The organism is Curtobacterium sp. PhB172 (assembly GCF_003752545.1).
Lineage (GTDB): Bacteria > Actinomycetota > Actinomycetes > Actinomycetales > Microbacteriaceae > Curtobacterium.
Window position 1 is genome coordinate 371,010 of record NZ_RKIF01000006.1, and the last position, 114,705, is coordinate 485,714.

Annotated in this window: 107 protein-coding genes and 1 tRNA gene (1 of these 108 cut by a window edge); 54 read left to right on the forward strand and 54 right to left on the reverse strand. The window is 71.3% G+C overall.

Annotation, left to right across the window (positions count from 1 at the left end; all coding sequences use genetic code 11):
- Positions 1-363 precede the first annotated feature (363 nt).
- From EDF42_RS06055 to EDF42_RS06065, 3 genes are read right to left on the reverse strand one after another with little or no spacing between them, the layout of a single operon-like run.
- The gene (locus EDF42_RS06055; protein WP_123671739.1) at positions 364-1,344 is read right to left on the reverse strand and encodes an SURF1 family protein; all 981 of its coding nucleotides are present in this window, start codon (positions 1,342-1,344) and stop codon (positions 364-366) included.
- A complete protein-coding gene (locus tag EDF42_RS06060; protein WP_395865210.1) occupies positions 1,341-1,649 on the reverse strand; it encodes a hypothetical protein in 309 nt (102 codons plus the stop codon). Before EDF42_RS06060 ends, EDF42_RS06055 begins: the two co-directional genes overlap by 4 nt.
- On the reverse strand, positions 1,649-2,071 hold the full coding sequence (locus EDF42_RS06065; RefSeq protein ID WP_123294380.1) for a DUF3099 domain-containing protein: 423 nt from the start codon (positions 2,069-2,071) through the stop codon (positions 1,649-1,651). Before EDF42_RS06065 ends, EDF42_RS06060 begins: the two co-directional genes overlap by 1 nt.
- Before the next feature lie 165 nt (positions 2,072-2,236).
- Between EDF42_RS06065 and fabG the strand changes: the two genes are divergently transcribed.
- Positions 2,237-2,950 (forward strand): 3-oxoacyl-ACP reductase FabG, encoded by a 714-nt coding sequence (fabG, locus tag EDF42_RS06070; RefSeq protein WP_027465673.1) that lies wholly within the window; start codon positions 2,237-2,239, stop codon positions 2,948-2,950.
- A gap of 126 nt (positions 2,951-3,076) precedes the next feature.
- Here the strand turns inward: fabG and serB are convergent, their stop codons facing one another.
- Together serB and glgC are read right to left on the reverse strand one after the other, a co-directional pair.
- Positions 3,077-3,715 carry a phosphoserine phosphatase SerB gene (gene serB, locus EDF42_RS06075; protein WP_123671740.1) on the reverse strand — a complete coding sequence of 213 codons (639 nt, stop codon included), beginning with the start codon at positions 3,713-3,715 and terminating at the stop codon, positions 3,077-3,079.
- Positions 3,716-3,934: 219 nt separating this feature from the next.
- Positions 3,935-5,176, reverse strand: coding sequence for a glucose-1-phosphate adenylyltransferase (gene glgC / locus EDF42_RS06080; protein WP_123294454.1), 1,242 nt, complete (start codon positions 5,174-5,176; stop codon positions 3,935-3,937).
- A gap of 47 nt (positions 5,177-5,223) precedes the next feature.
- Between glgC and glgA the strand changes: the two genes are divergently transcribed.
- The 3 genes from glgA to EDF42_RS06095 all read left to right on the forward strand — a co-directional run bounded on the left by glgA (position 5,224) and on the right by EDF42_RS06095 (position 7,572).
- Positions 5,224-6,423 (forward strand): glycogen synthase, encoded by a 1,200-nt coding sequence (glgA, locus tag EDF42_RS06085; protein WP_123671741.1) that lies wholly within the window; start codon positions 5,224-5,226, stop codon positions 6,421-6,423.
- A 9-nt stretch (positions 6,424-6,432) separates the two neighbouring features.
- Positions 6,433-7,215, forward strand: a complete 783-nt coding sequence (locus tag EDF42_RS06090) for an ABC transporter ATP-binding protein (protein WP_111083979.1) — start codon at positions 6,433-6,435, stop codon at positions 7,213-7,215.
- A 108-nt stretch (positions 7,216-7,323) separates the two neighbouring features.
- A complete protein-coding gene (locus tag EDF42_RS06095) occupies positions 7,324-7,572 on the forward strand; it encodes a type B 50S ribosomal protein L31 (protein WP_017887280.1) in 249 nt (82 codons plus the stop codon).
- A 71-nt stretch (positions 7,573-7,643) separates the two neighbouring features.
- On the opposite strand, the gene EDF42_RS06100 is transcribed toward EDF42_RS06095, so the two are convergent.
- Both EDF42_RS06100 and treS read right to left on the reverse strand, forming a co-directional pair.
- The gene (locus EDF42_RS06100; RefSeq protein ID WP_123671871.1) at positions 7,644-8,387 is read right to left on the reverse strand and encodes a 3'-5' exonuclease; all 744 of its coding nucleotides are present in this window, start codon (positions 8,385-8,387) and stop codon (positions 7,644-7,646) included.
- A gap of 58 nt (positions 8,388-8,445) precedes the next feature.
- Positions 8,446-10,155, reverse strand: coding sequence for a maltose alpha-D-glucosyltransferase (gene treS / locus EDF42_RS06105; protein ID WP_111084171.1), 1,710 nt, complete (start codon positions 10,153-10,155; stop codon positions 8,446-8,448).
- Positions 10,156-10,268: 113 nt separating this feature from the next.
- Between treS and EDF42_RS06110 the strand changes: the two genes are divergently transcribed.
- Both EDF42_RS06110 and EDF42_RS06115 read left to right on the forward strand, forming a co-directional pair.
- Positions 10,269-11,330 carry an alpha/beta fold hydrolase gene (locus EDF42_RS06110; RefSeq protein ID WP_123671742.1) on the forward strand — a complete coding sequence of 354 codons (1,062 nt, stop codon included), beginning with the start codon at positions 10,269-10,271 and terminating at the stop codon, positions 11,328-11,330.
- Positions 11,331-11,335: 5 nt separating this feature from the next.
- On the forward strand, positions 11,336-12,409 hold the full coding sequence (locus EDF42_RS06115; protein WP_123671872.1) for a glycosyltransferase family 1 protein: 1,074 nt from the start codon (positions 11,336-11,338) through the stop codon (positions 12,407-12,409).
- Positions 12,410-12,531: 122 nt separating this feature from the next.
- Here EDF42_RS06115 and EDF42_RS06120 read toward each other — a convergent pair whose 3' ends face one another.
- The 3 genes from EDF42_RS06120 to EDF42_RS06130 form a co-directional block, all read right to left on the reverse strand.
- Positions 12,532-13,272 (reverse strand): hypothetical protein, encoded by a 741-nt coding sequence (locus EDF42_RS06120; RefSeq protein WP_123671743.1) that lies wholly within the window; start codon positions 13,270-13,272, stop codon positions 12,532-12,534.
- Between the two features lie 70 nt (positions 13,273-13,342).
- Positions 13,343-13,981 carry a histidine phosphatase family protein gene (locus EDF42_RS06125; RefSeq protein WP_123339668.1) on the reverse strand — a complete coding sequence of 213 codons (639 nt, stop codon included), beginning with the start codon at positions 13,979-13,981 and terminating at the stop codon, positions 13,343-13,345.
- Entirely contained in the window at positions 13,978-14,934 is a 957-nt protein-coding gene (locus EDF42_RS06130) for a Sir2 family NAD-dependent protein deacetylase (RefSeq protein ID WP_260235208.1), read from the reverse strand. Before EDF42_RS06130 ends, EDF42_RS06125 begins: the two co-directional genes overlap by 4 nt.
- A gap of 268 nt (positions 14,935-15,202) precedes the next feature.
- Here EDF42_RS06130 and EDF42_RS06135 point away from each other — a divergent pair, with 268 nt between their 5' ends.
- Positions 15,203-16,021 carry an RNA methyltransferase gene (locus EDF42_RS06135; RefSeq protein ID WP_123671745.1) on the forward strand — a complete coding sequence of 273 codons (819 nt, stop codon included), beginning with the start codon at positions 15,203-15,205 and terminating at the stop codon, positions 16,019-16,021.
- A 35-nt stretch (positions 16,022-16,056) separates the two neighbouring features.
- On the opposite strand, the gene EDF42_RS06140 is transcribed toward EDF42_RS06135, so the two are convergent.
- Entirely contained in the window at positions 16,057-17,631 is a 1,575-nt protein-coding gene (locus tag EDF42_RS06140) for an AtzH-like domain-containing protein (RefSeq protein WP_123671746.1), read from the reverse strand.
- Positions 17,628-18,722 carry an acetamidase/formamidase family protein gene (locus tag EDF42_RS06145; RefSeq protein ID WP_123671747.1) on the reverse strand — a complete coding sequence of 365 codons (1,095 nt, stop codon included), beginning with the start codon at positions 18,720-18,722 and terminating at the stop codon, positions 17,628-17,630. The genes EDF42_RS06140 and EDF42_RS06145 overlap by 4 nt, the downstream gene beginning before the upstream one ends.
- A 76-nt stretch (positions 18,723-18,798) precedes the next feature.
- Here EDF42_RS06145 and EDF42_RS06150 point away from each other — a divergent pair, with 76 nt between their 5' ends.
- Both EDF42_RS06150 and EDF42_RS06155 read left to right on the forward strand, forming a co-directional pair.
- A complete protein-coding gene (locus tag EDF42_RS06150; protein WP_148067629.1) occupies positions 18,799-20,028 on the forward strand; it encodes a D-alanyl-D-alanine carboxypeptidase family protein in 1,230 nt (409 codons plus the stop codon).
- A gap of 50 nt (positions 20,029-20,078) precedes the next feature.
- A complete protein-coding gene (locus tag EDF42_RS06155) occupies positions 20,079-21,461 on the forward strand; it encodes a serine hydrolase (protein WP_123671749.1) in 1,383 nt (460 codons plus the stop codon).
- A gap of 133 nt (positions 21,462-21,594) precedes the next feature.
- On the opposite strand, the gene EDF42_RS06160 is transcribed toward EDF42_RS06155, so the two are convergent.
- A complete protein-coding gene (locus EDF42_RS06160; protein WP_111084173.1) occupies positions 21,595-22,389 on the reverse strand; it encodes an SGNH/GDSL hydrolase family protein in 795 nt (264 codons plus the stop codon).
- A gap of 23 nt (positions 22,390-22,412) precedes the next feature.
- On the opposite strand from EDF42_RS06160, the gene EDF42_RS06165 reads away from it, so the two are divergent.
- The 6 genes from EDF42_RS06165 to EDF42_RS06190 all read left to right on the forward strand — a co-directional run bounded on the left by EDF42_RS06165 (position 22,413) and on the right by EDF42_RS06190 (position 31,187).
- Positions 22,413-23,606, forward strand: coding sequence for an acyl-CoA dehydrogenase family protein (locus EDF42_RS06165; protein ID WP_123671750.1), 1,194 nt, complete (start codon positions 22,413-22,415; stop codon positions 23,604-23,606).
- Positions 23,607-23,996: 390 nt separating this feature from the next.
- Positions 23,997-26,324 carry an FUSC family protein gene (locus EDF42_RS06170; RefSeq protein WP_123671751.1) on the forward strand — a complete coding sequence of 776 codons (2,328 nt, stop codon included), beginning with the start codon at positions 23,997-23,999 and terminating at the stop codon, positions 26,322-26,324.
- A 37-nt stretch (positions 26,325-26,361) separates the two neighbouring features.
- Complete coding sequence (gene dinB / locus EDF42_RS06175) at positions 26,362-27,606, forward strand: DNA polymerase IV (protein WP_123671752.1); 1,245 nt, start codon at positions 26,362-26,364, stop codon at positions 27,604-27,606.
- Positions 27,607-27,629: 23 nt separating this feature from the next.
- Entirely contained in the window at positions 27,630-29,576 is a 1,947-nt protein-coding gene (locus EDF42_RS06180; protein WP_260235162.1) for a DEAD/DEAH box helicase, read from the forward strand.
- Between the two features lie 25 nt (positions 29,577-29,601).
- Positions 29,602-29,799 (forward strand): hypothetical protein, encoded by a 198-nt coding sequence (locus tag EDF42_RS06185; RefSeq protein ID WP_123294394.1) that lies wholly within the window; start codon positions 29,602-29,604, stop codon positions 29,797-29,799.
- A 59-nt stretch (positions 29,800-29,858) separates the two neighbouring features.
- The gene (locus EDF42_RS06190; RefSeq protein WP_123671753.1) at positions 29,859-31,187 is read left to right on the forward strand and encodes an NAD(P)/FAD-dependent oxidoreductase; all 1,329 of its coding nucleotides are present in this window, start codon (positions 29,859-29,861) and stop codon (positions 31,185-31,187) included.
- 447 nt (positions 31,188-31,634) lie between these two features.
- On the opposite strand, the gene EDF42_RS06195 is transcribed toward EDF42_RS06190, so the two are convergent.
- Positions 31,635-31,720: transfer RNA gene (locus tag EDF42_RS06195), tRNA-Leu, on the reverse strand.
- A 182-nt stretch (positions 31,721-31,902) separates the two neighbouring features.
- Here EDF42_RS06195 and EDF42_RS06200 point away from each other — a divergent pair.
- From EDF42_RS06200 to mshC, 3 genes are read left to right on the forward strand one after another with little or no spacing between them, the layout of a single operon-like run.
- A complete protein-coding gene (locus EDF42_RS06200) occupies positions 31,903-33,219 on the forward strand; it encodes a M20/M25/M40 family metallo-hydrolase (protein WP_123671754.1) in 1,317 nt (438 codons plus the stop codon).
- A 60-nt stretch (positions 33,220-33,279) separates the two neighbouring features.
- Positions 33,280-34,110, forward strand: coding sequence for an undecaprenyl-diphosphate phosphatase (locus EDF42_RS06205; RefSeq protein ID WP_111083996.1), 831 nt, complete (start codon positions 33,280-33,282; stop codon positions 34,108-34,110).
- Complete coding sequence (mshC, locus tag EDF42_RS06210; RefSeq protein ID WP_123671755.1) at positions 34,107-35,351, forward strand: cysteine--1-D-myo-inosityl 2-amino-2-deoxy-alpha-D-glucopyranoside ligase; 1,245 nt, start codon at positions 34,107-34,109, stop codon at positions 35,349-35,351. The genes EDF42_RS06205 and mshC overlap by 4 nt, the downstream gene beginning before the upstream one ends.
- A 431-nt stretch (positions 35,352-35,782) precedes the next feature.
- Here mshC and EDF42_RS06215 read toward each other — a convergent pair whose 3' ends face one another.
- Positions 35,783-36,718 (reverse strand): proteasome assembly chaperone family protein, encoded by a 936-nt coding sequence (locus EDF42_RS06215; RefSeq protein ID WP_123671756.1) that lies wholly within the window; start codon positions 36,716-36,718, stop codon positions 35,783-35,785.
- 247 nt (positions 36,719-36,965) lie between these two features.
- On the opposite strand from EDF42_RS06215, the gene EDF42_RS06220 reads away from it, so the two are divergent.
- The 9 genes from EDF42_RS06220 to EDF42_RS06260 all read left to right on the forward strand — a co-directional run bounded on the left by EDF42_RS06220 (position 36,966) and on the right by EDF42_RS06260 (position 47,308).
- Complete coding sequence (locus EDF42_RS06220; RefSeq protein WP_235035824.1) at positions 36,966-37,724, forward strand: HAD family phosphatase; 759 nt, start codon at positions 36,966-36,968, stop codon at positions 37,722-37,724.
- On the forward strand, positions 37,721-38,821 hold the full coding sequence (locus EDF42_RS06225) for a tRNA (adenine-N1)-methyltransferase (RefSeq protein ID WP_260235165.1): 1,101 nt from the start codon (positions 37,721-37,723) through the stop codon (positions 38,819-38,821). The genes EDF42_RS06220 and EDF42_RS06225 overlap by 4 nt, the downstream gene beginning before the upstream one ends.
- Before the next feature lie 43 nt (positions 38,822-38,864).
- A complete protein-coding gene (locus EDF42_RS06230; protein WP_123671757.1) occupies positions 38,865-39,791 on the forward strand; it encodes a hypothetical protein in 927 nt (308 codons plus the stop codon).
- 71 nt (positions 39,792-39,862) lie between these two features.
- Complete coding sequence (locus tag EDF42_RS06235) at positions 39,863-40,894, forward strand: YafY family protein (protein WP_123671758.1); 1,032 nt, start codon at positions 39,863-39,865, stop codon at positions 40,892-40,894.
- A complete protein-coding gene (locus EDF42_RS06240) occupies positions 40,887-41,858 on the forward strand; it encodes a YafY family protein (protein WP_123339652.1) in 972 nt (323 codons plus the stop codon). Before EDF42_RS06235 ends, EDF42_RS06240 begins: the two co-directional genes overlap by 8 nt.
- A gap of 156 nt (positions 41,859-42,014) precedes the next feature.
- Complete coding sequence (gene tatC / locus EDF42_RS06245) at positions 42,015-42,767, forward strand: twin-arginine translocase subunit TatC (protein WP_111084003.1); 753 nt, start codon at positions 42,015-42,017, stop codon at positions 42,765-42,767.
- Positions 42,764-45,208, forward strand: coding sequence for an RNA helicase (locus EDF42_RS06250; protein ID WP_123671759.1), 2,445 nt, complete (start codon positions 42,764-42,766; stop codon positions 45,206-45,208). The genes tatC and EDF42_RS06250 overlap by 4 nt, the downstream gene beginning before the upstream one ends.
- Before the next feature lie 11 nt (positions 45,209-45,219).
- Positions 45,220-46,812 (forward strand): apolipoprotein N-acyltransferase, encoded by a 1,593-nt coding sequence (gene lnt, locus EDF42_RS06255; RefSeq protein WP_260212675.1) that lies wholly within the window; start codon positions 45,220-45,222, stop codon positions 46,810-46,812.
- Between the two features lie 145 nt (positions 46,813-46,957).
- Positions 46,958-47,308 (forward strand): RNA polymerase-binding protein RbpA, encoded by a 351-nt coding sequence (locus EDF42_RS06260; RefSeq protein WP_111084006.1) that lies wholly within the window; start codon positions 46,958-46,960, stop codon positions 47,306-47,308.
- Between the two features lie 73 nt (positions 47,309-47,381).
- Here EDF42_RS06260 and EDF42_RS06265 read toward each other — a convergent pair whose 3' ends face one another.
- Together EDF42_RS06265 and EDF42_RS06270 are read right to left on the reverse strand one after the other, a co-directional pair.
- Positions 47,382-48,608, reverse strand: coding sequence for an SPFH domain-containing protein (locus tag EDF42_RS06265; RefSeq protein ID WP_123671760.1), 1,227 nt, complete (start codon positions 48,606-48,608; stop codon positions 47,382-47,384).
- Entirely contained in the window at positions 48,605-49,078 is a 474-nt protein-coding gene (locus tag EDF42_RS06270; protein ID WP_235035827.1) for an NfeD family protein, read from the reverse strand. The genes EDF42_RS06265 and EDF42_RS06270 overlap by 4 nt, the downstream gene beginning before the upstream one ends.
- Positions 49,079-49,232: 154 nt before the next feature.
- On the opposite strand from EDF42_RS06270, the gene EDF42_RS06275 reads away from it, so the two are divergent.
- The 4 genes from EDF42_RS06275 (at position 49,233) to EDF42_RS06290 (ending at position 53,664) form a co-directional block, all read left to right on the forward strand.
- Positions 49,233-49,994 (forward strand): SDR family oxidoreductase, encoded by a 762-nt coding sequence (locus EDF42_RS06275; protein ID WP_111084008.1) that lies wholly within the window; start codon positions 49,233-49,235, stop codon positions 49,992-49,994.
- Between the two features lie 10 nt (positions 49,995-50,004).
- On the forward strand, positions 50,005-50,460 hold the full coding sequence (locus tag EDF42_RS06280) for an NUDIX hydrolase (RefSeq protein WP_123671761.1): 456 nt from the start codon (positions 50,005-50,007) through the stop codon (positions 50,458-50,460).
- A 424-nt stretch (positions 50,461-50,884) separates the two neighbouring features.
- Positions 50,885-53,278 (forward strand): excinuclease ABC subunit UvrA, encoded by a 2,394-nt coding sequence (locus tag EDF42_RS06285; RefSeq protein WP_123671762.1) that lies wholly within the window; start codon positions 50,885-50,887, stop codon positions 53,276-53,278.
- Positions 53,279-53,397: 119 nt separating this feature from the next.
- Complete coding sequence (locus tag EDF42_RS06290; RefSeq protein WP_123671763.1) at positions 53,398-53,664, forward strand: hypothetical protein; 267 nt, start codon at positions 53,398-53,400, stop codon at positions 53,662-53,664.
- 96 nt (positions 53,665-53,760) lie between these two features.
- Here EDF42_RS06290 and EDF42_RS06295 read toward each other — a convergent pair whose 3' ends face one another.
- A complete protein-coding gene (locus EDF42_RS06295) occupies positions 53,761-54,660 on the reverse strand; it encodes a shikimate dehydrogenase (RefSeq protein WP_123671764.1) in 900 nt (299 codons plus the stop codon).
- A gap of 94 nt (positions 54,661-54,754) precedes the next feature.
- Between EDF42_RS06295 and EDF42_RS18865 the strand changes: the two genes are divergently transcribed.
- Together EDF42_RS18865 and EDF42_RS06300 are read left to right on the forward strand one after the other, a co-directional pair.
- Positions 54,755-54,910, forward strand: coding sequence for a hypothetical protein (locus EDF42_RS18865; RefSeq protein WP_185003001.1), 156 nt, complete (start codon positions 54,755-54,757; stop codon positions 54,908-54,910).
- Positions 54,911-55,061: 151 nt separating this feature from the next.
- Positions 55,062-55,655 (forward strand): dihydrofolate reductase family protein, encoded by a 594-nt coding sequence (locus EDF42_RS06300; protein ID WP_123671765.1) that lies wholly within the window; start codon positions 55,062-55,064, stop codon positions 55,653-55,655.
- Positions 55,656-55,748: 93 nt separating this feature from the next.
- Here EDF42_RS06300 and EDF42_RS06305 read toward each other — a convergent pair whose 3' ends face one another.
- On the reverse strand, positions 55,749-56,780 hold the full coding sequence (locus EDF42_RS06305; protein ID WP_123671766.1) for an alcohol dehydrogenase catalytic domain-containing protein: 1,032 nt from the start codon (positions 56,778-56,780) through the stop codon (positions 55,749-55,751).
- A 91-nt stretch (positions 56,781-56,871) separates the two neighbouring features.
- On the opposite strand from EDF42_RS06305, the gene EDF42_RS06310 reads away from it, so the two are divergent.
- Entirely contained in the window at positions 56,872-57,321 is a 450-nt protein-coding gene (locus EDF42_RS06310; RefSeq protein ID WP_123339644.1) for a GNAT family N-acetyltransferase, read from the forward strand.
- Between the two features lie 16 nt (positions 57,322-57,337).
- Here EDF42_RS06310 and EDF42_RS06315 read toward each other — a convergent pair whose 3' ends face one another.
- A complete protein-coding gene (locus EDF42_RS06315; RefSeq protein ID WP_123339643.1) occupies positions 57,338-58,018 on the reverse strand; it encodes an SDR family NAD(P)-dependent oxidoreductase in 681 nt (226 codons plus the stop codon).
- 102 nt (positions 58,019-58,120) lie between these two features.
- Here EDF42_RS06315 and EDF42_RS06320 point away from each other — a divergent pair, with 102 nt between their 5' ends.
- Complete coding sequence (locus EDF42_RS06320) at positions 58,121-58,957, forward strand: helix-turn-helix domain-containing protein (protein WP_123339885.1); 837 nt, start codon at positions 58,121-58,123, stop codon at positions 58,955-58,957.
- A gap of 52 nt (positions 58,958-59,009) precedes the next feature.
- On the opposite strand, the gene EDF42_RS06325 is transcribed toward EDF42_RS06320, so the two are convergent.
- The 3 genes from EDF42_RS06325 to EDF42_RS06335 form a co-directional block, all read right to left on the reverse strand.
- Positions 59,010-60,356 (reverse strand): DUF1254 domain-containing protein, encoded by a 1,347-nt coding sequence (locus tag EDF42_RS06325; protein WP_123671767.1) that lies wholly within the window; start codon positions 60,354-60,356, stop codon positions 59,010-59,012.
- 98 nt (positions 60,357-60,454) lie between these two features.
- Positions 60,455-62,365, reverse strand: a complete 1,911-nt coding sequence (locus tag EDF42_RS06330; RefSeq protein WP_123339641.1) for an ABC transporter ATP-binding protein — start codon at positions 62,363-62,365, stop codon at positions 60,455-60,457.
- A gap of 31 nt (positions 62,366-62,396) precedes the next feature.
- Entirely contained in the window at positions 62,397-63,617 is a 1,221-nt protein-coding gene (locus tag EDF42_RS06335; protein WP_123671768.1) for a beta-ketoacyl synthase, read from the reverse strand.
- A gap of 55 nt (positions 63,618-63,672) precedes the next feature.
- On the opposite strand from EDF42_RS06335, the gene EDF42_RS06340 reads away from it, so the two are divergent.
- Entirely contained in the window at positions 63,673-64,281 is a 609-nt protein-coding gene (locus EDF42_RS06340; RefSeq protein ID WP_123671769.1) for a TetR/AcrR family transcriptional regulator C-terminal domain-containing protein, read from the forward strand.
- A gap of 118 nt (positions 64,282-64,399) precedes the next feature.
- Here the strand turns inward: EDF42_RS06340 and dhaM are convergent, their stop codons facing one another.
- The 3 genes from dhaM to dhaK all read right to left on the reverse strand — a co-directional run bounded on the left by dhaM (position 64,400) and on the right by dhaK (position 66,836).
- On the reverse strand, positions 64,400-65,122 hold the full coding sequence (dhaM, locus tag EDF42_RS06345) for a dihydroxyacetone kinase phosphoryl donor subunit DhaM (RefSeq protein ID WP_123671770.1): 723 nt from the start codon (positions 65,120-65,122) through the stop codon (positions 64,400-64,402).
- A complete protein-coding gene (dhaL, locus tag EDF42_RS06350) occupies positions 65,119-65,760 on the reverse strand; it encodes a dihydroxyacetone kinase subunit DhaL (RefSeq protein WP_123671771.1) in 642 nt (213 codons plus the stop codon). Before dhaL ends, dhaM begins: the two co-directional genes overlap by 4 nt.
- A 74-nt stretch (positions 65,761-65,834) precedes the next feature.
- Positions 65,835-66,836 (reverse strand): dihydroxyacetone kinase subunit DhaK, encoded by a 1,002-nt coding sequence (gene dhaK, locus EDF42_RS06355; RefSeq protein WP_123671772.1) that lies wholly within the window; start codon positions 66,834-66,836, stop codon positions 65,835-65,837.
- A 318-nt stretch (positions 66,837-67,154) separates the two neighbouring features.
- Between dhaK and EDF42_RS06360 the strand changes: the two genes are divergently transcribed.
- Together EDF42_RS06360 and glpK are read left to right on the forward strand one after the other, a co-directional pair.
- Complete coding sequence (locus EDF42_RS06360) at positions 67,155-67,880, forward strand: MIP/aquaporin family protein (RefSeq protein WP_123294418.1); 726 nt, start codon at positions 67,155-67,157, stop codon at positions 67,878-67,880.
- Between the two features lie 74 nt (positions 67,881-67,954).
- Positions 67,955-69,466, forward strand: a complete 1,512-nt coding sequence (gene glpK / locus EDF42_RS06365; RefSeq protein ID WP_111084025.1) for a glycerol kinase GlpK — start codon at positions 67,955-67,957, stop codon at positions 69,464-69,466.
- Positions 69,467-69,970: 504 nt separating this feature from the next.
- Here the strand turns inward: glpK and trpD are convergent.
- Positions 69,971-71,026, reverse strand: a complete 1,056-nt coding sequence (gene trpD, locus EDF42_RS06370; protein ID WP_123339635.1) for an anthranilate phosphoribosyltransferase — start codon at positions 71,024-71,026, stop codon at positions 69,971-69,973.
- A 70-nt stretch (positions 71,027-71,096) separates the two neighbouring features.
- Here trpD and EDF42_RS06375 point away from each other — a divergent pair, with 70 nt between their 5' ends.
- The 5 genes from EDF42_RS06375 to EDF42_RS06395 all read left to right on the forward strand — a co-directional run bounded on the left by EDF42_RS06375 (position 71,097) and on the right by EDF42_RS06395 (position 76,475).
- Positions 71,097-71,735, forward strand: coding sequence for a heme-copper oxidase subunit III (locus EDF42_RS06375; RefSeq protein WP_111084027.1), 639 nt, complete (start codon positions 71,097-71,099; stop codon positions 71,733-71,735).
- A 21-nt stretch (positions 71,736-71,756) separates the two neighbouring features.
- Positions 71,757-72,566, forward strand: coding sequence for a cytochrome c (locus EDF42_RS06380; RefSeq protein ID WP_123294420.1), 810 nt, complete (start codon positions 71,757-71,759; stop codon positions 72,564-72,566).
- 33 nt (positions 72,567-72,599) lie between these two features.
- Positions 72,600-73,664 (forward strand): ubiquinol-cytochrome c reductase iron-sulfur subunit, encoded by a 1,065-nt coding sequence (locus EDF42_RS06385; RefSeq protein WP_111084029.1) that lies wholly within the window; start codon positions 72,600-72,602, stop codon positions 73,662-73,664.
- On the forward strand, positions 73,664-75,352 hold the full coding sequence (locus EDF42_RS06390) for a ubiquinol-cytochrome c reductase cytochrome b subunit (protein WP_123339633.1): 1,689 nt from the start codon (positions 73,664-73,666) through the stop codon (positions 75,350-75,352). The genes EDF42_RS06385 and EDF42_RS06390 overlap by 1 nt, the downstream gene beginning before the upstream one ends.
- 163 nt (positions 75,353-75,515) lie before the next feature.
- Entirely contained in the window at positions 75,516-76,475 is a 960-nt protein-coding gene (locus EDF42_RS06395; RefSeq protein WP_123294422.1) for a phosphodiesterase, read from the forward strand.
- A 166-nt stretch (positions 76,476-76,641) separates the two neighbouring features.
- On the opposite strand, the gene EDF42_RS06400 is transcribed toward EDF42_RS06395, so the two are convergent.
- The 4 genes from EDF42_RS06400 to EDF42_RS06415 all read right to left on the reverse strand — a co-directional run bounded on the left by EDF42_RS06400 (position 76,642) and on the right by EDF42_RS06415 (position 80,840).
- On the reverse strand, positions 76,642-78,195 hold the full coding sequence (locus tag EDF42_RS06400) for a stealth conserved region 3 domain-containing protein (protein WP_123294423.1): 1,554 nt from the start codon (positions 78,193-78,195) through the stop codon (positions 76,642-76,644).
- 97 nt (positions 78,196-78,292) lie between these two features.
- A complete protein-coding gene (locus EDF42_RS06405) occupies positions 78,293-78,727 on the reverse strand; it encodes a DUF6804 family protein (protein ID WP_185040797.1) in 435 nt (144 codons plus the stop codon).
- Positions 78,727-79,311: a GDSL-type esterase/lipase family protein gene (locus EDF42_RS06410; RefSeq protein ID WP_123671773.1), complete on the reverse strand. Its 585-nt coding sequence runs from the start codon at positions 79,309-79,311 to the stop codon at positions 78,727-78,729. Before EDF42_RS06410 ends, EDF42_RS06405 begins: the two co-directional genes overlap by 1 nt.
- Positions 79,308-80,840: an SDR family oxidoreductase gene (locus EDF42_RS06415; RefSeq protein WP_123671774.1), complete on the reverse strand. Its 1,533-nt coding sequence runs from the start codon at positions 80,838-80,840 to the stop codon at positions 79,308-79,310. The genes EDF42_RS06410 and EDF42_RS06415 overlap by 4 nt, the downstream gene beginning before the upstream one ends.
- Positions 80,841-80,883: 43 nt before the next feature.
- Here EDF42_RS06415 and deoC point away from each other — a divergent pair, with 43 nt between their 5' ends.
- The 3 genes from deoC (at position 80,884) to EDF42_RS06430 (ending at position 83,391) form a co-directional block, all read left to right on the forward strand.
- Positions 80,884-81,615 carry a deoxyribose-phosphate aldolase gene (gene deoC / locus EDF42_RS06420; RefSeq protein WP_123671775.1) on the forward strand — a complete coding sequence of 244 codons (732 nt, stop codon included), beginning with the start codon at positions 80,884-80,886 and terminating at the stop codon, positions 81,613-81,615.
- Positions 81,616-81,752: 137 nt separating this feature from the next.
- The gene (locus EDF42_RS06425) at positions 81,753-82,706 is read left to right on the forward strand and encodes an ROK family protein (RefSeq protein ID WP_123671776.1); all 954 of its coding nucleotides are present in this window, start codon (positions 81,753-81,755) and stop codon (positions 82,704-82,706) included.
- A 133-nt stretch (positions 82,707-82,839) separates the two neighbouring features.
- Positions 82,840-83,391, forward strand: a complete 552-nt coding sequence (locus EDF42_RS06430; protein WP_123671777.1) for a type IV toxin-antitoxin system AbiEi family antitoxin — start codon at positions 82,840-82,842, stop codon at positions 83,389-83,391.
- Positions 83,392-83,441: 50 nt separating this feature from the next.
- Here the strand turns inward: EDF42_RS06430 and EDF42_RS06435 are convergent, their stop codons facing one another.
- From EDF42_RS06435 to ybaK, 17 genes are all read right to left on the reverse strand, one after another.
- A complete protein-coding gene (locus tag EDF42_RS06435) occupies positions 83,442-85,766 on the reverse strand; it encodes a bifunctional (p)ppGpp synthetase/guanosine-3',5'-bis(diphosphate) 3'-pyrophosphohydrolase (RefSeq protein WP_228505676.1) in 2,325 nt (774 codons plus the stop codon).
- Between the two features lie 69 nt (positions 85,767-85,835).
- Complete coding sequence (locus tag EDF42_RS06440) at positions 85,836-86,183, reverse strand: rhodanese-like domain-containing protein (protein WP_123671778.1); 348 nt, start codon at positions 86,181-86,183, stop codon at positions 85,836-85,838.
- Positions 86,183-87,196 carry a protein translocase subunit SecF gene (secF, locus tag EDF42_RS06445; RefSeq protein ID WP_123671779.1) on the reverse strand — a complete coding sequence of 338 codons (1,014 nt, stop codon included), beginning with the start codon at positions 87,194-87,196 and terminating at the stop codon, positions 86,183-86,185. The genes EDF42_RS06440 and secF overlap by 1 nt, the downstream gene beginning before the upstream one ends.
- The gene (gene secD, locus EDF42_RS06450) at positions 87,196-88,947 is read right to left on the reverse strand and encodes a protein translocase subunit SecD (protein WP_123292812.1); all 1,752 of its coding nucleotides are present in this window, start codon (positions 88,945-88,947) and stop codon (positions 87,196-87,198) included. Before secD ends, secF begins: the two co-directional genes overlap by 1 nt.
- Positions 88,948-89,039: 92 nt before the next feature.
- Positions 89,040-89,438 (reverse strand): preprotein translocase subunit YajC, encoded by a 399-nt coding sequence (yajC, locus tag EDF42_RS06455; protein WP_111084040.1) that lies wholly within the window; start codon positions 89,436-89,438, stop codon positions 89,040-89,042.
- Positions 89,439-89,529: 91 nt separating this feature from the next.
- Positions 89,530-90,573: a Holliday junction branch migration DNA helicase RuvB gene (gene ruvB / locus EDF42_RS06460; protein ID WP_123339626.1), complete on the reverse strand. Its 1,044-nt coding sequence runs from the start codon at positions 90,571-90,573 to the stop codon at positions 89,530-89,532.
- Complete coding sequence (ruvA, locus tag EDF42_RS06465; protein ID WP_111084042.1) at positions 90,570-91,190, reverse strand: Holliday junction branch migration protein RuvA; 621 nt, start codon at positions 91,188-91,190, stop codon at positions 90,570-90,572. Before ruvA ends, ruvB begins: the two co-directional genes overlap by 4 nt.
- A complete protein-coding gene (gene ruvC / locus EDF42_RS06470; protein WP_111084043.1) occupies positions 91,187-91,831 on the reverse strand; it encodes a crossover junction endodeoxyribonuclease RuvC in 645 nt (214 codons plus the stop codon). Before ruvC ends, ruvA begins: the two co-directional genes overlap by 4 nt.
- Positions 91,832-91,833: 2 nt before the next feature.
- The gene (locus EDF42_RS06475) at positions 91,834-92,601 is read right to left on the reverse strand and encodes a YebC/PmpR family DNA-binding transcriptional regulator (protein ID WP_111084044.1); all 768 of its coding nucleotides are present in this window, start codon (positions 92,599-92,601) and stop codon (positions 91,834-91,836) included.
- Positions 92,602-92,742: 141 nt separating this feature from the next.
- On the reverse strand, positions 92,743-93,354 hold the full coding sequence (pdxT, locus tag EDF42_RS06480) for a pyridoxal 5'-phosphate synthase glutaminase subunit PdxT (protein WP_123671780.1): 612 nt from the start codon (positions 93,352-93,354) through the stop codon (positions 92,743-92,745).
- Positions 93,344-94,264, reverse strand: a complete 921-nt coding sequence (gene pdxS / locus EDF42_RS06485) for a pyridoxal 5'-phosphate synthase lyase subunit PdxS (RefSeq protein WP_123292809.1) — start codon at positions 94,262-94,264, stop codon at positions 93,344-93,346. The genes pdxT and pdxS overlap by 11 nt, the downstream gene beginning before the upstream one ends.
- A 13-nt stretch (positions 94,265-94,277) precedes the next feature.
- A complete protein-coding gene (locus EDF42_RS06490; RefSeq protein WP_123671781.1) occupies positions 94,278-94,847 on the reverse strand; it encodes an HIT domain-containing protein in 570 nt (189 codons plus the stop codon).
- Positions 94,847-96,883, reverse strand: a complete 2,037-nt coding sequence (gene thrS, locus EDF42_RS06495) for a threonine--tRNA ligase (protein ID WP_395865229.1) — start codon at positions 96,881-96,883, stop codon at positions 94,847-94,849. The genes EDF42_RS06490 and thrS overlap by 1 nt, the downstream gene beginning before the upstream one ends.
- A gap of 55 nt (positions 96,884-96,938) precedes the next feature.
- Positions 96,939-97,481: an adenine phosphoribosyltransferase gene (locus tag EDF42_RS06500; RefSeq protein WP_123292807.1), complete on the reverse strand. Its 543-nt coding sequence runs from the start codon at positions 97,479-97,481 to the stop codon at positions 96,939-96,941.
- A gap of 220 nt (positions 97,482-97,701) precedes the next feature.
- Positions 97,702-97,935, reverse strand: coding sequence for a hypothetical protein (locus EDF42_RS06505; protein WP_123339624.1), 234 nt, complete (start codon positions 97,933-97,935; stop codon positions 97,702-97,704).
- A gap of 649 nt (positions 97,936-98,584) precedes the next feature.
- On the reverse strand, positions 98,585-101,206 hold the full coding sequence (locus tag EDF42_RS06510) for an ATP-dependent Clp protease ATP-binding subunit (protein ID WP_123671782.1): 2,622 nt from the start codon (positions 101,204-101,206) through the stop codon (positions 98,585-98,587).
- A gap of 95 nt (positions 101,207-101,301) precedes the next feature.
- A complete protein-coding gene (gene ybaK / locus EDF42_RS06515) occupies positions 101,302-101,787 on the reverse strand; it encodes a Cys-tRNA(Pro) deacylase (RefSeq protein ID WP_123339622.1) in 486 nt (161 codons plus the stop codon).
- 66 nt (positions 101,788-101,853) lie between these two features.
- Here ybaK and EDF42_RS06520 point away from each other — a divergent pair, with 66 nt between their 5' ends.
- Complete coding sequence (locus tag EDF42_RS06520) at positions 101,854-102,159, forward strand: DUF6412 domain-containing protein (RefSeq protein WP_123671783.1); 306 nt, start codon at positions 101,854-101,856, stop codon at positions 102,157-102,159.
- A 63-nt stretch (positions 102,160-102,222) separates the two neighbouring features.
- On the forward strand, positions 102,223-102,966 hold the full coding sequence (locus EDF42_RS06525) for a membrane protein insertase YidC (RefSeq protein WP_123671784.1): 744 nt from the start codon (positions 102,223-102,225) through the stop codon (positions 102,964-102,966).
- A 28-nt stretch (positions 102,967-102,994) separates the two neighbouring features.
- Here the strand turns inward: EDF42_RS06525 and EDF42_RS06530 are convergent, their stop codons facing one another.
- A complete protein-coding gene (locus EDF42_RS06530; RefSeq protein ID WP_123671785.1) occupies positions 102,995-103,210 on the reverse strand; it encodes a hypothetical protein in 216 nt (71 codons plus the stop codon).
- 95 nt (positions 103,211-103,305) lie between these two features.
- Between EDF42_RS06530 and EDF42_RS06535 the strand changes: the two genes are divergently transcribed.
- Together EDF42_RS06535 and EDF42_RS06540 are read left to right on the forward strand one after the other, a co-directional pair.
- Positions 103,306-104,334 (forward strand): hypothetical protein, encoded by a 1,029-nt coding sequence (locus EDF42_RS06535; protein ID WP_148067631.1) that lies wholly within the window; start codon positions 103,306-103,308, stop codon positions 104,332-104,334.
- A 212-nt stretch (positions 104,335-104,546) separates the two neighbouring features.
- Positions 104,547-105,908 carry an MFS transporter gene (locus tag EDF42_RS06540; RefSeq protein ID WP_111084056.1) on the forward strand — a complete coding sequence of 454 codons (1,362 nt, stop codon included), beginning with the start codon at positions 104,547-104,549 and terminating at the stop codon, positions 105,906-105,908.
- A gap of 389 nt (positions 105,909-106,297) precedes the next feature.
- Here EDF42_RS06540 and EDF42_RS06545 read toward each other — a convergent pair whose 3' ends face one another.
- On the reverse strand, positions 106,298-108,373 hold the full coding sequence (locus EDF42_RS06545; protein WP_123671787.1) for a collagen binding domain-containing protein: 2,076 nt from the start codon (positions 108,371-108,373) through the stop codon (positions 106,298-106,300).
- 95 nt (positions 108,374-108,468) lie between these two features.
- On the reverse strand, positions 108,469-108,942 hold the full coding sequence (locus tag EDF42_RS06550; RefSeq protein ID WP_260235176.1) for an NUDIX domain-containing protein: 474 nt from the start codon (positions 108,940-108,942) through the stop codon (positions 108,469-108,471).
- Between the two features lie 163 nt (positions 108,943-109,105).
- Between EDF42_RS06550 and EDF42_RS06555 the strand changes: the two genes are divergently transcribed.
- Positions 109,106-110,002, forward strand: a complete 897-nt coding sequence (locus tag EDF42_RS06555) for a universal stress protein (RefSeq protein WP_123339615.1) — start codon at positions 109,106-109,108, stop codon at positions 110,000-110,002.
- On the opposite strand, the gene EDF42_RS06560 is transcribed toward EDF42_RS06555, so the two are convergent.
- The 3 genes from EDF42_RS06560 to EDF42_RS06570 form a co-directional block, all read right to left on the reverse strand.
- Complete coding sequence (locus EDF42_RS06560; RefSeq protein WP_185040799.1) at positions 109,950-110,894, reverse strand: SGNH/GDSL hydrolase family protein; 945 nt, start codon at positions 110,892-110,894, stop codon at positions 109,950-109,952. The genes EDF42_RS06555 and EDF42_RS06560 overlap by 53 nt on opposite strands.
- Before the next feature lie 134 nt (positions 110,895-111,028).
- Positions 111,029-111,385: a PRC-barrel domain-containing protein gene (locus tag EDF42_RS06565; RefSeq protein ID WP_111084060.1), complete on the reverse strand. Its 357-nt coding sequence runs from the start codon at positions 111,383-111,385 to the stop codon at positions 111,029-111,031.
- A 50-nt stretch (positions 111,386-111,435) separates the two neighbouring features.
- Entirely contained in the window at positions 111,436-112,428 is a 993-nt protein-coding gene (locus tag EDF42_RS06570; protein ID WP_123339613.1) for a glycosyltransferase family 9 protein, read from the reverse strand.
- Between the two features lie 100 nt (positions 112,429-112,528).
- On the opposite strand from EDF42_RS06570, the gene EDF42_RS06575 reads away from it, so the two are divergent.
- The 3 genes in view from EDF42_RS06575 to EDF42_RS06585 are tightly spaced (at most 53 nt apart) and all read left to right on the forward strand, a layout consistent with a single transcriptional unit that may run on beyond the window.
- Entirely contained in the window at positions 112,529-113,095 is a 567-nt protein-coding gene (locus EDF42_RS06575; RefSeq protein ID WP_123339612.1) for an HAD family hydrolase, read from the forward strand.
- Positions 113,092-114,168 (forward strand): glycosyltransferase family 9 protein, encoded by a 1,077-nt coding sequence (locus EDF42_RS06580; protein ID WP_260235178.1) that lies wholly within the window; start codon positions 113,092-113,094, stop codon positions 114,166-114,168. The genes EDF42_RS06575 and EDF42_RS06580 overlap by 4 nt, the downstream gene beginning before the upstream one ends.
- 53 nt (positions 114,169-114,221) lie before the next feature.
- Positions 114,222-114,705, forward strand: the start of a protein-coding gene (locus EDF42_RS06585; RefSeq protein WP_123671789.1) for a glycosyltransferase. It continues 518 nt past the right edge of the window; only the first 484 of its 1,002 coding nucleotides appear in the window; it begins with the start codon at positions 114,222-114,224; its stop codon lies off the right edge, out of view.

Consider the following 114,705-nt stretch of genomic DNA (forward strand, 5'->3'; position numbering starts at 1 on the left):
AAGCGCGCACGGGGTTGCGAGCTGCGCACGGTGCGGCCTGGAGGCGCGGTGCCGGTCGTGCGCCGTGCCTCCCGTCCGCACGGTGCCGGGTTCGCCGTCCGGTGCGGCGTTGCGCGCTGGGTGCGCGCTTGCAGCGGAGCACGGTGCGCGGAAGCGCGCACGGGGTTGCGAGGTGCGCACGGTGCGGCCTGGAGGCGCGGTGCCGGTCGTGCGCCGTGCCTCCCGTCCGCACGGTGCCGGGTTCGCCATCCGGTGCCGCGTTGCGCGCTGGGTGCGCGCTTGCAGCGGAGCACGGTGCGCGGAAGCGCGCACGGGGTTGCGAGGTGCGCACGGTGCGCTGACGCGCGCACACAAGCGCGCGCGTCAGCGGCGGGACGCGATCAGGTCGTCCTCGATCTCGGCGTCGGTCTTCGGCTTGGCGTCCTTGCGGCGCTGCCGCTCCTGGGCGCGCTCGCGTTCCTCCGGGTCGTCCTGGTTGAGGTTCCGGTACTCCTGCACCATCACGTACGCCAGGAACCCGAAGCCGCCGACCGCGAACAGGAACCACTGGATGAAGTAGCTCAGGTGCAGGCCGGTGTCGGCGGTGGGACGCTCCCAACCGAGCGGGCGCGCCTCGGTCGGGGCGGGGGACTCAGAGGCGAGCTCGCCGTACGCACCGGTCCAGATGGGGGTGTCGACCTTCTTCGCGACGTCCGCCAGTGTCACCGACTGCACCTGGTCGGTGTGCGCGGGGTCGGTGCGGCCGGGGATCCGGGGTTCGCTCTGCTGCAGCCGGACGATCGCCGTGACCTCGCCCGACGGGGGAGCGGGCACGTGGTCGGGGGCGTCCTGCGCGTTGCCGGTGGGGACCCAGCCGCGGTCGACGATGAACGCGCGGCCGTCGTCGGTGACCAGGGGGGTGAGGACCTCGAAGCCGGGCTGGCCGTTGTGCACGCGGTTGCGGACGAGCAGCTGCGCGTCGATGTCGTAGCGCCCCGTGACGGAGACCCGGAGCCACTCCTGCTCGTCCTGCCAGGTCGACGCCGTCGGCAGCGCCTGGTCGAGGGGAACCGGGGTGTGGTCGTAGTTCTGGGCGACTTGCTCGTTCTGGCGCACCGCTTCGTTGCGGCGGTCCCACTGCCACATGCCGAACAGGGCGCAGACGATCGCGAAGGCCACGGCGATCGCGAAGTACCCCAGCCAGCGGCGACTCCGGACGAAGTGCCAGCCGACGAAGGGCTCGTCCGGATCTTGGGTGCGGCGTTCATCGTCCGGCACGGAGCGACGGGCGTGGTCGGCGGCGCGCTGCAGCTTGGCTGCGTGCTTCCGGCCGTACCGGGAGTGCGGGTCGAAGTCGTCGGTCATCGACCGGAGCCGGCGGAGCGCACCCCGACGTCGTTCTTCGGCGACGCGGCCGGGTCGCGTTCGTCGTCGAGCCGGTCGACGTCCTCGTGCATGCCGGTGACGCGCACCGGGAAGGTGCGGGAGCGCAGGTAGTCGGCGAGGAAGTCGCGGTGCTCCTCGCACGCGGCCCAGATCTTCACGCGGTCGGCGGAGTGGATCCGGGGGTTGCGCCAGTTCACCCGCCACGCTGCCGTGTTGGAGCAGCCGGCTCGGGAGCAGACGGGGGTCGAGCCCGGTTCGGTGTGCAGGTCGAAGGTTGCGCCCATCAGCGGGGTCCCCACATCTTCGAGCGGTCGCCGTTGCGCTGCCACTCGTCCTGCGCGTGCTGGGCCTGCTGCCGGAGGCGGTCCTGCTCGTCGCGGTAGGCCTGGGCCCGGTCCTCTTCCTGCTGCTCGCGGAGGCCCGGGTCGACCGCGTCGTAGAGCTGCATCGCACCGGCGGGCGAGATCATGTCGCTCTCGGTCCGGCTGCCGGCGTTCGCGACGATGACGGCGACCCAGGGGATCACGGCGGCGAGGACGATCGGCACGACGGCGATCCAGGAGTGCCAGATGGAGTAGACCAGCACGGCCACGACGAAGAGGACGACGCGGATGGCCATCTGCCACACGTAGCGGGACAGGCGGTGCGCCCGGTCCAGCTCCGGCGAATCCGGGAGCGTGGTGATGCTGGTGTGCGTGCTCTTCATACAGATGGTCTCCGTCTACCCGTGGTCCAGCCTAAGCCTCCGGGGCCGATCGTGGGTGCGCCGCGCGCGAACGGGCTGCGGTGCTGGCTCCGCTACGCTCGTCCGGGCGTGTCCGCCGACCCGTCGGCACGACACGACCGCACACCACCACCGAACGGAGCGACCATGAGCACCCCCCGTACCGTCCTGATCACCGGCGGCAACCGCGGCATCGGCCACGCCCTCGCCGAGCGTTTCGTCGCCGCCGGGCACCGCGTCGCGGTCACGTCGCGCAGCGGACAGGGCGGACCCGAAGGGGCCCTCACCGTGCAGGCCGACATCACCGACACGGCCTCGGTGGACGCCGCCTTCACGCAGGTCGAAGCCGAGCTCGGACCGATCGAGGTGCTCGTGGCCAACGCCGGCATCACGAACGACCAGCTGCTGCTCCGTATGTCCGAGGACGACTTCACGAGCGTCGTCGACACCAACCTGACCGGCACGTTCCGGGTCGTGAAGCGCGCCACCAAGGGCATGATGAAGGCCAAGTTCGGGCGCATCGTGCTCATGTCGAGCGTCGTCGGCGCCTACGGCCAGATCGGCCAGGTCAACTACGCGTCGTCGAAGGCCGCCCTCGTCGGCATGGCCCGGTCGATCACCCGAGAGCTCGGCTCGCGCGGCATCACCGCCAACGTCGTCGCGCCCGGGTTCATCCAGACCGACATGACGGCCGCGCTGTCCGACGAGCTGCAGGCCGAGTTCAAGAAGGCGATCCCGGCGGCCCGGTACGGCACGGTCGACGACGTCGCCGACGCCACGCTGTTCCTGGCGAGCGACGGGGCCGGCTACGTCTCCGGCGCGATCATCCCGGTCGACGGCGGCCTCGGCATGGGCCACTAGCCAGCCCGCCCGGCGGGCCCGCTCGGCCTGCCTGGCCCGAGTCTCGGCCTGAGCGACACTGCTCGGGCCGCGCGGGCCGAGGAGTGTCGCCCTGCGCGAGACTCGGCTGCGAGGATCGGCGGAGCGTCAGCCGCGCAGGCCGAGCGTCGCGAGCACGGCGGACAGGTCGCGGTCCACCACGGCGACGTCCGCCTGCTCCCGCACGCGCGGCTTCGCGTCGAACGCCACCGACAGGGCGGCGACGCGCATCATCTCGAGGTCGTTCGCCCCGTCGCCGATCGCGACGGTGCGCACCGCGTCCACGCCGTCGGCCTCGGCCCACTCCCGCAGGGCGACGGCTTTGGCGTGCGCGTCCACGACGTCGCCGAGCACACGGCCGGTCAGCACGCCGTCGGCCAGCTCGAGTCGGTTCGCCCGGCAGTGGTCGAGACCGAGCTGCTCGGCGAACGGGTCGAGGACCTCGTGGAACCCGCCGGACACGACACCGACGGTCCCACCGGCGGCGTGCACGCCGCGGACCAGTTGGTCGGCACCCCGCGTCACGCGGACCGCCTGCTGTGCGCGTCGGAAGACGTCGACCGGGAGGCCCGCCAGGGTCGCGACACGCTCCCGGAGGCTCTCGGCGAAGTCGATCTCCCCGCGCATGGCGCGCTCCGTGATCGCCGCGACCTGTGGCCGGGTCCCGGCGGTGTCCGCGAGGAGTTCGATCACCTCGTCCTCGAGAAGGGTGGAATCGGCATCGAGGACGACGAGGAAGCGGGGCACGGACCAACGGTACCGACAGACGGAGGCACGGCTCGCGTCCGTGACGCGAGCCGTGCCTCCTGTCCGTCCGTTCGTCGGTGTCGACGTGACCGGCCGATGCTACGCGTCGACGCGGACGCCCTTGCCGACCCATGGGCGGAGCCCGGACTCGTTGACGGATCAGGCGTCGACGCGGACGCCCTTGCCGACCCATGGGCGGAGCCCGGACTCGTTGACGGATCAGGCGTCGACGCGGACGCCCTTGCCGACCACGGTGATGCCGGACTCGGTCACGGTGAAGCCGCGGGCCTCGTCGGCCTCACGGTCGATGCCGACCTGCGCACCCGGCGCGATGACGACGTCCTTGTCCAGGATCGCCCGGTTCACGACCGAACCGGCGCCGATCGTCGCCCGCTCGAAGACGATGGAGTCGAGGACCTTCGCGCCGGAGTCGATCCCGCACCACGGGCCGATCATGCTGCGTTCGACCTGTGCGCCGGACACCAGGCAGCCGAGCGACACGAGCGAGTCGACCGTCGAGCCGGTGTTGCCGTTGGCGTCCCGCACGAACTTCGCCGGCGGCAGGTTCGTCTGCTGGTTGAAGATCGGCCAGTCCTGGTTGTACAGGTTGAAAACCGGCACCGGGGCGATGAGGTCCATGTGCGCGTCGAAGAACGAGTCGATCGTCCCCACGTCGCGCCAGTAGTACTTGTCGCGGTCGGTGGACCCGGGGACCTCGTTGCGCTGCAGGTCGTAGACACCGGCGTCGCCGCGGTCCACGAAGTCGGGGACGATGTCGCCGCCCATGTCGTGCGCGGACGACTCGACCTGGCCGTCGCGGAGCACCGCGTCGACGAGGGCGTCCGCGTTGAACACGTAGTTGCCCATCGAGGCCAGGACCTCGCCGGGGGAGTCGGCGAGCCCGACCGGGTTCTTCGGCTTCTCGAGGAAGGCATCGATCTTCGTCGGGTCGTCGGCGTCCACCTGGATGACGCCGAACTGGTCGGCGAGCTCGATGGGCTGACGGATCGCCGCGACGGTGGCGCTGCGACCCGAGGCGATGTGCGCCTCGACCATCTGGTGGAAGTCCATCCGGTACACGTGGTCAGCGCCGACCACGACGACGATGTCGGGACGCTCGTCGCGGAGCAGGTTGAGCGACTGCAGGATCGCGTCGGCCGAACCGGCGAACCAGCGCTTGCCGAGTCGCTGCTGCGCGGGGACCGACGCCACGTAGGACCCGAGCAGGCCCTCCATGCGCCAGGTCTCGGCGACGTGCCGGTCGAGACTGTGCGACTTGTACTGGGTGAGGACGACGATCTTCTGCAGACCGGAGTTCACCAGGTTCGACAGCGCGAAGTCGATGAGACGGAAGTTTCCGCCGAACGGGACTGCGGGCTTCGCCCGGTCGGCCGTGAGCGGCATGAGCCGTTTCCCCTCGCCGCCAGCGAGCACGATGCCGAAGACCTTCTTTGGTGCCATGCCGCTCACAGTAGGCGTCAGCACTGGGAACCGGTTACCTTGAACCCGTGCGAGTCGATCTACTGACCAGGGAGTATCCGCCGGAGGTCTACGGCGGAGCGGGTGTCCACGTGGCCGAACTGACTGCTGCGTTGCGGTCGGGGACCGACACCGACGTCCGGGTCCGGGCCTTCGGGGCCTTCCGCGACGAAGCCGACGTCTGGGGGTACCGCACCCCGGCTGGCCTCGAGCAGGCGAACGGCGCACTGCAGGCGCTCGGCACCGACGTGGCCATCGCCGCCGACGTCGAGGGCGCCGACCTCGTGCACTCGCACACCTGGTACGCGAACTCGGCGGGCCGGATCGCGCAGTTGACCTACGGGATCCCGCACGTCGTCACGGCGCACAGCCTCGAGCCGCTGCGCCCGTGGAAGGCCGAGCAGCTCGGCAGCGGCTACCGCCTGTCGAGCTGGATGGAACGCGAGGCGTTCGAGAACGCCGACGGCGTCATCGCGGTGTCGAAGGCCATGCGCGCCGACATCCTGCGCTCGTACCCGTCGATCGACCCGGCGAAGGTGCACGTCGTCTACAACGGCATCGACATCGACGCCTGGAAGCCGCAGGTCGACGAGGACGCCGTCCGCGCCCTCGGCATCGACCCGTCGCGCCCCAGCGTCGTCTTCGTCGGTCGCATCACCCGGCAGAAGGGCCTGCCCTACCTGCTCCGCGCCGTGGCGTCGCTCCCCGAGGACGTCCAGATCGTGCTGTGCGCCGGTGCCCCGGACACCCCGGAGATCCTCGCCGAGGTCACCGGGCTGGTCGAGGGCCTGCGCGAGCAGCGCGAGGGCGTCGTCTGGATCGACCGGATGCTCGCGCACGAGGAGATCGTGAACGTGCTGTCCTCGGGCACGGTGTTCGTGTGCCCGTCGATCTACGAACCGCTCGGCATCGTGAACCTCGAGGCCATGGCGTGCGGCATCCCCGTCGTCGGTACCCGGACCGGGGGCATCCCCGAGGTCGTCGCGGACGGTTTCACGGGTCGCATCGTGCCGATCGACCAGGCGCAGGACGGCACGGGCACCCCGACCGACCCCGACAAGTACGTGGCGGACCTGGCCGCGACCCTCAACGAGGTGCTCGCCGACGAGGGTCTCGCGAAGCTCATGGGCCGCGCCGGACGCCTGCGCGTCGAGTCCGAGTTCACCTGGGACGCGATCGCCACCAGGACACGGCAGGTCTACGACGAGGTGCTCGGCCGGACCCCGTAGGCTGGTCGCATGCCCTCGGTCGTGCGCTTGTCAGACGTCTCCGTGGTCCGCAACGGGGCCACCATCCTCGACTCGATCTCGTGGGGGGTGCAGGACGACGAACGGTGGGTCGTGCTCGGCGCGAACGGCGCCGGCAAGACCACGCTGCTGCAGGTCGCCGGTGCCCAGACGTTCCCGACCTCGGGTGACGTCGAGGTGCTCGGCACCGAGCTGGGCGGCGCCGACCTGTTCGAGCTCCGCCCGCGCATCGGCTTCGCGTCGACCGCTCTGGCCCGTCGCATCCCGGTGACCGAGAAGGTCATCGACGTCGTGCTGACGGCCGCGTACTCGGTCACGGGGCGCTGGAACGAGGAGTACGAGGAGCTCGACGTCCGCCGTGCCCAGCGTGTGCTCGAGGAGTGGGGCCTGGGGTCGTTCACCGACCGCACCTTCGGCGAGCTGAGCGACGGCGAGCAGAAGCGCGTCCAGATCGCCCGTGCCGTCATGACCGACCCGGAGATCCTGTTCCTGGACGAGCCGGCCGCCTCGCTCGACCTCGGTGCTCGTGAGAGCCTCGTCCGCACCCTCGGCGGCTACGCCCAGAGCGCCGACTCGCCGGCCATCGTGATCGTCACCCACCACGTCGAGGAGATCCCCGCCGGGTTCACCCACGCGCTGGTGCTCGCCGACGGCCACGTGCAGGCCGCCGGACCCATCGACGAGGTCCTGACCGACCAGACCCTGACCGAGGCGTTCGGCATCGCGCTGTCCGTCACGAAGGACGCCGGTCGGTACACGGCGCGCGCGTCCTAGCGCTGCGATCGCGCCGTCCGTCTGGTAACGTTGACGGCTGGCGCAAGCCGATGACTTCCCGCGCATCTCGCGCAATCCCACCACCGCTACCGCTATCGAGGAAACTCCATGAAGACCGACACCCACCCCGAGTACCGCGCCATCGTCTTCCGTGACCTGGCCTCCGGTGAGACCTTCCTGACGCGTTCGACCGCGAACAGCGACAAGACGATCGAGCTCGACGGTGCCACCTACCCGGTGATCGACGTCGAGATCTCGTCCGCTTCGCACCCGTTCTACACGGGCAAGCAGCGCATCCTCGACTCGGCCGGTCGCGTCGAGAAGTTCAACCAGCGCTTCAAGGGCTTCTCCAAGTAAGCAGCCTCACAGCACGTCGGAACGGGCGGTCCTCCTTCGGGAGGACCGCCCGTTCTGCGTTGTACGGCCGGTCAGGCGCCGTTGCGGTGCGGCCAGCGACCGTCGGCGGTGAAGGACGGGTCGCGCTTCTTGCGCATGTACTCCTGGAACGAGGTCGCCTGCTCGGCGCACCACCCGACCTGCTTGCGGTGGAGCTCTTCTGCCGAGATGCCGAGCTCGTCCTGGTACTTGCCGGCGATGGCCTGGGCGACCCGACCGGCCGCGATGGCGTCGGCGCCGGCGTCGTGTGCGTCGGCGAGGGTGACGCCGTACAGCTCGGACGCCGCCTCGAGCGTGCGCTTGCCCTTGCGGAAGGTGTCGAGGGCCTTGTCGATCACGAGCGGGTCGACGACGTTGCCGATGACGGGGGAGGCGAACCCGTGCCGCTTCGCCTCGCGGTCGAGGACCGTCAGGTCGTACGGGGCGTTGTAGATCACCAGCGGGATGCCGCGGGCGAACACCGCCTCGATCGCGGCGATGATCTCGGCGACGACCTCGGCCGCGGGACGCCCCTCGGCCTGGGCGCGCTCGGTGGTGTAGCCGTGCACGGCCGCGGCGCCCTCGGGGATCGCGATGCCCGGGTCGGCGATCCACGCACCCTCTGCGATGGATGCACCCGTCATGTCGATGAGGCCGACGTGCGCCGTGACGATCCGCGCCGTCTCGACGTCGACACCGGTGGTCTCGAGGTCGAAGACGCCGAGGGCGTGCCACCAGGGGCGTCCGGAGAGGTCCTGCGCCGGGGCGGGCGTGTCGAGCTGTGCTGTCGGATCCAGCTGTGCTGTGGGGAACGTCACGCGGTCAGGCTAACGGGACGCACCGACACGATCGGTGCTACCCGACCGGCGCGCCGACGTGCAGCCAGTAGAACGACTGCGTCCCGAGGGTCAACGTCACGGTCCCGTCCTCGTCGAACGCGGGGAACGAACCGCCGCCGAACAGGTCGTAGAGCGGCCGACCGGCGAACTCGGGAGCCGACACCGTGACCGACGTCGGGTTCGTGGCGAACGAGAACACGCACAGCACGTCCTCCGCCGACGGCCCGAACTGCTGGCCGGAACCCTCCCACGAGCGCACGAACGCCAGCACCGACTCGTTCGAGGTCTCCTGCACGTGCAGGGTCCCGAGCCCGAACACCGGGTGGGCCTTCCGCACGTGGATGACGTTGCGCACCCAGTGCAGCAGGGAGCGGGACTGGGCGAGCTGCGCCTCGACGTTGACCTGCGCGTAGTTGTACACGAGCGACTGCACCACGGGCAGGTAGAGCTTGCCCGGGTCTGCCGTGGAGAACCCGGCGTTGCGGTCGGGGGTCCACTGCATCGGCGTACGGGACGAGTCGCGGTCGGGCAGCCAGATGTTGTCGCCCATCCCGATCTCGTCGCCGTAGTAGAGGAACGGCGAGCCCGGCAGCGAGAACAGCAGCGCGTGGATGAGTTCGAGTTCGGCACGCGAGTTGTCGAGCAGGGGAGCGAGCCGGCGCCGGATGCCGATGTTCGAGCGCATCCGGGGGTCGTAGCCGTACCAGCCGTACATGGCCTGCCGGTACTCCTCGCTCACCATCTCGAGCGTGAGCTCGTCGTGGTTGCGGAGGAACACGCCCCAGGCTGCCGCGGACGGCACGTCGAGCGTCTCCGACAGGATCGCCGACAGCTCCTTGGCGTGCTGCGCCCGGAGCGAGTAGAAGATGCGGGGCATCACCGGGAAGTCGAACGCCATGTGGCACTCGGGCTCCTCGTCGGTGCCGAAGAAGGCGGCGGTCTCGCGCGGCCACTGGTTCGCCTCGGCGAGCAGGACACGGCCGGGGTACTCGTCGTCCACCATCGCGCGCATCTTCTTGATGAACTCGTGGGTCTCCGGTTCGCCCTCGCCGTTGCCTTCTTCGGACTCGAACAGGTACGGGATCGCGTCGAGCCGCAGACCGTCGACACCGAGGTCGAGCCAGTGCCGCACGACGTCGTACACGGCCTCGACCACCGCGGGGTTCTCGAAGTTCAGGTCGGGCTGGTGCGAGAAGAACCGGTGGAAGAAGAACTGCCGGCGGACCGGGTCGAACGTCCAGTTCGACTCCTCGGTGTCGACGAAGATGACCCGGATGTTCGGGTACTCCTCGTCGGTGTCCCGCCAGACGTAGAAGTCACCGAAGGGGCCGTCGGGGTCCTCGCGGGACTGCTGGAACCACTCGTGCTGGTCGCTGGTGTGGTTGATCACCATGTCGATGACGATGCGCATGTTGCGCTCGTGCGACTTCGTGACGAGCTCGCGGAAGTCGTCGAGCGTGCCGAACTCCGGCAGGATCGCCTTGTAGTCGGCGATGTCGTACCCGCCGTCGCGCATCGGCGACTGGAAGAACGGCGGCAACCACAGGGCGTCGACGCCGAGCCACTGCAGGTAGTCGAGCTTGCCGATCACGCCCTGCAGGTCGCCGATCCCGTCGCCGTTCGAATCGACGAACGAGCGGATCATGCACTCGTAGAAGACCGAGCGCTTGTACCACTGCGGGTCGAGCGTCAGGCCGGGCAGCTGGATCGGGGCTGTGAAGGTCACCGTGCTCCTCGTCGTCATCGACGGGCCGGTCGACGGCCCGCCCCGGACACGATAGGCGCGCGATGCTGCGGGTGTCCGGGGTTTCGTGCGGTTGTCTTCGTAGACTGGCGCCGATGCAACCGCCCGTGCTCTCCCCGTACCAGTCGCTCATGGCCGCCACACCGGTGGTCCACCGGTCCGTGCAGGTCGACGGCCGCACCACGCACTACTGGGAGTACGGGCCGTCCGACGCGACGCAGACCGTCCTCGCGGTGCACGGGTTCCGCGGCGACCACCACGGCCTCGAGACGATCGCCGCGCACCTGCAGGACGTCCGCGTGATCGTGCCCGACCTGCCCGGCTTCGGCGTGTCCGACCCGTTGCCGGTGTCGGACATCGAGTCGTACGTCGGCTGGCTGCGCGCGTTCCACGAGGCGCTCGGGCTCGGCCGCGACGCCGTCGTCCTCGGCCACTCGTTCGGGTCGATCGTGGTGTCCGCCACCGTCGCCGCCGGGCTCGACACCCGGCTGCTCGTCCTCGTGAACCCGATCGCCGCCCCGGCGCTGCAGGGGCCCCGCGCGGTGGGCACCGGGATCGCGATCGGCTACTACAAGGCCGGCGCGGTGCTGCCGAAGCCGATCGGGCTCGGGATCCTGCGGAACGCCGCCATCGTGCGGGTGATGAGCATCGCGATGCTCAAGTCGCACGACCGCGGGATGCGCCGCTGGGTGCACGACCAGCACGACCGGTACTTCTCGGCCTTCGCGAACCGCACGAGCGTGCTCGAGGCGTTCCGGACCTCGGTCACCCACGACGTGTCCGAGTACGCGGACCGCATCGACGTGCCGGTGCTGATGATCGCCGCGGAGCACGACGACATCACGGCCGTCCCCGAGCAGCGCGCCCTGGCCGCCCGCCTGCGCGATGCCGAACTCGTGGTCATCCCCGGGGTCGGGCACCTGGTGCACTACGAGACACCGGCACCGGCCGCTGCGGCGGTGCTGCGCCGGATGGCGGACACGGCCGCGCGCCCTGGACGGGGCCGCGGCACCAAGGCAGGCCGACCGTCGGGGGCGGGACGGGCCTCCCGGTCGACCGCGACGACGACGACCGCGACGAAGACGACGGCGACGAAGGCGAGCGCGCCGAATTCGGACGACTCGACGGTGAGTGACGCGAAGGAGACCGACGCGTGACGCGCCTGCGGATCGGCATCGACTGCAGGTACGTGCGGATCGGTCGGCACGACGGCATCAGCCGCTTCACCGCCGGAGTGGCCTGGAACCTGCCCGACCGGCACGACGTCGTGCTGCTCGTCCACGACGAGCGCCAGCTCGAGTCCCTGCCGCGCGACCTGCCGTGGGAGCTGCTGCCGGCGCCCACCGACGCGGGGGAGCCGCTCGTCGCACGACGGGTGAACCGGCTCGGCCTCGACGCGGTGTTCTCGCCGATGCAGACGATGGGCTCACGGGGGCGCGACTACGCGCTCGTGCTCACCCTGCACGACCTGATCTACTACCGGAACCGGACGCCTCCGCGCGAGTTCTCGTGGCCGCTCCGGCTCGGGTGGCGCGCGTTCCACCTGTCGTGGGTGCCGCAGCGCGTCCTGCTGAACGGTGCCGACGGGGTGGTCACGGTGTCCGAGACCACCGCGGGGCTCATCGCCGAGCACCGGCTGACGAAGCGTCCGGTGACGGTGGCGTACAACGCTGCCGATCCGGCGACCCCGCGTGCGGCGGGTGCGCCGCGCGAGCGCTCGCTCGTCTACATGGGCTCGTTCATGCCGTACAAGAACGTCGAGACGCTGGCGGCCGCGCTGCCGCTCCTCGGAGCGGACTGGACCCTGCACTGCATGTCGCGGGTGTCCGACGCCGACCGCGCACGGATCGAGGGGCTCGCGCCGGCTGGCTCGATCATGTTCCACGACGGTGCGACCGACGAGGAGTACCTGTCGGTGCTCCGATCCGCCACGGCCCTGGCGACGGCGTCGTACGACGAGGGCTTCGGCATCCCGCTGGTCGAGGCGATGGGCGTCGGGACCCCGGTCGTCGTGAGCGACATCCCGATCTTCCGCGAGATCGGGGGCGATGCGGCCGAGTACTTCGACCCGGCGTCGCCGTCGGCGGTGGCGGCTGCGGTGCGGCGGGTCGAGGAGCGGTGGGACGAGGCCTCGGCGCAGTCGGTCGAGCGAGCCGCGCGGTTCCGGTGGCAGGACTCGGCGGAGCAGGTCGTGCGGGCGGTCGAGCGGGCCGTGGCCGACCGGCGCGGGCGGTAGCGGGGCGCAGGTGGGCGGGGGCAGGGCGGGGGCGGGGCGCGTCGGTCGATGCGATGCGACAACGTCGACGTCGTACGACATCGGATTGGTCGTTCTGCGTCGGACACGCGACCGGCCCACCGCTACTTCGCGGCGATCACCTCGACGCTCGCCCCGGGGAACACCTTGTGCGTCTCCTCCGTCACCCGCGCCACGATCGGCGGGACGGCGGCCCCACGCCCCGGGGTACGGACGACGATGGCCTGGTCGGCGGCGAGGTCCGACGGGATGCCACCGCGTACCCACGAGCAGCGGACGGCCGTGACCCCACCGATGTGGTCGAGCGTGTCCGCCAGCACCAAGCGCTTCGCGGTCACCGTCCGCGAGTCGGAGACGCCGACCTCGAGGGTGCCGAGGTCGGCGATCGCGGCGACCCGGACACCGTTGCCGCCAGCGGAGTCGGTCGCGCGGCTCAGGGTCTCGACGAGGTCGGTGCGCTCAGCCGCATCGAGCGACGGGTCGGCGGTGATCGTCGCGGTGGCGTCGTAGCTCGCGAAGCCGGTCTTTTCGGGCTCGTGGTGGCGGACCTCGGTGACGCCGGGCACGTCGGCGAGCCGGTCGTCGAGGCGGTCGAGTGCCAGGTCCGGCCGGGGGAACGCACCGCCGATGCCGGTCTGCACGCTGCCGATGATGGTGCCGAGCACGAGGGCGATCACGCCCGCGACGACGACGGTACCGCCGCCGATGACGAGCCAGGTGCGGGCCCGCTGTCCCATCGTGCGGGTCTGCACGCTGGCGGTCTCGGGGCCGAAGGCACGGTCGAGGTCGTCCTCCTGCCGGTCGGCGGCGTGCCAGCCACCCGGGTCGGTTCCGTCGGTCACCATGTCGCCCCCCTGGTTCGGGTGCGTCGGAGCCTAGTCGCAGGACCGCCGCCCCGTCCGCGGCCGGCGCGCGTCAGCCCCGGCGTTCCAGCGGGTTCTGGTAGTCGAACGCGTACCGCCCGGGCCCGTCCGAGACGTCGTCGATCGGGTCGTCGAACCGGACGAGCTCCGCGTGGAAGCGTTCGGGGTCCCAGCGGAACGAGTGGATCGAGCCGTTGCGGATCGGTGTGGCGTGCCGGTCGGCGGTGCCGGGCGCCGCCTCGTTGACCACACTCCGGATCACCGCGCCGTGGGTGGCGACGACCACGACCCCGCCGTCGAAGCGCACCGCGATCTCACCGAGCGTCTCAGTGATGCGGGCGAGCAGCGCGGACCGGGACTCGCGGCCCGGGATGTCGTCGTGCGGGTACTTCGCCGTGACCTCGGTGTCGGTGAGCCCCTCGGCTTCGCCGTAGGAGCGTTCGGCCAGCCCGGCGTACGTCACAGGCGCCGCGAGCCCGAGCCGGTCGGCGATGATCGCCCCGGTCTCGGCGGCGCGGGACAGCGGCGAGGCGACGACGGCGTCGAACTGCCGGCGGGCGAGGAGTTCGGCGGCCTCGGCGGCCTGTCGCCGTCCGGTGTCGTTGAGCGGGATGTCGGTGGAACCCTGGATGCGGCGCTGCGCGTTCCAGTCGGTCTCACCGTGCCGGACCAGGTACAGGAGCGTCGTCACCCGTCGATCATCCCAGACGCCGCGGGACCAGACGCCGCGGGACCAGACGCCGCGGGACCAGAGGCCTCGGGACCGGCCGCCTCGGGACCGGCCGCCGCGGGACCGGCCGCCGCGGGACCGGCTGCCGCGGGACCGGACCCCAGCCGCTCGGCCAGGTGCACCAGCGTCTCGGTCGTCCCGCCGTCGAGCTTCACGGCGGCACGGCGGTCGCTGCGGGTCGCACCGCGGTTCACGATGACCACCGGGTTCTTGCGGCGGGCAGCGTGGTCGACGAGCCGCACGCCGGAGTTCACCGTCAGGGACGACCCCACCACGAGCAGCGCCTCGGCGTCGGCGACGATCGACACCGCCTCGTGGAACTTCTCGGTGGGCACGAACTCGCCGAAGAAGACGACGTCGGGCTTGAGCATGCCGCCGCACACCGAGCAGTCCGGCACCACGAAGCGCTCGACGTCGGTGATCTCGACGTCGCCGTCGGGCTGCAGCTGCACCGAACCGGGCTCGTCGATCCACGGGTTGGCGCGGTCGATGGTCGTGGCGAGGTCGGCGCGGGAGAACACCTGCCCGCACGTCAAGCAGAGGGCGCGGTCCATCGACCCGTGGATCTCGACCACGCGGCGGGACCCGGCGCGCAGGTGCAGGCCGTCGACGTTCTGCGTGATGACGCCCGTGACGACACCGGCGTCCTCGAGGGCGGCGAGCGCCCGGTGCCCCTCGTTCGGTCGGGCGGCCGCGAAGCTCCGCCAGCCGAGGTGCGAGCCGGCCCAGTACCGCTGCCGTTTGGAGGCGTCGGCGCGGAACTCCTGGAAGGTCATCGGCTTGCGCACGACCCGCCCGGCGCCGCGGTAGTCGGGGATGCCGGAGTCGGTGCTCAGGCCGGCGCCGGAGAGCACGGCGACGCGCTTGCCGGCGAGCACCTCGAGCACGCGGTCGAGATCCGCGGCAGTCGGCAGACCGGTCGGCTGACCGGCCGTCGCCCCGGTGGGCGGTCCGGTCGTCGACCCAGCATCATCCAGCACCCTGTTCACGGTACCCTCAACAGCCGACCGTCCCGGTCGCTTCCCGGCCGGCACGCCAGCCGCGACACCGGCCGGCACGCCAGCCGCGACACCGGCCGGCACGCCAGCCGCGACACCGGCCGGCACGCCAGCCGCGACACCGGCCGGCACGCAAGCCACGACACCGACCGGCGCCCACCTGCACCACACCGAAACGAGCCCCGTGCACCCCGTCCGCATCGACTCACTCGACGACCCCCGCCTCGACGACTTCGCCCGTCTGACCGACGTGGCGCTCCGCCGGGTGAGCGAACCGGAGGGTGGCCTGTACATCGCCGAGTCGAACACGGTCATCGAACGCGCGGTCCGTGCCGGGCACACCCCGCGGAGCATCCTGGTGCAGGAGAAGTGGCTCGACAGCGTGCTGCCCCTGGTCGCGGACCACGACGGACCGGTGTTCGTCGGCCCGGACGCCCTGCTCGAGGAGCTCACCGGCTTCCGCATGCACCGTGGCGCGATCGCCGCCGTGCAGCGCCCCGAGCTGCCGACCGTCGCCGACGTGGTGCGGGACGCGAAGCTCGTCGTCGTGCTCGAGGACATCGTCGACCACACGAACGTCGGTGCCGTCTTCCGCAGCGTCGCCGGCCTGGGCGCGGACGCGGTCCTCGTCAGCCCGCGCTGCGCCGACCCGCTGTACCGCCGGAGCGTCCGGGTGAGCATGGGCACGGTCCTGCAGATCCCGTGGACCCGCATCGGCGAGTGGCCGGCTGCGGGCGAGGAACTGCGCGCGCAGGGCTTCCACCTCGCCGCGATGGCGCTCACCGACGAGTCGGTCGACCTCGCCGATTTCGCCCGGGACGTGCCCGGCAAGGTCGCGCTCGTCATGGGCACCGAGGGGCAGGGGCTGACGCCCGCCGCGATCGCGTCTGCCGACACCACGGTGCGGATCCCGATGGCGCACGGTGTCGACTCGCTGAACATCGCCGCGGCGAGCGCCGTCGGACTGTGGGCGGTCACCCAGGCCCAGCGGCTCACCTCCTAGCCACGCCACGGGCGGACCGGGAGGCCCGACTCGCCTCAGCCCTGCAGCATCCGTCCGGCGCGGATCACCAGGGCACGGTCGGTGCCCGGTTCGCCGACCAGGCACACGCCGACGGGGGCTCCGTCCACGGTGAGCGCCGGGGCGCTGACCGCCGGGACGCCGCCGACGCTCGCGAGGCTCGTCATCGCCGTCGTCGCGGTCCGGGTGCGTTCGAGTGCCGCGCCGTCGGCGGCGATGAGCGGTGCCGGTCCGGGGACCGTCGGGAACAGCAGGGCCCGGCCGGCGAGTGCCGTGCGGATCGTCGCGCGGACGTGGTCGAGTCGTGCGACGGCGTCGGCGGTGGCTGCGGGGTCGTTCGCCCGGGCGGCGGCGAACCGGTCGCCGACGACGGTGCTCAGGGCGCCGTGGTGGGCGTCGATCCAGGCACCGTGGGCGGCGACGGCCTCGGCGGCCTGCGCGAGGCGCAGCAGTTCGCGCAGGTCGTCGAGGGGCGGGATCCCGAGGTCGGCGAGCCGCACGGTGCCGATCGGGTGGCCCTGTCCGGCGACGAACGCGGTGAAGGCCCGGGCGACGGCCGGCTCGACGAGGTCCAGGAGCTCGGCGGGCACGAGGAGCTCCGGCTCCGCAGGAGCGTCCGGATCCGACGGCACCGTGGCGTCGAGCGCCGCGAGCAGGACGTCGGCGCTCCGGGTGAGCCACCCCACCGTGTCGAACGACGGCGCGAGGGGGAGCAGCCCGTCGCGGGAGACCGCGCCGTGGGTCGTCCGGAGGCCCCAGAGTCCCTGGTACGAGGCGGGGACCCGCACCGATCCCGCGGTGTCCGTGCCGATCCCGATCTCGGCCGTGCCGAGACGGACGGCCGATGCGGATCCGCTGGACGAGCCTCCTGGCAGTCGGGTCGGAACCGCCCCGTTGGGCGGGGTGCCGTGGTGTTCGTTGCGTCCCGTCAGGTTGTAGGCGAACTCGTCGGTGCGCGCGATGCCGCGGATCGCGGCGCCGGCGTCGAGGAGCGCCGCGACGGCCGCTGCCGGCGTCGTCTGGACGGGGGACTCACGGAGGTAGGTCGGGTTGCCGGCGCCGACGGGCTGGCCGGGGACGGCGTAGAGGTCCTTCACCGCGACGGTGAGCCCGTCGAGCGGTCCGGACGCGGTGGGGGCGACGAGCGGGTCGCCGACTGCGCGCCAGACGGTGGTGTCGAAGGCCTTCGGGCGGCCGGTGACGTGGGCTGCCTCGATGCGCCAGCGCGGCGCCGCGGTGCCGTCGTGGTCGCTGTCGCTGTCGCTGTCGCGTCGCCACAGCTGCGTCTGGAGGCCCTGCCCGCCCGCCGCGAACTCGGACACCGACACGACGAGGGCGAGTCCCTCGCCCAGGGGGCGGACCTCGACGCGCGTCAGCGACCGGGCCTGGACCCCACCCCGTGCGCCGCGGAACGCGCTGATCGCGTCGTGCCCGACGAGCAGGCCGCGGTCGTCACCGCGCATCGTGCCGGGGGCGTCGACGAACGCGGCGTCGAGCGCGTCGAGGTCGTTCGCGGCGAGGGCGGCCTCGTACGCGTCGAGCGCGTCGAGCAAGCCCTCCGGTGCTGCAGTGCTCGTCTCGTACGTGCTCATCGTGCGGGCTCCTCGAAGTCGGCCTTGCGGATGCGCGCGTGCGCGCCGGTGACCAGGTCGACCACCTGCGAGATGTTGAAGTCCGTCGCCGCCGACAGGTAGGCGTACGCCAGGTGCGGCTCCATGCCCCAGCGGGCGCCGAGGATCGCGACGGCGTGCCGGATGCAGGCGCGGACGGCCTCGTCGAGGTCCGGGTCCATGCCGGTCGGCACGAGGAACTCGTGGGTCTCGACGAGCGGCCAGACCAGGTCGCCGAACTGCTGCGCGGCCTCGGCGGCGGGTGTCACGTCGAACCGGACGGTCGCGCGGAGCGACGCCTCCATCGCGGTGAGCGCGACCTCGCCGTCCCCCTGGGCGAAGTGCGGGTCACCGACGTACGCGAGCGCGCCGGGGACCAGGACCGGCAGGTGCAGCTGCGCGCCGACCTGCAGCAGGTTGACGTCGACGTTGCCGCCGTGGCGGCCCGGCGGCACCGAGTGCAGCCGGTCGCCGGGGGTGGCGACACCCATGATCCCGAGGAAGGGGGCGAGCGGGAAGTGCGCGAAGCGGTCGCGGGCGCCGGTCAGGGGGATGCGGCCCCGCTGACCCGCGGCCGTCTCGACGACGTCGGCGAAGACGCTGACCGTGGTGCCGTCGACCGGGTACTCGCCGTGCAGGGCACCGCGGCCGTGCCGGTTCGAGACGACGCCGTAGTGGACCCGCGGCAGCGTCTCGAGCACCGTCATGGTCAGGACGTCGCCGGGCTCGGCGCCCGCGATCGCGATCGGACCGGAGACCACGTGCGGGCCGTCGGCGGCAGGGTCCCGGTGGCCGCTCCTGGCGATCGCGACGGCGTCGTCCAGCACGTGCTCCGCGGCCACGCCGTGCGACGCGAAGTACGCACGGGGGTCGCTGCCCTGGTCGGGCAGGATCCCCTCGTGGCTGACGGTGTCGATCGTGACGTCCTCGCCGGACGCGATCGTGATGACCGGGCGGTCGTCGGCGTTCGGCAGCCGACCCCACAGGACCGTCTCCGGGTCGACGGGGAGGTAGTGGCCGGACCGGATCGGGCCGGCGCCGGGCTGCAGGGTCGGGATCGCGGGGGTGCTCACGGAGCCACTTTTGCACACGCGACACCGCGGCCCGCTCGCAGCCACGCGGGACTCGTCACCGGTACGCTCGGTTCCCGTGTCACGAGTCGTCCGTCGCCCCCGCTCCGCCGTCCGGAGGCCCGTGACGATCTCCGTCGTCGCGGTGCTGGTGCTCGTCGCGGGGTACCTCGTGGCCGCCGCCGTCGTGCCGTTCGGTCCGGCGAGCGCCGCGACCACCACGTACTCGGCTCCGACGTCGAGCGTGCCGGCGCTGAGCTTCCCGGGCTACGGCGCCACCGCGGTCGAGGCCACCGACTTCCCGGAGAGCCTGCGCACCAGCGGTGACACGAAGCCCCGGGCGATCGCGAGCATCACCAAGATCGTGACGGCCCTGGTGGTGCTCGACCACAAGCCGCTGCGCGTCGGGGAGTCCGGACCGTCGGTCGCGTTCAACGCCGAGATGCAGGGGCTGTACGCGAAGTACCTCGCGGTGAACGGCGAGGTCGCGCCGATGCCGTCCGGCCTGAAGCTCTCCGAGTACCAGACCATGCAGGTCATGCTGATGAAGTCGGCGAACAACTACGCCGGCTCGTTGGCGCTGTGGGCCTTCGGGTCGATGGATGCCTACCAGAAGGCTGCCGCGATCTGGCTCGACGAGCACCACCTCGACGACACGACCATCCACGAGCCGACGGGACTCGACTCCCGCAACCGGTCGACGGCGACGGACCTCGTCGACCTCGGGCAGCTGGCCCTGGCGAACCCCGTCGTCAAGGAGATCGTCGGCACCGAGCACGTCACGGTGCCGGGAGCGGGCGAGATCACGAACTCGAACAAGATGCTCGGCATGGACGGCATCGAGGGCATCAAGACCGGCACCCTCGACGAGGCCGGCGCCTGCCTGCTGTTCGCCGCGACCTACGAGCGCGGCGGCCGCGACGTCACCGTCATCGGCGTGATGCTCGGCGGCGTCGACCACGACTCGCTCGACGTCGACGTCCAGCGATTGCTGCGCTCGGTGGCCGACAACTTCCAGGTCGTCACCCTGACCCATGCCGGCCAGACCTTCGGCACGTTCTCCACCCCCTGGCAGGACGAGGCCGACGCCGTCAGCGCGAAGGCGGCCGAGGTCCTGGTCTGGGGGAAGACGAAGGTCCGGGCGAAGGCGCACCTCGACGAGGTCACCCTCGGGACGAAGGGCGAGCGGGTCGGGAAGGTCCGCTTCACGGTGACGGACCACGACCCGGTGACGGTGCCGCTCGTGCTGGAGCGGACGATCGACGACCCCGGCGTCTGGTGGCGCTGGACGAACCCGTTCCGGGGCTGACGGTGCGGGAGCACTGACGCGCACCACGCGGAGTCCGTACTGTCGGACGGGTGACGACGACGAAGACGTTCCCCCGGACCACCCCCTCCGCCCTCGACATCGACGCCCGCGGTGTGCTCGCGTTCGTCGACGCCCTCGAGTCGACCCCCGGCGTCGAGCCGCACAGCCTGATGCTGCTCCGCCACGGCCAGGTCGCCGCCGAGGGGTGGTGGCAGCCGTACGCGGCCGACCGCGTGCACCTGCTCTACTCGCTCAGCAAGAGCTTCACCGCAGCGGCCGTCGGCATCGCCGTGCGCGAGGGCCTGATCGACCTCGACGCGACCGCGCTGTCGTACTTCCCCGAACTCGACACCGAGATCACGGACGAACGCAGCCGCCGCATCCGGGTCCGGCACCTGCTCGCGATGGCGAGCGGGCACCGCGAGGACGCCATCGACCGGGCCCGTGAGCTCGACCGCATGGACGTCGTGCGCGGCTTCCTGCTGCTGCCGCCCGACGAGGAGCCCGGCTCGCTCTTCACCTACAACCAGCCGTGCACGTACACGCTCGCCGCGATCGTCCGCCGGGTCAGCGGCGGTTCGCTGGTCGACTACCTGCGCCCTCGGCTGCTCGACCCGCTCGGCATCGACGACCTCGCCTGGCGCCGCGACGAGTCCGGCGGCGAGCTCGGCTTCAGCGGCTGCTACACCACGACGTCGGCGGTCGCCGCGCTCGGGCAGCTGTACCTGCAGCGCGGCGTCTGGGAGGGCAAGCGGATCCTCGACGAGGACTGGGTCGCGGCCGCCACGCGCAAGCAGATCGACAACCTCGACGAGGAGAACCCGGACTGGTCGCAGGGCTACGGCTTCCAGTTCTGGATGGCCCGTCACGGCTTCCGCGGCGACGGCGCCTACGGTCAGTTCTGCGTCGTCCTGCCGGAGCAGGACGTCGTCCTCGCGATCACCGGACAGAGCCTCGACATGCAGGCGGTCCTCGACGCGGCCTGGCAGCACCTGCTGCCCGCCGTCGACCGTCCCGCCGACACGGGTGCGGACACCGTCCTGGAGGCACGGCTCGCCTCCCTGGGGCTGCCTCCGGTGAGCGGCGGCCCGCTCCCCGAGCACGTGGCCGGTCGTGCACTCCGGGTGCTGCCCGGTGCGGTGCTCGACGCCGTGGGCTTCGACCGCGGGGCCCACGAAATCCGGCTGTCCGTGTCGGCCGACGGAGCGTCGGCGTCGGTGCCGGTCGGCGAGGGGGAGTGGGCCGTCGAGGGCGCCCTCGCAGCGAGCGCCGCGACCCAGTCGGACGGCACCGTGCTCGTCGCGCTCCGTTTCGTGGAGACGCCGCACCTGCTGCACCTGCGCGTCGACCTCGACGCGGGCACGGCCGGGACGAAGTGGACGACCGAGCCGCTGCACGACGGCCCGCTGACGTTGCACCGGCCCGCCGACTGACCTCTACCGACATAGGGTGCGCACGTCGCGGTTCGCGCCCCCGTGCCGTCATCGCGCCCTGGGGAGTCGGGGCGCGATGACCGCGGTGGGGCGCGGCCGGGGAGGCGTGTGGACTCGGATCGGCGTCGTCCGGCTACGGGGTGTCGGACTTGTGCTCGACGACGTCCTGCAGCTCGGGGCGCTTGGCGGAGACACCGTCGCCCGACGAGGTGTGCTTGATGCGCCGGACGACCCACGGCACCAGGTACTCCTTCGCCCAGCCGAGGTCCTCGGCGCGGGCTTCACGCCACGGCCGCGCCTCGAGCGGTTCGGGGTTGAACGGCTCGAGGCCGTGCGGCACGCCGAGGGCGTCGAGCACCGCGGCGGCGATCGTGGCGTGCCCCGTGGGGGAGTGGTGCAGTCGGTCCGGCGCCCACATGCGCGGGTCGCGGAGCACTCGGAGCGCCCACATGTCCGCCACCAGCGCGCCGTGCTTCAGGGCGATGGCGTGCAGGTTCTCGTTGTAGATCGCCGTCTTGCCGCGCACCATGCCGAGCACCGGCGTCATGCCGACGTCGGGCCCGGTGAACAGCACCACGGTGGCGCCGTCGCTCCGCAGCCGCGACACCATGGCGTCCACCCGCTCGGCGAGTTCGTCCGGATCGGAGCCCGGCCGGATGATGTCGTTGCCCCCGGCGGACACCGTGACCAGGTCCGGACGGAGCGCGAGCGCCGGTTCCACCTGCTCGTCGATGATCTGCTGGAGCAGCCGCCCGCGGATCGCCAGGTTGGCGTACGCGAAGTCGTCGGACCCGTGGGCGAGCACCTCGGCCACTCGGTCCGCCCAGCCCCGGTTTCCCCCGGGCACGGTGGGGTCGGGGTCGCCGATCCCCTCGGTGAACGAGTCACCGATCGCGACGTACCTGGACCACGGATGACGATCTGACACGCTCCGGACCATAGTCTCGTGCCATGACGAAGGCCAACACGGGCGCAGCCGCCGGCGCGGACGCCGGCACGGACTCAGCCGCCTGGACCGTGCCGGACGACCTGCTCGCTCGCATCGCCGAACGCGCCCCCGGGTACGACACCGCGAACGCGTTCTGCGCCGAGGACCTCGAGGAACTCCGCGCTGCGGGCTACTTGCGCATCGGGGTGCCGGTGGAGCGGGGTGGCTCCGGTCTCGGACTCCGCGCCACGGCCACCGTGCAGCGGACCCTCGCCCAGGCCGCACCGGCGACGGCACTCGGCCTCGGGATGCACCAGGTGTGGGTGCAGGCGGCGCGCGCCGTGACTGCGCGGGGTGAGTCGTTCCTCCAGGCCGTCACCGACCACGCGTCGGACGACCACCTGCTGGCCTTCGGGGTGAGCGAACCCGGCAACGACGCCGTCCTGTTCGACTCGTCGACGACGGCGGAGCCGGACGGCGACGGCGGGTACCGCTTCACCGGTACCAAGGTCTCCACCTCGCTCGCACCGGCGTGGGACGTCCTGAGCGTGTTCGGCAAGGACGAGTCGGGTCCGGAACCGCGGCTGGTGCACGGCTTCGTGCTCCGGTCCGACGGCGACGTCGAGCACCTGGACGACTGGGACACCCTCGGGATGCGGGCCACGCAGAGCCGCACGACGAAGCTGCACGGCGTGAACGTCCCCGCCGACCGCATCGTGCGGTCGCTGCCGGTCGGGCCGAACCAGGACCCGCTCGTGTTCGGGGTCTTCGCGGCCTTCGAGCTGCTCATCGCCTCGGTGTACGTCGGGATCGCCGAACGCGCGATCACGCTGGCGGTGTCTGCTGTCGGACGTCGCGTCGCGGCCGACGGCTCGCTCCGGTCGCAGGACCCGGACGTCCGGCGTGCGATCGCGGAGCTGCGCGGCGCCGTCGACGCGATCACCCTGCAGGTCGACGCGCTCGCCCGCTCGGTGGACGAACAGGACGACCTCGGCACCCGCTGGTTCCCGCTGCTCGTCGGCACGAAGGCGCGGGCGGTGGACACCGCGCAGCACGTGGTGGACGAGGCCATGCGGGTGGTCGGGGGCTCGGCGTTCCGGTCCTCGAGCGAAATCGCCCGCCTGGCGCGCGACGTCCGGGCCGGCCAGTACCACCCGTCGTCGCGGGACTCGGCGGCGCGCACGCTCGCGGCGTCGGTGCTCGGCCCGCCCGCCTGACGCGGTCGCGCGCGGCCTGGAGCGGTCGCGCGCCCGGCCCGGTGCGGTGCGACGGTCGCACGGTGCGGTGCGACGGTCGCACGGTGCAGAGCGCGTGAGTCCGTGCGAGGTTGCCCGCCTCGTGCAGCCCTGTAGTGCCGCACGGAGCGATCAACCCGGCACGGATCGGCGACGGTGGCACGGTGCTCCGGGGCCAGGGCGACGGTCGCACGGTGCGGGACTTGTGAGCCCGTGCGAGGTTGCTCGCCTCGTGCGGCCCTGTAGCGCCGCACCGAGCGATCAACCTCGCACCGAGCGCCGAAGGCCGCACCGTGCGGCCGCCGCCCGCACGACCGGATAGTTAGCATCCGGTACGATTGGCCTCCCGAGCGCAGAGGAGGCGGCCGACTCGTGCCGAGGACCGACACCACGAACCGGACCGCTCCCCGTCGACGGACCCGCTCCCGGCGACTGGCCGACGCGGTCCTCGCGCTCGACCCCGGGCTCGTGAAGACCGACGGCGCCCTCCGCACCCTGGTCGCGGTGCCCGCCGGCATGGCCGTGGGGTACGCCGTCGCGACCGCGTTCGGCCTGCCCGCGATCCTGGGCGTGATGATCGGCGCGATGCCCGCGTTCATCACCTGCCTCGTCATCGTCGACCCGGGCACCGGTCGGACGGCTGCCCGCACCGGAGCCGTCCTCGTGCCGTTCGTCGTCGCCCTCGCCGGCAGCATCGCCCTGCAGCCGTTCCGGCTCCTCGAGCTCGTGCTCATCGTCGTGCTGCTGTTCCTGCAGTTCGCCGCGGCCGCGTGGGGCGCGTGGGCCGCCGATGCCGCGATCGTCGGGTTCGCCGGGTACCTGTGCGGGCTGCTCCTCCCGCTGCCCGAGACGAGTGTCGTGCCGCTCGGCCTCGTCGTGGCCGCCTCGCTCGCCGCGACGATCCTGGTCCGCCTGGTGCTCCGACCGGACGCGCACCGTGCCCTGTTGCGCACCCGCCGTGGCTTCGTCGCCCGTGGCTCGGCCGTGCTCGAGGCCGCCGCCGCCGTCCTCGCCGCGGCGGACGACCCGGCCGCACGACGCCGCACGCTGCGCCGCCTCCGCCGCAGCCGCGACCGGTACCACGAGATCGCGTTGACGGTCGACGGGATGCTCGCCGCGAGCGGGGTGGACGCCGACACCACGGCGGAGGAACTCCACCGGCTCGTGTTCGACACGCACTTCGCGGTCGACGAGCTCGGGCGCGGTGCCGGTGCCCTCGTCGAGCACGGCGCGCCGTCGGACGTCCGGCACGCCGCGCTCCGTGCTGTCACGATCGTCCTGCGCCACGGCGGCGGGCACGGCGAGGACGCGGCACGGACGTTGCTCGCCCGCTACGGCATCACGGCGTCCGCCGGCGACCCCGGCTCGCGCACGACGGCCATCGTCCGTCGGATGGCCGCCGAGTTCACCGACCTGCAGGACGCGGGGCTGCGGTGGCGCGAGCTCCGCGACGAACTGCCGCGCCGCGGCGACGGCGTCGCGTTGGCGGCACCCTTCGTCACGCCCGTCGTCCTGGCCGGCGGGCGCCCTGCCGGAGCCGTGCCGGTGCTGGCCGACACCGTCGCCGACGGCCCCTGGCGCCGCTGGCGACTCTCCGTCTCACTGCGCACCGCGGTGCACGCAGCGATCGCCGTCGCGATCGTCGAGCCCCTCGCGCTCCTGCTCGACGGCCCCCGGTTCTACTGGGGCGTGATCGGCGTGATGATCGTCCTCGCCGGCACCAACACCACGCACGAGCGGGTCCGCAAGGGCCTGCACCGCGCCGTCGGCACGGTCGTCGGCGGCGCCGTCGGCATCGTCCTCGTGCACGTCGTCGGCACGGCGCACCCCTGGTTCACGCTCGTGCTCGTCTGCGTCCTGCTCGCGGTCGGCACGTACGGCTTCGGCGGCGTCTACTCGGTCTGGGTCGCGTGCCTGGTCGTCGTCCTCTGCCAGGTGTACGCGTTCTCCGGCAGCTTCACGGATTCGCTCATCCCGATCCGACTCGCCGAGAACCTGCTCGGCGCCGCGGTCGCCGTGCTCGTGAGCGCCGTCGTCTTCCCGATCGCCACCCGGGCCGTCATCCGACGGGCCGTGCGCCGGCAGCTGACCGCGGTCCGGGCGTTCGTGCTCGCGCTGGTCGGGGTCGATGCGGACGCCGAGGCGGACGCGACCGACGGTGCGGGCGGGAACCGGGCCTCCCGGTCCGCCGACACGGCCACCGACGCCGCCGCACCCGACCTGCGCGCACGATCGCGCGCCGTCGACGCGGCCACCTACCAGCTGGACGCCGTCCTGCGCCCGATGGTGCGGTTCCCGACGGGCGGACCCGCCCGCGCGGATGCCAGGACCCGGACGTCCCTGCAGGCGGCGGCGACGTTCGCGCGCGAGGCGGCCGGGAGGCTCGGCTCGCCCCCGCAGGACCCGCCCGCCGCCCTGGTCGGTGCCGCCCACCGCCTCGCCGCGTCGATCGCGGACCTGGCCGACGGCATCGTGGCCGGGCCCCGGTCCGCCGCGCCGGCGCCGGTCTGGGCGCGGGTCGGCGACCAGCTCGACACGGCGGTGGCCGCGGCGGCGGGTCATCCGGACCAGCAGGCCGTCGAGGTCGCGGCGCACGCGCTGGGCCGCATCGACGAGGCGCTCGCGCTGCTGGCCGACCGGCACCGGGCGACCGTGCTCGGCGAGACCGCCACGCGTTCGGCGGCCACCGGCGCACGCTGAGCCCGGCGATGTCGGTGGTCCCTGGCATCATCTCGGTGTGAGCAAGCAGGACGGAAGCAACCGGCTCGTCTCCGACGCACCGGTGGACGACGTCTCGGCGACCGTGCTGCACGTCGACATGGACGCCTTCTTCGCCTCCGTCGAACTGCTCGACCGACCCGACCTGGTGGGTCTGCCGGTCATCGTCGGCCACGACTCCGACCGCTCCGTGGTCACCGCTGCCACCTACGAAGCCCGTCGGTACGGCGTGAACTCCGCCATGCCGATGGCCATCGCGAAGCGCCGCTGCCCGAACGCGATCATCGTCGAGCCGCACTTCGAGAAGTACCGCGACCAGTCCGCCGCGGTGATGGCGATCTTCGACCGGTTCACGCCGCGGGTCGAACGGCTCGGCATCGACGAAGCGTTCCTCGACGTCGCCGGCGCGCTCCGGCTCTACGGCACGCCGTGGGAGATCGGCCGGGCCATCCGGCGCACGGTCCACGCCGAGACGGGCCTGCACTGCTCGGTCGGCGCCGCGTCGACCAAGTTCGTGGCGAAGCTCGCGTCGAGCCGGTCCAAGCCGGACGGGCTGCTCGTCGTGCCCGCGGCCGACACCATCGCGTTCCTGCACCCGCAGCCGGTCTCGGCGCTGTGGGGTGTGGGCGGCAAGACGCAGGAGACCCTCGAGCGCCGCGGCATCCGCACCGTCGGCGACCTGGCGAACACGCCGCTCGGGTCGCTCGTGTCCGCGCTCGGGCCGGCCGGTGGCCAGCGCCTGCACGACCTGTCCTGGGGGCGCGACCCGCGCGTCGTCGACACCGGCGTGGGCGAGAAGTCCATCGGGCACGAGGTCACGTTCGGCCACGACCTGACCGAGCGGGACGACGTCGCGCGCGAGCTCCTGCGCCTCGCCGACAAGGTCGCCGTCCGCCTGCGCCACGCCGACGTGCAGGCCCGCACCGTGGCGCTCAAGGTCCGCTACACCGACTTCACCACGTTGACCCGGTCGCGCACCCTCGCCGAGCCCACCGACGTCGCCAAGCGGCTGCACCGCGAAGCCGTCGAGCTGTACGACGTGCTGCACCGACCGGGCAACCGGATCCGGCTCATCGGGGTCCGGGGCGAGAACCTCGTGCCGGCCGCCGCGAGCAACGCGCTGTGGGACGACGACGCGCCGTGGCGCGAGACCGAGACCACGGTCGACGCGGTCGCCGCGCGCTTCGGCGCAGGCGTGCTGCGACCGGCATCCCTGGTCCGCCGGACTCCCGACGGCCACGTCCCGCACGCCAGGCAGGACTGACGGTGGCGGTAGAATCAGGTCCAGTGAGCGCAGCGGAGTACGAACAGCAGCAGCCCGCCACGCTGTGGGCCGAGTCAGGGGACGACCACACGTCGTCGACGTCTTCGTCGTCGATGTCCGCGCAGTCATCGGCGGACGCCGACGCCGTGGCACGGGACGAAGCCGACGCGGCCGCCCTGGCCGAAGCAGCCGGCAACTCGGCCGTCCAGCACCTGTCGCCGGCGTTCCCGGACCGAGCCGCGTGGGGCACCGCCTCCAAGCTCCGGGCGTGGCAGGTCGAAGCCCTCACGAAGTACTTCGAGTCCGAGCCGCGTGACTTCCTCACGGCCGCGACGCCCGGCGCCGGCAAGACGACGTTCGCGCTCCGCCTGGCCACCGAGCTGCTGGCGCGCGGCACGGTCGACCGCATCGTTGTCGTCGCCCCCACCGAGCACCTGAAACGGCAGTGGGCAGACTCCGCCGACCGCGTGGGCATCCGCATCGACCCGATGTTCAAGAACGGCGACGGCATGTTCGGCCGGCACTACCAGGGCGTCGCGATCACGTACGCCCAGGTCGGCATGAACCCCGAGGTGCACAAGAAGATCACCGAGGGCGGGCGCACCCTCGTCGTCCTCGACGAGGTCCACCACGGCGGCGACGCGCTCACCTGGGGCGACGGCATCCGGGAAGCCTTCTCCGGTGCCACCCGACGGCTCTCGCTGTCGGGCACGCCGTTCCGGTCCGACACCGCGCCGATCCCGTTCGTCCAGTACGCCCCCGACGAGCAGGGCATCCGCACCTCGATCTCCGACTACAACTACGGCTACGGCCGCGCGCTCAAGGACGGCGTCGTCCGACCGGTGCTGTTCATGGCCTACGCCGGCCAGATGCGCTGGAAGACGCGGATGGGCGACGAGATGTCGGCCTCCCTCGGCGAACAGGTCACGAAGGACATCACCGCACAGGCCTGGCGCACGGCGCTGTCGCCCGAGGGTGAGTGGATGCCGGCCGTGCTGTCCGCCGCCGACAAGCGCCTGACCGAGGTGCGCCGTGGCGTGCCCGACGCCGGTGGCCTGGTCATCGCGACGGACACCACCACGGCCCGCGCCTACGCCCGGATCCTGCAGCAGATCACCGGGGAACGGCCGACGGTCGTCCTGTCCGACGAAGCCGCCGGGTCCAGCCGGATCAGCGCCTTCGCCGACGACACCTCGCGGTGGATGGTCGCCGTGCGCATGGTGTCCGAAGGCGTCGACGTCCCGCGGCTCTGCGTCGGCGTGTACGCCACGAGCGCGAGCACCCCGCTGTTCTTCGCCCAGGTGATCGGCCGCTTCGTGCGTGCTCGGCGTCGTGGCGAGACCGCCTCGGTGTTCCTGCCGAGCGTGCCCGGACTGATGGCACTGGCGGCGACGCTCGAGCTCGAACGCGACCACGCCCTCGACCGTCCGAAGGACGCCGACGACGGCATGTACAACCCCGAAGACGCGATGGTGGCCGAGGCCAACAAGGAAGACCGCGCGTCCGAGAGCCTGCTCGAGGTCCAGCCGTTCGAGGCGCTCGACTCGCAGGCGTCGTTCGACCGCGTCCTCTACGACGGCGGTGAGTTCGGCACCGGCGGCGAGGTCGGGTCGCTCGAGGAACTCGACTTCATCGGCATCCCGGGACTCCTCGAACCCGACCAGGTGCGCGACCTGCTCCGGGCGCGCCAGGCGACCCAGGCGAAGCGCTCCAAGGGCCGGGCGGTCAAGGACGGCCAACCGAAGGCCGCCGAGCCCGAGAACCGCCCGATGTACATGACCATCAAGGAGCAGCGGACCGAGCTCGCGCGACTCGTGTCGATCTGGTCGCGGCACTCGAACGAGCCGCACGGCTCCATCCACGCCGAGCTCCGGCGCATCAGCGGTGGGCCGGCCGTGGCACAGGCGAGCATCGAGCAGATCCAGAAGCGCATCGACGTCCTGCGCTCCCGCATCGGCGGGCGCCGGTGACGGGTCCGGTCCGGGCGGTCCGCCCGTGATCGAGTCCGTCGACGACCGCACCTGGTACGTCAAGCGCGACGCGGAGTCCTCCCCAGAGGCGATCATCGACCGGTTCGGTGGTGGCTACCGGTTGCGACGGTTCTCGTTGACCGAGTCCCGACGCACCGCGCACGGGGTCTACATGGGCCTCGACCTCGCCGAGACGGCCTGGTGGCGACTCCGAGAGCGCTGATTCGCTCAGGAAGTGCGGCGTTCATGACGTTGACGGCCCGTATCCGGTAGACCGGAGGAATGGCAGACTCGATCCCTCACGTCCTCGTCCTCGGCGGCGGCTCCGCTGGCTACAGCACCGTCAAGCAGCTGCAGAAGCACGCCGCGACCGTGCCCATGCGCATCACGCTCGTGGACCAGAACACCTACTACACGTACCTGCCGTTCCTGCCCGAGGTCGCCGGCGGCCACATCGCCCCGAAGGACGTGACCGTCGAGCTGCGCCGTGCGCTCCGCAAGACCCGCGTCATCCAGGGCAAGGTCACCGGCATCTCGTCGGAGGACAAGACCGTCTCGATCGCGACCGCCGGTGGCGACGACCGCACGCTCGGCTACGACCAGCTCGTCGTCGCGCTCGGCTCGGTCACCCGCACCTTCCCGACCCCCGGGCTCGAGGAGTACGGCGTCGGCTTCAAGAGCGTCGAAGAGGCCGCCTACGTGCGCGCCAAGCTCCTCGACAACATCGCCAAGGCCGCTGCCACCCGTGACGAGGACGAGCGTCGTCGTCTGCTGACCAGCGTCTTCGTCGGCGGTGGCTACACCGGCGTCGAGGCGATCGGCGAACTGTTCGACGTCTCGCAGGCCGCCATCAAGACCTACCCGTCGCTCGCGGGGGAGCAGCCCCGCTGGATCCTCATCGACGCGCTCGACCGTGTCGCGCCCGAGGTCGGCCCGGAGCTGTCCAAGTGGACGCTCGAGTCGCTCCGCGCCCGCGGCATCGACGTGCGCCTGAAGACCACCATGCCGAGCGCCGAGGGCGGCATCGTCAAGCTCTCCGACGGCGACGAGATCCCCACGGGGCTGCTCGTCTGGACCGCCGGCGTGAAGCCGAACCCGCTGCTCGACGCCTCCGACCTGCCCCGCGGACCGAAGGGGCACCTCGCCGCCAACGCGAAGCTCCAGGTCGAGGCCGAGGACACGCACGAGGTCGTCCCCGGTGTCTGGGGTCTCGGCGACGTCGCACAGGTGCCCGACCTGACCGCCGACAAGCAGCCGGCGTTCTACCCGCCGAACGCGCAGAACGCGGTCCGCCAGGCCGTCGTCGCGGCGGACAACGTGGTCGCGACGATCACCGGCAAGCCCCTCGAGGAGTACCGCCACCCCTCGATCGGCACGGTCGCCTCGTACGGTGTCGCCAAGGGTGCCGCGAACATCAAGGGCATCAAGATGACGAACCTGCTGGCCTGGCTCGCCCACCGCGCCTACCACGTGTACGCGATGCCGACGCTGAACCGCAAGGCGCGCATCGTCATCGGCTGGGTCACCGGTGCCGTCTCGGGCCGCGACGCGACCTCGCTCATCAAGGAGACGGACCCGCGCCGAAACTTCGTCGAGGCGTCGAAGAGCTAGACGCAACCACCTGACGGACGGGAGGCGCGGTGCCAGCTGGCACCGCGCCTCCCGTCCGTCTGTGCGTGCGCTGCAACCCGCGCCCCGACCCGGCCCGACCCGACCCGCAACGACGCCATCGATGTCGTACGACGTCGATGATGTCGTCGGCACGCGCCGGCAACCGTTGCGCCGGCGCCGTTGCGACACCATCGATGTCGTACGACGTCGATCTTGTCGCCCGGCCGAGACCGCAGCGAGCTGGCGGTGGCCGTGAGCGCAGCGAGCTGTCCGCGCCCCCACCCCTGGCCGTGAGCGCAGCGAACTGGCCGCGTCCCATCCATGGCCGTGAGCGCAGCGAACTGGCCGAGGCGGTGACGCCCTGAGCGCAGCGATGGCGGCACTCGCCGGGAGATGCAACAGAAAATGCCCCCGGACCGAAAGGTCAGGGGGCACTGCATGTTTCTGTGTCCGAAGGGGGACTTGAACCCCCACGCCCTAATACGGGCACTAGCACCTCAAGCTAGCGCGTCTACCAATTCCGCCATCCGGACTGGATGTGTGGCGATTTCCCCGGGTTTCCCCGGCGTCCCTGCCGAGAGAAAACACTAGCACGGGTCTGAACGCCCGATGAACACGGCCGCGCATCCCGGGCGCGTCCAGCCGGCGGCGTCGCGAGGCGTCCCGCGGCGTCACCGGGCCGGGGCGCGTCGGTGCGGACCGATACCGTGGTGGCATGACGAACCCGGAGCCGACCGCGACCGAGCTCGAGGCCACCGCGGCGATCGCGCGCGACCTCATCCGCATCGACACCACGAACTGGGGCGAGGGGAAGTCGCGCGGCGAGACTGAGGCGGCGCACTACGTCGAGGACAAGTTGCGCGGGCTGGGCCTCGAGCCGCAGTTGTTCGAGTCCGAGCCGGATCGCGTCAGTGTCGTCGCGCGGGTGCCCGGCCGCGATCGTGACAAGCCGGCCCTCGTGGTGCACGGGCACCTCGACGTCGTGCCGGCCGATCCGGCGAACTGGTCGGTCGACCCTTTCGGCGGTGTCGTCAAGGACGGCTCGCTGTGGGGGCGGGGCGCCGTCGACATGAAGAACATGGACGCGATGATGCTCACGTCGCTGTCGGACGTCATCGCGGCGCAGGGGGCTCCCGAGCGGGATCTCGTGATCGCGTACTTCGCCGACGAGGAAGCCGGGGGAGTGCTCGGCTCGCACCACGTCGTCGAGCACCACCCCGAGGTCTTCGCCGGGGCCAGCGCCGCCATCAGCGAGGTGGGCGGGTACTCGATCACCCTCGGCGACCGTCGCGCCTACCTGCTGCAGACGGGCGAGAAGGCGCTGATGTGGATCAAGCTCATCGCCCGCGGCACGGCTGCGCACGGTTCGCACGTCATCCGCGACAACGCCGTGACGAAGCTCGCCGCGGCGGTCGCCCGGATCGGCAGCGAGGAGTGGCCGGTGCGTCTGTCGGCCACGACGGACGCGATGGTCGCCGAGGTCGCTCGGTTCCTCGGCGTCGACCCGACCGTGACGGGCCCGGACGAGGTCGCGCTCGCCACCGGTTCGGCCTCGCGGTTCATCCACGCCGCCCTGCACACCACGACGAACCCGACGGTCCTGACCGCGGGCTACAAGCACAACGTGATCCCGGACACGGCTGAGGCGCTCGTCGACATCCGCTGCCTGCCCGGTGACGAAGAGTCGGTGCTGGCGCGTGTGCGGGAGCTCGCCGGGGACGAGGTCGAGGTCGTGATGTCCTTCCGCGACATCGGTCTCGAGCAGGACTTCGGCGGACCGCTCGTCGACGCCGTCCGCGACGTCCTCGGCCGCCACGACCCGGGCGCCCCGGTGCTGCCGTACCTGCTGTCCGGCGGCACGGACAACAAGGCGCTGTCGACGCTCGGGATCGCCGGGTACGGCTTCGTGCCGCTGCAGCTGCCCGCCGGCGTGGACTTCCCGGCGATGTTCCACGGTGTCGACGAGCGGGTGCCGCTCGACTCGCTGGCCTTCGGTCGGCGTGTTCTCGGGGACCTCCTGGCCACGTACTGATATTGTTCATGGTCGCCTGCGTGGCGGTGTCCTGACCGACCTCCCCCGAAAGGCCCGTGCGTGCACATCCTCGAGGCGATCTTCCTCGGCTTCGTCCAGGGGCTCACCGAGTTCCTGCCGGTGTCCTCCAGCGCGCACCTGCGCATCGTCGGGCTGTTCCTGCCCGACGCGAAGGACCCGGGCGCTGCCTTCACCGCGGTGACGCAGCTCGGCACCGAGACCGCGGTGCTCATCTACTTCTGGAAGGACATCACCCGGATCATCGGGCGGTGGTTCCGTTCCGTGTTCCGGCGCGACGTCCCGAAGGGCGACCCCGACGTGCGTCTCGGGTGGCTCGTGATCCTCGGCACCATCCCGATCGGCATCGCCGGGCTCCTGCTGAAGGACTCCATCGAGACCACGTTCCGCTCGCTCTGGATCGTCGCGATCGTGCTCATCGTCTTCGGCATCGTGCTCGGTGTGCTCGACGTCGTCGGCCGCAAGGAGCGTCGGATCGAGCACATGACCTTCGGTGGCGGCATCCTGATCGGGCTCGCGCAGGTGCTCGCACTCGTCCCCGGGGTCTCCCGCTCGGGCGCGACCGTGTCGATGGGGCTCGCGCTCGGGTACACACGACCGGCCGCGGCACGGTTCGCGTTCCTGCTGGCCGTCCCCGCGGTGTTCCTGTCCGGTCTGTACGAGGCCGCGACGAGCCTGGGTGACCACGGAGCGCCGTTCGGACTCGCCGACACGCTCATCGCGACGGTGGTGGCCTTCGTCGTCGGGTTCGTGGTGATCGCGGCGTTCATGAACTACATCAGCAAGCGCAGCTTCATGCCGTTCGTCGTGTACCGCATCGCACTCGGTATCGTTCTCATCGTGTTGTTGTCGCTCGGAGTGATCCAGCCGTGAGGGCCTGGCAGGCCCCATCCGTCCCCGACGTCCCCGGCGCAGCGCCGCGGCCCGTCGTGCACGACACCGCCACCGGGAAGCCGGTCGACCCGTCGCAGGGCGACGAGCGCGCTGCCCTGTACGTCTGCGGGATCACCCCGTACGACGCCACCCACCTCGGGCACGCGGCGACCTACCTGGCGTTCGACACGCTCGGCCGCGCGTGGCGCGACGCCGGCCTCGACGTCGAGTACGCGCAGAACGTCACCGACGTCGACGACCCGCTGCTCGAGCGCGCCACCCGCGACGGCATCGACTGGCGCGAGCTCGCAGCGTCGCAGATCGACCTGTTCCGTCGCGACATGGAGTCGCTCCGGATCCTGCCGCCCGACGACTTCGTGGCCGTCACCGACGAGGTCGACCGCGTCGCCGAGGCCGTCGCGTTCCTGCAGGAGACCGGCTCCGCCTACGAGGTCCCCACCCCGGACGCCGAGGGCGACGACCTGTACTTCGACGTGAACCACCCCACCGACGCGTGGTCGCTCGGCGACGAGAGCGGCCTGGACCGCGAGACCATGCTCACGCTCGCTGCCGAGCGCGGCGGCGACCCGGAGCGCCCCGGCAAGCGCGACCCGCTCGACCCGCTGCTCTGGCGTGCGGCCCGTGACGGTGAGCCGAGCTGGGACTCCGAGATCGGCCCCGGCCGGCCCGGCTGGCACATCGAGTGCAGCGTCATCGCCGGCGACCGTCTCGGCCTGCCGATCAGCGTGCAGGGTGGAGGCAGTGACCTCGTCTTCCCGCACCACGAGATGAGCGCGGGTCACGCAGCGGCCCTGGCGCACCAGCCCCTGGCACACGCGTTCGTGCACACCGGGATGATCGCCTACCAGGGCACGAAGATCTCGAAGTCGCTCGGCAACCTCGTCACCGTGCGTGGGCTGCTCGACGACGGTGCGGACCCCCGCGCGATCCGGCTCGCGCTGCTGTCGCACAAGTACTCCGACGACTGGGAGTGGTTCGACGCCGAGCTCACGAGTGCCACGATGCGCCTCGCGACCTGGGACGCCTGGGCTTCAGGTACGTCTGCGGGGCACGCCGACGACGCGGCCGACGTGGCGTCCCGGATCCGGGCGCGGGTCTCCGACGACCTCGACACGCCGGGTGCGGTCGCCGCGGTCGACACTGCGATCGCCGGGGGCACGGCGTGCACGCCGGAGCTCGCCGACCTGATCGACGCGCTGCTCGGTATCCGTCTGGCCTGAGCTCGGGCCGGCCGGGCTGGGATTGCCGGGGCTCGGGCTGGGGTCTGGCGCTGGGGCTGGCGCTGACACGCCCGGCCGGGTTCGCCGAGGTTCCACAACACGCCGCGTGCGTGCCGCCGAGGTTCCACAGGCGGCACCTTGCGGCCCCGAGGTTCCGAGATCTCGGAACCTCGGTGGGACCGGCCGGGCGCGTTGGGGGCGCTGGGCACGACCCGGCGACGGACGGGAGGCCCGTGGCGGGCTGGCACCGTGCCTCCCGTCCGGCGACCGGTCGCGAATACACCGCATGGCCGGCCGTGAGCAGACAGCGGCGACACGCCGCGCGCGTACCGGCGAGGTTCCACGGATCGCGGGGTGAGGGCGCGAGATGCCGAGATTTCGGAACCTCGGCGAACAGGACCGCGCGCGCCGAACCCCGCGCCACGCCCGCGCTACTGCTGGGGCGGCTGCGGGGGCCGCCAGTGCCCCTCGCCACCAGCGGTGCCGCCGTCCTTGCCGTCCTTGTGCTCGCGGCGCCGCAGGTACTGCTCGAACTCCTGCGCGATCGCGTCGCCCGAGGCCTCGGGGGAGTCGACGGTGTCGCGAGCCTGCTCGAGCTGCCCGATGTACGACGCCATGTCCTCGTCGTCGGCAGCGAGGGCGTCGATGCCGTCCTCCCACTCGGTGGCGTCGTCGAGCAGGGTGCCACGGGGCACGGTGACGTCGGTGAGTTCCTCGATCTTGTCGAGCAGCGAGAGGGTGGCCTTGGGCGACGGCGAGTTGTGCACGTAGTGCGGGACCGAGGCCCAGAGCGACAGCGTGGTCAGCCCGGCCTTGTCCATCGCGTCGGCCAGGACGCCGAGGATGCCGGTCGGACCCTCGTACGAGGACTTGTCGACGTCGAACGCGGTGCGGACGCCGGCGTTCTCGCTCGACACGAAGACCGAGATCGGGCGGGTGTGCGGGACGTCGGCCAGCATCGCGCCCACGAAGACGACGGCGTCGATCGAGTACACGTCGGCGAGGTCGATGATCTCGGCGCAGAAGCCGCGCCAGGTGCGCGAGGGCTCCGGACCGACCAGGACGAACACGTCGCGGTCGGTCGGGGATCCGGTGGCGCCGATGACCGGACGGCCCTCGGCCCCGGGGCCGTGCAGCACGATGCGGGGCCACTGCACCCCGCGGGCGCCGGTCTCGTCGGACCCCATGGTCGGACGGTTGAACTGGTAGTCGACGTACCGCTCCCCGTCGAGCTCGCGAAGCTCGTCGAGCCCGAGGGACTCGACGATGCGGCGGGCGAGTCCGCTCGCGGCTTCGCCGGCGTCGTTCCAGCCCTCGAAGGCGACGACGAGCAACCGGCCGTCGCTGAAGGGGGAGTGCTGTGGCACGGAGCGGACCTCCTGGTGGTGGAGCGGAGCGGGGCGGGCACGACGAGGCACCCGGCCGGACACGATGCAGGCATCCACTGTAGGCCCCGGCGACGCCCGCGGGCATGCCCGTCCGCGCCCAGCGGAACGGCAAGGCGGCCGCGCCGACGGTGGCGGGCGGCCCGCGCCCGCCGTGTGCACGGCCCGCGCCCGCAGTGTGCACGGCCCGCGCCCGCCGCGCCGCACGGCCCCGGTAGACTCGTCGCCCGTGACCGCGCATCCTCCTGCCCTCGTCCCGCCCGCAGCCGTGCTGTGGGACATGGACGGCACGATCATCGACACCGAGCCGATCTGGCAGCGCTCCCAGGTCGACCTGACGAACCGCTACGGCGCCGAGTGGACCCACGAGGACGGCCTGTCCCTGGTCGGCTCCGGCCTCGAGCGCTCCGGCGAGCTCCTGCGCGCCAAGGGCGTCGACATGGAGGTCGAGGAGATCATCCAGTGGATGACCGACTACGTGATGGAGCACCTGCGCGCGGGTGAGCTGCCGTGGCGCCCGGGTGCCCGCGAGCTCGTCGAGGAGCTCCACGCCCGCGGCATCCCCACCGCGCTGGTGACGATGTCCCGCCGCAAGATGGCACTCGTCGCCGCCGAGGCACTGGGCGAGCGCGGGTTCCGCGTCGTCGTGGCCGGTGACGACGTCGACCGTCCGAAGCCGTACCCGGACGCCTACCTCTCCGCTGCCGCCCAGCTCGGTGTCGAGCCGACCGCGTGCGTCGCGATCGAGGACTCCGCCACCGGCGTCGCCTCGGCCGTCGCCTCCGGCGCCGTCACGGTCGCCGTGGAGCACATCGTCCCGCTGTCCGAGATCGCCGGCGGCGACGTGCACCTGACCACCCTGTCGGGTGTCGACGTCGACCGCCTGGTCGAGTTGACGGGGCCGGCGCTGGCCGCGCGCGCTGCCGTGACGGGAGGCCCGGCTCCTGACCCGGCGCACGCTGCGGACACCGAGGGAGTCACCCGATGAGCCACACCGACGACCCGACAGCGGCCCTGCCGCACACCGCCGGTGGCGCACCCCACACGCCGCCGCGTGGCCCGTTCCGGGCCGGCGACCGCGTGCAGCTCACCGGCCCGAAGGGCAAGCTCACGACGCTGTCCCTCGAGACCGCCGGCGAGTACCACACGCACCGCGGGGTCCTCCGGCACGACGACGTCATCGGCCAGCCCGACGGCTCGGTGATCCGAGCCAGCACGGGCGACGAGTACCTGGCGCTGCGTCCGCTGCTCAACGACTACGTGATGTCGATGCCGCGTGGTGCCGCCATCGTCTACCCGAAGGACGCCGCCCAGATCGTGGCGTTCGCGGACGTCTTCCCGGGCGCCCGGGTGGTCGAGGCCGGCGTCGGTTCCGGTGCCCTCTCCCTGTTCCTGCTGCGGGCGATCGGTCCGACGGGGCAGCTGCAGTCGTTCGAGCGTCGCGAGGAGTTCGCCGCGATCGCACAGGGCAACGTCGGCACGTTCCTCGGCGCCGTCCCGGACAACTGGTCGGTGACCGTCGGCGACCTGGTCGAGGAGCTGCCCGGCGCCGTCGACGAGCAGAGTGTCGACCGCGTGGTCCTCGACATGCTCGCGCCGTGGGAGTGCGTCGACGCCGCAGCCGACGCCCTCGTGCCCGGCGGACTCATCGTCTGCTACGTCGCGACCGTCACCCAGCTGTCCCGCACGGCCGAGGCCCTGCGCGACACCGGCCGCTTCACCGACCCGATGCCGAGCGAGACCCTGGTGCGCACCTGGCACGTCGAGGGGCTCGCCGTCCGACCGGACCACCGCATGGTCGGGCACACCGGGTTCCTCATCACGGCCCGTCGTCTCGCCGACGGCACCGTCCTGCCGAACCTGAAGCGCCGCGCGGGCAAGGTCGAGTTCTCCGACGAGGACATCGAGGCCTGGACCCCCGGCGCCGTGGGCGAGCGCGCGACGAGCGACAAGAAGCTCCGCAAGGTCGCACGGCAGTCGGCGGCGCAGGCCCGCAAGGTCGCCGCTGCCGAGGCCGGGTCCGCAGCCGCCGCCGAGGGGTCCCAACCCGTCAGCGCGTCCGAGCCGACCGACGGCGAACGGTAGGCTGACGGTCGTGCCCGTCCTGCATCGAACGGAAAGAGGGTCCGTGCGCACCATCCCCGCACTCCTGGTCACCATCGGTCTCGTGGCGTCGCTCACGGCGTGCGCCTCGAACGGCGCCGGCACCACCCCCTCGAGCTGCGCCGCACCCGGTGCCGCGTCCGAAGCGGTGACCGCCACCGGCGCGTTCGGCAAGGAGCCGAAGGTGTCGATCCCGAGCGGACTCACCACGAAGGGCACGCAGGTCTCCGTCCTGAAGCAGGGCGACGGCCGCACGATCGACGACGGCACCCCCGTCCTGATCGAGTACACGCTCGTCGACGGCGCCACCGGCGAGGTCGCGCAGACCAGCGGGTACTCCGGGCAGACGGCCCCGATCACCGCCGGGGCGAGCAACTACGGCGCCCTCGGCGAATCGCTCGAGTGCGCGCAGGTCGGCGACCGCCTGGCCGTCGCGCTGCCGAAGAGCGCCCTCAGCAGCTCGGACACCAGCGCGACCACCGACAGTGGCTCGTCGGCGAAGACCGAGGACGCCGTCATCGCCGTCATCGACGTCAAGCGGGCCTTCGACGCCCGCGCGACCGGCACCCCGCAGCTGGCCGGCGACAAGATGCCCGCCGTCGTGCTCGCACCGTCCGGCGCCACCGGCATCACGATCCCGTCGTGGAACGCGCCGAAGTCGAACGAGACGCACCTGCTCCGCAAGGGGTCCGGTCGGGTGCTCACCGCGAAGGACACCGCGGTCATCAAGTACACCGCCGTGACGTGGGGTGCTGATCCGTCCGTGGCCGGCTCCAGCTGGACCGACGGCTCGGGTGCGCAGACCGTGCCGCTCACCAAGGGCCAGGTCGACGAGGGCGTTCGCAACGCCATCGTCGGGCACCACGTCGGCGACCAGGTCCTGGCCGTCGTGAACCAGCAGGGCACCGCCTACGCCTACGTCATCGACGTGCTCGGAGCGATGTCGAGCTGACGCTCCCACACCGTCCACCGACCGCGGCGCGGGTGCACTCCGGTGCACCCGCGCTGCCGTAGGATCGCCTCGTGCCAGCGACCCGTGTGCCCCGTGTGCCCGCAGAGGAGCGGCTGTTCAGCCTCGTGCTCGCGCTGCTCTCGACGGAGTCGGGGCTGACCAAGGCGGAGATCCTGACCAACGTGCAGGGCTACCGCCAGCGGTTCACACCGGGTGGGGACAACGCCTCGCTCGAGCGGCAGTTCGAGCGCGACAAGGACGACGTCCGCGAGCTCGGCATCCCGCTCGAGACCATCGAGACACCGGGTGCCGCCGGCAACAACCAGACGCTGCGGTACCGGATCCCGAAGGGCGAGTACGACCTGCCCGTCGACGTCCGCTTCACCCCGGACGAGTCGGCCCTGCTGTCGCTTGCCGCCATGGCCTGGCGCGAAGGCGCGTTGTCGGCTGACTCGCGTCGCGGGCTGCTGAAGGTCCGGTCCGCGGGTTCCGAGGACGACGACGGCGCACTCCAGCTCGGCGTCGACGCGTACGCCCCACGGCTCCGAGCACGCGACGCGGCGTTCGAGCCGCTCCGCTCCGCGCTCGACCGTGGTGCCGCCGTCCGGTTCGACTACATCACCCCGGGCCAGCACGAAGCCCGTCGGCGCGAACTCGCCCCGCTCGCCCTGGTGCAGCACGGCGGCCGCTGGATGCTCGCCGCCCACGAGTTCGCCACGGACTCGGACAAGAACTACCTGCTCTCGCGCATCGTCGGACCCGTCACGCAGTACGACGTCGGGCAGCACACCGCCCCGGTGGGCGCGGGGGAGCGAACGCTCGCCGAGCTCGAACGGATCTGGTCCGCCCGCACGGCGCGCATCGCGGTGACCCCCGGATCCGACGCCGAGCGGCGGCTCGCGCGCCGTCGTGACACCGAGACCGACGCCGACGGCGCACTCGTGCTGCACCACGTCGACCCGCAGATCCTGGCCGAGGAACTCGCGGCGTTCGGACCCGAGGTCCGGGTGCTCGAGCCGGAGGACCTGCGGCTGCGCGTCGTCGAGCGGCTCCGCGCGCTCGTGCGCGACCACAGCGACGAAGAGGACCCCGCCCGTGGCTGACGCCCAACCCCTGCAGGCGCAGGACAAGCTCGCCTTCCTGCTCGCCCTCGTGCCGTACCTGATCGACCGCGAGCGCGTCTCGGTGGCCGAGGCCGCGCGCCACTTCGGCGTCCCCGAGGCCCGCATCCGCCGCGCCGTGGAGCTCATCGCGGTGTCGGGGGTCCCCGGCGAGACGATGCAGTACCAGCACGGCGACCTGTTCGACATCGCGTGGGACGACTTCGACCAGAACGAGATGATCGTCCTGACGAACCTCGTCGCCATCGACGACTCACCCCGACTGTCCGCGCGAGAAGCTTCGGCGCTCATCGCCGGGCTGCAGTACCTCTCCGCGCTGCCCGAGGCCGCCGACCGCGACGCCATCCGAGCACTCATGGCGAAGCTGTCGCGCGGTGCCGGCGGTGCAGCCTCGACGGTCGCCGTCGGTCAGGACCTGCACGACGTCGCCCTCGCGACGATCCGTCGTGCGATGGCCGACGGCCGCGGCTTGTCCTTCGAGTACGCCGGTCCGCGCACCCAGGGCGGCACTCGCCGGGTCGACCCGCTGCGCGTCGAGTCGATCGACACGGACTGGTACCTCCGCGCCTGGGACCTCGACCGGCAGGCGCTCCGGACCTTCCGCCTCGACCGGATGTCCGGTGCACGCGTCGACGACCGTGCGGTGGAGAAGTCGGCCGACCAGGTGGTGATCCCGGACACGCTGTTCCAGCAGTCGGCAGAGGACGTCATCGTCACCGTCGAGCTCGACTCGTCGTCGCTGCCGCTCGTGGCCGACTTCCTCGCCGACACCGCGGACGCTCCCGACGCCGAGGCGCGCGTGCGCATCCGGCTCGCGGCGTCGAACGGCTTCGACGGCGTGGTCCGGCTCGTCGCGGGGCTGCCCGGCCGTGCCGTGGTGCTCGACCCGCCCGCAGCGCGGGACGCGGTGCGGGACTTCGCCGCCGCTGCCCTCGCCGCCAGCTGACGTCGCAGCCCCGCCGCCGACCGCTCCTGCATGTGCGTTCGCACGGAGCGCGCCGAACTGTCGGTTCCCACCCCGTAGGATCGACCCATGGCTTCGACGACCGCGCGCGGGCGAGCGAGGCGGCAAGGGCGCCGTGACAACGACGCCGAAGGCCGCATGTCGCTCGGGCAGCACCTCATCGAGCTGCGCAACCGCCTGTTCCGCGCAGTGATCGCCGTGGTCATCGCCGCGGTCGGTGGATGGTTCCTGACCCCGTTCGTGCTGGACTCGCTCCGGGCACCGGTGGCCGAGCTCGCCAAGGTCGGCGGGCACACGGCCGAGCTGAACTTCCCGATGATCACGGGCGCGTTCGACCTCAAGCTGCAGATCGCGATCACGATCGGCATCGTCATCGCCAGCCCGGTCTGGCTCTACCAGATCTGGGCCTTCATCGTGCCCGCCCTGGTGCGGCGTGAGAAGCAGTACGTGTGGGGCTTCCTCGGTACCGCGATCCCGCTGTTCTTCGCCGGGTGCTACTTCGGGTGGTACATCCTGCCGCACGTGGTCGGCATCCTCGGCAGCTTCGTGTCCAGCCAGGACACCTCGATCGTCGACGCGAAGGCGTACTACGACTTCGTCATCAAGCTCATCGTCGCGGTCGGCATCGCGTTCGTGCTGCCGGTCTTCATCGTGCTGCTGAACTTCGTCGGCGTCCTGTCAGCGGCGGCGATCATCAAGTCCTGGCGCATCGCGATCCTGTGCATCCTGGTGTTCTGCGCGATCGTCACGCCGAGCGCCGACGTCATCTCGATGTTCCTGCTGGCCGTCCCGATGGTCGTGCTCTACATCGCCGCGTGCGTCGTGGCCTGGTTCCACGACCGCAGGGTGGCGAAGAAGCAGGCCAAGCTCGACGAAGAGTACGGCCTGTGACGGGCGCGGACCTCAGCGCGGCCGAGCGCTTCGCCGCCGCCAAGGTCCGGAACCGCTCGCGCAACCTGGAGCTGTTCCGCGCCGACCTGCGCTTCGACCTCGACCCGTTCCAGTTCGCCGCGTGCGACGCGCTCGACCAGGGCCGCAGCGTGCTCGTGGCTGCGCCGACCGGTGCCGGCAAGACGATCGTGGCCGAGTTCGCGATCTGGCTGGCCATGCGGCAGCCGACGGCGAAGGTGTTCTACACGACACCGATGAAGGCGCTGAGCAACCAGAAGTACGCCGAGCTGGTCGAGGTCTACGGCGAGTCCGAGGTGGGCCTGCTCACCGGTGACACGAACGTGAACCCGCGGGCGCGGGTCGTCGTGATGACGACCGAGGTCCTGCGGAACATGATCTACGCCGACTCCGACCTGCTCGACGACCTGGCCTGGGTCGTCCTCGACGAGGTCCACTACCTGGCCGACCGGTTCCGCGGTGCGGTGTGGGAAGAAGTGATCCTGCACCTGCCGACCGAGGTCCGGCTGGTCTCGCTCAGCGCGACGGTGTCCAACGCCGAGGAGTTCGGCGACTGGCTGCAGGCCGTCCGCGGGGACACCGACGTCATCGTGTCGGAAGACCGCCCGGTCCCGCTCGAGCAGCACGTCCTGGTCGGTTCGAAGATGGTCGACCTGTTCGACTCGAGCGGTGCGGCGGCGACGAACCGCGTCAACCCGGAACTGCTCCGCATGGTCGGTGGAGCCTCGCGCAGCGAACGGCACGGCGGCGGCCACCGTGGCGGACGAGGGCGTGGGGGATACCCCGACCGCCGTGGGCCGCGTACCGAGAAACTGCACCGCGAACGCATCGCGCACATGCTCGACGAGCGGATGCTGCTGCCCGCGATCTTCTTCGTGTTCAGCCGAGCCGGGTGTGACCAGGGCGTCCGCAACGTCCTGCGCTCCGGCCTGTCGCTCACCACGGTCCCGGAGCGCAACGAGATCCGCGAGACCGCGGAGTACCACTGCCGCACCCTGCCGGACGAGGACCTCGCCGTCCTCGGCTACTGGGAGTTCCTCGAGGGCCTGGAGCGCGGTGTCGCCGCGCACCACGCCGGCATGCTCCCCGCGTTCAAGGAAGTGGTCGAGAACCTCTTCCAACGCAAGCTGCTCAAGGTGGTGTTCGCCACCGAGACCCTCGCGCTCGGTGTCAACATGCCCGCGCGCACGGTGGTGCTCGAGAAGCTCGAGAAGTTCAACGGCGAGGCCCGTGTCCCGATCACCCCGGGGGAGTACACCCAGCTCACCGGGCGTGCCGGACGCCGTGGCATCGACGTCGAGGGGCACTCGGTCATCCAGTGGACCGACGGCCTCGACCCCCAGGCCGTCGCCTCGCTCGCCAGCCGGCGCACCTACCCGCTGAACTCGTCGTTCAAGCCGACGTACAACATGGCCGTCAACCTGATCGACCAGTTCGGGCGGCAGCGCACGCGCGAGGTCCTCGAGACCTCGTTCGCGCAGTTCCAGGCCGACCGGTCCGTGGTCGACCTGGCCCGCAAGGTCCGCTCGCAGCAGGAGTCCCTCGAGGGCTACCGCGAGGCCATGCAGTGCCACCTCGGCGACTTCACCGAGTACTCGACGCTCCGCCGCGAGCTCTCCGACCTCGAGCGCACGAACGTGCCCGGTGGGCGCGAGGCCTCGCACGGCGCGCGGCAGGAACGGCAGGCCGCGATCACGGCGGTCCGTCGCCAGATGCAGCGGCACCCCTGCCATGCCTGCCCCGATCGCGAGGCGCACGCCCGCTGGGCGGAGCGCTGGTGGAAGCTGAAGCGCGTCAACGACAAGCTGCTCCAGCAGATCCGGTCCCGCACCGGTGCCGTCGCGACCACGTTCGACCGGGTCACCGACGTGCTCCTGCAGCTCGGCTACCTCGTCGACGCCGGCAACGGCGAGGCCACCGTGGCCGCTGGTGGCCGCCGGCTGCAGCGCATCTACGGCGATCGCGACCTGCTCGTCGCCGAGTGCCTCGAGGCGGGTGTCTGGAAGGACCTCACGCCGGCACAGCTCGCCGCGATGGCCGCCACGATCATCTACCAGCCCCGACGCGACGACGCCCCCGGCACCGAGCACGCACTGCCGCGCGGCGCGTTCCGTCCGGCCCTCGACGAGACCCTGACGATCTGGTCGCGCCTCGACGACATCGAGCGCGATGCCCGTCTGGCCGGTTCGGTGCCGCCCACCCCGGCGATGGCGGTGGGCATGTTCCGCTGGGCCTCCGGCTCGGCCCTCGACGACGTCCTGCGCACCCTCGACCTGCCCGCCGGCGACTTCGTCCGCTGGTCGAAGCAGGTCATCGACCTGCTCGACCAGATCCGGAACGCCGGTGACGACGACCTCGCCCAGACCGCCCGACGTGCGACCGACGCGGTGCGCCGCGGCATCGTCGCCTACGCCGCGGTCTGACAGGAGGCACGGTGCGGGTTCCGGAGACCGGTGTGCGCGGGGTGCCCGCGCGCGTGGGCCGCGGTGCGGTCGCGGACGGCACGTTCGCGGCGCTCCCGCTGGGCAGCGCGCTGCCCCTGGCCGTCATCGGCGGGGTGCTCTTCGCGCTCGCGTTCCCGTCTCCCGGTTGGTGGTTCCTGGCCTTCCCGGCCCTGGCCTGCATGCTCCTCGCCGCGATGGGCCAGCGTGCCCGCAGGGCCGCGTGGCTCGGCTACGTGGCCGGTGCCGCGTTCTGGATCCCGGCCATCTCGTGGGCCGGCCGCTACCTGGGGCCCGTCCCGTGGTTCGCGCTGGCGTTGTTGGAGGCCGCGTTCTTCGCCCTCGGCAGCGTCGCGATCGCCCTTGCGTACCGCTGGGTCGCGCGCGTGGTGCCCTCGACCGCCGGGCGCGTGTGGGGCCTCCCGGCCGTGGTCGCCGCACTGTGGACCGGACGCGAGTGGTTCTCGGGGAGCTGGCCGTACGGCGGTTTCGCCTGGGGGCGCGTCGGTCTGTCGCAGTCGCAGGGGCCGTTCACCCACCTCGCGGCGTACGTCGGCGTCCTCGGGGTGACGTTCGTGGTCGTCTACTGCGTCGCGGTCGTCGTGTCACTCGCCCTCGTGTCCCCGCGGGCGCCGGGCGCGACCCTGCGGCTGCCGGTCCGGGTCGCGACCGCCGGGTTGCTCGTCGCCGCCGTGCTGGCGGTGCCGGCCTGGCCGACCGCGACGTCCGGCACCATCCGGATCGAGTCGGTGCAGGGCAACGGGCCGGCCGGGTACTTCGACCGGGCTGCGCCGGGCGAGGTCCTGGCGGCGCAGGTCGCGGCGACCGACGTCGAGGCGAAGGACGTCGACCTCGTCGTCTGGCCCGAGGCCTCCGCCGAGTTCGACCCGCGCCAGCAGCCCGTGATCGCGTCGTCGCTCGACGCCGTCGTAGACTCGGTCGGTGCGCCGCTGGTCGCCGGAGCCATCACGCAGACCCCGTCCGGGGTGCTGCACAACACGTCGTTCGTGTGGACCGCCGACGGGTGGCAGTCGTCCTACGACAAGAAGCGCCCGGTGCCCTTCGGCGAGTACGTACCGGACCGGTGGTTCTTCTCGAAGCTCGCGCCGTCCCTGATCGGCCTGCTGCAGCGCGACTACACGCCGGGGACGAAGCCGAACGTCCTGCCGGTGGCGGGGATCAAGGCGGGCATCGCGATCTGCTTCGACATCGTCGACGACGGACTGACCCGCGACATGGTGCGCGGGGGAGCGCAGGTGATCCTCGCGCAGACGAACAACGCGGACTTCTCCGGCACCGACGAGAACCTGCAGCAGCTCGAGATCGCGCGGATGCGGGCGATCGAGACCGGTCGGTCGCTCGTCAACATCTCGACCGTCGGCGCTTCGCAGGTCATCGACCCGTCCGGACGCACCATCGACCGGGTCCCCGAGTACACCGCGACCTCGATGGTGACCGACGTGCCGCTCGGCACCTCGACGACCCCGGCGTCGCTCGCTTCGGGGTCGATCGCGTTGTTCCTGTCGCTCGGCGGGCTCCTCGTGCTGCTCGCCTGTGCACCGTGGGGACGCCGCAAGCGCTCCTGATCCGCCGCCGCGTCCCTGTCCGTCCGAGGCTGTGATCCTGTGCATCGGGGCCACGCACTGGGAACGGACTGTGAATGCGCCCAGTCGGGAACGACGGGGCGTGGGACAGTGTTGTGGAGGGCAGACGAGCGAGAGGAGCACACACATGGCTGATCGGAGTCTCCGCGGCATGCGGCTCGGGAGTCAGAGCCTCCAGAGCGAAGAGGGCGTCGAGCTCTCGGACCGCAAGCGCGCGGTCTACCAGACCGATTCGGGGGAGACCTTCGACATCGTCTTCTCCGCTGACGCAGACGTGCCCCAGACCTGGTCGGAGCCTCGCTCCGGCCGCGAAGGACGGCTGCTCGGTGACGACGGCATCCCCGTCGAGGTCGCAGCAGAGGACGTCAAGGCGCCCCGTACCCACTGGGACATGCTGCTCGAACGTCGCTCGCGCGAGGAACTCGAGGAGCTCCTCGAGGAGCGCCTGCAGGTCCTGCGCGCACGACGCGGTGCCTGACACCACCACCTGACGAACGACGATGCCCGCCCCGGTTCCCCGGGGCGGGCATCGTCGTTCGTGGTGGTGCGGGTCAGCGTCGGCCGGAGCCGTCGCTGGTGCGGTGCCCCGACGCTTCGTCGTTCGGGTGCTGCGCGGCGTCGGCTTGCGGGGCCGGTGCGTCGTCGACCTTCTCGGCGGTCGCGTCGTCGGCGGCTGCGAGGTGCGCGTCGACGCTTCGGTTCGACTCGGCCAGTCGCGCGTCGAGGTCGGACTCGGGGACGATGTCCGCGGCGGTCGCATCCGCACGCGGCATGGTGGTGTCCGCCGACCCGGCGGCCGCGGTGTTCGCCAGGCTCTCGTTCGCGAGCTTGGAGATGCGGGAGAGGAAGTCCCCGCCCGAGCCGGCGCCGGCGACCGGGCCGCTGCCGCTCCGTCCGCCGGAGAAGCCCTTCGCGATGCCGGACAGTGCCTCGGTGAACTCGCTCGGGATCATCCAGAGCTTGTTCGCGGTGCCCTCGGCGATCTTCGGGAGCATCTGCAGGTACTGGTACGAGAGCAGCTTGTCGTCGGGGTCACCGGTGTGGATGGCCTCGAAGACCGTGGCGATCGCAGAGGCTTCACCCTCTGCGCGGAGCACCTGGGCCTTGGCGTCACCCTCGGCCGCGAGGATGGCGGCCTGCCGCTGCCCCTCGGCCTCGAGGATCTGGGACTGCTTGGTGCCCTCGGCCTGCAGGATCGCGGCACGACGGCTCCGCTCGGCACGCAGCTGCTGCTCCATGGCGTCCTGGATGGACACGGGCGGCTCGATCGCCTTGAGCTCGACACGGCCGACGCGGATGCCCCACTTGCCGGTCGCTTCGTCGAGCACGACGCGGAGCTGACCGTTGATGTTGTCGCGGCTGGTCAGGGCCTCTTCGAGGTTGAGGCCACCGACGACGTTGCGGAGCGTGGTGGTGGTGAGCTGCTCGACGGCGCCGAGGTAGTTCGCGATCTCGTACGTCGCCGCGCGGGCGTCGGTGACCTGGAAGTACACGACGGTGTCGATGGAGACCACGAGGTTGTCCTCGGTGATCACCGGCTGCGGCGGGAACGACACGACCTGCTCGCGCATGTCGAGCAGGGGCCGCAGGCGGTCGATGAACGGCACGAGCAGGTTCAGGCCCGGCGAGAGGGTCTTGTGGTACTTGCCGAGGCGTTCCACGATGCCCGCGGTGGCCTGCGGGACGATGCGGATCGCCTTGGCCAGGACGACGATCACGAAGATGACGACGACGAGGATCAGGACGAGCAGTGCGATCGTCCCGGGTGTGATGGTCACGAGGTGGCCCTTTCTGCGAGGCGCACGACCGCGGTCGACCCCTCGATCGACTCGACGACCACGGGGGTGCCGAGTGGCGGTGTGCGGTCGATGGCGCCCACGGCGAACCGTGCGCTCCAGGTCTCGCCGTTGGCCAGGCGGACCTGACCAGGAGCAGATGATGTGAACGCGACGGCGACGGTGCCGGGGAGCCCGATGAGCCCCTCGATGTTCGTGCGGTGCGGGTCGGCGCCTCGGCCGAGCATGAGCAGCAGGCGCGGTCGCACGAGCGACAGCAGCACGAGCGCGAGCACGGCGGAGATGATGGCGGACAGCCACCACGGGGCGCCGAGCAGGGCGGCGATCAACCCACCGGCGGCTCCGGCCGCGAGCATGATGAAGATGAAGTCGAGGGTGAAGATCTCGACCACTCCCAGCAGCAACACCAGTCCGATCCAGACGATGGTCTGGATCCAATCGATTCCGTTCACGCGATCTCCCTCCCTCGGTCGCGCGCCGTGGCTCGCAGCGTCGCGACGGCCGGTACAACTCCGTTCAACATATCAGGAGGGTCGGTCGGCCGTGCAGGCGATTGGTAGGCTCGGTGCGGCCGACCGGCCGGAACACGACCTGGAGAACACGACTGTGAGCAACCCCCTCGCCCCCGGATCCCTCACCGACACGCGCGCCGTCGTCACCGGCTCGTCGCGCGGCATCGGCGCCGACACCGTCGGGTACCTGGCCGAGGCCGGCGCCAAGGTCGTCGTGAACTACCGCAACAAGGCCAAGCGCGCCGAGCAGATCGCCGAGAAGGTCGTCGCGGCCGGTGGCTCCGCCCTGGCGATCGGCGCCGACCTGACCGACCACGAGTCGGTGCAGGCGCTCGTCGACACCGTCGTGCAGGAGTGGGGCGGCATCGACCTGCTCGTCCTGAACGCCTCGGGTGGCATGGAGTCCGGGCTCGGCGAGGACTACGCGCTCCGCCTCAACCGCGACGCGCAGGTCGACATGCTCCAGACGGCCGTGCCGCACATGCCCGCCGGGTCGCGCGTCGTGTTCGTCACGAGCCACCAGGCCCACTTCGTCGAGACCGCCGAGACGATGGACGAGTACGTCCCCGTCGCCAAGAGCAAGCGTGCCGGCGAACTCGCCCTGCGCGAGCTCATCCCGCAGCTCGAGGCCGCCGGCATCGAGTTCGTCGTCGTCTCCGGCGACATGATCGAGGGCACGATCACCGCGACCCTGCTGAACCGCCTGAACCCCGGCGCGATCGAGGGCCGCCGGCAAGAGGTCGGCAAGCTCTACAGCGTGTCGGAGTTCGCCGCCGAGATCGCCCTCGCTGCGATCGAGCCGATCCCCGCCGACCACACCAAGCTCGTCGGCGACGTCAGCGGCTTCGTCGGCTAGCGTCGGGCGGGTGACTGCCAAGCCCGGCCTGCGCCGAACCTCCCGCATCATCCTGCTCGACCCCGAGGGTCGCGTGTTCCTGATGGACACGAACTCGCCGTCGTCGGACGGTGCCCACCGGTGGATCACGCCGGGTGGCGGGGTCGACCCCGGCGAGGACCACCGCGACGCGGCGATCCGCGAGCTGCGCGAGGAGACCGGCATCGTCATCGACGACCCGGGTGAGCCCGTGTGGTCATGGGACTTCACCGTCGAGTGGGACCTCGCCGACCACGACCGCGGCCACAGCGAGTTCTACGTCGTGCGCACCCCGGGCTTCGAGTTGTCGGACGCCGAGTGGACGGACGACGAGCGGGTCGACATCCTCGCGTCGCGCTGGTGGACCGCCGACGAACTCGACGCCACCGACGAACCGTTCGAACCGGCGGAGCTGCCGGAGCTGGTGCGTCGGTTCGCCGCCGCCTGACCCAGCCGTCGTCTGACCCGGCCGTCGTCTGCACGGTGCCGGGTCCGTCGGTCGGTGCGGGGCTGGTGGCGTGGTGCGCGCTTGTGGCGCTGCACGGTGCGTGGAACCGCGCACGGGGTGAGAAGGTGCGCACGGTGCTGTCGGGAGGCGCGGTGCGGGCCTGATCCGTGACTCCTGTCCGGTGGCGGGTCGCGTCCAACGCACGGTGCTGGGTCCGTCGGTCGGTGCGGGGTTGGTGGCGTGGTGCGCGCTTGTGGCGCTGCACGGTGCGTGGAAGCGCGCACGGGGTGAGAAGGTGCGCACGGTGCTGGCGGGAGGCGCGGTGCGGGCCTGACCCGTGCCTCCTGTCCGGTGGTGGGTTGCGTCCAACGCACGGTGCTGGGTTGTCTTGTCGGTGTCGGTACCCGCCGGTACGCTGATCGACATGCATACCAGTTCCGGTGACGACGCCGCCCCGAGCCTGAGCGTGCACGCCGCCGACGGCCACGACCGGATCCGCGTGCGCGGTGCCCGCGCCAACAACCTGCGGGGGATCGACGTCGATCTGCCGAAGCGTCGACTCACGGTGTTCACCGGTGTGTCCGGGTCCGGCAAGAGCTCCCTCGTGTTCGGCACGGTCGCCGCCGAGTCGCAGCGGATGATCAACGAGACGTACAGCGCCTTCGTGCAGGGCTTCATGCCGTCGCTCGCACGACCCGACGTCGACCTGCTCGACGGCCTGACCACCGCGATCGTCGTCGATCAGGAGCGCATCGGTGCCGACCCGCGGTCGACCGTCGGCACCGCCACCGATGCGAACGCGATGCTGCGCGTGCTCTTCAGCCGTCTGGGCGACCCGCACGTGGGTGGTCCGAACGCGTTCTCGTTCAACCTGGCGACGGTCACCGCCGGGGGAGCGATCACCGTGCAGAAGGGCAAGGACGCCAAGGCCGAGAAGGTCTCGTTCACTCGGCTCGGCGGAATGTGCGCCGACTGCGAGGGGCGCGGGCTGGTCAACGACATCGACCTGACGCAGCTGTTCGACGACTCGAAGGCGCTCGGCGACGGGGCGATCACGATCCCCGGCTACGGCACCGACGGGTGGAACGTCCGGATGTACGCGGAGTCCGGGTACTTCGACAAGGACACCCCGATCCGCGACTTCACCGAACAGGAGCGCGCCGACTTCCTCTACCGCGAGCCCACGAAGCAGAAGATCGCCGGCATCAACATGACGTACGAGGGGCTCGTCCCCCGGGTGCGCCGTTCGATGCTGCAGAAGGACCGCGAGGCGATGCAGCCGCACATCCGCGCCTTCGTCGACCGTGCGGTGACCTTCACGACGTGCCCGGCGTGCGGCGGCACCCGGCTGAACGACATCGCCCGCTCGTCGAAGATCAGCGGGAAGAGCATCGCCGACGTCTGTTCGATGCAGATCACCGACGTCGTGCCGTGGCTGCGGGCCATCGACGACCCCGGCGTCGCGCCGCTGCTCGACGGCCTCCGCGACCTGCTCGAGTCGTTCGTCGAGATCGGTCTCGGCTACCTCTCGCTCGACCGCCCGACCGGCACGCTGTCCGGGGGAGAGGGGCAGCGGGTCAAGATGGTGAAGCACCTCGGGTCGTCCCTCAGCGACGTCACGTACGTCTTCGACGAGCCGAGCACCGGGTTGCACCCGCACGACATCGAGCGGATGAACGGCCTGCTGCTGCGGCTGCGCGACAAGGGGAACACCGTGCTCGTGGTCGAGCACAAGCCCGAGGTGATCGCGATCGCCGACCACGTCGTCGACCTCGGCCCGGGCGCCGGTTCCGGCGGCGGGACGCTCTGCTACCAGGGTCCGGTGCAGGGGCTGCGGGGGAGCGGGACCATCACCGGTCAGCACCTGGACGACCGCGTCTCGGTGAAGACCGCCGTCCGCCGTTCCGACGGGGCGATCGCGATCCGCGGTGCGTCGGCACACAACCTGCACGACGTCGACGTGGACGTCCCCACCGGGGTGCTCACCGTCGTGACGGGTGTCGCCGGATCCGGCAAGAGCACGCTGATCCACGGGTCACTCGCGCATCGCGAGGGTGTCGTGGCCATCGACCAGAGCGGGATCCGCGGCTCCCGACGCAGCAACCCGGCGACGTACACCGGGCTGCTCGAACCCATCCGCAAGGCGTTCGCGAAGGCCAACGGCGTGAAGCCCGCGCTGTTCAGCGCGAACTCCGAGGGTGCGTGCCCCGCGTGCAACGGCGCCGGTGTCGTCTACACCGACCTCGGGATGATGGCGGGCATCGCCACCCCGTGCGTGGAGTGCGACGGCAAGCGGTTCGACCAGTCGGTGCTCGGCTACCAGCTCGGTGGCAAGGACATCAGCCAGGTCCTGGGCATGTCCGTCGCCGAGGCCGTGGCGTTCTTCGCCGACGGCCCGGCCGCGCTGCCTGCTGCGCACACGATCCTGGCACGCCTGGCCGACGTCGGACTCGGGTACCTGACGATCGGGCAGCCGCTCACGACGCTGTCCGGCGGAGAGCGGCAGCGGCTCAAGCTCGCGACGCACCTCGGTGAGCGTGGCGGCATCGTCGTGCTCGACGAACCGACCACCGGACTGCACCTGGCGGACGTCGCCCAGTTGCTCGGGCTGCTCGACCGTTTGGTGGACTCGGGCAAGACCGTCGTGGTGATCGAGCACCACCAGGCCGTGATGGCGCACGCCGACTGGATCATCGACCTCGGGCCCGGCGCGGGGTACGACGGCGGACGGATCGTGTTCGAGGGCACGCCCGCCGACCTCGTCGCCGCCCGCTCGACCTTGACCGGCCAGCACCTGGCGGTCTACGTCGGCGCCTGAAGCAGGGGACAGGTTCGTGCGCGGAACCTGAACGTTGCCGGTGCGATTCGGATAGCGTTTGATCGACGCTCACGATCGGCTACCCGGCCTGGATCGGCGTCCTGATCGAAGGAGCTCTCATGTCCAACTCCGGCAACGCGCCCGCTCAGTCCAACACCTTCGGTGTCGTCTCCTTGGTGCTCGGCATCGTCGGCGTCGTCGGCGGCATCTTCGTCGCGCTGATCGGCATCATCGCCGGCATCATCGGCCTCGTGCTCGGCATCCTGGCGCGCAAGCGTGGGGGCAGCCGCGGCACCGTCCTCGCCGGCATCATCCTGTCGGCCGTCGCGATCGTCATCGGCATCGTGGGCTACATCCTGACGGCGGTCATCCTCACCCAGTCGTGATGGAGTGCCCGGTACTCGGGCGTCTCCGGTGCGCCCGCAGGCGTGCATCGTGAGCAGAAGAGGTCGAGTCCGTCATCGGGACTCGACCTCTTCTGCTCATTCGGCGCCTTCGCGTCCGGTCCGGTCACCGGCGGTTCGCCCCTCGGCGAGGAACCCGGTGAAGGCAGCGCGCACACGGTCGAGGTCCGGCTCGAGCCCGGTGATGTGTCGGAGGCTCGCGACCGCCTGACCGACGGCCATCCAGCCACCGTCGACCACCCGGCATCCGGCCGCACGTGCCGACCGGACGAGCGGCGTCTCGAGCGGGAAGTAGACGGCGTCGGAGACCCAGGCGCCTCGGGGGAGCAGCGCGGGGTCGAATGCCTGTCGCGGATCGTCGTTCATTCCGAGCGGTGTCGCGTTGACTGCCCCGTCCGCCGTCGCGAGCACCTCGGCGGCATCGGTCATCACCAGGACGCGGGCGTCGACGGGGGAGTCGGTCGGTGGCTCGAGCGTCGCGACGAGCGCCTCCGCGCGGCCGACGTCCGCATCGACGACGTCGAGCCGCCGGACACCGAGTCCGACGAGCGCGTGGGCGATCGCCGAGCCGGCACCACCGGCACCGAACTGCACGACGTGCTGCCCGGCGACCGCGCCGAGGCCGCGTTCCACGGCGATCCGGAAGCCGGTCTCGTCGGTGTTGTACCCGATGCGGCGGCCGTCGCGGAACAGCACGAGGTTGACCGCACCGATCCGGGCAGCGCCGGGATCGAGGGCATCGAGCAACGGGACGACGGCCTGCTTGCAGGGGTGCGTGACGTTGACCGCGCGGTACCCCTCGGCCTCGGCGGTGGCGAGCAGTTCCGGAAGGTCCGCCGCAGTGCTGCCGAGTACGTCGAGGTCGAGCAGGCGGTACTCGTAGTCGAGTCCGAGCACCCGGCCCTCTGCTTCGTGCATCAGGGGAGTCAGCGACCGGTGCAGTCCGGCGCCGATCAGCCCGACGAGCGTGTGCGGCATCGTTCCTCCCGTGGCGTCGACCGGCCGTCCGACACTAGCGCGCTGTGGATGGAGCCCGATGCGTCCTCAGCACGGTCGGCGTACCGTCCGGCGCATGAGCTACAGCCAGCCAGACCCAGCCGAAGAGACCACCCAGAGCGAGACGCCGGAGCAGCCGGACACCGACCAGGAGAACCTGGAAGAACAGGGCGGCGAGCCAGCGGCGCTCGAGATCGACGCCGACGACGTCCCGACGAAGCCTGCTGACTGACACGGTCGCCCGACGATGTGCTTCGTGAGCAGGAAAGGTCGAGTCCGCGGGTGGGACTCGACCTTTTCTGCTCACCAAGCGCCTGGTGCCGCTTACAGGCATACGCCGATAATGCATATTATGTCAACTCAGGTCCGGACAGGGGCTCCCCGTGCGTGAACTCGTCCTGAAGATGTCGATGTCGTTGGACGGCTTCGTGGCTGCTCCCCGAGCCGAATCGGACTGGATGTTCCGCGGCGGGAGTCCGGACTCGATGGCCTGGGTGCTCGACGTCGTCGCTGGTGCCGGCGTGCACGCGTTCGGCCGCAAGACCTTCGAGACCATCTCAGGTTTCTGGCCGACCGCGCCTGTGCCGATCGCCGAACCGATGAACCGGATCCCCAAGGTCGTCTTCACCACGCAACGCGACTTCGATCCGCGCTCGGTGCCGGTCCCCGACCTCGAGTCCCCCGCGGCGGCGACCTGGACGGGTGCGCGGGTCGCAGCCGGACCGCTCGAAGCCGAGGTGACAGCGCTCAAGCAGGAGTCGGGCGGGTACGTCCTCGCTCAGGGCGGGACGGAGTTCGGCCGCAGCCTCGTCCGGGCCGGTCTGGTCGACGAGTACCGGCTGGCGGTCCTGCCCGTCGCGCTCGGATCGGGCGATGGCGTGTTCGCCGACCTGATGGACGAGCTCGATCTCGAACTGATCAGTTCTCAGGCCTTCGCCGGCGGCGCGCTCGGACTGGTGTACCGACCGAAGCGCTGAGCAGTTCAGGAGACAGCGCTGTCCAGTTCAGGAGACAGTGCTTTTCAGTTCAGGAGACAGCGCTGTCCAGTTCAGGAGACAGCGCTGAGCAGGTCAGAAGACGGCGACGGTCATCCCGGCCGATGTGGCGGGACGATCCATGGCGACCATCGCCCCGGGCAGGTCGTCGAAACCGATCGTCCGACCGATCGAGTCGTCCGGACGCAGTCGCCCGGTGACGACGTCGGCGAGCATCGCCGCGTACTCCCCCACGGAGATCCCGTGGCTGCCGAGCAGTTCGAGCTCATCAGCGATGACGCGGCCCATCGGGATCACCGGCTCGGCCTCGTCGTCGAGCAGCAGGCCGACCTGCACGTGACGTCCCCGAGGGCGCAGGGAGGCGACCGCTGCGACGGAGGTCGATCGGCTGCCGAACGCGTCGATCGAGACGTGCGCGCCACCGTCGGTCCGAGCGCGGACCGCGGCGACTGCCGCTCCGTCCATCGGCACCGTGACGGCGCCGAGTGCCGCAGCACGTTCGAGTGCCGCCGACGAGACGTCCACGGCGATCACCTGTGCGCCCGCCGCGACCGCGACGATGATCGTCGACAGGCCGACGCCGCCGCAGCCGAACACGACCACCCACTCCCCTGCTGCGACCCTCCCTCGGGCGTGCAGCGCGTGGTACGCCGTCCCGAACCGGCACCCGAGCGCCGCGGCTTCGGCGAAGCCCACGGCGTCCGGCAGCGCGACCACGTTGACGTCGGCGTGCGGGACGACGACCGACTCGGCGTGGGAACCGGGCAGCGTGAACCCGGGCTGCTGCTGGCGCGTGCACACCTGGGTGGCGCCGTCGACGCACTCCGGGCACGTCCCGCAGGCGAACACGAAGGGCGCGGTCACCCGATCACCGACCGAGACCCGGGTCACCGAGTCCCCGACGGACGTGACGACACCGGCGAATTCGTGCCCGGGGACGTGCGGCAGCGAGACGGAGTCGTCGTGCCCCTTCCAGGCGTGCCAGTCACTGCGGCACACCCCGGTGGCCGCGACCCGGACGACGACACCGTGGTCCGGTGCCACCGGATCGGGCAGGTCGACGATCGACGGGGCGGATCCGAACTGGTCGTACTGGACTGCGCGCATCCCGCCATCGTCCCAGACGGTCGTGCCGCGTTGTCCACAGGCGACGGATTGGCCGTTGCCCGCCGATGGCGACCGCCGGTTCACTGGTCCCATGGACGAACCGACCGCACTGCACTTCTCCGCCGACCCCGCCGACCTCGACGTCGACCGCGTGCACCGCTGGCTCAGCGAGCAGTCGTACTGGGCACGGGGTCGCAGTCGTGCCACCCAGGACGCGATCATCGCCGGGTCCCGCAACTTCGGCGTCTACGACACGGCGACGGGTGCGCAGCTCGGGTACGCCCGGGTGATCACCGACGGGGTGACGTTCGGCTGGCTGGCCGACGTCTTCGTCGATCCGGACGCTCGTGGCCGTGGTGTCGGCGTCGCCCTCGTGCAGGGCGTGACCGACGCGATCGAGCCACTCGGGTTGAAGCGGTTCGCCCTGTTCACCGCGGATGCGCACGGACTGTACGAGCGGTTCGGGTTCCGTCCGCTCCCCGACCCGGAAGGCTGGATGATGCGCCCCGGGCCGGGGTTCGGTGCCGACGTGCACGACTGAACCGGACGCCGTGACCTCAGTACTCGATGCGGCCGTCCCGGTTGTGGAACTCTCCCGTGGGCCCGTCCGGCCCGACGGTGGCGAGCGCGACGGTCGCGTCCGTGCCCTCGGTGATCGTCTGGTGCCCGCCGAACCCGTTGAACTCGGTGGCGGTGTACCCGGGGTCACTGACGTTGACGCGGAACCCCGGCAGGTTCTTCGCGTACTGCACGGTCAACGCGATCACCGCGGCCTTCGACGCGGCGTAGGGCACCGCCGGCACCGCGTACTCGTCGTGGCCCGGGGTCGTCAACCACCGGGCGAACCCGACGCCCGAGGCGACGTTCACGATGACGGGGTGGTCGGACGCCCGCAGGAGCGGGAGCGCTGCCTGCGTGACCCGGACGATGCCGGTGACGTTGGTGTCGAGCACGGCGGACATGGCCGCGGCGTCGAGGTCGTCGACGCCGAACGACGTCCCGAGGATGCCGGCGTTGTTCACGAGCACGTCGAGGACGGGGATGGTCGCGATCGCGGCGTCGATGCTGTTCTGGTCGGTCACGTCGAGCTGGACCACCTCGGCGCCGAGGGCGCGTGCTTCGTCGCCCGTGGACGGATCGCGCATGCCGGCGTACACGGTGTGGCCCGCGTCGACGAGGCGGCGGACGGTCTCGAGCCCCAGGCTGCGGTTGGCTCCGGTAATGAGTGTCGTTGTCATGCCCCCACTCTCCGCCCGAGCGGCTGACTCCCCCAGGCACCGTGCGACGGTGGGACCACCAGTACCAGGACGGACGGGAGGCGCGGGGCGAAGATGGTGGACATGAGCGAGTTCGCGAGTGTGTTGCGTTCCTGGCGCGACCGCGTCCGTCCCGAAGAGGTCGGCCTACCGGCCGGGCCCGGCCGACGCACGCCGGGTCTCCGACGCGAGGAACTCGCCGCGCTCGCCGGGGTGAGCGTCGACTACGTCGTCCGCCTCGAGCAGGGCCGCGCGCTGAACCCCTCACCGCAGCTCCTCGGCGCCCTCGCCACGGCGCTCCGGCTCACCGCGGCCGAGCGCGACCACCTGTGCCGGGTCGCGGGCGTCGCTCCCCCGTCGCTCCAGGTCGTCCCGCGGCACATCACCCCCGGGGTGCAGCGGCTCGTCGACCGGCTCGGCGACGTCCCGATCGCGGTGTTCACGGCGACGCACGACATCGTGCTGTGGAACGACCTGTGGGCTGCGTTGAACGGTGACCCGTCCCGGACGGTGGGGATCGAGCGCAACCTGGTGTGGCGCCACTTCATGCACGCGCACGACGGCGTCGAGTGGGACGACGAACACCAGGAGGAGTTCTCGAGCGACCTCGCAGCGGACCTCCGGCAGGCATCCGGCCGCTACCCCGCCGACCGCGACCTGGCCGAGCTCGTCGCGCGGCTGCGGCGGGAGTCGCCCGAGTTCGAACGTCGCTGGGACACCGGTCGTATCGCCGAACACCGGGCGAGCCGCAAGCAGGTGCACACGCCCGTCGGGCCGATCGAGATCGACTGCGACGTGCTGACGGTGCCGGGCGGCGACCTGCGGATCGTCGTCTACACCGCGGTCCCCGGTACCGAGGACGCCGCGAAGCTCGACCTGCTGCGCGTCACCGGTCTGCAGCAGTTCACCGCAGCCCCGTGACCGCGATGGGCGAGCACGGCCGCTGACGTCCGGACGGCGGCTGGTCCCCTGGCTAGTGGTCCGAACGAACGACTGCCGGAGCGGTCCACGCTCGGCTCAGGACGGCGTCGTCCGGTTCGTACATCCGGAGGATCGGGCGGAAGTCCCCGGCGGGGCTCGGGAGCCAGTTGGCGTCCGGGTCCGCTGGCCGCTCGTGGCTGATCGTGATCGTGAGTGCGCCGTCCGGGTCGCGGACGATGCCGGGTGTCCGGTCGCCGACCGAGTAGCGGTCGATGGGGTTCGCGACGAGGTAGAAGTCGGGCATGGAGTACATGGTCAGCGACCAGAACCCGCCGACGGGAGGGGTCGGATCGAGACGGAGCGTGTAGGTCCGGGCCCCCGTGAGCTGCTCACCCTGGTCGTCGACGTACGTCATGATGTACGCCGCCTCGTACGCGTGGTTGCCCCACAGACCACCGAGTGCCGCTGCGGCGCGTTCGACGATGCGGAGTTCCGGATCGGTGATCGTGAATCGGTCGTCGTCGAGCGCACCCACCTCGAAGAAGTCGAGGTTGTAGTCGAAGGCGTGCAGGGTGAGCTTCCAGCCGTTCACCTGCGGGCTCGCACCCGAGGTGAGCGCGTGCTCGAGCGCCGCTCGTCCGGCGTCGAGACCGGCGGCGAGCGTCTCGTGCGCGGTGGTGGACAGGTCGAGGTACGTGCTGGTCGGCGCGGTGGTGCCGGCGGGAGCCAGCGACCGCTGCAGTTCGCGGTCGCGTGCCGCGGGCGGGAACTGCTGGGACCAGACGCGGAACTGCTCGAGGAAGACCAGGTCCTCGGGAACGGCTGGGTCCGGTTCGGCGAGGCCGATCGGACGGGCAGCGTCGTCCAGCGGCGTCAGCGTCGTCGCGTCCTGGAGCGCGTGCACGGCGGGCAGATCGTCGTCGCTGCTCACCGCCCAGCGGCCGACGATGGACGCCACCGTCGTCGGGAAGTGGATGACGGTCGTGCCCGACGGTGCGGAGTCGTCCCACGTCGGTGGCACGAGGAGGAACTCCGCGGCCTGGGTGCCGGTCGCACGGTGGCCGACGTAGGCGAAGTTGTCCGTCCACGCGGACACGAACTGCAGCACGTAGTACCGCCCGGCCGTGTCGGGCACGCGCAACCGGACCGGTCCGACACTGAGGTCGATCTGGGCCATCGAGTACAACGTGTCGTTGTTGATGGTGACGAACGTGTCGTCCGGCCCGGCGAGGGTACGGGCGTGTCCGAAGGAGTTCCACGGTGCCGCAGGAACCGCGCCGACACCGGTCTCGACGTACCGCGCGACCTGCGCGAGGTTGAACACCAGCGGGAAGCCGTACAGGTACGCCTTCGTCAGGAGTGCTCGGTCGGCATCACTGCTCACTGCTGTGTCGGTCATGCAGCGATCTCACCGCGAACCGCCGCCAGTGGCTTCACCCCGAACGGGTGAGCAGGCCGCGATGCGACTTCCGGCATCCCCCGATCAGAGCTCGTGCCTCACTGCGACGAGCTCGGGCTCAGCGCTTCCTCGTCCGCCGCGACGTCCTTCTGCACCGCGAACTGGGTCCGGTGCAACTCCTCGTACCGTCCGCCCACGGCCAGCAGTTCCTCGTGGGTCCCCCGCTCGACGATCGAACCGTCCTCGACCACGAGGATCAGGTCCGCGCTGCGGATGGTCGACAGTCGGTGGGCGATCACCATCGCCGTCCGCCCCTCGAGCGCCTCGCTGAGCGCAGCCTGCACGGCGGCCTCGGACGTCGAGTCCAGCGCGGCGGTGGCCTCGTCGAGGATGACGACGCGCGGCTGGGCGAGCAGGAGCCTGGCGATGGTCATCCGCTGGCGCTCGCCGCCGGACAACCGGTAGCCGCGCTCCCCGACCATGGTGTCCAGCTGGTCCGGCAGGGAGCGGATGAGCGGTTCGAGCCGTGCGCGCCGGACGGCGTCCCACACCTCGTCCTCGGTCGCCTCGGGCCGTGCGAGGCGCAGGTTGGAGCGGATGGTCTCGTGGAACAGGTGGCCGTCCTGCGTCACCATCCCCATGGTGTGCCGCATGGAGGCGAACGTGACGTCGCGGACGTCCGACCCGGCGAGTCGTACGGCGCCGCTGTCGACGTCGTACAGGCGGGAGAGCAGCTGCGCGATCGTGGACTTGCCGGCCCCGGAGGTGCCGACGAGGGCGACGGTCTGTCCCGGCTCGATCCGGAACGAGACGCCGTGCAACACCTCGTCACCGCCGCGGGTGTCCAGCGTGGAGACCTCCTCGAGCGAGGCGAGGGAAACCTTGTCCGCAGCGGGGTAGGCGAAGCGGACGTCGTCGAACTCGACCGCCACCGGGCCGTCGGGGACGGTGCCGGCGTCGGGCTTCTCCTGGATGAGCGGTTCGAGGTCGAGGACCTCGAAGACGCGCTCGAAGCTGACCACCGCGCTCATGATCTCCACCCGGGCGTTCGCGAGGCTGGTCAGCGGCGCGTACAGGCGGGTGAGCAGGAGGGCCAGCGTCACCACGTCGCCCGTGTTCAGCTGGCCACCGAGTGCGAGGGCGCCGCCGACCCCGTAGACGAGCGCAAGGGCGAGGGCGGAGACCAGGGTGAGGGCGGTCACGAAGACGAACTGCAGCAGGGCACTCCGCACCCCGATGTCGCGGACCCGGGCGGCGCGGACGCGGAACTCCTCGGCTTCCTCGTCGGGCCGGCCGAACAGCTTCACGAGGGTGGCGCCGGGCGCGGAGAAGCGCTCGGTCATCTGCGTGCTCATGGCGGCGTTGTGGTCGGCGGCCTCGCGACGCAGTGCGGCGAGGCGGCTGCCCATGCGCCGCGCGGGGACGAGGAAGATCGGGAGCATGACGATCGCCAGGACCGTCACGAGCCAGGACGTGCTGAGCATGACGGTCAGGGTGAGGATCAGTGCCACGAGGTTCGTGACCACGCCGGACAGCGTGCCGCTGAAGGCCTGCTGCGCGCCGATCACGTCGTTGTTGAGGCGGCTGACGAGGGCACCCGTGCGTGTGCGGGTGAAGAAGGCGATCGGCATCTTCTGCACGTGGTTGAAGACGGCGGTCCGGAGGTCCAGGATCACGCCTTCGCCGATGCGTGCCGAGAACCAGCGCGTGGCGAGCGACACGCCTGCGTCGCCCACGGCGACCAGGGCGATGACGACCGCGAGCCAGGTGATCGTGCTGAGCGCGCCCCGAGCGACGATGACGTCGACCACCCGGCCGGCGAGCACCGGTGTCGCGACCGCGAGGACGGCGCCCACGACGGAGAGGACGATGAAGACCACCAGCTTGGCCCGGTAGGGCACTGCGAACGTCATGATCCGCCGCACCGACTCGCGCGAGATGCCGTGCTTGCCGTCCTTGGCGGTGGAGATCTTGTACAGCGAGCTCCAGGCCACGCCTTCCATGCTCATGGCAGTCAGGATACGTCGGTCCCCGTGCCCCTCAGACCGCGGTGAACACCAACGAGGCGTTCTGTCCGCCGAACCCGAACGAGTTGTTCAGCGCCGCACGCATGGTCGCGGTCCGAGCCGTCCCCGCCACCACGTCCAGGTCGATCGCCGGGTCCTGGTGCTGCAGGTTCAGCGTCGGCGGCACGACCCCGGTCTCCAGTGCCCGGACCGTCAGGATCGCCTCGACTGCTCCCGCCGCACCGAACATGTGCCCGATGGCGCTCTTCGGCGCGGTGACGAGCGCACCGGTCCCGACAGCACGACCGATCGCCGCTGCCTCACCGACGTCCCCGACCGGGGTCCCGGTCGCGTGCGCGTTGACGTGGTCGATGTCCGCACCGGTGAGCCCGGCCATCCGGATCGCCGCCGTCATCGCGCGCTCCTGCTCGCTGCCGTCCCCGAGCGGGGCGGTGATGTGGAACGCGTCCGACGTGATCCCCCACCCGGCGAGCGTCCCGTGCGACCGCTGTGCGCGTGCGGCGGCGTGCGAGGCCCGTTCCAGGACGACGAACCCGGCGCCCTCGCCGAGCACGAACCCGCGGCGGTCGGCGTCGAACGGTCGCGACAACGTGGTGGGGTCGTCACCGTCGGGCTTCGCGAGGGCCTGGGACTGTGCGAACGAGGCCATGGTGACCGGCGTGACCGCCGCTTCGGTGCCGCCCGCGATGACGACGTCGGCCTCCCCCGTGACGATGAGCCGCGCGGCCGTCGCGATCGCCTCGGCACCGGACGCGCACGCCGAGACGGTCGTGTACGCACCGGCGCGGGCGCCGTACTCGATGCTGATCTGCGCCGCGGCTCCGTTGGCCATGAGCATCGGGACGGTCCGGGGCGACACCCGACGCGCGCCCGAGGTCCCGAGCACGTCGTGCGCGTCGAGCAGCGTCTCCACTCCCCCGATGCCGGTCCCGACGACGACGGCCAGGCGGTCGCCGTCCACCGCGGGCGCGCCGGCGTCGGCCCAGGCTTCGCCGGCGGCGACGAGCGCGAGCTGCTGGCTGCGGTCGAGTCGGTTCGCCCGGACGCGACCGAGTGCGGAATCGGCGTCGAGTGCCGCGTCGGCGCCGACCATGATCGGCACCCGTTCCCAGAGCTGCCGGTCGCGGTGCAGCTCGTGCACGCCGGAGCGTCCGGCGACCAGGGCGTCCCACAGTGGCACGACGCCGTGGCCGAACGGCGAGACGGCGCCGTAGCCGGTGATGGAGATGTCCACGAGTGCTCCTTCTTGTACGTTGAACAAGTGGAGTTGTACCACGTACAATTCAGAGATGGCAACCACCGACGGCACCGGGACGACCCGCGGCGCGGCGACCCGGGCGAGGATCCTCGCCGCGACCGCCGGACTCCTCAGCGCAGGGGCAGCCGGCGTCGCGGCCGGAGCGAGCACCGCACGCCACGCCGTCACCGTCAGCGAGATCGCCCGTGCGGCCGGGGTCTACCCGAACCAGATCACGCACCACTACGGCTCGAAGGACCGCCTCGTCCTCGACGCCGCCTTCGCGCTCTTCCTTCGCGACACCACGCGCCTGCAGGCAGCCGGTCGGCGCGCCGGGTCCGCCGACGCGTTCCGTCAGGTGCTCGCACGCACCGCGCTCGCCATGCCGTCGACACTGCTCGTCGTGCGCGCGCTGGCCGCCGCCGGTGACGACGACGCCCAGCGGGAGCGCGTGCGACTCCTGCTCGCGGTCCTGTTCCGGCAGTCGGAGCGCTACCTCGAGCGCGTCGTCGCCGAGCACGGCTGGACGAGTCCGAGCGGTGTCGGACGTGATGCCCGGACGTTCTGGAGCGCGGTGTTCGGCGCCACGCTCCTCGCGGATGCGGGCGTCACCGGCGGCCCGTCGGACCTCGACCTGGCCGGCACGGTGTCCATCCGCTGACGCCGAGACTCGGCCCGGGCGGGCCGAGTCTCGGCCCAGGCGACCGTTCTCGCGCTCAGCACGGCGAGGACTGTCGCCTCACGCGAGACTCGGCTGCGAAGCTGAGCGGCCGCGACGCCTACTCGCCGAAGCCGCTCCGCACCAGCTCCACCAGCGCGTCGACCGCGACCTGCGCATCGGTCCCGCTCGCCTCGATCGACACGGTGGCGCCCTTCGGCAGTGCCAACGCCATGATCGCCAGCAGGCTCTTCGCGTCCACGCCGTTCACGCGCACGGCTGCGTCGTACTTGGCTGCCGTCTTCACGAACTCCGCCGCGGGGCGGGCGTGCAGGCCGGTCTCGTTCACCAGTTCGACGCTCGCGGACGCGGCCACGTCGTCGACGCTGGCCGCCCCGTCACCCGGCCCCGGGCCTCCCGGCTGGTCACCGGACGGACGGGAGGCAGTGCTCGCGTCGTCCGCGGACCCTGCGGCGGACGCCGCAGCAGCGAGTACTGCCTCGGCGTCACCGCCCGTCTGGGCCGCGACGGCCGCGGCGACCGTGCCCTCGACGAGGGGAGCCTGCGAGACGTGCACGCGTGCGCGGACGTCGTCGTCGAGGAAGTCGAGCGCCGTGTCGGTGGTCAGGTAGGCCGAACCGAGGTCGCACAGGACGACGACGGCGTCGGCGTCGGCGAGCTCCTCGATGCCGGCGGTGATCGCCTCGAACGACGTGCCGATGCCGCCGTCGTCGGTCCCGCCCGCGGCGACGAGCGGCACGTCGGCCGCCATCTGGCGGGCGAGCTCGACGGTGCCGGAGGCGATCGCAGCGCTGTGCGAGACGATCAGGATGCCGACGGTCACGCGGCGGAGCCCGTCGTCGCGTCCACCGCGGCACGCAGGATGTACGCCGTCGACTGCGCACCCGGGTCGCGGTGCCCGACGGCGCGTTCGCCGAGGTAGCTCGCACGACCCTTGTGGGCGATGAGCGGTTCGGTGGCCTCGGCGCCCGAGGCGGCGGCGTCGGCCGCGGCGGCGAGCACCGCTGCCGGGTCGTCACCGGCTGCGGCGGCCGCGGTGGCGGCGTCGACCGCGGGGGTCCAGGCGTCCACCATCGTCTTGTCTCCGACGGCGGCCTTGCCGCGCGAGACCACGCCGTCGCGGGCTGCGGCGAGCACGGCGACGAGCGTGTCGGCGTCGATCTCGGACGCGTCGCCGGCGGCCTGGGCTGCCTTCAGGTACGCGGTGCCGAACAGCGGGCCAGCGGCGCCGCCGACGGTCGAGATGAGCTTCGTCGCGACCGTCTTCAGCACGGCACCGGGCGTGTCGAAGGACCCGCCGTCGACGGCCTCGAGCACGGCCCGGAAACCGCGGTCGAGGTTCTCGCCGTGGTCCCCGTCACCGATCTCGCGGTCGAGTGTGACGAGTTCGGCCCGGTGTTCGTCGATCGTCGCGGCGGTGCGACGGACCCAGTCGATGGCCCATGCGGTGTCGAGCGCCAATGCGGTTCCCTTCGTGTTTCCGGCCCGGTGGGCTCGGTGTCGTGGTCGGTGGGCGAGCGGTCGATGTCGGCCGCTCAGCGACCCCAGCGCAGTGCCGGGGTCTCCACCGGTGCGTCCCAGAGTGCCGTGAGTTCCTCGTCGAGCACCGTGACGGTGAGCGAGAACCCCTGCATCTCGAGGGACGTGACGTAGTCGCCGACCAAACTACGCGTGACGTCGTACCCGCGGTCCGTCAGCACCTCGGCGGCGCGGCGGTAGGCGATGTACAGCTCGGACAGCGGGGTGCCGCCCATGCCGTTGACGAGCAGGAGCAGCTCCGAGCCGGCCGGAGCGTCGAGGTCGGTCAGGATGGGTTCGAGCACACGGTCGACGAGCTGGTCGGCAGGTGCCATCGGGATGCGCTCGCGCCCGGGTTCGCCGTGGATGCCGATGCCGAGTTCGACCTCGTCGTCGGCGAGCGTGAAGGACGGCTCCCCCGCGTGCGGCACGGTGCCCGACGCCAGGGCCAGGCCCATCGACCGCGTGACGTCGTTGACGTGGCGGGCGACCGCGGCGACGGCGTCGAGGTCGTCGCCGCGCTCCGCCGCGGCGCCGGCGCACTTCTCGACGACGACGGTGCCGGCCACGCCGCGGCGACCGGCGGTGTAGAGCGAGTCCTGCACGGCGACGTCGTCGTCGACCACGACGGCCTCGACGCGGATGTCGTCCATCTCGGCGAGCTCGGCGGCGGTCTCGAAGTTCAGGACGTCGCCGGTGTAGTTCTTCACGATGTGCAGGACGCCGGCGCCGCCGTCGACGGCCTTGGTGGCCGCGACGATCGGGTCGGGGGTCGGACTCGTGAACACCGGGCCCGGGACGGCGGCGTCGAGCATCCCGTACCCGACGAAGCCCGCGTGCAGCGGCTCGTGTCCGCTGCCACCGCCGCTGACGATGCCGACCTTGCCGGCGACGGGTGCGTCGGCGCGGTGCAGGTGGATCGGGTCCTCGACCAGGACGACGTGTCCGGCGTGTGCCCGGGCGAATCCCCGGACGGTCTCGTCGACCACGGCCTGCGGGTCGTTGATGAGCTTCTTCATGCGCGTGCCTCCACGGGTACGGGGCCGAGCCGAGGCGAACTGCACACCGCCGTCGTCGACCGGAGTGCGCCCAATCTACATCCGACGCCCGGGCGCTCGTTCGTCCGGTCTGCACGTTCGTGCAGCGCGGCGGGGACGCGTCACCGGCTCGCGATCCTCTGCGGCGCACGGCGCTTGCACGTTCGTGCATGTTCGCGGAATTCCCTCAGGAATTCATCGCCGCGTCGTTCGCCTCGTCACTAGGCTCGGCCTCAATCACTCAACGGGGAGTGCGGCGCAGCACCACCGGACCCCCACCTCACGCACTGGAGGTCACCGATGGACGACATCGGCGTCAAGTTCCTGTCCGAGCTCGTCGGTACAGCGATGCTCATCATCCTGGGTGGCGGTGTCGTCGCCGCCGTCTCCCTCACGAAGTCGAAGGGCTTCGGGGCCGGCTTCCTCATGGTCACGATCGGTTGGGGCTTCGCGGTATTCGCCGGCGTCCTCGTGTCCTACAAGTCGGGCGGCCAGCTCAACCCGGCCGTCAGCCTCGCCCAGGCCATCCTCGGCAACATCAGTGTCGGCACGATGCTCATCTACTGGCTCGCGCAGATGATCGGCGCGGTCATCGGTGCCGTCATCGTCTGGCTCGCCTACAAGCAGCACTTCGACGAGGAGCCCGACGCCGCTGCGAAGCTCGGCGTCTTCTCCACCGGCCCCGCGATCCGGTCGTACGGCTGGAACGTCGTGACCGAGATCATCGGCACCTTCGTGCTCGTCTTCGTCATCCTCGCGATGACGAACGGCAAGGCACCTGCCGAACTCGGCGCCGTCCCCGTCGCCTTCCTCGTGATCGCGATCGGTGTCAGCCTCGGTGGCCCGACCGGCTACGCCATCAACCCGGCCCGTGACCTCGGCCCGCGCATCGCGCACGCCTTCCTGCCCATCAAGGGCAAGGGGTCGAGCGACTGGTCGTACGCCTGGGTGCCGGTCGTCGGACCGCTCGTCGGCGGTGCACTCGCCGCCGTGCTGTCGCTCGCGCTGCTGCCCGTCGTCAGCTGAACCCACCCAACCCCGGGGTGAGCGGCCCGCGATCGCGTGCCGCTCACCGCACCGAACACCCGTAAGGAGCACCAATGGCCGACTACATCGTCGCCATCGACCAGGGCACGACCTCCACCCGAGCGATCGTCTTCGATCACTCCGGCTCGATCATCTCGACCGGGCAGAAGGAACACGAGCAGATCTTCCCGCGCGCCGGGTGGGTCGAGCACGACCCCGCCGAGATCTGGGACAACACCCGCGAGGTGATCGGTCAGGCACTGTCGCGTGCCGACATCACGCGTCACGACGTCGCCGCCGTGGGCATCACGAACCAGCGCGAGACCGCCGTCGTCTGGGACAAGACCACCGGCAAGCCGATCTACAACGCGATCGTCTGGCAGGACACCCGCACGCAGTCGATCGTCGACAAGCTCGCCGACGGTGACACCGACCGCTACAAGGCCATCGTCGGACTCCCGCTCGCGACCTACTTCGCCGGCACCAAGATCATGTGGATCCTCGAGAACGTCGAGGGTGCGCGTGAGAAGGCCGAGGCCGGGGACCTGCTCTTCGGCACCACCGACACCTGGGTCCTCTGGAACCTGACCGGCGGCGTCGACGGCGGCGTCCACAAGACCGACGTCACGAACGCGTCCCGCACGCTGTTCATGGACCTCGAAACGCTCCAGTGGCGCGACGACATCCTCGCCGACTTCGGTGTGCCGAAGTCGATGCTCCCGGAGATCGTCAGCTCCTCCGAGGTCTACGGCCACGTCGAGTCGTCCAACCTGCTCCGCGAGGTCCCGATCGCGGGCATCCTCGGCGACCAGCAGGCCGCGACCTTCGGCCAGGCGGCGTTCGACCAGGGCGAGTCGAAGAACACCTACGGCACCGGCAACTTCCTCATCTTCAACACCGGTACCGAGATCGTCCGCTCCGAGAACGGCCTGCTCACCACCGTCGGCTACAAGCTCGGCGACCAGGAGACGCACTACGCACTCGAGGGCTCGATCGCCGTCACGGGTTCGCTCATCCAGTGGCTCCGTGACAACCTCGGTCTCATCGGCAGTGCCCCGGAGGTCGAGGCGCTGGCCAAGACCGTCGAGGACAACGGCGGCGTGTACTTCGTGCCGGCGTTCTCCGGGCTCTTCGCGCCGTACTGGCGTCCGGACGCTCGCGGCGCCATCGTCGGTCTGACCCGTTACGTCAACAAGGGGCACATCGCACGTGCGGCCCTCGAAGCGACGGCGCTGCAGACCCGCGAGGTCCTCGACGCGGTGAACGCCGACTCGGGCGTGGACCTGACCGAGCTCAAGGTCGACGGCGGCATGACCGCCAACAACGAGCTCATGCAGTTCCAGGCCGACATCCTCAACGTGCCGGTGGTGCGTCCGGTCGTCGCCGAGACCACGGCGCTCGGCGCGGCCTACGCGGCCGGTCTCGCGGTGGGCTTCTGGGCCAACCTCGACGAGCTCCGTGCCAACTGGCAGGAGGACAAGCGTTGGGAGCCGCAGCTCGACGCCGCGGAGCGCGAGCGCACGCTCCGTCTCTGGAAGAAGGCCGTCACGAAGACCTTCGACTGGGTCGACGAGGACGTCCAGTAGCGACGCAGGCGCACGCTGACCGCGTGCACTGAACGCACCGACGGGAGGCCCGGTGCCGGTTCCAGGAACCGGCACCGGGCCTCCCGTCGGTTGCGTCTCCTGCGCGTCGGTCGCGGGGTCCGTTTGGCGGGCGGGGGTGGTGCGGTGGTGGGGTTGTGGCCGGCACTGCACGGTGCGGGTTTGTTCGCCGGGCGCAGCGGTGACCGCCGGGTGCGCGCTTGGAGCGCAGCACCGAGCCGTCAGGCTCGCACCGGGTGACGCACCGCGCATGGTGCGGCTCGCGCGGAAGCGGCGCTGGACTGCGGACCGCGCACGGTGCGGCCTGGAGGCGCGGGGCGAACCCGCAGCGGGCCTCCCGTCCGGCACGGGGTTGCCGGCAGTGCGCGGTGCGGGTTTGTTCGCCGGGTGCAGTGGTGACCGCCGGGTGCGCGCTTGGGGCGCAGCACCGAGCCGTCAGGCTCGCACCGGGTGACGCACCGCGCACGGTGCGCGGGGCGGCGCGGACTACGCGGCGGGAGCTTCGCCGACCCAATCAGCCAGCTTGCGGGTGCCGGCGCCGGAGTCGATCGCCTCGGCCGCGACCGCGAGCTGCTCGCGGAAGCGCTGCAGGATCGGGCGGTCGGACTCGGCCGGGTCCTGCGCCAGACGGAAGGAGACCAGTCCCGCTGCGGCGTTGAGCAACACGATGTCGCGCACCGGGCCGGTCTCCCCCGACAGCACGCGGTGCACGACGCCGGCGTTGTGCTCGGGATCGCCACCGAGGAGGTCTTCCGTGCGTGCACGTGCGATGCCGAGGTCGCGCGGGTCGAGGTCGTGCTCGATGATGCGCCCGCCGGTGACCTCCCAGATGTGGCTGTGGCCGGTGGTGGTGAGCTCGTCGAGGCCGTCGTCCCCGCGGAACACCAGGGCGGTCGCGCCGCGGGTCTGGAACACGCCCGTGATGATCGGCACGAGTTCGAGCTGCGCGACGCCGACCGCGTTCGCTTCGCACCGTGCGGGGTTGACGAGCGGCCCGAGGAAGTTGAACACCGTGGGCACACCGATCTCGCGGCGGACCGGCCCGGCGTGGGCGAAGCCCGGGTGGAACGCGTTGGCGAACGCGAAGGTCAGTCCGACACGCCGGAAGGTGTCCGCGACACGCGCGGCGTCCATCGTGAGATCGAGCCCGAGTGCGGCGAGCACGTCGCTCGAACCGGACTTCGACGAGCTCGCCTTGTTGCCGTGCTTCACGACGGGCACCCCGGCGGCGGCGATGACGATCGCCGCCATGGTCGAGACGTTCACGGTGCCGACGACGTCCCCACCCGTCCCGACGATGTCCAACGCCATCGGGTCGACGTCCAGCGGAACGGCGGCGTCGAGGATCGCGTCGCGGAACCCGACCACCTCGTCGACGGTCTCGCCCTTCGCACGGAGCGTCACGGCGAACGCGGCGATCTGTGCCTGGGTGGCGCGCCCGTGCACGATCTCCTCCATGGCCCATGTGGATTGCCTGATCGTCAGGTCCTCGCGCGCCATGAGCGCGCTGATCACTGCAGGCCAAGAGAGTGCGTCAGGCATGGCTCGATCGTAGTGAATTCGAGAGACCCGCCAGTCTCCTGCGAAAACACTGTCTGGGGTTTCGGCCATAATGGAGGACGTGACTAGCACCCCTCTCTCCAGATCCGCCAGCGGTCCGGCCCTGAACAGGCCGAACGCCGTTGCCGTGGGGACGATCGTGTGGCTGGGCAGCGAGGTCATGTTCTTCGCCGGCCTGTTCGCGATCTACTTCACGCTGCGCAGCACGTCCCCCGAGCTGTGGGCGGCCGAAACCTCCAAGCTCGAGGTGCCCTTCGCCTCGGTGAACACGATCATCCTGGTGCTGTCCAGCTTCGCGTGCCAGTTCGCCGTGTTCGCTGCAGAGCGCTTCCAGGTGCACCGCACGAGCTGGAACCCGCGCCACTGGGGCATGACGGAGTGGTTCTTCGTCACCTACGCGATGGGCGCGATCTTCGTCTGCGGCCAGATCTTCGAGTACGCCAACCTCTGGCACGAGGGCGTCACGCTCTCCTCCAGCGCCTACGGCTCGGCCTTCTACATGACGACCGGGTTCCACGGCCTCCACGTCACTGGCGGCCTCATCGCCTTCCTGCTGACGCTCGGCCGCGGCTTCGCCGCGAAGAACTTCGGTCACAAGGAAGCGACCACCGCCATCGTCGTGTCGTACTACTGGCACTTCGTCGACGTCGTGTGGATCTTCCTCTTCGCCGTCATCTACCTTCTCAAGTAGGAACTGGACACCCCCGAGCACATGTTCAACAGAACCAAGACCAAGAAGGGCCGCCGTTCACCGATGGCGACCGTCTCGCTCATCGTCGTCGGCCTCATGACCACCGGCGGTGCGTACGCGCTCTTCAGCTCCACGGCCAACGCCGACGACAGCACGAGCACCGTCGCGGCGACCAGCCAGTCGAAGGTGAACGAGGGCCAGAAGCTCTTCGCCTCGAACTGCGCGACCTGCCACGGCCTCTCCGCCCAGGGCACGAGCGAGGGTCCGTCCCTCATCGGTGTCGGCGCCGCCTCGGTCGACTTCCAGGTCGGCACCGGCCGCATGCCGATGGCCGCCCAGGGTCCGCAGGCCGAAGAGAAGCCCGCGCAGTTCACCGACGAGCAGGTCGACGCCCTCGCCGAGTACGTCGCCTCGCTGGGCCCCGGCCCGGCCGTCCCGTCCACCGAGCTCACCAACGGTGAGGACGGCGACGCGGCCGAGGGTGCCGAGCTCTTCCGCATCAACTGCGCCATGTGCCACAACGTGGCCGGCGCCGGCGGTGCCCTGACCGAGGGCAAGTACGCTCCGAACCTGTCGACGGTCTCCGGCAAGCACATCTACGAGGCGATGCAGACCGGCCCGCAGAACATGCCGGTCTTCAACGACCTGAACCTCACGCCGGAGCAGAAGGCCGACATCATCACGTACCTCAAGTACGTGCAGGACAACAAGTCGCCCGGCGGGTTCGCACTCGGCTCCCTGGGCCCGGTGGCCGAGGGTCTGTTCATCTGGATCTTCGGACTCGGCGCGGTCGTCGCGATGACCGTCTGGCTGACCGCGAAGTCCAACTGATCGTCCGTGTCGAACGACACTGAAGGGAACACCATGGCAGAGCACGACGACGAGACGCTGAACTCGTCCTCGGCTGTCGAGAAGCACGGCACGACCACCTCCCCCGGGATCGCGGTGCTGCCCACCGACCCGTTCGAGAACCCGGGTGAGCCGCCGCACCGCGCGCGCCGCACCGACGTCGACCCGAAGAAGCAGCGCCTGGCCGAGCGTCAGGTCGCGACCTTCTTCTACCTCTCGATCGTCGGCAGCGTCCTCTCGATCGCGGCCTACGTCGCGTTCCCGATCGACTCGAACGACTTCGGGACGGTCCGCACCGCGAACCTCTTCCTCGGCCTCTCGATCGCCCTCGCGCTCATCGCGCTGGGCCTCGGCGCGGTCTACTGGTCGAAGTCGCTCGTCGTCGACCGCGAGATCACCGAGCTCCGCCACGGCACCCGCGGCACGGACGCGACGCGCGCCAAGGCCGTCGAGGCCTTCCAGCTGGCCGACAAGGAGTCCGGCTTCAGCCGTCGCAAGCTGATCCGCAACTCGATGATCGGTGCGCTGGCCGCGTTCCCGCTGCCGGGCATCGTCCTGGTCCGCGACCTCGCTCCGGCCGAGGACCCGAACGAGCTCCTGCGCCACACCTTCTGGAAACAGGGCCTTCGCCTGACGAAGGACCCGACGGGTCTGCCGATCAAGGCCTCGGACGTGACCATCGGCTCGGTGTTCCACGTCATCCCCGACGGCATGCTCGACTCCGAGCACATGCTGGAGGAGAAGGCCAAGGCCTCCGTCCTCCTCATGCGTCTCGACCCGAAGGACCTCAACCCGTCCAAGGGCCACGAGAACTGGGGCTACGACGGCATCGTCGCGTACTCCAAGATCTGCACCCACGTCGGATGCCCGGTCGCGCTCTACGAGCAGCAGACGCACCACCTGCTGTGCCCGTGCCACCAGTCCACCTTCGATGTCTCGAACAACTGCGAGGTCATCTTCGGTCCGGCCGCACGCCCCCTCCCCCAACTTCCGATCGCGATCGACGACGACGGCTACCTGGTTGCCCAGAGCGACTTCCACGAGCCGGTCGGACCGTCCTTCTGGGAGCGTGAACGCTGATGACCAGCACCCCCACCACCACGGCACCGAGCAGCACGGCCAACAAGCCGGCTCCGGAGCGCGGATCCCGCATCATCGGCGGGGTCTCGAACTACATCGACGAGCGCACCAGCATCTCGGGGCTCGTCAAGGAAGTCGGCCGGAAGATCTTCCCGGACCACTGGAGCTTCATGCTCGGCGAGGTGGCGCTGTACAGCTTCGTCGTCGTCCTGCTCTCCGGTACGTTCTTGACGTTCTTCTTCCAGGCCTCCATGGCCGAGGTCGTCTACAACGGCACGTACGTCCCGCTCAAGGGCGTCGAGATGTCGACGGCGCTCCAGTCCACGCTGGACATCTCGTTCGACATCCGCGGTGGGCTCTTCGTCCGCCAGGTCCACCACTGGGCAGCCCTGCTGTTCGTGGCATCGATCATGTTGCACATGGCCCGCGTGTTCTTCACCGGTGCCTTCCGCAAGCCGCGTGAGCTCAACTGGGTCTTCGGCTTCCTGCTCTGGGTCCTCGCCATGGGTGAGGGCTTCACCGGCTACTCGCTCCCCGACGACCTGCTCTCCGGAAACGGTCTGCGGATCATCGTCGGCATGATCGAGGGCGTCCCGGTGATCGGCGTCTGGATCGCCTACCTGCTCTTCGGTGGCGAGTTCCCGGGCACCGACATCGTCGGCCGCCTGTACACGCTGCACATCCTGCTGCTGCCGGCGATCCTCGTCGCGGTGCTCGGTGTCCACCTCGTGCTCGTCGTGATCAACAAGCACACCCAGTTCGCCGGCCCGGGCAAGACCAACGACAACGTCGTCGGTGTCCCGATCCTCCCGGCGTTCGCCGCCAAGGCCGGCGGGTTCTTCTTCATCGTCGCGGGCATCATCGCCCTCATCGCGTCGATGTTCACGATCAACCCGATCTGGAACTACGGCCCGTACGACCCCTCGCCGGTCTCCGCCGGTACCCAGCCCGACTGGTACATCGGCTTCGCCGACGGCGCACTGCGTCTGGTGCCGCCGCACTGGGAGGTCGTGTGGTTCGGCTACACGGTGTCGTTCAACATCCTGGCGCCCATCGCGGTCCTGGTGCTGCTCATCCTCGCGATCCTGCTGTACCCGTTCCTCGAGTCGTGGATCACCGGCGACAAGCGCGAGCACCACATCCTGGACCGCCCGCGCAACGCCCCGACCCGCACGGCGATCGGTGCCGCCGGCATCACGCTCTACGCCAGCCTCTGGGCTGCGGCGTCGTCGGACATCATCGCGACCCACTTCCTGGTGTCGATCGAACACGTGATCCACGTGATCCAGGCCACGACGGTCCTCGGCCCGTTCGTCGCCTTCTGGATCACGAAGCGCGTGTGCCTCGCACTCCAGAAGAAGGACCGCGAGATCGTCCTGCACGGCTACGAGTCCGGTCGCATCGTCCGACTCCCCCACGGTGAGTACATCGAGGTGCACGAGCAGCTCGACGAGTACGAGCGCTGGAAGCTGTTGCAGTTCAACGAGTACAAGCCGCTCATGATCCGCCCGAACGCCAAGGGGCAGATCACCGTGGTCCAGAAGGCCCGTGCGAGCGTCTCCCGCTTCTTCTTCGAGGACCGCATCGAGCCGGTCTCGAAGGCCGAGCTCGAGGCAGCGCACGCCGCCCACCACGGCCCGGACCTCGAGGGCAGCCACCAGGCCCCGCAGGTCGAGGAAAAGCACTAAGCGCGACGACAGGAACCCCCGCCACCACGTGGCGGGGGTTTCTTCGTGCGACGGGCGAAACGCCGCCCCCAGTTCACGGCTGGTTCACCGACACGTGCTGGACTCATCCAGGACGGTGTGGCAACGTGTTGCACCACGCATCCGCCAACGGAATGAGACCCCGATGGACAGCCGGACGGCCGAACACCCCAGGCCGAACCACTTCCTCCTCCACCTCAGCGACACCCACCTCGTCTCTGGCGACGGCGATCTGTACGGCGGGGTCGACTCCGCCGCCCGGCTCACCGAGATCGTCGCGGACATCGAAGCATCAGGCACCCGGCCCGAGGCGATCGTCGTCACCGGCGACGTGGCCGACAAGGGCGAACCGGGTGCCTACGCCCGTGTCCGCGAGATCGTCGAGCCGGCTGCCCGCCGGATCGGTGCCCAGGTCATCTGGGCGATGGGCAACCACGACGAGCGCGGCGCGTTCCGTCAGGAGCTCTTCGGGTTGCACCCCACCGACCGTCCGGTCGACTTCGTCTACGACGTCAACGGTCTGCGGGTGATCACCCTCGACACGAGCGTCCCGGGCCACCACCACGGCGAGGTCTCCCCCGAGCAGCTCGACTGGCTGGCCGAGGTCCTGTCCGAGGCTGCGCCGCACGGCACCATCCTGGCGATGCACCACCCGCCCGTGCCGAGCGTGCAGGACCTGACCGTCCTCGTCGAGCTCCGCGACCAGCAGGCCCTTGCCGAGGTCGTGGAGGGCAGTGACGTCCTGTCCATCATCGCCGGACACCTGCACTACTCGACGAGCGCGGTCTTCGCGGGTATCCCGGTGTCGGTCGCCAGTGCCACCTGCTACACGCAGGACCTCACCGAGTTCCAGGGCGGCACGCGTGGGCGGGACGGCGCGCAATCGTTCAACCTGGTGCACGTCTACGGCCACAACGTCGTGCACTCGGTCGTCCCGATCGGGCACTACTCCACGGTCGGCGAACCCGTGTCGGCCGTCGAGACCGAGGCCCGCCTCGCAGCGCACGGGGTCACGATCCCGCCCGCGGTCGAGCCGGCTCCGGTGACCTCGAGCATCCCCGTCTTCACGCTCGACTCGGTGCCGGTCTCCCCCGTCCACCGGTAGGTCGCCGCACTTCGTGAGCAGGAATGGTCGGGTCCGCAGTGCGGACCCGACCATTTGTGCTCACCATGTGCGGTGCGCCCCGGCAGGACGCTGGCGCGTCCTACGCGCCCCTTGGGACCGGGCTCGCAGGCTCGCCCGGAGCGCCCCGGCAGGACGCTGGCGCGTCCTAAGCGCCGGGGCGCTCCCACGGCGCGGGGAAGGGGAAGTAGCGCTCGAGGAAGTCGGTCACGCGCTGCGTCCGCTCCTCGTCGCTGACCTCGGGGAAACTGCCGTCGTTCAGGCAGAAGAAGTCCGCGTTCCGCTTCTTGAGCAGCTCGTCGAGCGACCGCAGCCCGGACTGCATCGTGGTGTCGATGTAGCGGACGTCGGCGTTCTCCTGCGTGATCGCCCGACCCGTGAGCAACGAGTAGTAGTGGTAGAGCGAGTTGGTCACCGAGATGTTCTCGGCAGCACGGAAGCGCGACGCTGCCGTGGCACGGAACTCGTCGGCGAACTCGTGCTCCATCTCCGTCATGATCGACGACCGGAGCGGGGTGGGGGCGTGCTCGAGGTGCCTGGTGGTGACCGCACCGAACCGCTGCTGCAACAGGCGCCGGTTGACCCGTGCGGAGTTCTCGAACCCGCTGCGCGCGGCGTTGTTCACGCCGAGCCCGATGCGGGTGGTGGCGAGGATGAACTTCGACACCGACCCCGGGCTGAAGAACACCGAGGGGTCGACGGTGCGGCCGAAGAACATGTCGTCGTTCGAGTAGATGAAGTGCTCGCTGATGCCCGGGATGTGGTGCAGCTGCGACTCGACGGCCTGCGAGTTGTGCGTCGGCAGGACGGACGGGTCGGCGAAGAACTCCTCGCTGCGCACGATGCGGACCTTGGGGTGGTCGGCGAGCCAGTGCGGGGCGGGTGAGTCGGTGGCGATGTAGATCTGGCGGATCCACGGCGCGAACGTGTGCACCGAGCGGAGTGCGTACTTGAGCTCGTCGATCTGGCGGAACCGTGCGGGGGCGTCGTCGCCCTCGCCCAGGACGGCCGTCGCCTGCGCTGCCTGGCGGGCGCGCTGGTACTCGATGGCGTTGCCGTCGACCCACGAGAAGACGATGTCGATCGGGAACCGGATGTCGGAGACGTGGTCGTCGAACATGTGCTCGACGGTGCGCCAGGTGCGGCCGTAGCGCTCGATGTCGACGAGCACGAACTCGTCGACCGGCAGGCTGCGGCGCATCAGTGCGTTCTCGACGGGCGCGAGCACCTCGGTGTCGGTGAGTCGCCAGAACTCGAGCTGCACGCTCGTCTCGGCGCCGTAGCGCAGACGACCGAGGGGCTCGAGACGCGGACGGAAGACGCGCAGCACCGGCTCGTCGACGGGCCCGAGGCCGTCGTCCTGGACGAGCACGGCCGGTTCGCCGGGCGGCTTCGCGTAGAACGGTTCGTTGACGGCGGCGGCCATGACGGCGCTCTCCGCACGCTGCCGGTCGCGCTCGTCGATCGCGATGACCGGACGCTCGTCGTTGCCGCGGATGAGCAGGTGGTCGACGTCCGCCTCGGTCAGCGCGTCGTCCAGGAACAACAGGTCCTCGATCATCGACTGCTGCGGCGTCAGGTGGCCGTTGAGCAGCGTCAGGCGCCCCTTGCGGACGACGACGTCGGGCCGGTCGAGACCGCCGGAGGACGGTCGAGGGGTCAGCAGAGGACTCTCGGTCACCGGCTCGGTCTCGTCGTTCATCCATGCCCTTCGGGTCGTGCTGCCGGGTCCTGTACCCGACCCTGCGATCCTACCGTCCGCCCGCCCGGTCGGTTCCGCAGGCGGTCAGCGGAGCCGGTCAGGAGGCCCGGGGTGCGTCCGCCTCGCGCGGCACCTTGACGGCGATGCCCACCACGATGAACAGGGCGGCAGCCAGGATCTGCAGCGCGGCCCACACCTGGCCGGGGATCGGAACCGTGACCAGGGGGTTCCAGCAGACGGCGACGGCGGCCATCAGCACGGCGGCCCACCACGTCTTCCCGCGCACCGCGAAGACGAGCACGATGAGGGACAGCACCGTGATCCCCCAGCGGGCGAAGACGAAGCCGGACGAGTCGATGATCGCGACGCAGGCGAGCAGGACGATCGCGGCGATGAGCGACGGCGCGAGTGCCGGCCGGGTGAACCCCGGGGTGGCCCGGGGGTTCGTCGTCCCCGCGGCCGGTCGGACCGGTGCGGCGGGCACACCGTTCTGCGACGACCCCACCGGGGGTCGTCCCTTGCGGCCAGCCATCAGGCGGGGGCCTCGTCGAGGTCGATGGCCGTGAAGGACCGGGACATCGGCGGGAGACCCCGCACACGCTCGAGCGCGGGGACCAGCTCGTCGAGGTAGGCCCGGTAGCCCTCGTCGGTGAGGTGCAGGCCGTCGTCGGTGAAGCGGTCGTCGAGGTGGTCGCCGTCGGCCAGCGCGGGCCACGCGTCGAGGTACTGCGCGTGGCAGGTGGCGACGAACTGGCGCAGGTGCCGGTTCGCCTCCTCGATCTTGGTCGTGTACTCGGCCTGACGGGGCAGGACGGAGACGAGCAGCAGGCGGACACCGGGCAGCTCGCGCCGCAGGGTGACGAGGATCGTCTCGACGTTGCGGACGACGTGTTCGGCGCTCGCCCGGTGGTTGCCGAAGTCGTTCGTGCCGATCAACAGCACGATCACCTCGGGCTGTTCGGCGATGACCGCGTCGAGCCGCGCGAGCACGCCGTCCGTCGTGTCACCGCTGATGCCCTGGTTCAGGGTCTGCTCGTCGGGGAGCCAGCTGTCCCACGACCCCTGGGCCGTGATGCTGTCCCCCAGGAACAGGACGGGACTGCGTTCCTCGGTCATGCTGCCTCCTCGTTCACCGGTTCCGGACTCCCATTGTGCTGGGTCCGGTTGCGCTGCGTCGACTCGGTGTTGTCCGACTCGCGCTCGGCGGCCGCGGTGATGCGCTCGACCATGCCGGGGAAGATGATCCCGTGGAAGGGCAGGATCCCGTACCAGTACAGCCGGCCGGGCAGACCCTGCGGGAAGTAGATCGCCCGCTGGTGGTAGTCGCTGCCGCCCTCGGGGTTCGGGGTCACGGTCATCTCGAGCCAGGCGCGCCCGGGTGACTTGAACTCGGCGCGGAGCCGCAGGTAGTGCCCGCGCTCGAGGCGTTCGACGCGCCACCAGTCGAGTGCGTCGCCCTGCTCGAGTCGGTCCTGGTCACGACGACCACGGCTGAGGCCGACGCCACCGGCGACCTTGTCCATCCAGCCGCGCGCGACCCAGGCCAGCGGGAACGAGTACCAGCCGTTCTCGCCGCCGATCGACTCGACGACGCGCCAGACGTCCTCCGCCGAGGCGCTCGAGTGGCGCTTCCGGTCGTCGACGTAGACGGTGTGGCCGGCCCAGTCCGGGTCGGTCGGCATCGGGTCGGCCGAGGCGCTCGACAGGGTGGCGCTCCGCCAACTCGTCTGCACCTCGCCGGAGCGCATCTTGTTCAGGGCCAGTCGGACGGCGCGGCGGTACGACGTGAGCCCGCCCTCGGGCTGCGGGACGACGTCGTCGATGTCGTGCTCGCGCTGGACGCACTCGAACTGCAGCGACTCGATGATCGGCGTCGCGAGCTTGCGCGGGATCGGGGTGACGGCGTTGAACCAGTGTGCGGCGAGGCGTGGGGTGAGCACCGGCAGGACCGTGATCGGCCGCTGCCGCAGCTTCGCCTCGACCGCGTAGCCGTTGAGCATCTGCCCGTAGCGCAGGACGTCCGGCCCGCCGATGTCGAAGGTGCGGTTGACGTCGGCGGGGACGTCGAGCGCCGCGACCAGGTAGTACAGGACGTCGCGCACGGCGATCGGCTGGATCCGGTTGCGCACCCACCGCGGTGCCGGCATCCACGGCAGGACGTCGGTCACGTGCCGGATCATCTCGAACGAGGTGCTGCCGGAACCGATGACGACGCCGGCCTGGTAAGCGATCGTCGGCACGCCGGAGCGGAGCAGGATCTCCCCCACCTCTTTCCGGCTGCGCAGGTGCTTCGACAGGTCGCCGTCGGGGTGCAGGCCGCCCAGGTATACGAACCGGCTGACACCGGCGCGCTTCGCCTCGTGCGCCATCGTCTCGGCCGCCTGCCGTTCCGCGGACTCGAAGTCGCCGTCGGCACCCATCGCGTGGGCGAGGTAGTAGACGGCCTCGACGCCGCCGACCGCGGCGCGGACCGCGTCGGCGTCCTGCAGGTCTCCTTCGGCGACGTCGACGTCGCTGCTCCACGGGACGTCCTGGAGCTTCCGGGGGTTGCGCACGAACACGCGCACGGAGTGTCCGGCTTCGAGGAGACGGGGGACGAGACGACCGCCGATGTACCCGGTGGCGCCGGTGACGAGGACCTGCATGCCCGGAACGCTACGCGGCACGCCTGACGGGTAGGCTTGCCGGGTGGACAACGCAGCCTTCCCCGTCACCGCCGATGCCGTCCGCGGCCTCATCGACCACGCGATCCTGAAGCCCGAGCTCACCCGCTCGGACGTCGACGCCCAGCTCGACGAAGCCGCCGCGTACCGGGTCTTCAGCGTGTGCGTCCGGCCCAGCGACGTCGCTTACTCCGTCGAGCGTCTCCGGGGCACCGGCGTCGGCGTCGGCACGGTCATCGGCTTCCCGCACGGCACCACGTCCACCGCGGCCAAGGTCGCCGAGTCGCTGCAGGCCCTCGCCGACGGGGCGTTCGAGCTCGACATGGTGCAGAACATCGGCGCCGCGAAGTCCGGCGACTGGGAGCGCGTCGAGCAGGACGTCCGCGCCGTCGTCGACGCCGCCGGGTCCACCGTCGTCAAGGTCATCCTCGAGACCGCCTTCCTGACCGACGACGAGATCGTCGCGGCCTCGCGTGCCGCGCAGTCCGCCGGTGCCGCGTTCGTGAAGACCTCCACCGGGTTCGCCGGCGGCGGGGCGACGACCGAGCACATCGCACTGATGCGGCGCACGGTCGGAGCCGACACGGGCGTCAAGGCCTCGGGCGGTGTCCGCGGGCTCGACACCCTGCTCGAGATGGTGGCCGCCGGGGCGAACCGCATCGGTACGAGTGCGTCCGCGCGCATCCTCGACGAGGTCGCGCACCGCGTCGAGACCGGGGCCGCGTCGTCGCAGGGCGACGACACCAGCTCCTACTGACCCACCGCGACACGACCTGATCCACCGCACGACGACCTGACCCGACCGACCCACCACCTGCCAGGCCGGGGCCCACCGAACGCGACGCCGCGTCCGGGAGCCGCCCCGGGCCTCCAGACCGCCGCATCGGAGCGCGCATGTCCAGCACCGCACCCCAGTCCCCCGCCCTCGCACTCGCCGTCGACCTCGGCGGCACCAAGGTCGAGGCCGCTCTCGTCACCGACCAGGGCGTCGTCCTGCCGGGGACGCGCTTCCGCAGCCCCACCGGGCCGCAGCGCACGTCCGACGAGCTGCAGGCCGCCGTCGACGAGGTCGTGACGAGCGCGCTCGCCACGGTCCCGACCGACGCGACCCTGGTCGGCGTCGGGGTCGGCTCGGCCGGCCCCGTCGACGAGGAGCACGGCCTCATCTCCCCGCTCAACATGCCGGTGTGGCGTGGCCACCCGCTGCGCGACCGCATCGCCGCGCTCGTGCCCGAGGGCGTGCCGGTCACGCTGCGCATGGACGGCCTGGCGATCACGCTGGCCGAGCACTGGGTCGGTGCGGCCCAGGGGTACGACCACGTCATGGGCATGATCGTGTCGACGGGCGTCGGCGGAGGTCTCATCCTGCACGGCCGCACCGTCAGCGGCCCGACGGGCAACGCCGGGCACATCGGGCACGTGGAGTGCGGCGGCTACGACGACCCGTGCGCCTGCGGCGGTACCGGCTGCCTCGAGGCGATCGCCAGCGGCCCGAAGACCGTCGCCTGGGCGCAGCGGCAGGGGTTCGACGGGTCCACCGGCGAAGCGCTGTCCGCGGCGTACGCGGCCGGCGACGAGATCGCGGTCGCGGCGGTCAAGCGCAGCGGCCGGGCGCTCGGGCAGGCGATCGCGGCGGCGACGAGCCTCGTCGACCTCGAGGTCGTGGCGATCGGCGGCGGGTTCTCCCACGTCACGCCGGACCTGTTCGAGTACGCACGCGAAGCGGTGGCGGAGCGCGTCGAGTTCGGGTTCGTGACGAAGGTGCGCATCGTGCCGACGGCGCTGTCGCAGGACGGCCCGCTCATCGGCGCGGCGGCACTCGTGCACCGCGCCGACGTCCTGCGCTGAGCGGACCGCGGCGACGCCCTGCGTCGAGCAGACCGCGGCGACGCCCTGCGTCGAGCGGCGCTGCCGCCGCCGACGTGCCCGGCCTCTCCACAGGGGGTGTCGGCCGGGTGTCGGTGTCCGGCAGGATGACGGGGTGCCCGGTTCCCGTCTCCTGACCACGGACGACTGGCCCGAAGCGGAGCTGCGCGCTGCGGTGCTCGCGGGCGAATTGGTGCCCGTCGGGCCCTGCTGGGCCTCCCCCGCGACGCCGCAGGACCCGGCGCTGCGCGCGAGCGCGGCATCGTGGGTCTTCGGCGACGCGCGGCTCGTGGCCTCCGGCCGGACCGCGGCGTGGATCTGGGGCGCGGCGTCGCGGCCGCCGGACCCGATCGAGGCGAGCGTCCCGCCGCAGCTGCGCATCGCGGTCGGGCCGGGCCTGCACCTGCGCGAGGTCGCGCTCCAGCCCGTCGACGTGGTCCGGTTGGGGTCCGTGCAGACCGTCGTCACGACGCCGGAACGCACCGCTGTCGACCTGCTCCGCACGCCGGGCGAGTGGGACACCGAGCGGGCAGCGGCCGTCGACGGCCTGCTGACGATCGGGGCGGTGTCCGTGGACGAGCTGCACGCGCGCCTGAGCGGACTCGGGACCATCCCGATGGCGCGGCAGGCCGAACGACGGCTGCGCGGGCTGCTCAGCGCACGCTGACATGGGCTCGGGCCGTGCTCAGCGCGCGGCGACGCGGGCTCGGGCCGTGCTCAGCCCGCGCTGACGCGGTAGACGTCGTAGACGGCGTCGATGCGTCGGACCGCGTTCAGCACCCGGTCGAGGTGGATGGTGTCACCCATCTCGAACACGAATCGACTGAGCGCCAACCGGTCGGACGAGGTCGAGACCGTCGCCGACAGGATGTTGACGTGGTGGTCGGTGAGCACCCGGGTGACGTCACTGAGCAGCCCCGACCGATCGAGCGCCTCGATCTGGATCTGCACGAGGAACACCGACTTCGACGACGGAGCCCACTCGACCTCGATCATCCGGTCGGGCTCGTTCATCAGGGACTTGACGTTCGTGCACGACGACTGGTGCACCGAGACGCCCTGCCCGCGGGTGATGAACCCGACGATCTGGTCGCCCGGCACCGGCGTGCAGCACTTCGCGAGCTTCACCAGGATGTCCGGCGCACCGCGCACCAGCACGCCGCTGTCGCTCGTGCGCAGCTGACGGCTCGTGACCTGGCGCGGGAACGTGAGCTCCGGCTCGTCGGTCTCCGTGTCGCTCTGGACGCTGCCCAGGACCTTCTCGATGACCGACTGTGTCGAGACGTGCCCCTCGCCGACCGCGGCGTACAGGGCCGAGACGTCGTCGTACCGCATCGACGAAGCGACCTCGGCGATGGTGTCCTGGCTCATGATCCGCTGGAGCGGCAGGTTCTGCTTGCGCACGGCGCGGGCGATGGCGTCGCGGCCCTGCTCGATCGCCTCTTCGCGGCGCTCCTTGGTGAACCACTGCTTGATCTTGTTGCGCGCCCGCGGGCTCTTGACGAACTTCAGCCAGTCCTGCGACGGACCCGAGTCGGGGTTCTTCGACGTGAAGATCTCGACGACGTCACCGCTCGACAGCGAGCTCTCGAGCGGGACGAGGCGACCGTTGACCTTGGCGCCCATCGTGCGGTGCCCGACCTCGGTGTGCACGGCGTACGCGAAGTCCACCGGGGTGGCGCCGGCGGGCAGGCCGATGACCTTCCCCTGCGGCGTGAAGACGTAGGTCTCCTTCGCGCCGATCTCGTAGCGGAGCGAGTCGAGGAACTCCCCCGGGTCGCTCGTCTCGGCCTGCCAGTCGGTGATGTGGGCGAGCCACGCCATGTCCTGGTCGTCGGTGGTCGACGAGGTCCCGACGTCGCGGCCCGCAGCGCGCTGCTTGTACTTCCAGTGCGCGGCGACACCGAACTCGGCGCGCTGGTGCATCTCGTGCGTGCGGATCTGGATCTCGACCGGGCGCCCCTGCGGCCCGAGCACGCTGGTGTGCAGCGACTGGTACAGGTTGAACTTCGGCGTCGCGATGTAGTCCTTGAACCGGCCGGGCAGCGGTGTCCACCGTGCGTGCACCGAACCGAGCATGGCGTAGCAGTCGCGCACCGTCGGCACGAGCACCCGGATGCCGACGAGGTCGTAGATCTCGTCGAACTCGCGACCCCGCACGATCATCTTCTGGTAGATGGAGTAGTACTGCTTCGGCCGCCCCATGACCTCGCCGCGGACCTTCGCGGCTTTCAGGTCCTTCTTGAGCGTGCCGATGACGTTCTGGACGAACTGCTCGCGCTTCGGCTGGCGTTCCTTGACCAGGCTGTCGATCTCGACGTAGAGCTTCGGGTGCAGGACCGCGAACGACAGGTCCTCGAGCTCGAGCTTGATCATCTGGATGCCGAGCCGGTGCGCGAGGGGCGCGTAGATCTCGAGCGTCTCCTTCGCCTTGCGGGTGGCGGAGGTGGACTCGACGAAGCCCCAGGTGCGGGCGTTGTGCAGCCGGTCGGCGAGCTTGATGACCAGCACGCGGATGTCCTTCGACATCGCGATGACCATCTTGCGGACCGTCTCGGCCTGGGCGCTGTCGCCGTACTTGACCTTGTCGAGCTTCGTGACGCCGTCGACGAGCATGGCGATCTCGTCGCCGAAGTCGACCTGCAGCTGGTCGAGCTGGTAGTCGGTGTCCTCGACCGTGTCGTGGAGCAGCGCTGCGGCGATCGTGATCGGCCCGATGCCCAGGTCGGCCAGGATCTGGGCGACCGCGACGGGGTGCGTGATGTACGGCTCGCCGGACTTGCGCTTCTGACCGTCGTGCGCGCGCTCGGCGACGGAGTACGCGCGCTCGATGAGCGTGACATCGGCCTTGGGGTGGTGCGAGCGCACCGTGCGGATCAGGGTGTCCACGGCACCGGCAGGCTGGGCGCGGGAGAACAGGCGCGGCAGCAGCGAGCGGAGGGAACCGAGGTTGCCCGTCGTGTTCGGCCCGAGGGGGCTGGTCGGCCGCTGGGCGGAGCCGGGGCGGCTCGGCGCGGACGGCTCTTCGCGGGTGTCCGTCATGATGCGCCTCCCAGGACTCGGTCCGAGAGCTCGATCCGAGCTCGATCCGCCAACACTACGCGTGTCCGGTCAGTGCTCGTGACCCGGTTCGCCCTGGGCGTCGCGGACCACCGGTGCGCCGGACTGCTCCCAGGCGACCATGCCGCCGGTCAGGTTGACCGCCGAGACACCGGACTGTTCGAGTGCCGCGACCACCCGGGCCGAACGAGCACCCGAGTGGCAGACGATGATCGCGGGTTCGCCGCCGCCGTCGATCTCCTGCCAGCGGTTCACCAGCTCGGACATCGGGACGAGCGTGGCCTCGGGAGCGTGGACCTCGTCCCACTCCCCCTGCTCACGGACGTCGAACAGCCGCGACCCCGACTCGAGCCGGCGACGCGCCTCGGCGACGTCGACCTCGGTGATCTCGATCGGCATCAGGCGGTCGCCTTCGCGTCGGCGGCGGCGTCGACCTCGCGCTGGCGCTTCTCGGCCGCCTGGATCTTCTTGGCGTCGGCCTGCTTGATCTTCGGCTCGTTCTCGCGCAGCTGGGCGTACATCGGCGAGGCGATGAAGATCGTCGAGTAGGTACCGACGATGATGCCGATGAACAGTGCGAGCGAGATGTCGCGGAGCGTGCCGGCACCGAGCACGTAGGACCCGATGAACAGGATCGCCGCGACGGGCAGCAGCGCCACGACCGAGGTGTTGATCGAGCGGACGAGCGTCTGGTTCACCGCGAGGTTCACCGACTGCTTGAACGTGCGGATCGACTCCTGCGCGGTGTTCTCACGCACCTTGTCGAAGACCACCACGGTGTCGTAGAGCGAGTACCCGAGGATCGTCAGGAACCCGATCACCGCCGCGGGCGTGACCTCGAGCCCGACGATGCCGTAGACACCGGCCGTGATCAACAGGTCGTGCAGCAGCGCGGCCATCGCGGAGAGCGACATCTTCCAGGTGCGGAAGTACAGCGTCATGAACACAGCGGCCAGGGCGAGGAAGATCACCAGACCGCGGATCGCCTGGGCGAGCACGTCGGCGCCCCACGTGGCACCGATGAACGTCGCGGCGACCTGGCTCTCCGGCACGTCGTACGCCTCGGCCAGGGCGTCCTGCACCTCGGTCGTCTGACGGTCGGTGAGCTGGCCCGTCTGGACGCGGATGCCGTGCGTGCCGAGCTGGGAGACGCGCGGGATCTCGTCCGAGACGACTCGCTCGACGGTGTCCGTCGCGATGCTCTGGTCGGTGTTCTCGACGTCCGACAGGGTGAACTCGGAACCACCGGTGAACTCGATGCCGAGCTGGTACCCGCCGCGCAGCCACGGGGTGGCGAGCGAGATCACGATCATGATGAGCGCGATGAGGTACCAGGTCTTGCGTCGCCCGATGATGTCGTACGACCGCTTCCCCGTGTAGAGGTCGCTACCGAACTGGCTGAAGCTGGCCATCAGTCGTCCTTCCCGTCCGGCGTCGAGCCGTTGTCGCCGGAGGCCTGCTGGGCCTTCCGCTCCGCGATCGTCTGTCGGCGCTGCGCCTCACCGGCACTGCGCTGGCGCTTGCCGTCCACCACGGGGGCGCGGAACTGCGCACGCCCCTTGTAGACGGCACCGAGCGCCGCTGGGTCGAGCCCACTGAACTTGTGCCCCTCGCCGAAGAACCGGGTGCGGGAGATGAGCTGCATCATCGGGTGGGTGAAGAGCGCGACCACCACGATGTCGATCAGCGTGGTGAGGAGCAGCGTGAACGCGAAGCCCTTCACGTCGGCGACCGCGAGCACGTACAGGGTGACGGCGGCGAGGAAGTTCACCGCGTCGGACGCCAGGATCGTGCGGAGTGCACGTTTCCAGCCGGACTCGACCGCACTCTCGAGCGCACGACCGTCGCGGAGTTCGTCACGGATGCGTTCGAAGTAGACGATGAACGAGTCCGCCGTGATGCCGATCGCGACGATCAGACCCGCCACACCCGCCAAGGACAGGCGGTAGTCGACGCGCCACGACATGATCGCGATGACCAGGTAGGTCAGGACGGCTGCCACCCCGAGCGAGAGCACGGTGACGAACGCGAGCGCCCGGTACTGGATGACGGAGTAGATGATCACCAGGCCGAGGCCGATCAGACCCGCGACGAGACCACCGATGAGCTGAGCCGTTCCGAGCGTCGCCGAGATGTTCTCGTTCGACTGCACCTGGAAGTTGATCGGCAGCGCACCGTACTTGAGCTGGTCGGCGAGCGTCTTCGACGACTCGGCCGTGAACGAGCCGGTGATCTGCGCCTTGCCGTTGGTGATGGCGGAGTTCGTGGACGGGGCCGTGATGACCGAGCCGTCCAGCACGATCGCGAACTGGTTCTGCGGTGCCTGCAGCGAGACGAGGCGGTTCGTGACGGTGCGGAAGTCCTTCGTGCCCTGGCCGTCGAAGGTCAGGTTGACGGCCCACTGGCCCGTCGACGTGCCCTGCGAGTCGGTGGCCAGACCCGAGGTGGCGTTGCTGATGTTCGCACCGGAGACCTCGACCGGGCCGAGGATGTACTTCGACGCACCGTCGGCGTCACAGGTGACGAGGGGCTCGTCGTCCGGCGCCGAGGTGACGTCGTCCGGCGCCGCGCAGTTGTAGTTGGTGTACAGGTCCTGCAGCGCCGGGGTGATCCAGTTGACGTCGCTGGCGTTCGTCGGCTTCGCGCTCGGCGTCGCCGCGAGCGATGCGGGCGGCGAGTACGGCGTCGGCGAGGCGGTGGACTTCCCGTCGTCACCGACGGCGGAGTTCGTCGCGGCCTCGGTGAAGAGCACTGGGCGGAACGTCAGCTTCGCCGCTGCCTCGATGCGGTCGATCGTGGCCTTGTCGGGCCGACCGGGGATCGACACGACGATGTTGTTCGCACCCTGCGTGTTGATCTCGGTCTCGGAGACGCCGGTGGCGTTGATGCGCTGGCGGATGATCTCCACCGCCTGCTGCAGCTGCTGCGAGGTGACCGAGTCGCCCTCGGTGTTCTGCGCCGCGAGGGTCAGCTGCGTGCCGCCCTGCAGGTCGAGTGCGAGCTCCGGTACCCAGCTCGCGCCCTGGTACCACTTGTCCGTGTCGTCCTTCGAGCTGCCGGCGAGGATCGTCGCGGCGGTGTTCAGGCCGGCGAGGATCGCCATCAGGATCACCAACCAGGTGAGCGAGCGCAGCGCCTTCTTGACGGGTGTCGATCGTGCCACCGGTCGTCTCGTCTTTCTGTTCAGGACCGTCGGCGCTCAGGCACGACGGCAGAGGGAAGCCGCCGGGTCAGACGACCCGGCGGCCGAGGGCGTCAGTCGTCGGACTTGCGCTTCGAGTCGGTCTCGTCGAGGCGGTCGTTGTCGACCCGCTCGCCGTAGACCGGCTCCCCGTTGAGTTCGGCGACGGGCTTTGCCTCGTCCTCCGGCGTCGCGGTGGTCTCGATGTCCGAGGCGCTGTCGTCGACGACGCGCGACAGGGTCTGGCGGTGCACGGTGACGACGGTGCCGGGGGCGATCTCGACGTCGGCGGTGACCTTCTCGTCATCGACGGAGAGGAGCGTGCCGTACAGGCCGAAGGACAGCATCACGCGAGCACCGGGCACCATCTTGGTGGCGAGCTCGCCCTGCTGCTTCTTGCGCTTGCGGCTGTTGTAGAACATGAAGGCCGCGAACGCCACGACGATGACGATGAGGATGACTTCTTGACCCATGATGCAGTTGCCTTCTCTGGTTGCTCGGTTTCGGGCCGTAGCAGTCTAGGGCACGCCACTGTGCGTGGCATGTCACCCGACCGATCGGCCGCTAGTCGGTGGTGTCGGTGTCGTCGAACAGGCCCGGGAGCGGCCCGACGCCCTGCCCGGGGGTGAGGCCGAGGTGCCGCCACGCGACCGGGGTCGCGATGCGGCCACGCGGGGTGCGCGTGACCAGACCGACCCGGACGAGGAAGGGTTCGACGACCGACTCGATGGTCTCGGACTCCTCTCCGACCGAGACCGCGAGGGTGTTCAGCCCCACCGGTCCGCCGTCGAAGCGCGTCAGCATGATCTCGACCACGGCGCGGTCGAGGCGGTCGAGCCCGAGCTCGTCGACGTCGTACAGGTCGAGTGCACCCTGGACGGCCGTCATGCCGTCGGTGGTGCGGTGCACGAGGGCGTAGTCGCGGACCCGGCGGAGCAGGCGGTTCGCGATGCGCGGGGTGCCCCGGGAACGCCCGGCGATCTCCCGCAGGGCCGATCGGTCGATGTCGAGCTCGAGCAGGTGCGCGGCGCGGATCAGGACCTGTTCGAGTTCGTCCTTCTCGTAGAACTCGAGGTGCGCCGTGAAGCCGAAGCGGTCACGGAGCGGGTTCGGCAGCAGGCCGGCGCGGGTGGTGGCACCGACCAGGGTGAACGGCGCGAGGTCGAGCGGGATGCTCGTCGCGCCGGCACCCTTGCCCACCATGACGTCGATCCGGAAGTCCTCCATCGCCAGGTAGAGCATCTCTTCCGCCGAGCGCGCCATCCGGTGGATCTCGTCGATGAACAGGACCTCGCCCGGCACGAGCGAGGACAGGACGGCAGCCAGGTCGCCCGCGTGCTGGATCGCCGGCCCGCTCGACATCCGCAACGGACGCCCGGTCTCGTGCGCGACGATCATCGCGAGCGTGGTCTTGCCGAGGCCGGGAGGACCGGCCATCAGGATGTGGTCCGGGGTGCGGTCCTGCATGCCCGCCGCCTTGAGCAGCAGGTCGAGCTGCCCGCGCACCTTCCGCTGGCCGACGAACTCGTCGAGCGACCGCGGCCGGAGTGCACCTTCGAACGCGAGTTCTTCCTGCGACTCGGCTCCGGCTGACGTGATGCCGCTCATCGACCGGCACCGGCGGGCCGGAGCGCACCGAGCGCAGCGCGGAGCAGCGCCTGCGTGCCCATGGCCGCGGCCCCTGGCTCGTTCGCGACGGTCTCGTCGACGGCGGTCTGTGCTGCGTCCTCGCGCCAGCCGAGGCCGATCAGTGCGGAGACGACGTCGGTCGCGGCCGGGTGGGCGGCAGTGCCACGACCGGCGGTGACGACGGCGGCCTGCTCGAACGCGGCGAGCTTGCCGGTGAGCGCCAGGATGATGAGCTTCGCGGTCTTCGGGCCGATGCCGGAGACCTTGCGGAAGGCGCCGTCGTCGTCCTTCGCCACGGCGTTCGCGACCTGCGACGGGTCCATGTGGGCCAGGACGCCCATCGCGGACTTGGGCCCGACACCCGTGACGCTGCGCAGCAGGTCGAACACCTGGAGGGCGTCGGTCGACTCGAAGCCGAAGAGCAGGTGCTCGTCTTCGCGCACGATCATCGCGGTGCGGACGAACACCTCGGACCCGTGACGCATCGTCAGTGCGTGGGCCGGGGTCACGGTGACGGCGTACCCGACTCCCCCGGCCTCGATCACCACGCCGGAACCGGCGATGTCGATGCAGGTACCCCGGAGACTCGCGATCATGCCCCGAGCCTACGGCCGCCCACCGACGCGGCCGACGAGCCACGCGGTCGGGCCGCGGCGGCGGCCGCGCGGGCGAGCGGGGAGTCGACGGTGCCGCCCTGTGCGTCGCGCCACGCGCGTTGTGCCGGGGTGAGGTTCGTGGCACGTTCGCCGGCGACGTCAGGTGATCCGAGCCTCCAGGCATGGCACACGGCCAGCGCGAGCGCATCGGCGGCGTCGGCCGGCTTCGGGGCCTCGGCGAGACCGAGCACGCGCGCGATCATGGTCTGCACCTGGCGTTTGTCGGCGTTGCCGTAGCCGGTGACGGCCGCCTTGACCTCGGACGGCGTGTGCAGGCCGACGGGCAGCCCGCGGGCCGCCGCGGCGTGCAGCGCGAGCCCGGCCGCCTGGGCGGTGCCCATCACGGTGCGGACGTTCGCCTGCGCGAACACGCGCTCGACGGCGACCGCGTCCGGGTGGTGCTCGTCGATCTCGGCGGCGATGCCGTCGGCGATGCGGAGCAGCCGCTGCTCGAGCGGCATGTCCGCCGGGGTGCGCACGACCGTCACGTGGACGAGCCGTGCGCGCCGGTTCGGTGCGACCTCGACGACGCCGACGCCGCACCGGGTGAGCCCGGGGTCCACCCCGAGCACACGGAGCACGGCTACTCGCCCTCGTCCTCGTCGAGCTCGGCCTGGACGTCCGCCGGCACGTCGAAGTTGGCGTAGACGTTCTGCACGTCGTCGCTGTCCTCGAGCGCGTCGATCAGGCGGAAGACCTTGCGGGCGGTCTCGGCGTCGACCGGCACCTTGAGGCCGGGGACGAACTCGGCGTCGGCCGAGTCGTAGTCGATGCCGGCGTCCTGCAGCGCGGTGCGGGCCGCGACGAGGTCGCTCGCCTCGGTGATGATCTCGAAGCCGCCACCCTGGTCGATGACGTCCTCGACACCGGCGTCGAGCACGGCGGTCATGACGGTGTCCTCGTCGAGTCCGTCGGTCTTCGTGACCGAGATGACGCCCTTGCGCGAGAAGTTGTAGGCGACGCTGCCCGGGTCGGCCATGGTGCCACCGTTGCGGGACATCGCCGTCCGGACCTCGGCCGCTGCGCGGTTCTTGTTGTCGGTGAGGCACTCGATCAGCATCGCGACGCCGTTCGGGGCGTAGCCCTCGTACATGATCGTCGTGTACTCGATCGACTCACCGGTCAGGCCGGCACCGCGCTTGACGGCGCGGTCGATGTTGTCGTTCGGGACCGAGGTCTTCTTGGCCTTCTGGATCGCGTCGACCAGCGTCGGGTTGCCCGACAGGTCGGCGCCGCCCATCTTCGCGGCGACCTCGATGTTCTTGATGAGCTTGGCGAACGACTTGGCACGGCGGCCGTCGATGACGGCCTTCTTGTGCTTGGTCGTCGCCCACTTGGAATGCCCGGACACGGTTCTCCTTGCGTCTTGCGGAAAGTCGGGGTCAGTTTACCCAGCCGGGAGGCCCGGCGCCGCCCCGCCCCGCCGGAGCGGGCACGCAGGCGGCCGGGCCCAGGGCCCGCGGGCGGTCGTGCCCAGAGCCCGGGGGTCGCGTCAGGCGCTGCGCACCATGGCGAGGAAGCGGCGGTGGAAGCGGTCCTCGCCGGCGACCTCGGGGTGGAACGCACTCGCGAGCACGTTGCCCTGCTGCACCGCGACGACCTGCCCGTCCGCCAGTGCGCCGAGGACCTGGACGCCGGGGCCGTGCTGCTCGACCACCGGGGCACGGATGAAGACCGCGTGCACGGGGGCGTCGCCGAGCTCGGGCATCGGGACGTCGACCTCGAACGAGTCGTTCTGGCTGCCGAACGCGTTCCGACGAACCGTGGTGTCGAGCACGTCGAGGGTCTGCTGGCCGCTGATGCCGTCGGTGATCCGCGACGACAGCATGATCATGCCGGCACACGTGCCGTACGTCGGCAGGCCGTCGCGGATGGCATCAGCGAGGGGCTCGGCGACGCCGAACGACCGGGACAGCTTGTCCATCACGCTCGACTCACCGCCGGGGATCACGACGCCGTCGAGCACCGCGATCTCCTCGGGGCGACGGAGCGGCACCACGTCGGCGCCGAGCTCCGTCAACGAGGCGATGTGCTCGCGGAAGTCACCCTGCAGCGCCAGGACTCCGATGCGGGGCCGGGCACTGCTCGTCGTGCTACCAGCCACGCTCGGCGAGGCGGTGCGGTGCGGGGACGTCGGCGACGTTGATGCCCACCATCGCCTCGCCCAGACCGCGCGAGACCTCGGCGATGACCTTGGGGTCGTCGTGGAAGGTGACGGCCTTGACGATGGCCGCGGCACGCTTCGCCGGGTCGCCGGACTTGAAGATGCCGGAGCCGACGAACACGCCGTCCGCGCCGAGCTGCATCATCATCGCGGCGTCGGCCGGGGTGGCGACGCCACCGGCGGTGAACAGTACGACGGGGAGCTTGCCGGTGCGGGCGACCTCGCGCACGATCTCGAACGGCGCCTGCAGTTCCTTGGCGGCGACGTAGAGCTCGTCTTCCTTGAGGTGGCGCAGCGCCGCGATCTCCTTGTTGATCGTGCGGATGTGCTTCGTGGCCTCGGACACGTCACCCGTGCCGGCCTCGCCCTTGGAACGGATCATCGCAGCGCCCTCGGTGATGCGACGGAGCGCCTCGCCCAGTTCGGTGGCACCGCAGACGAACGGCGTGGTGAAGTTCCACTTGTCGATGTGGTTGACGTAGTCGGCGGGCGAGAGCACCTCGGACTCGTCGATGTAGTCGACGCCGAGCTCCTGCAGGATCTGCGCCTCGACGAAGTGGCCGATGCGGGCCTTCGCCATGACGGGGATCGACACGGCGGCGATGATCTCCTCGATCATCGACGGGTCGGACATGCGGGCGACGCCGCCCTGTGCGCGGATGTCGGCGGGGACACGCTCGAGGGCCATGACCGCGGTCGCGCCGGCTTCCTCCGCGATGCGGGCCTGCTCGGCGTCGACGACGTCCATGATGACGCCGCCCTTGAGCATCTCGGCGAGGCCGCGCTTGACGCGGTCGGAGCCGGTGATCGAGGTGCCAGGGGTGCCGGAGGTGCTGGTGCTGTCGCTCATGATGCCGATCAGTCTAGTCCGCTGCCGGCCAGCCCTCGGCGACCAGTCGGCGGGTGTCCCCGAGCATCTGGGACATCGACTTCGTCCGCGCGATGATCGGGAAGAAGTTCGCGTCGGACTGCCACCGCGGCACGATGTGCTGGTGCAGGTGTGCGGCGATGCCGGCCCCCGCGACCTCGCCCTGGTTCATGCCGATGTTGAAGCCGTCGCAGTGCGACACGGCGCGCAGGACCCGCATCGCGGTCTGGGTCAGCTCGCCCATCTCGCGGAGCTCGTCCGGCGTGGCCTCGTCGTACAGCGGCACGTGGCGGTACGGGCAGACCAGCAGGTGTCCGTTGTTGTACGGGAACAAGTTGAGCAGCACGTAGGCGTGCTCGCCCCGGGCGACGATGAGGGCGTCCTCGTCGGACTTCCGCGGTGCCTCGCAGAACGGGCAGTCGTCTGCGTGCCCGCGGCCCGTGCCCTCGCGCCCGGCGTCGATGTACGCCATCCGGTGCGGGTTCCACAGGCGCTGGAAGGCATCCGGGACGGCCGCACCGGTGGCGGCGTCCCGGATGACCAGCGGGTCCTGCTCGTCCGTCATCAGACCTGCGCGCGCTCGCGGATCGCCGTCAGGATGCGGTCGACTGCTTCGTCCACGGGCACGGCGTTGTCCTGGCGCCCGTCACGGAAGCGGAACGACACCGCACCGGCGTCGCGGTCGTCGCCGCCGGCGATGAGCTGGAACGGCACCTTCGCCTTGGTGTGCGTGCGGATCTTCTTCTGCATGCGGTCGTCCGAGTGGTCGACCTCGGCGCGGACGCCGTGCGACCGGAGCTTCGCGATGACCTCGTCGAGGTAGTCGCCGTACTCGGCCGCGACGGGGATGCCGACCACCTGCACCGGCGACAGCCAGGCCGGGAACGCGCCGGCGTAGTGCTCGGTCAGCACGCCGAAGAACCGCTCGATCGAGCCGAACAGCGCGCGGTGGATCATCACCGGGCGCTGGCGGGAGCCGTCGGCCGCGGTGTAGTCGATGCCGAAGCGCTCGGGCAGGTTGAAGTCGAGCTGCACGGTCGACATCTGCCACGTGCGGCCGATGGCGTCGCGGGCCTGCACCGAGATCTTCGGGCCGTAGAAGGCGGCTCCGGCCGGGTCGGGCACGAGCTCGAGACCGGACTCCTCGGCGACCTCGCGCAGGGTGTTCGTCGCGACGTCCCAGACCTCGTCGTCACCGACGTACTTCTCCGGGTCCTTCGTGGAGAGCTCGAGGTAGAAGTCGTCGAGGCCGTAGTCGCGCAGCAGCGAGAGCACGAACTCGAGCGTCGTGGTCAGCTCCTCCTTCATCTTCTCCTGCGTGGTGAAGATGTGCGCGTCGTCCTGGGTCATGCCACGGACCCGCGTGAGGCCGTGGATGACGCCGGACTTCTCGTTGCGGTAGACCGTGCCGAACTCGAACATCCGGAGCGGCAGGTCGCGGTACGAACGCGGCTGCGACCGGTACGCCAGGATGTGCATCGGGCAGTTCATCGGCTTGAGGTAGTAGTCGGCTCCCTGACGCGTGACGTTGCCGTCCTCGTCCTTCGCCTCGTCCATGTGCATGGCCGGGAACATGCCGTCCTTGTACCAGCCGAGGTGCCCGGAGGTCTCGAACAGGTCGCCCTTGGTGATGTGCGGCGTGTAGACGAACGAGTAGCCGTTCTCCTCGTGCCGACGGCGCGAGTAGTCCTCCATCTCGCGGCGGATGATGCCGCCCTTCGGGTGGAAGATCGCCAGGCCGGAACCGATCTCGTCGGGGAACGAGAACAGGTCGAGTTCGGCACCGAGCTTGCGGTGGTCGCGCTTGGCGGCCTCTTCGAGACGCACCAGGTACGCCTTGAGCTGGTCCTTGTCGGGCCAGGCGGTGCCGTAGATGCGCTGCAGCTGCGGGTTCTTCTCGGAGCCCCGCCAGTAGGCAGCGGCGACGCGCATGAGCTTCGCGGCGTTGCCGATCCAGCGGGTGTGCGGCACGTGCGGGCCCCGGCAGAGGTCCTGCCAGACGACCTCGCCCGACTTGGGGTCGACGTTCTCGTACACGGTGAGTTCGCCGGCGCCGACCTCGACGCTCTCGCCGGAGTCGCCGTCGGTCGCCGCGCCCTTGAGTCCGATGAGCTCCTGCTTGTACGGCTCCCCCGCCATCAGCTCGCGCGCCTGCTCGTCCGTGACGACCACGCGGCGGAAGCGCTGGGCCTGCTTGACGATGCGGTCCATGCCCTTCTCGATCGCCTTGAGGTCCTCGGGGGTGAAGGGCTCGGCGACGTCGAAGTCGTAGTAGAAGCCGTCGGTGACGGGCGGCCCGATGCCGAGCTTGGCCTCGGGGTTGATCTGCTGGACGGCCTGCGCGAGCACGTGTGCGGCCGAGTGACGGAGGATGTCGAGCCCGTCCTGCTCCTGCAGGGTGACGGCCTCGGCGATCTCGCCGGCGGCGACGTCGGCGGCGAGGTCCTTGAGGACACCGTCGACGCGGATCGCGACGACGCCGCGCTCACCGTCGAAGAGCTCGGTGCCCGTCGTGGTCGTCGTCGCGGTGCGGGGCTCGGGTGCCTGGGGCACGGCTGCGGGCTCGGCGCTCTCCGGCGCTGCGGCGACTGACTCGGTCACGATGATGGGACTCCTCGATCGAAATGGTGCGTCAAGACTAGTGCGCGCGTGGGGCTCAGGCGGGCACGGCGCCGAGCGTGGTGACGGGCAGGCGCGGCTCGAGTCGCTCGCGTCCGTTCAGCCCGTCGAGCTCGAGCAGCGCGGCGAACCCGACCGCCTGGTAGCCCGCGCGTTCGAGCAGCGTGATGGTGGCGGCGCCGGTCCCGCCGGTGGCGAGGACGTCGTCGACGACGAGGACCCGGGTGCCCGCGGGGAGCTGGCCCGGACGCAGCTCGAGCTCGGCCTCGCCGTACTCGAGTGCGTACTGCTCGCTGAGGACCTCGCCCGGCAGCTTGCCGGCCTTGCGCACGGTGAGCACCCCCACCTGGTGCTGCGCGGCGATCCCGCCGGCGAGGGCGAAGCCTCGTGCCTCGATGCCGGCGACGGCGTCGAACCCGGCACCGACCGCGAACGGCGCGGCGAGTGCCTCGCACACGCGGCCGAACGCCACGGCGTCCGAGAACACCGGCGTCACGTCACGGAAGAGCACCCCCGGCTTCGGGAAGTCCGGGACGACGGCGGTCAGGCGTTCGACGAGTGCAGCTGCGGTTTCGGTCACCCACCAACGGTACGGGAGGCCCGGGGTGCGTCCGACACGTCGGCGCACGGTGCGGGCTCGGTCGCGCCGTGCTCGGTCGTCGGTGCGGCGCACGGTGCGGGTTGCGTCGGCCGGTGCGCCGACGGTGGCTCGGTGCGGGGCTGTCCCCTCGCACCGAGCCACCAAGCGGGCACGGGACGGCGACGGTCGCACGGTGCGACGGTCGGGTGTCCGATCCGGCTCAGCGCCAGGCGCGCATGAGTGCGGCCTGCAGGAGCAGGTCGTTCTCGCGCTGCTGCCGCTCGCGGTCGAGCTGCAGCCGTGTTGCGTGGTCGATCACCGGACGGACCCGGCGGGTGCGCCGGCTCCAGATGATGAGCGACATGCCGATGCGCAGCGCGATGCGGTCGGTGAGGGAGACCCGGTGGCGCGCTGCGCGGGTATCGGGAGGGCGGGTGGCGGTCTTCGATGACACGGTGGTCCCTTTCAGGGCATGACGGAGTTGCCCGGCACACGGGCAGGAGTGGACTGCCCGGCACACGGGCAGGACAGAATGAATGCGTGAGAATGCATTCCGCGGTCACCGGAGGAATGTCCGACGACGCGGTACTGAATGACTTCCGGTACCGAGAGCGTCGCACCGACCGCCGACATTCTCCGGCGACGATCGACGCAGTCCGATCGCGTGCGCGGAGCACACGGATCGGGACCGATCGGCGATCGACGGAGCCGGTTCGACGCGAGCCAGAACGGCTCAGCGCGAGGTGTCAGGCGACGGACTCGTCACGAGACGAGGATCGGAGGACACAGATGTCAGCAGAAGGCGGAACGCTCCGGGTCAGCGGACGCGGAACGGGGTGCCGACGCGTCCACGGATTCCACGGAACGGAGTGGTTGCGGTGATCATCATGGTCGGCCCCCTTTCGGTCTCGAGCTGTCGGAGTCGTCCCCCGGCTGAAGTCCAGCGGTTCGCGACGAGTGAACACTATCGGCACCACAATTCGCAGCGCAACCCCTTTCTCCGATTTCTCCGGAATTGCATTCCCGAACACCACGCTGTCGTACCCGGGCGCGACGAAGGCCCGGTACCGAATCGGTACCGGGCCTTCGTGGGCGAACGGCTGCTACAGCGTCGCGGGTTCCACCACCGCTGCCGTCAGAACGTCGCCCACGACGTCGATCCGCACGGTGTCCCCGGCGGTCACGCCACCGTCGACCACGAGCGTCGCGATGCGGTCGTCGACCTCGCGCTGGATGAGCCGGCGGAGCGGACGGGCGCCGTACTCGGGCTCGTACCCGTGCTCGGCGAGCCAGTCGACCGCTGCGTCGGACACGGAGAGCACCATGTCCTGCGCGACGAGCCGCAGCGCCGTGTCCTGCAGGAGCAGCGACACGATCGACGTGATCTGCGACCGGTCGAGCTTGCGGAAGAGCACGATCTCGTCGATGCGGTTGATGAACTCCGGCCGCATGGCCTCGCGCAGCTTGCCCATCACCCGGGCGCGGAGGTCGTCCTCGCCGAACCCGTCGGTCGTGCCGACCGGCGCGAAGCCGAGGGCGCCCGACCGCGAGGCCAGGAACTCCGAGCCGATGTTCGACGTCATGATCACGACGGTGTTCCGGAAGTCCACCGTGCGACCCTGACCGTCGGTCAGTCGACCGTCGTCCAGCACCTGCAGCAGCAGGTTGAACACGTCGGGGTGCGCCTTCTCGACCTCGTCGAGCAGGATCACCGAGTACGGGTTCCGGCGCACGCGTTCGGTGAGCTGCCCGGCCTCGTCGTAGCCGACGTACCCGGGAGGCGCCCCGACCAGCCGCGAGACGGTGTGCCGCTCGCCGAACTCGCTCATGTCGAAGCGGAGCATGGCGGACTCGTCACCGAACAGCGACGACGCCAGGGCCTTCGCCAGTTCGGTCTTGCCGACGCCGGTCGGGCCGAGGAACAGGAAGCTCCCGACGGGTCGACGCTGGTCGCCCATGCCGGTCCGGCTGCGTCGGACGGCCTTCGCGATCGCCGCAACGGCGTCGTCCTGGCCGACGACGCGTTCGTGCAGTTCCTGCTCGAGCACGGCGAGCCGCGAGCGGTCGCCCTGGGTCAGGCGCGTCGCCGGGATGCCGGTGGCACGCGACACCACACCGGCGATGTCGCGTTCCGTGATCGAGGTGCCCACGGATTCGGGACGGGAGGCGCGGGGAGCGTCCGCCGACGTGGCGGCGGCGATCCGGGCCTCCAGTCCGACCGTCTCGTCGCGCAGGCGCGACGCCTCTTCGTACAGCTCCTCGGCGACCGCGCGGTCCTTCTCGGCCAGCAGCTCGGCGACCTGGTCGCGCAGGGCCTCGACGTCGACGGCACCCGAGCGGGCGAGCCGGCGCCGTGCGCCGGCCTGGTCGATGAGGTCGATGGCCTTGTCCGGCAGGTGCCGGTCGGTGACGTACCGGTGCGAGAGTTCGACGGCGGCGCGCAGCGACTCCGGCGTGTAGACGACGCCGTGGTGCTCCTCGTACCGGGGTGCGAGGCCGGTCAGGATCGCGACGGCGTCCTCGACGCTCGGCTCCCCGACCGTGACCGGCTGGAAGCGACGCTCGAGTGCGGCGTCCTTCTCGATCCGGCGGTACTCGTTCAGGGTCGTCGCGCCGACCAGGTGCAGGTCGCCGCGGGCGAGCCGGGGCTTGAGGATGTTGCCGGCGTCCATCGAGCCGCCCTCACCGCCGCCACCGGCGCCGACGACGGTGTGGAGCTCGTCGACGAAGACGATGAGCTCGTCGGCGTGCGCCGCGATCTCGTCCATGGCCTTCGTCAGGCGCTCCTCGAAGTCGCCCCGGTACCGGGTGCCGGCGAGCATGCCGGGCAGGTCGAGGGCGACGACCCGCTTGCCCTGCAGCAGCGAGGGGACGTCGCCGTCGACGATGCGCTGGGCGAGTCCCTCGACGATGGCGGTCTTGCCGACGCCGGGCTCGCCGATCAGGACGGGGTTGTTCTTGGTGCGACGGAGCAGGATCTCGACCGCCTGCTCGATCTCGTCGGCGCGACCGATGACGGGGTCGATGTGGCCGTCTCGGGCCCGCGCGGTGAGGTCGGTGCCGAACTGGTCGAGGGTCGGGGTGTCGCTGTCGCTGTCGCTGTCGCTGTCGGTGTCGGCCGTTCCGGTCGTTGCACCGGTTCCTGGCATGGGGCGCCCCTCTCGTGCTGCTGCCGCGGCCTGCTGGGCGTAGTCCTGCATGGCCTGTGGGGTGACGCCGGCGCTGGCGAGCAGCTGCCCGGTGACGGTCTCCTGGTCGGTCACGAGCGCGAAGAAGACGTGCTCGGGGTCGGTGTAGGTGCTGCCGAAGCCCCGCGCGGCCTGGGTGGCCTCGACGAGGATGCGCTGCGCCGTGCCGGTCAGGGCCGGGCGGCCGGTCTGCTCGGGCTGCGGCTCGCGGGCCATGGGCAGGCGCTGCTCGATCTCGGCGGCGAGGCGCTCGGGGTCGACCCCGGCGGAACGGACGACGGCGTCGAACGGCTCGGTGCGGACGAGCACGTGCAGCAGGTGCAGCGCGTCGAGCTCGTGCTGCCCCTGCGACACCGCGTACTCGGCGGTGTGCTGGAGCAGCTCGTGGGTGCGGCGGCTGAGGAGCCGCGTGATGTCCACCGGTCGGCCGAACGCACGGGGGCGCTGCGGGTCACCGGTGTTCTGCGCCGCGAGGAGGCGGGCGAGGAACTCGTCGAACGAGTCACTGCCGCCGGTCGGGCCGAACGTCTCTGGCAAAGGGACCTCCTGGGGAACTTGAGTGCCTTCGACTCAATGCAACGCAGGAGTGCCGGGTTCATTCCCGGTGGTGGGAAAACTTGCGGCGACTCGACTCAGGTCCGCGCGATCGCCGCCGAGATCGCGTCGGTGACCCGCGCGAGGTCGGCCGGAGCCACCTCGATGTCGAACCCACGGCGCCCGCCGGAGACGAAGATGCTGTCGTACGCCAGGGCCGACTCGTCGAGCACGGTCCGGATCCGGGACTTCTGGCCGACCGGGCTGATGCCACCGACGACGTACCCGGTGCGCTTCTCGGCGAGGGCCGGATCGGCCAGCGTCGCCTTCTTGCCACCGACCGCCGCCGCGATGGCCTTGAGGTCGAGCCGGTTCGCCACCGGCACGATCGCCACCGCCAGTGCGCCGTCGACCGAGACGACCAGGGTCTTGAAGACCTGCTCCTCGCGGAGCCCCAGGGCGGCGGCGGCCTCCTCGCCGAAGTTCGTGGCGCTCTCGTGGTGGTCGTACACGTGCGGCGTGTACGACACCCCGGCTCGGTCGAGCGCGACGGTCGCTGGGGTGCTCGGCGAACCTGCGGTCATGCGGCGATCCTCTCCCGCGCTGCCGTCCTGTCCGTGGCGGCACGCGGGCGTTACGCTGAACCGACCATGACCGTCGCCCTGCTGATCCTCCGCGCCGCCGCCGCGCTGGTGCTCGGTGCGCCCACAGGGGGCGACCCCGCAGCCGGCGTCCTGCCGCTGCTGGCGGTGGCCGCGCTCGGCCTGACGGCCGTCGCCGTGGCGGTCGTCGTCGCGCAGGTCCTGGCCACGGTGCTGGCGACGGTGCTCGGGCTGCAGGCGACGGGCGTCGAACACGCTGCGGTACCGGACCTCGTCACCCGCATCGCGTGGAGCCACCCCGATGCCGACGGGCACGTCCGATCGCGTGCCCCGGGAGTCGTCGCCCCGGCCTGACCACCGACCGGTGGCCGGGCCTCTCGCGCCCCCTCCTGCGAACCACCACCGATCGGAACCGTCATGGACCTGTCCACCCTGCCCCTCGTCGGCCCGCTGCTGCACGGCGGCGCGGACCTCGTCGCCGCCCTGACCGCGGCGCTCTCCCCCGCCACGGGCTCGTTCGCCGCGGCGATCGCCGTCGTGCTCCTGACCCTGGCCGTCCGGGCCGCGCTCGTGCCGCTGTCCGTCCTGCAGGTCCGAGCGGAGCGCGACCGACGTCGGCTCGCGCCGCAGCTCGCCGCCCTGCGGAAGCGCCACGGGAAGAACGCCGAGCAGTTGCAGCGCGCCGTCCAACAGCTCTACACGAACGAGAAGGTCTCACCCCTGGCCGGCTGCCTGCCCGTCCTCGCGCAGGCTCCGGTGCTGTCCCTCGTCTCCGCCCTGTTCACGCACGCGTCGATCGGCGGCACAGCCAACGCCCTGCTCGAGGCCACCCTGGTCGGGGTCCCGCTCGGGCACTCGCTCGTCGTCACGCTCACGTCGCCACTGTGGGTGCACGCCTGGGGCGTCGTCCTGCTGCTGGCCGTGCTCGCTGTCGTCGTGGAGCTCAGCCGTCGCGCGAACCTGCGCTGGAACCCGGTGCCGACGCCTGAGCCGGGCGCACAGGTGCCCGGTGCGGCAGCGACCGCTGTGATCGGACGGTTCGCGCCGTTCATCACGGTCGTGTTCGCCGCGATCGCCCCGCTCGCCGCCGCGCTGTACGTCGTGACGAGCGCCGCGTGGACGGCAGGCGAGCGGGCCGTGCTGCGCCGGGTGATCCGCTAGTGCGGGGCGCGTGGCGACGGGCCCGGCGTCAGCCGCCCTGGCCCTCCTGCTGCGGCCCCTGGTCGACCGGGTCGTACTCGGTGCCGCGACCCTGCTCCTCGTCGGCGGTCGGCACGTGGCGCTCCGTGCCGGTCCCGCCGGGGCTCGTCGCCACGTAGTCGGCCTCGCCGGACTGGGTGTCGTGGCTCAGTGGCTCGAGGGTCTCCGGGTCGACGTCGTGTCGCGGTTCGGGTTCGGTGCTCATGCGTCACGCCTACTCCCCTCGTTCTGGGTGCGCGCCGCCGCCCCGGCAGTGCCACGATGAAGGGAGACCACGCGACCGGCAGATCGGGAGTGCGCATGGCCCACGACGACGTGGCAGCGGAACGGGCACGGCTCGAGGCCGTCGCCTGGGGAGCGGCATCGAGCCCCGCCGACGCGGCGCGCGCCCGGATCGCGCTGCAGGACCTGGCGAGCGGGCGGCGGTCGGGTGGTCGGCGAGCGGGCGCGGGCGTCGTCTCCGCCACCGTGTCGGACGAGCGGCCGGGAGGCACGACCCCAGCCAGCGGGCAGGTCGCATCCTCCGATCGGTCGGCTCCGCTGCCCGGCTCGTCGCCGGAAGGGTCGGCTCCGCTGCCCGGCTGGTCGCCGGAACGCCCGGCCCAGCAGTCCGGCTCGCCGGAACCGTCGGCCCCGGAGCACGGCCGGTCGCCGGGACCGTCGGCCCCGGGGCGCGCGGCGGCTGTCGCGGAACCGGACCCGTCCCCGCGAACGGAGGCCGGATCGTGGGCGGCGACCGAAGCCCTGGAACCCGACCGTCCCGACGACGCGGGTGACGACGTCGGGGGTGAGCCGGGCCTCCCGGTCGGACCGACGCGACGGTCCCGGTGGCGCACGCTGCTCTGGACGGAGCGGCCACGCGTCTGGATCGCGCTCGGCGCGGCAGCGGCGGTCGGTGTGGCGTTCGCCGCCGGCACCGTCGTCGGGCCCGTCCGCGGCGACGTCGCGGCGGCACCGAGCGTCACGCCGACGGCGGGCACGGTCACGCTCGAGCAGCTGCTCGACGTGCCGCAGACGTACGCCGACCAGCTGCCGGGGCCGGTGGAGGCGCCCGTCAGTCTGCACTCCACACGGCTCGTGTTCACGAACCGGGCACTGGACGGCGGCTCGTTCGACACGCCGTGGGCCGTGTGGGCAGGGGTCGGCACGGACCGGTCGACGATCTGCCTGGTGGCGACGGCGAACCGGATCGAGTCGTCGACGGCGTGCTTCCCCCGCGAGGCGGCACTGCACGGCTCGGTGTCGATGTCGGCGCAGTCGATGAGCGGGACGTTGACGATCGCGCTCCGGGGTGGCGGCGTGCAGGGTCGGGTGACGAACGAGAACTGAGGGCGCGGATTGTTGGAGCGCTCCGAGAATCTCCGCTGACCCCCTCGCGGGCTGCGGTCCATCGTGCAACACTGGATGGGCGCACTCGCCGTGGAGTCGTACCCACATCACCCACATCCACAGCGAGCGCGCCCCGCAGACCTCCCGGTCATCGTCGTTCCCCCGAACGGCACCGACGCGCGTTCGCCCGTGCCCCGGAGGAGGTCAGCAGCGTGTCCACCAACACCACCACCTCGGCCGTGTCGACGAACACGCGGCCGATCACCGTCACCACCCAGTCCATCGTCGGCATCGCCGTGCTCGGGCTGGCCACGTTCTTCGCCATCACCACCGAGCTCATGCCCGTCGGGCTGCTCGGCACGATGAGCGCCGACCTCGGTGTGTCCGAGGCCACCATGGGCATCGTCGTCACCGTGTACGCGGGCGCCGTGGCACTCCTGGCGCTCCCGCTCACCGCCTTCACCGCGAAGCTCCCCCGCAAGGCCGTGCTCGTGTCGACGCTCGTCGGCTACACGGTCTCGAACCTCATGATCGCGTTCGCACCGTCGTTCGCCGTCGTGTGCGCCGGACGGGTCGTCGGCGGCATCGCGCACGCGCTGTTCTTCTCGGTCGCCTCGGCGTACGCCACCCGGATCGTGCCGCCGCGCCTGGCCGGTCGCGCCATCGCGTTCGTGTACTCGGGCAGCTCGCTCGGCTTCGTGCTCGGCGTGCCCGTCGCCACCTGGGTCGCGCAGCACATCGGCTGGCGCCCAGCCGTGTTCTCGATCGGTGTCGCCGCCGCCGTGCTCGCCGCCGTGGCGCTGCTGTTCCTGCCCGCCGTCAGTGGTGCCTCGTCGCCGCACATCGGGTCCCCGAAGGCCTGGGCGCGCACCGGGCTGCTGTCCGTCGTGATCGCCGACCTGCTCCTGTTCGCCGGGCACTACGTCGTCTACACCTACGTCGGGCCGTACGCGATCGACGCCGGACTCGACGCCTCGATGGTGAGCGGTGCGCTGCTCGTCCTGGGCGGCACCGGGGTGATCGGCCTCTGGCTCGCGGGCATGTTCGTCGACCGGGCACCCCGCCAGACCCTCATCGCCGCCGTCGCCGTGATGGCCGTCGCGTTCGCCGCGATGCCGTTCGTGCACGGCTCCCTGGTCGGCACGATGGTCGTCGCCGGCGTGTGGATGGCCGCGAACGGCACGACGGGCACGCTCTTCATGGCCGCCGCGATCCGCTCCGGAGGCGTCTCCCCCGACATCGCCGGTGCGCTCATCAACGGTGCGTCGAACATCGGCATCGCGGGCGGTGCTGCCATCGGTGGGCAGGCGCTCGGGATCGTCGGGTTGCAGTACCTGCCGTTCGCTGGTGGTGCCGTGCTGCTCGGGTCGCTCGGGGTCGTCGTGCTGGCGCGTCGGGGCTTCCCGGTGCACACGGTCGGGCAGGAGCACCTGTCGACGTCGTCGATCGAGGCGATCACGTCCTCGCTCGCGGTGGTCACCACGTCGGTGCCCGTCGTCGGTCGGGCGATCCAGACCCTGACGGGCTCGGTCGCGACGGTCACGGGCTCGCACCGCACGCACCGCACGCAGTAGCGCGGAGTGTGGGCGGGGGCGTCGGACCCGTGCGGCGCCGAGGTTCCGAAATCTCGGCATCTCGGCGGTTCTGGCGCTGATCCGCGGAACCTCGGCGGTGGATTGGCGGCATGTCGTGGAACCTCGGCGGCGAGGCCCGGGCGTGGCGTCGTCGCGGTGGAGTGTGGCGGCGTGTGGCGAGGGGTCACGACGACATGCCGTGTGCGTGGCGCTGAGGTTCCACGAACGGCCGCCGGCGCCGCCGAGATGGGCAGATTTCGGAACCTCGGGGGTTGGGCGGCGGCGTGTCGTGGGGCGGCGGCGTGGCCGTGCGACCCCGGGGCCCGGGGCGTGCACCGAGGGGAAGGGCGGGCCGGCATCGCGCCGGGCCCGCCCTTCGTCGTGACCGATCAGTCCTGCAGGTGGCTCCGGCGACGGTTGCGCACCGCGCGGAACGTCAGCAGCGCCGCACCGAGCAGCACGAGCACCCCGGCCGCGATGAGCCCGGGCTTGAGGTCAGCACCGGTGTAGGCCAGCGGCCCGCCGTCACCGACGTCACCCGAACCAGCGGCCGGCGCGTTGCCCGAGCCTCCGGCAGCCGGCACGGTCGGGACCGCGGTCGGCGAGTTGCTCGGCGTCGGCGCACTGGGCGACGGCGACGGGACCGGGGTCACCGCGGCCTCGACCACGAAGGCGAGCGGGGTCGCAGCACCCTCCTCGGGCGTGACGACGGTCACCGGAGTGGCGCCGTCGACGTCGACCGTGATCGTGTACTCGGTCGTCGGCTGCAGGTCGACCAGGTCGAACGCGCCGTCGGGGTCGGTGGCCACGGTCACCGGCGGGCCGGCCTCCGGGTCGGTCGGTGTCGCGACGACGTCCACGCCGGCGACCGGGTCGCCGTTCGTGTCGGCGACGGTGCCGGGCTGGTCGGTCGTGACGACCTCGGGCGCGGCGGGGGTCTCGAACGGCAGGTCCGACGTGACGCTGGTGCCGGCGGTGGCGGTGACGTCCGTGTTGGCGGTATTGCCGGTCGCACCCGCGGTGGGGACCACCGTGCGGACCGTGTAGGTACCGGCAGACGTGGCGAAGGTGTAGCGACCGTCGGCGTCGGTGGTGGCCGAACCGACAACGGCACGGGACTCGTCGAGGAGCTCGACGACCACGCCGGCGGGCACGGGCGTCCCGTCGAGGGAGACGATGCCGGTGATCGTCGCGATCACGGCGGGCGGGGCGACGATCGGCTCCGGCTCGACCGGTGCTGCACCGGCGTCACCGGTGGTGATCGTCACGGGCGGTTCACCGGCCACCGAGACCTCCACGGCGGTGTCCGCGGGAAGGTCCGACGCGGTGTACACGCCGTCGCTGTTCGTCGTGGTCTCGATCGGGTCGCCCCCGGGGACGTCGATGACGACGGGCACGTTCGCCACGGGGTGGTCCTCCGCGTCGGTCACCGTCCCGATGACGGACGTCGTGTCGTCCGGCGACGTGAACGCGAAGTCGGCGGTCTTGTCGACGCCACCTGGTGTGCCGGAGACGGCGAGCGAGACACCCGTCGCCACGGCGTCACCGTCAGCACCCGCCGGCGGGGTGATCTCGACGCGGTAGTTCGCGATCACCGGCAACTGCGGGAACACGTAGTTGCCGTCGTCGTCGGTGGTCGTCGTGTACACGGTGCCGCGGGGTGCAGTCACGGTGACGGTGGCTCCCGGGATCGGGGTGCCGTCGAGGGTCGCGGTGCCGCTGATCGCCGCGGTGCGGTTGGCGAACCAGGTCTGGTACACCGGGAACCCGCTGCGCTGCTGGTACGTGATGGTCAGGCTCGTCAGCGACGCGGTCGGCGTGAACCAGGCCGAGGCGCCCGCGGTGTCCGACGCGGCGGCGTTGCCGGTCAGCGTGCGCGTGGCGGCGTCCCAGGTCGGCTGGTCCTGACCGGTCGTGCCGTCCGGATCCGGCGAGCAGGACCATCCGGCAGGGCTGGACGCCGAGCACGAGTTGTAGGAGCCCTGGTACCCGAGCTGTTCGGCGGTCGCCGCACCGCCGTCGGCCACCGTGGCCGAGATCGTCGCCTGGTCGGCGTCGATGTCCCCGAGGACGAACGACCAGCTCTGCGCGCCGGGCGTCGCGCCGTCGAACGTGTAGGTGGTGGTCGACGCCGAGTCCCCGTTGGGACGATCAGCCTGCGGCCGCTGGTTCATGTACGTCTGCGCACGACTCGTGCCGTAGACCCCACCGACCGGCGTCCCCGCCGACTGCCACGTCGACGCCCCGCTGATCACGGTCGACTGCCGCGAGTTCGAGGTGAACGTCGTGGCGGGGAACCCGGGCAACGTCATCGTGCCCGTGTACGCCTTCGACGCCCCGCTCAGGGTGAACGTGCCCCAGTTGCCCGCGGGCTCCGCCGAGGCGCTCGTCGCACCGCCGATCGCGAGTCCTGCTCCGAGTGCGAGGGCGGTGAGCCCCGCCGTGACCGCGCGCCAGCGCCGCATGTGTACTCCCCTGGTGATGACGCCGGCGTGCCCCGACGTCCGTGCAGGCTATCCAGACGGCGCGGACCCGGTCCACACCGACACCACATCGTGACTCAGGCGGGTCCATCGAGCAGCACGAGCAGCGCGTCCACCGCGGCGACCTGGCCCGCGACGAGCATCTCTCGCGCCTCGGCGACCGGCACCCACCGGGCGTCGTCGACCTCCGGCACGTCGACGAACCGTCCCGAGCCACGTGGCAGCTCGAGCCGGACGGTGTTGCTCCGCACGACGGCGACCTCGAACCCCGGGGCCGGCGCGGCGAACACCCGCACGCGCTTGCCCGAGGCCTGCCGGAACTCGCCCAGGTCCGTGACGTCGTCGGCGGCCACGGGCGCGGGGACCCCGGTCTCCTCACCGAACTCACGCAGGGCCGTCGCGAGCGGGTCCTCGTCGGGTTCGACGAGTCCCTTCGGGATCGACCAGGCACGTGGCCGGTTCCGCCAGAACGGCCCGCCCATGTGCGCGACGAAGACCTCCGGCCCGGCCGGACCGGTCCGGTGCAGCAACAGTCCGGCGCTCACCACCACGCCCGCGAGACTACGCGGCGTCGGACGGGAGGCCCGGCCCACGTCCGCCGCCCGCGGTCACCGCCGCGCACGGCCGGTTCCACCGCCCCCGTCCGGAGTACCGTGTGGCGCACGGAGCGCCAGGTGACGCCCCCGAAGCCTGCGACGGAGGAGGCCGATCGGGATGGACGAGCGATGGACGACGGTGACGTTGGCCGCCGATGCGGCGATGCCCCACGACGAGGCCCTGCGGTGGATCGTGGCCCGCGCCGGTGCCGGTGTCGAGCGGCTGCGGATCATCGGCGCCGACCACGCGCTGGAGGGTCGGACGCCGGTCGCCGATCAGCTCGCCGAGGCTGCGCGGACGGCCCTGCCCGGTGTGGCGGTCGAGGTGCACCGGCACGCGGGCCCGTTCGCCGCAGCCCTGGTCGAGGAGTCGGACGGCGGTGACCTGCTCGTGATCGGGAGCTTCCGCCACCGGCGCGGATCGACGGCCGGCGGTGACCCGGCGCGGGTCGCCGAGCGTGCTGCCGTCCCGACCGTGGTCGTGCCGGAGGGTCCGCACCCGATCGACGGTGACGTGGTGCTCGCGGTGGAGGACCCGATCGACGAACGTGCGGTGTCGATCGCCGTCGACGAGGCCGTCCGGCGGAACCGACGGCTGACGCTCCTGCGTGCGTGGGAGATGCCCGTGCTCACCCGGACCGGGCTGACCGACTTCGCCGAGGACCCACTCCGGTGGCGCACCAGCAACGCCGAGCTGCTGCAGCGGGTGACGTCCGTGCTGGCCGCGCGGTACCCGTCACTCCGCATCCGTCCGCTGCTGGTCGAGGGCCACCCGGGGCACGCGATCGCGTCGCACACCCGCCGCGCGTCGCTGGTGGTGCTCGGCCGCGGCCACGTGCGCGCACTCTCGGGCTCGCTGCTCCACGACGTCGTCCGCGAGACGGCAGCCCCGGTCTGCGTGGTCCCGCCGGCGGCGCACGCGGACAGCCGAGCGGCCACGGCGACCGAGACCGCCGGTGGGATCAGCCGGCGAGGGCGCGGATCGCGGCGGCCATCCGCGCGGTCAGGTACGTGACGCCGCGCTCGTTCGGGTGCAGGGCCCCAGCCTTCAGGTCGATCTTCCGCAGGTCACCGGAACCGGTGAGCGTCACCCCGGCCACGTAGCGCTTCGACGCGGCGCACGGCGAGTGGTCCTGCGTGCTCGCGAAGACGTCGACGAACCGGACCCCGGCGGCAGCGGCAGCGGATCGGGAGACCTCGTTGAGTTCGTCCTGGACACCGTGCAGGTACTCGACGTCGGTGTCCGTGAAGGGGTAGGTGTCCGACGGGAACGAGCCCGCCAGGGTGCCGAGGTCGAGTGCGGACCGGAAGCAGCCCTTCGCGGGGGTGTCCTCGGCGTCCGGGAAGATCGCCGGGTAGCCGAGGAACACGACGACGGCGTTCGGGGCGGCCCGCTGCACGGCGCCCAGGGTGTCGGCGATGCCGAGGGCCACGCGCGACTGGATCTTCACGGCGAGCTGGTCGACACCGTCGTGCACCAGGGTGCTCTCGCACGACGGGGCGTCGCGACCCGAGAACACCGGGCCGTCCGCGGAGATCGCCAAGCACGAGGCCGCCGTGCCGAACAGGTCCGCATCGTTGCCGCCGATCGTCAGGGTCACCAGTCGGGTGCGGTCGGACAACGACTGGATCTGGGGCGGGACGCCCTTGAACTGGTGGCCCGTGGTGACGTCGTCGCTCGTGGCGCCGGAGCAGGTGACGTCGGTCAGGTCGAGCCCGAACTGCGCCGCGAGCCGGTGCGGGTAGTCGCGCGCCGACTGCACGCAGGCGTTCGAGGGCAGCCCGGTGCGGTCCCCCAGGCCGTACCCGGCCGAGTAGGAGTCGCCGAGCGCCACGTACTCACTGCCCGGTGGGATCGCGTCGAGCGTCTCGGCGGGGTCGGCGGTCAGGGGGTACGGCTCCGGCACCGGCCACATCGGCGCCGCGGAGGCCGGCGGCGCGCCGACGGACCCGCCGAGGCCCGCCGCCACGAGACAGACGGCGCCGACCACCGCCAGGGCGGCGCGCAGTGGTCGGCGGGTGATGCGGAGCAGTTCCGGCCTCAGCGGCGTCCGAGGCGACGCTCGCCGCCGCTGCCCGTGCGGTACTCGAGGCCGTAGTGCTGGAACAGCTCGGGCTCGGTCGCGGCGTCGAGCTCACCGTCGGTCGCGATCGAGGGTGCGTCCTTCACGAGCTTCTTCGGGAAGGTCACGCGCAGGTGCTTCGGCGCGACGGTCGCCCCGACGAGGGGGACGAACACGAGCTTCTGGAAGCCGACCATCCCGGTCGTGAGCGCACCGAACGCCGGCTCGGACGTGGCGGTGTCGTAGTAGATGCTCTCGAGCGTCCCGACCTTGTCCTCGGCCTCGTCGACGACCGGCAGGCCGATCCAGTCACGGATGTTGGCGGCTTCGAACACGAAGGACTCCTTCCGAGTGCCCGGTGGGTCCGGGTGGCTCTCGGTCGACGCTACCGGTCGGTCGCCTGTGCGGTCACCCCGAGCACGTCGAGCCGGTCCACCGCGGCGAGCACGTCGGCCGCGCCGACCGCCAGGATCGCCGGGTCGGGGTCCTCGGCGAAGACGTCGCCACGCCGGACCGAGGCATCGGTGAGGACGATGTGCGGACCCGACGCGGGCGGTCCCCAGGCCTCCGGCGGCGCCGGGCCGAAGAGCACCACCGACGGCACCCCGTAGGCGGTCGCGAGGTGCGCCGCACCCGTGTCGACGGTGACGACGAGCCGTGCCGCGGCGATGACGCCCGCGAACTCCTGCAGCTCCAGGGAGCCGGCCAGGACCGCCCCCGGCGCCAGGCCGGCCACGTCCGCGACGGCACGTGCACGGACGACGTCGTCCGCGCCTCCCGTCAGGACCACGTCGGCACCGCGCTCCCGCAGTCCGCGCACCACGTCGGCGAAGCGGTCCGTGGGCCAGTGCCGCGCCCCGTGGAAGGCACCGACGTGGACGACCGCGGCGTCGGCGACCACGGGCGGTGCCGCCGGGCGGTCGACGGCCACGTCGTCGGCGTCGGCGGGGACGCCGTGCCAGGTGAGCAGGTCCGCCCAGCGGTCGCGTTCGTGCACGTCCGTCGGCCACTCGGGACCGTCGTAGCCGTGGGTCGGGTCGGCGTGCCCGATGACCCGACGGGGCTGCAGGGCAGCGATGAGGTCGGACGACTCGGGGCCGGCGCCGTGCAGGTTCACCGCGACGTCGACCGTGCCGGCGGGGACGTTGATCGGGTGGTCGAGGCCGTGCTGCGCCAGGTGGACGTCCACGGCGGGGACGAGCTCGACGACGGGTGCCAGCCACGCGGTGGTCGCGAGGGTGATGCGGTGGTCGGGGAAGGCCCGTCGCAGGGCGCGGAGCGCGGGGACGGCGACCAGGAGGTCGCCGAGCTTGATGGCGCGGAGGACGACGAGTTCCGGGCGTCCGTCGGCGGCGGGCAGGGTCTCGAGTGCGGTCACGGGCGCGACGGTAGGCGGTGCCCGCTGGTGGCGTGGGCAGCGGGCGCGTTCCCCGGCTGTCCTGAACCGGCACGCGGCCGCCGACCGGTACTCCGGTGCCATGCCCCTCGCACCGGACCGCGCGATCCGCGGCCTGCTCTTCGACCGCGACGACACCCTCGTCGTGGACGTCCCGTACAACGCCGACCCGCGCCTGGTGGTGCCCGTCCCCGGTGCCCGTCGCGCCGTGGAGCGGGCTCGTGCAGCCGGGTTGTTGCTCGGCGTGGTCACGAACCAGTCCGTGGTCGCGAAGGGCCTGGCGACGCGCGAGCAGGTCGACGCGACGAACGCCCGCGTGGACGCGCTCGTCGGACCGTTCGACGTCTGGTGCGTCTGCCCGCACGACGCCGGCGACGACTGCGCCTGCCGGAAGCCGCGGCCGGGCATGGTCCTCGACGCCGCCGAGCGACTCGGGGTCCCGCCGGAGGCGCTCGTGCTGGTCGGCGACATCGGCGCCGACGTGCAGGCGGCGCGGGCCGCAGGGGCGCAGGGCGTGCTCGTGCCGACCCCGCGCACGCGGCCCGAGGAGGTCGACGACGCCGAGACCGTCGCGGCGACCCTCGCCGAGGCCGTCGACCTGGTGATCGCCGCGGCCGGACCGTCGACCGTCGAGACGGACCGGGCGTGAGCCGTCCCCGCGTCCTGGTGGCGCGCCTCGACTCGTTCGGCGACGTCCTGGTCGCCGGCCCCGCCGTCCGCGCCGTCGCCGCCGGGGCCTCGCACGTCACGATGCTGTGCGGGCCGCAGGGCGCCCCGGCCGCCGAGCTGCTGCCCGGCGTGGACCGCGTCCGGGTGTGGGCAGCGCCCTGGGTCACCGAGACCGCGCGGCCGATCGACGACGCCGTGCTGGCCGAGTTCCGCGCGCTCGTCGCCGAGGAACGACCCGACGAAGCGGTCGTCCTCACCTCGTTCCACCAGTCGCCGCTGCCCCTGGCGCTGCTCCTCCGCCTCACCGGTGTCCCCCGCGTCTCCGGGGCCTCGGTCGACCACCCGGGGTCGCTCCTCGACGTCCGCCTGCGACCCGGCGAGGACCTGCCCGAGGACGTCCCCGAGCCCGAGCGCGCGCTCCGGATCGCCGACGCGGCCGGGTTCCGGCTGCCGCCGGAGGAGGACGGGAGGCTCGTGGTGCGTCACGACGCCGTCGCACCCCGGTCCGTGGCCGGGCTGGGACGGTACGTGGTCGTGCACCCCGGCGCCAGCGTCCCCGCCCGGTCGTGGCCGGCGTCGCACCACCGGGAGCTCGTCGCCGCCTACGCCGAGCGTGGCGTGCCCGTCGTCGTCACCGGCTCCTCCGGGGAACGCGACCTCACCGCGGCCGTCGCCGGCGCCACCGGCATCGACCTCGGCGGTCGGACCACGCCCGCCGAGCTCGCCGCGGTCCTGGCCGGTGCCGAGGTCGTCGTCGTCGGCAACACCGGGCCCGCGCACCTCGCCGCGGCGGTCGGCGCACCGATCGTCAGCCTCTTCTCGCCCGTCGTCTCTGCCGTCCGGTGGGCGCCGTACGCACCGCTGGTCGAACTGCTCGGGGACCAGGCCGCGCCGTGCCGGCTCAGCCGGGCCCGAGAGTGCCCCGTCTCCGGCCACCCGTGCCTGTCCACGGTGCGCATCGAGGACGTGCTCGCGGCCCACGATCGACTGCTCGACCGCGCTTCGCGGATGGAACCGAGAAGTCTGCGGAGCGCGCCAGAAGGTGCTGCGTAGCGTCCGCCACTGCTCCCCCTTCTGCTCGTGCCCGACCGACCGAAAGGCTCCGCATGCGCATCCTCGTCTGGCACGTGCACGGCGGCTGGATGGACGCGTTCGTCCGCGGCCCGCACGAGTACCTGATCCCCACCACGCCGGTGCGCGACGCCTGGGGCCTGGGACGTGGTGGGCGCGCCTGGCCGGCGTCCGCGATCGAGATCGACCCCGCCGACGTCGCCGACGCCGAGGTCGACGTGGTCGTCCTGCAACGCACCGAGGAGCTCGACGCGGCGAAGCGCCTGCTCGCCGGCCGCGACGTGCCGATCGTCTTCGTCGAGCACAACGCGCCCCGCGTCGACGTGCCGGACAGCCTCCACCCGTTCCGCGACCGCGACGACCTGACCATCGCGCACGTCACGCACTGGAACGCGCTCATGTGGGACTGCGGCACCACGCGCACCACGGTCGTCGAACACGGCGTCGTCGACCCCGGCCCGCGCTACACCGGCTCGCTCGACCGCCTCGGCGTCGTCATCAACGAACCCGTCCGTCGGG

Coding starts and splice junctions, on each gene's coding strand:
- EDF42_RS06555 (WP_123339615.1), top strand. CDS start 109,106: ATGGACGAGCGATGGACGACGGTGACGTTGGCCGCCGATGCGGCGATG.
- EDF42_RS06575 (WP_123339612.1), top strand. CDS start 112,529: ATGCCCCTCGCACCGGACCGCGCGATCCGCGGCCTGCTCTTCGACCGC.
- fabG (WP_027465673.1), top strand. CDS start 2,237: ATGAGCACCCCCCGTACCGTCCTGATCACCGGCGGCAACCGCGGCATC.
- trpD (WP_123339635.1), bottom strand. CDS start 71,026: ATGCCTGACGCACTCTCTTGGCCTGCAGTGATCAGCGCGCTCATGGCG.
- secF (WP_123671779.1), bottom strand. CDS start 87,196: ATGGCCAGCTTCAGCCAGTTCGGTAGCGACCTCTACACGGGGAAGCGG.
- EDF42_RS06290 (WP_123671763.1), top strand. CDS start 53,398: ATGTCCAACTCCGGCAACGCGCCCGCTCAGTCCAACACCTTCGGTGTC.
- EDF42_RS06415 (WP_123671774.1), bottom strand. CDS start 80,840: ATGCAGGTCCTCGTCACCGGCGCCACCGGGTACATCGGCGGTCGTCTC.
- EDF42_RS06535 (WP_148067631.1), top strand. CDS start 103,306: ATGGCCCACGACGACGTGGCAGCGGAACGGGCACGGCTCGAGGCCGTC.
- EDF42_RS06360 (WP_123294418.1), top strand. CDS start 67,155: ATGGACGACATCGGCGTCAAGTTCCTGTCCGAGCTCGTCGGTACAGCG.
- glgC (WP_123294454.1), bottom strand. CDS start 5,176: ATGGCACCAAAGAAGGTCTTCGGCATCGTGCTCGCTGGCGGCGAGGGG.
- EDF42_RS06095 (WP_017887280.1), top strand. CDS start 7,324: ATGAAGACCGACACCCACCCCGAGTACCGCGCCATCGTCTTCCGTGAC.
- ruvA (WP_111084042.1), bottom strand. CDS start 91,190: ATGATCGCGAGTCTCCGGGGTACCTGCATCGACATCGCCGGTTCCGGC.
- EDF42_RS06525 (WP_123671784.1), top strand. CDS start 102,223: ATGGACCTGTCCACCCTGCCCCTCGTCGGCCCGCTGCTGCACGGCGGC.
- EDF42_RS06380 (WP_123294420.1), top strand. CDS start 71,757: ATGTTCAACAGAACCAAGACCAAGAAGGGCCGCCGTTCACCGATGGCG.
- ybaK (WP_123339622.1), bottom strand. CDS start 101,787: ATGACCGCAGGTTCGCCGAGCACCCCAGCGACCGTCGCGCTCGACCGA.
- EDF42_RS06315 (WP_123339643.1), bottom strand. CDS start 58,018: ATGACAACGACACTCATTACCGGAGCCAACCGCAGCCTGGGGCTCGAG.
- dhaK (WP_123671772.1), bottom strand. CDS start 66,836: ATGAAGAAGCTCATCAACGACCCGCAGGCCGTGGTCGACGAGACCGTC.
- EDF42_RS06545 (WP_123671787.1), bottom strand. CDS start 108,373: ATGCGGCGCTGGCGCGCGGTCACGGCGGGGCTCACCGCCCTCGCACTC.
- EDF42_RS06530 (WP_123671785.1), bottom strand. CDS start 103,210: ATGAGCACCGAACCCGAACCGCGACACGACGTCGACCCGGAGACCCTC.
- ruvB (WP_123339626.1), bottom strand. CDS start 90,573: ATGAGCGGCATCACGTCAGCCGGAGCCGAGTCGCAGGAAGAACTCGCG.
- EDF42_RS06325 (WP_123671767.1), bottom strand. CDS start 60,356: ATGACCGACACAGCAGTGAGCAGTGATGCCGACCGAGCACTCCTGACG.
- EDF42_RS06395 (WP_123294422.1), top strand. CDS start 75,516: ATGGACAGCCGGACGGCCGAACACCCCAGGCCGAACCACTTCCTCCTC.
- EDF42_RS06320 (WP_123339885.1), top strand. CDS start 58,121: ATGAGCGAGTTCGCGAGTGTGTTGCGTTCCTGGCGCGACCGCGTCCGT.
- EDF42_RS06200 (WP_123671754.1), top strand. CDS start 31,903: ATGACGAACCCGGAGCCGACCGCGACCGAGCTCGAGGCCACCGCGGCG.
- EDF42_RS06310 (WP_123339644.1), top strand. CDS start 56,872: ATGGACGAACCGACCGCACTGCACTTCTCCGCCGACCCCGCCGACCTC.
- EDF42_RS06090 (WP_111083979.1), top strand. CDS start 6,433: ATGCCCTCGGTCGTGCGCTTGTCAGACGTCTCCGTGGTCCGCAACGGG.
- EDF42_RS18865 (WP_185003001.1), top strand. CDS start 54,755: ATGAGCTACAGCCAGCCAGACCCAGCCGAAGAGACCACCCAGAGCGAG.
- yajC (WP_111084040.1), bottom strand. CDS start 89,438: ATGGGTCAAGAAGTCATCCTCATCGTCATCGTCGTGGCGTTCGCGGCC.
- EDF42_RS06400 (WP_123294423.1), bottom strand. CDS start 78,195: ATGAACGACGAGACCGAGCCGGTGACCGAGAGTCCTCTGCTGACCCCT.
- EDF42_RS06330 (WP_123339641.1), bottom strand. CDS start 62,365: ATGAGCATGGAAGGCGTGGCCTGGAGCTCGCTGTACAAGATCTCCACC.
- EDF42_RS06375 (WP_111084027.1), top strand. CDS start 71,097: ATGGAGGACGTGACTAGCACCCCTCTCTCCAGATCCGCCAGCGGTCCG.
- tatC (WP_111084003.1), top strand. CDS start 42,015: ATGTCGCTCGGGCAGCACCTCATCGAGCTGCGCAACCGCCTGTTCCGC.
- EDF42_RS06340 (WP_123671769.1), top strand. CDS start 63,673: ATGGCAACCACCGACGGCACCGGGACGACCCGCGGCGCGGCGACCCGG.
- EDF42_RS06190 (WP_123671753.1), top strand. CDS start 29,859: ATGGCAGACTCGATCCCTCACGTCCTCGTCCTCGGCGGCGGCTCCGCT.
- EDF42_RS06225 (WP_260235165.1), top strand. CDS start 37,721: ATGAGCCACACCGACGACCCGACAGCGGCCCTGCCGCACACCGCCGGT.
- EDF42_RS06055 (WP_123671739.1), bottom strand. CDS start 1,344: ATGACCGACGACTTCGACCCGCACTCCCGGTACGGCCGGAAGCACGCA.
- EDF42_RS06405 (WP_185040797.1), bottom strand. CDS start 78,727: ATGGCTGGCCGCAAGGGACGACCCCCGGTGGGGTCGTCGCAGAACGGT.
- EDF42_RS06295 (WP_123671764.1), bottom strand. CDS start 54,660: ATGCCGCACACGCTCGTCGGGCTGATCGGCGCCGGACTGCACCGGTCG.
- EDF42_RS06120 (WP_123671743.1), bottom strand. CDS start 13,272: ATGGTGACCGACGGAACCGACCCGGGTGGCTGGCACGCCGCCGACCGG.
- EDF42_RS06065 (WP_123294380.1), bottom strand. CDS start 2,071: ATGAAGAGCACGCACACCAGCATCACCACGCTCCCGGATTCGCCGGAG.
- EDF42_RS06305 (WP_123671766.1), bottom strand. CDS start 56,780: ATGCGCGCAGTCCAGTACGACCAGTTCGGATCCGCCCCGTCGATCGTC.
- EDF42_RS06260 (WP_111084006.1), top strand. CDS start 46,958: ATGGCTGATCGGAGTCTCCGCGGCATGCGGCTCGGGAGTCAGAGCCTC.
- EDF42_RS06285 (WP_123671762.1), top strand. CDS start 50,885: ATGCATACCAGTTCCGGTGACGACGCCGCCCCGAGCCTGAGCGTGCAC.
- EDF42_RS06385 (WP_111084029.1), top strand. CDS start 72,600: ATGGCAGAGCACGACGACGAGACGCTGAACTCGTCCTCGGCTGTCGAG.
- pdxS (WP_123292809.1), bottom strand. CDS start 94,264: ATGAGCGACAGCACCAGCACCTCCGGCACCCCTGGCACCTCGATCACC.
- EDF42_RS06165 (WP_123671750.1), top strand. CDS start 22,413: ATGACGAAGGCCAACACGGGCGCAGCCGCCGGCGCGGACGCCGGCACG.
- EDF42_RS06140 (WP_123671746.1), bottom strand. CDS start 17,631: ATGAGCACGTACGAGACGAGCACTGCAGCACCGGAGGGCTTGCTCGAC.
- EDF42_RS06110 (WP_123671742.1), top strand. CDS start 10,269: ATGCAACCGCCCGTGCTCTCCCCGTACCAGTCGCTCATGGCCGCCACA.
- EDF42_RS06520 (WP_123671783.1), top strand. CDS start 101,854: ATGACCGTCGCCCTGCTGATCCTCCGCGCCGCCGCCGCGCTGGTGCTC.
- glpK (WP_111084025.1), top strand. CDS start 67,955: ATGGCCGACTACATCGTCGCCATCGACCAGGGCACGACCTCCACCCGA.
- EDF42_RS06425 (WP_123671776.1), top strand. CDS start 81,753: ATGTCCAGCACCGCACCCCAGTCCCCCGCCCTCGCACTCGCCGTCGAC.
- EDF42_RS06390 (WP_123339633.1), top strand. CDS start 73,664: ATGACCAGCACCCCCACCACCACGGCACCGAGCAGCACGGCCAACAAG.
- EDF42_RS06490 (WP_123671781.1), bottom strand. CDS start 94,847: ATGACGGACGAGCAGGACCCGCTGGTCATCCGGGACGCCGCCACCGGT.
- EDF42_RS06410 (WP_123671773.1), bottom strand. CDS start 79,311: ATGACCGAGGAACGCAGTCCCGTCCTGTTCCTGGGGGACAGCATCACG.
- EDF42_RS06060 (WP_395865210.1), bottom strand. CDS start 1,649: ATGGGCGCAACCTTCGACCTGCACACCGAACCGGGCTCGACCCCCGTC.
- EDF42_RS06435 (WP_228505676.1), bottom strand. CDS start 85,766: ATGACGGACACCCGCGAAGAGCCGTCCGCGCCGAGCCGCCCCGGCTCC.
- EDF42_RS06440 (WP_123671778.1), bottom strand. CDS start 86,183: ATGCCGATCGAGATCACCGAGGTCGACGTCGCCGAGGCGCGTCGCCGG.